Raw genomic sequence first — 113616 nt, 5'->3', positions numbered from 1 at the left:
CACCAGGACGCCGAGATCGAACCAGTCGGGATCAGTGCTCTCGACCGTGGTCACCGTGATCTCAGGCTCGCCCGTGAGCTCGTGATAGCTCTTGCTGCGGCCGGTGACGGTGACGGTGACGCCCTCGGCCTCGAGCGCCGGCACCACTCGGGTGACGAACTCGGCGGCCGCGATGTCGTGGAAAGTCCCGGTGGGCGCGAGCTCCTCCCCCAGTCGTTCCATCCACACGGCCCGAAGCGCATCCCTGAGGGCATTCTCGGCGACGGCGTCTCGCACCGCATCGGAACTCGGCGTGAAAGGCACGAGTCCGAACCCGCGGTAGTCCCACTCGAACGAATACTTGACGGTGTCGCCCCGCTGGAAGGACAGTTCCAGCACGGCACGGGGCGCGGGAAGAGGAGGCAGCTCGACCCGACCGACCGGCCGCACGTCGATACGGCGAGCCAGCAGCGGATAGGCATCGCGGAAGAACGCCGCCTCGTCGCGGGCCGGCACCTCGAGGCCTTCGCCGGCACCCAGCAGCGCGTGGACGGGTCGGCTGATCGCCACCTCAGCCAGCGTCACGCGGAGCTTCGTGCCGCGCTGCGCGACCTCGTACAGACCACTGTGCCCGATCGGATGCACGGCGAGCGGTTCGACCTCGCGGCCGTCGATCGTGACGGCGGGGTGCACGACGAGGCCACCGCCCTCGCGTGCGACGGTCGCACCGATCGATGCGCGCTCCGCGAGCACGACAGTCGTGCTCTTCTGGGTGGCGACCAGCGGGATGCCGACGTCAGCCCCCGCACGCAGATGCCCCCAGAGCAGACCGGACTCGATCAGGTCGGCCACCAGCCAGTCGCCCGCAGTGCCGGAGAGGAGCGTGTCGCGCGCGATGCTGAGCAGATCGGCGAACCACCGCGACCGGTCGCGCCCGTACTGCGTGGGCGAGCGGCGAACCGCGTCCCACGATGCGGTCCCCTGTACCCAGGCGCCGGTGGACGCACTCTTCTCGAGCGGTCGGATTCCGAGCAGGATCTCGCCGGTGCGCTTCGCCACATCGCGTGCGGTCGCCGTGCGCTGGGGACGGGACGCCCACGGGTTCGCGCCTCGGCCGTCGCGCAGTCGCAGTTCCACACCGAGTGCGAGTGGAGTTTCGGCGTCGTCGCGCGGAGCGCCGAGAATCGACCGCCAGTCCGCGGATGACGAGCCCTCCGAGCGAGACGGGTCGGACGCGAGGGACATGCCCCCATCCTCTCCGACACCACCGACAGTGTCTCGTGCCGGACGGTCAGGCGGAGCGGGCCACCCGCGCGAGCACGCCGTGCACGAACGCGCCGGAGTCGTCGGTCGAGAATTCCTTCGCGAGCTCCACGGCCTCGTCGATCGCGACAGCCGTCGGCACCTCTTCGTTGTAGAGGATCTCCCACACGGCGATGCGGAGCAGCGCGCGGTCGACCGCGGGCATCCGCTCGAGCTTCCAGTCACGACTGTGCGTCGTGATCTGCTCGTCGATCTCGTCGCGCTGGTCGATGATGCCGTCGACGACCTCACGGGCATAGAGCCAGGAGGCTTCACGTGCAGGCTCGCTGGCCGCACGCTTCGCCTCGGCTGCCAGTGTCACGGCGATGTCATCCCCGCGCACATCGGCGGAGAACAGGATGTCGAGAGCGCGCTTGCGCGCCTTCGTCCGGGCGCTCACGCCTTACTTCTCGCGGCCGAGGTAGTCACCCGTGCGGGTGTCGACCTTGACCTTGGTGCCGGCCTCGACGAACAGCGGCACCTGGATCTCGTAGCCGGTCTCGAGGGTCGCGGGCTTGGTGCCGGCCGACGAGCGGTCGCCCTGCAGGCCCGGCTCGGTGTAGGTGATCTCGAGGATCACGGATGCCGGAAGGTCGATGTAGAGCGGGTTGCCGTGGTTCAGCGCGATGGTCACGGCCTGGTTCTCGAGCAGGAAGTTCTTCGCGTCGCCCACCGTGGCCGCACCGACCGTGATCTGGTCGAAGTCGGTCTGGTCCATGAACACGTAGCCGTCACCATCGGTGTACAGGTACGTGTAATCGCGGCGGTCGACGTTCTCGATCTCGATCTTCGCGCCCGCGTTGTACGTGCGGTCGACGACCTTGCCGGACACGACGTTCTTCAGCTTGGTGCGCACGAACGCACCACCCTTGCCGGGCTTGACGTGCTGGAACTCGATGACGCTCCAGAGCTGCCCGTCGATGCTGAGGACGACGCCGTTCTTGATGTCTGCGGTAGATGCCATGCGCTGCGAGTTCCGTTCGTGTGTCTGCGGGTTCGGACGAGGCCGACAGTCGAGTCTAAGGGATGCGCGCCCGGACCCCCGCACGGCTCATGCCGCGAAGAGACCCGTCACACGAGAACATAGGCCCGCAGCACCGCCTGGCACACCCCGTTGACGTCGGGAGTTTTCGGCGCTCACCCTGGAGGCGAAAGAGAGGGACGCTCATGTCCGGAAGAGCAGCGCGCAGGCGGAGCGGACGTCCTGATGGAGGACTCGATCCAACCCTGGTGACCAGTCAGCCCGCGCTGCGGTCGTCCTCCGGAGCCATCTGGCTCGTCGTCGCCGCGCTGTTCGCCGTCATGAGTCTCGTGCCCCTGGTGGCCATTGCGGTGGACGGCGGCCCCGCGGAATCCGTGGCCCTCGTGACCGCGACGCTCGTGGTCGGTCTTCTGCTCGCGATGCTGGTGATCCGTTGGACGATGCGCGAAGGGCCACCCCGGTTACGCGCGTTGGCAGGCTGCTTCCTCGGCATGGCGCTGATCGCCCTCATCGGCATGGTGATCTGCGTGATGATCGTGTGGATCCCGCTGACGCGCTGAGGACTCGCTTCGATCAGAGGTGCGTGACCAGTTCGCGCACGGCGTCAGCGTAGCCGTCGACGCCGCGGCCGATGACGCGCACCACTGCGACGTCATGCAGGTAAGAGTGGTGGCGGAACTCTTCTCGGGCGTACACATCGGAGATGTGCACCTCGGCGAACGGCAGCGCGACACCGGTCAGCGCGTCCCGCAGCACTACGGACGTGTGCGTGAGCCCCCCGGGGTTGATCACGATGGCCGCGCAGTCCTCGCGCGCGGCGTGGATGGCGTCGATCAGGACGCCTTCGTGATTGCTCTGCACCGCGCGCACCTCGAAATCGAACTCGGCGGCGGCAGCAGCGGTGATCCGCTCGACGTCGGCGAGCGTGGCGGTGCCGTAGACATCGGGTTCGCGCGTGCCCAGCAGGTTCAGGTTCGGGCCGTTGACCAGGAGGATGCGGCGGGTCACGCACCCACCTCCTGGTAGGCGGCGAACATCAGCGACTCGTCCGGGGCCTGCAGCACGGTGGGCTTGGCGATGTCGTCGAGCAGGATGAACCGCAGCATCCCGCCGCGACTCTTCTTGTCGCGCTGCATCGTGGCGAGCAGCTGCGGCCACGCGCCCGCCCGGTAAGACGTGGGAAGACCCAGCGACTCCAGGATGGTGCGGTGGCGCTCAGCCGCGGTATCCGAGAGCCGGCCGGCAAGGCGTGAGAGTTCCGCGGCGTACAGCATCCCCACCGAGACCGCCGCGCCATGCCGCCAGCGATACCGCTCGGCGTGCTCGATCGCGTGCCCGAGGGTGTGTCCGTAGTTGAGGATCTCGCGGAGCCCGGCCTCGCGGAAGTCGTCGGAGACCACCTCGGCCTTCATGCCGATCGCCAGTTCGATCGCACGGCGGAACTCATCCGTCGTCGTGTCCACTGCGCGAACGGGATCGGCCTCGATGATGTCGAGGATCTCCGGCGCCCAGATGAACCCCGCCTTGACCACCTCGGCGAACCCTGCGGTCGCCTCGTTCGGGCTCAGGCTGGCGAGCTCGTCGAGGTCGCCGATCACGGCGCTGGGGGCCCAGAAGGCGCCGACGAGGTTCTTGCCCTCGGCGGTGTTCACGCCGGTCTTCCCGCCGACCGCGGCGTCGACCAGCCCGAGAACGGTGGTGGGCACCTGGACCAGCTGCACACCGCGCAGCCAGGTCGCCGCGACGAAACCTGCGAGATCGGTCACTGCACCGCCGCCGTAGCCGACGACGGCGTCGCTGCGGGTGAAGTCGGCCTGCCCCATGACCTGCCAGCAGAATGCGGCGACCTCGATGCGCTTGCCCTGCTCCGCGTCCGGGATCTCGGCGAGCAGAACTTCGCGCGGCCCTTCGGCCGTGTCGGCGAGCAGACGGTCCCGCAGCTCAGCCGCGCGCGCCGCGAGCGTCGGCGGGTGCACGACCAGGATCTTGCGCACACCCGGCGCGAGGGCAGCGGAGACCTGCTCGAGGATCCCCCGCCCGATCGTGATGTCGTAGGCATCGTTTCCGGTGACACTGATGGTCGTCGTGCTCATCGCTGCTCTCTCCTCCATGTCACGATGTCGTCCGCGATCCTCTGCATCGGACGACGTGAGGTGTCGAAGGTCGTCGAGGCGACCTCGGCGTACCACCTCCGGCGTTCCTCGAAGATCTTCTTCCAGCGCTCGACCGGATCCTCCTCGCCCGCCAGCAGGGGGCGATTGCTGCCGCGCAGCCGGTCGGCCACCGCGTCGACGCTCACCGTCAGGAAGACGACCGGTTGATCCTTGAGCAGATCGCGCGTGTCGGCCTGCGTCACCGCGCCGCCTCCGAGGGAGATCACGCCGCCCTCGGAGAGCGCCTCCGCCACCGCTGCCCGCTCGAGGTCGCGGAAGTGCGCCTCTCCGTGCTCGGCGAAGATGGCAGGGATCGGGCCGTGCGTCGCGACGATGCGCTTGTCGGTGTCGACGAAGGCGACTCCCAGTCGACGCGCGACGCGTCGACCGACGCTGGTCTTGCCGGCGGCCATCGGGCCGACCAGCACCAGCGTCAGCGGGTCAGCCTCGCTCGTCATGCGCGATGAGCGCCGCCTCGGACGCGGGTGTCGTGCGCAGCTCCGCGGGGATGCCGTCGAGGTACCCGTCGAGGTTGCGCCGCGTCTCACGGATGCTGTCGCCGCCGAACTTCTCGAGCACGGCGTTCGCCAGCTCGACCGCGACCATGGCCTCGGCGACCACACCCGCAGCGGGAACCGCGCACACGTCGGAGCGCTGGTGGTGGGCGGTCGCGTCGTCGCCGGTCGCGATGTCGATGGTGCGCAGCGCGTGCGGCACCGTGGCGATCGGCTTCATGCCGGCACGCACGCGCAGGACGGTTCCCGTGGACATACCGCCCTCGGTGCCGCCGGCGCGGTCGGAGCCGCGCGTGATGCCGTCAGCGGTCGCGAACAGCTCGTCGTGCGCCGCCGAGCCACGACGGCGCGTGGTCTCGAATCCATCGCCCACTTCGACGCCCTTGATCGCCTGGATGCTCATCAGTGCCTGGGCGAGACGGCCGTCCAGGCGCCGGTCCCAGTGCACGTGCGAGCCGAGCCCGGGCGGGAGGCCGTACGCCAGCACCTCCACGATGCCGCCGAGCGTGTCGCCGTCCTTCTTCGCATCGTCGACCTCGGCGACCATCAGTGCCGAGGTCGCGGGGTCGAAGCAACGCAGCGGATCGGCGTCCAGGGCATCCACGTCGTCTGGAGTCGGAAGAGCAGACCCCGGAGGAACCTGCACCGGACCGATCGAGAGCGTGTGGCTGACCAGACGGATGCCGAGCTCGCCGAGGAACGAACGGGCGATGGCACCGAGCGCGACGCGTGCGGCCGTCTCTCGAGCACTCGCACGCTCGAGGATCGGACGCGCCTCGTCGAAGTCGTACTTCTGCATGCCCACCAGGTCGGCGTGACCCGGGCGCGGGCGCGTGAGCGGAGCGCTGCGCCCGCGGGACTTGTCGGTGAGCTCGACGGGCTCGGGGTTCATGACCTCGATCCACTTCGGCCACTCGGTGTTACCGATGCGCAGGGCGATCGGGCTACCCAGGCTCTTTCCGTGACGGACGCCGCCCGAGAGGGTCAGCTCATCCTGCTCGAACTTCATTCGCGAGCCACGGCCGTAGCCCAGCTTGCGGCGGGCGAGATCGGCCTGGATGGCTTCGGAGGAGACAGGGACGCCGGAGGGCAGACCCTCCATGACGGCGATGAGTTCTGGGCCGTGGGATTCGCCGGCCGTGAGCACGCGGAGCATTGCTCCAGTCTCCCACGGGTTCGGACCCCCGCTGCGCCGCGTTTCGTCCTGCGCGTCGGGTCAGAGCGCGGCGCGCATCGCGGCGACGACCGAGTCCTCATCCGGCAGCTCTGTGCGGGGATCCCGGTGATGGAAGACGCGGATCTGACGAACGGCCTGGTGCAGCAGCATGCCGAGTCCGGAGATCACGGCCCCGTCGCCCCAACCCGCCGCGAGAGCCGAAGGCCACGGCGCGTAGGCGGCATCGAACAGCGCTCCCCCGCTCTCGGCCAATGCCGTCGAGGTGTCGGCAGGAAGCGCGGTCCCACTGGGCAGAGTCGCGATCGTGAGATCGGCGCGCGAGGGCTTCGCATCGAGCGGCTGCGTCTCCACCAGGACACCGATGTGCGCTCCGAGCGCCACCAGTCCGGCCGCCCGCTCGGGTCGTCGGGCGTGCACGAACACGCGGGTCGCACCCAGCTCCATCGCCGCTACGAGGGCAGAGGCGGCCGTGGCACCGGCCCCGAGGATGCGGACCGTTCCCGCCTCGGTCACGCCGGCCTCGGCCAGCGCGTCGACGATCCCGCCGACATCGGTGTTGAACCCCGCGGGCGCGTCCCCGAGCAGCAGGGTGTTGACAGCACCGGTGAGTTCAGCGTGGGCATCCTTCGTCGCCGCGGCGCGGAACGCCTCCTCCTTCAAGGGCATGGTCAGGGAGAGACCACGCCAGGAGTCGTCGAGTTCCGCGAGGGCGCCCGCGAACGCGGGTGCCGTGACCTGACGGCGTCCGTACTGCCAGTCCACGCCCAGCACGCGGTAGGCCGCGGCATGCAGGTCCGGCGACTTGGAGTGCGCGATCGGGTCGCCCCAGACCGCCAGACGGGTACCGGTCACCGTCTCAGCAGCCCGCGTCGGGGTTGTCCCGGCACCACGCGCGCCACTTCTCGATCCCCTGTTCGTGCTCGGACATGGTCTCGGAGAACTGTGTCTCTCCGGTGTCCAGATTGATCGTGACGAAGTACAGCCAGGGACCGTCCACCGGATGCATGGCGGCATCGATGGCAGCGTCGCTCGCGCTCGAGATCGGGGTCGCGGGGAGCCCCTGGCGCTTATAGGTGTTCCACTCGTTGTCGCTCTCGAGCGCTTCCTTGGAGCTCGAGACGACGCCCTCGTGCAGCGATCCGTAGCCGTACTGGGCGGTCGAGTCCATCTGCAGCAGCATGTCGATGTCCAGGCGGTTCTGGATGACTCGCGACACCTTGGCGAAGTCGTCCAGTCGGCCTTCACGCTGGATGATCGAGGCGATCGTCAGCACGCGCTGCGCGTCTTCGGGCGGCACTCCTGCCTCATCGAGCGCCTGGCGGGTGCGGTCGACCATCCGCTGGATGACCTGTGTCGGGGTGACCTCAGGATCGAAGGTGTACACGGCCGGGAACAGCCAGCCTTCAAGGCTCCTCGCGTCGACTCCGTACTGCGACGGGTCCTTTACCGCGGCCTCGAAGTCGGCGAGCGGAAGCCCGAGCGTCTCGGCCATCGCCGGCAGCGACGAGACGATCGTCGCGCCCTCCCCGACCGACACCGTGTTCTCGAGCTTGTTGGCCTCGTCCTCGAGAGCGGCGAGAGCGGCCTCGGCAGTCATCTTCTGCTGCAGGCGGTAGACACCCGGGTAGAACGTCGGGTTGATGCCCTCGTCGACGAGATAGTCGTAGAACACATCCTCGGTCTTCGTGACACCCGCTTCGTGGAGAGCGATCGAGACCGGCCCGCCGGTGTCGCCTTCCTTGATCGTGACCAGGGCTTCGCCGGTCGCCTGCCCCGCTTCCCAGTCCTTCGGCGCGCCCCAGCCCATGGCCTCGCTGATCCGGTCGCCGTAGGTGTTCGCCACCCAGACACCGGCTCCCGCGAGTCCACCGACGATCGCGAGGACGATGATCAGCGCGATCAGACATCCCTTGCGACGCTTCTTCTTCGGCTTGGCGTCGACGTGATCGTCATGCGGGGCGAAGAGATCGTCGAGCCCCCCGCCGATCACGGGCTCCGGCGCTGCGGCTGCCGCCGGCGATGCGACCACGGGAACGGCTCGCGTCGGCGTGTCGGCGGCATCGGCGGAGTCGCGCACCGGGATCGGCGACGGCGACTCGCCGTTGGCGGCGACCGCCTCGTCGGCGGAAGCACGGACCGGGACAGGTGATGGCTGCAGGGGATCACCCGATGCGCCGTTCGAAGGGGCGGCGGCATCGCCCGAGGCGGCTTCACGAGCCGCACGACGCGACCCCGGAGCGGGCGCACTGTTGTCGACCGTCGGAATCTGCGTGGTCGGCTCCGGAAGGTTCTCGAACAGCTCCCCCAGGCGGGAGTCTGCGTCATGCCGCGGCGTTTCGTTGTCGCGTTCGGACATCGTCAGGCGTGCTCCTCGTCAGGCGAGATGGCCGCACCGGCCGGGTTTCCGGTGCTCTTCTCCATATCGATCGCCTGCTGCAGAAGCACCACGGCGGCGACCTGATCCACAATGCTACGAGACTTCTTCTGAGATCTCCCGGAACTGCGCAGGGCGGCGTGCGCGGTCACGGTGCTCAGCCGCTCGTCCACCAGGCGCACGACGATGCCGCTGCGCTGCTGGAGAGCGGCCGCGAACTCCCGCGCATCGGTGGTCGACGGCGTGTCGACACCCTGCATGTTCACCGGGAGTCCGACGACGAACTCCAGGGGCTCGTACTCCCCCGCGAGCTGTATCAGGCGATCGATCGATGCTTCATCCCGAGGGACCGTCTCGACCGGCACGGCGAGCATGCCGTCGGGGTCGCAGCGGGCGACGCCGACCCTCGCCCGACCCACGTCGATGCCGAGCCGCACACCGCGGCGGAAGCCGCTCACGCGCCGTGCAGCTCCTGCGAGATGGCCTCGAGGGCCGCGGGAAGTGCCGTGGCATCCGCGCCGCCTCCCTGCGCGACATCGTCGCGTCCTCCTCCGCCGCCGCCGAGCACGCCGGCGGCACGCTTCGCGAGCGCTCCCGCCTTCGCGCCGGCGGTTCGAGCAGCATCGTTCGTCGCCACGACCACGACCGGGCGACCGTTGACGACCGCACCGAGGGCGACGACCGCAGCATCGGAGCCGAGCCGATCGCGCACGCCGTTGACGAGGTCGCGCACATCATCGGCAGATGCCACGTCGCCGAGGTTGAGTGCTGCCAGCCGGAAGGCGCCGACGCGCTTCGCGGCCTCGACGATCGCCGGGATCTGCCCCGCGCGCTCTTTGGACTCGAACTGCGCGATGCGCTTTTCGGCGGCCTTCAGGCTCGCCGTGAGATCGGCGATGCGCTCGGGCAGCTGCTCGCGGGGCGTCTTCAGCGAGCTGGTGAGCTGCGAGACGATCGCCCGTTCCGCCGCAAGCTCGCGGAAGGCGTCGGCGCCGACGAGGGCCTCGATACGACGGTTGGATGCACCGACGGACGATTCTCCGACGAGGCTGACCAGACCGATCTCGGCGCTCGTGCCCACGTGCGTGCCTGCGCACAGCTCACGCGACCAGGGGCCGCCGATGTCGACCATGCGTACGACGTCGCCGTACTTCTCGCCGAACAGCGCCATGGCGCCGGCTTCCTTCGCCTCGTCGAGGGAGACGATGCGGGTGGTCACCTCGAGGGCGTCCTGCACCGCGCGGTTGGTGATCTCCTCGATCTCGCTGCGGGTGTCGGCGGAGAGCGCCTGCGACCAGGAGAAGTCGAATCGCATGTAGCCGGCACGGTTCAACGAACCCGCCTGCGTCGCGGTCGGTCCGAGCGTGTCGCGGAGGGCGGCGTGCACGAGGTGAGTCGCGGAGTGCGCCTGGCGTGCCGCGCGGCGATTGGCGGCATCGACGACGGTCGTCGCGATGTCATCGACCGCGACGCTTCCGCGGACGACCTCGACGGTGTGGCTGATGAGACCGGGAACGGGCTTCTGCACGTCGAGGACCTCGAGCTCGTAGCCCGGTCCGACGATCGTGCCCTTGTCGGCGACCTGTCCGCCCGATTCCGCATACAGGGTGGTCTCGCTGAGCACGACCTCGGCGATCTGTCCCTCGGCGGCGCTGCGCACCGGGACCCCGTCGACGAGGAGCCCGATCACACGCGATTCGACTTCGAGCGCCGTGTATCCGTCGAAGCCGGTCTCGCCCAGGGCGCGCAGGTCGCGGTACACCGAGACGTCGGCGAGCTGGCGCTTGCGATTGCGAGCGTCAGCCTTGGCGCGCTGGCGCTGCTCCTGCATGAGCGTGTCGAATGCGGTGCGGTCGACCTCGAGCCCGGCCTCTTCGGCAACCTCGAGGGTGAGATCGATCGGGAAGCCGTAGGTGTCGTGCAGCAGGAAGGCCTCGGGACCACTGAGGGTCTTGCCGCCGCCCTTCTTGGTCTCGTCCAGAGCGAGGTCGAGAATCGTCGAACCGGCGACGAGCGTGCGACGGAAGGTCTCCTCCTCGGCGAAGGCCGAGGCCGAGAGCACTGACCAGTCCTTCTCGAGCTCCGGGTAGGTCGTCTTCATCACGTCGCGCGATGCGGCGAACAGTTCCGGGAACACCGGCTCATCGACGCCCAGGAGGCGCATGGAGCGAACCGTGCGGCGCATCAGGCGGCGGAGGATGTACCCGCGTCCCTCGTTGGAGGGACGAACCCCGTCGGAGAGGAGCATGAGCGAGGAGCGCACGTGGTCGGCGACGACGCGGAAGCGCACGTCATCCTCGTGCTGCACGCCGTAGCGGCGTCCGGAGAGCTCGATGGCGCGGTCCAGCACCGGACGCACCTGGTCCGACTCGTACATGTTCTCGACGCCCTGCTTGAGGAAAGCGACGCGCTCGAGTCCCATGCCGGTGTCGATGTTCTTCATCGGCAGCTCGCCGACGATATCGAACTCGGTCTTGCCACGGATGTTCTCGATGAAGTCCTGCATGAACACGAGGTTCCAGATCTCCAGGAACCTCGTGTCGTCGACGGCCGGGCCGCCGTCTTTGCCGTATGCCGGTCCTCGATCGAAGAAGATCTCGGAGTCGGGGCCACCGGGACCGGGCTGGCCGGTGTTCCAGTAGTTGTCCGCACGCCCCAGCCGCTGGATGCGCTCGGGCTTCAGTCCGATGATGTCGCGCCAGATGGCCTCGGCCTCGTCGTCGGTCTCGTAGACGGTGACCCAAAGGTCCTTCTCGTCGAAACCGAGACCGCCGTCGGACTCGGAGCTCGTCAGCAGCTCCCAGGCGTAGCGGATCGCGCCTTCTTTGAAGTAGTCGCCGAACGACCAGTTGCCCAGCATCTGGAAGAACGTGCCGTGACGCGCGGTGCGACCGACCTCTTCGATGTCGTTCGTGCGGATGCACTTCTGCACATCGGCGATGCGAGGATGCGGGGCGGGGACGACACCCGTGAGATACGGGATCATCGGCACCATCCCGGCGACCGTGAACAGCAGCGAAGGGTCGTCGCTGACCAGCGAGGCCGAAGGGACGATGAGGTGGTCGTTCTTCTCGAAGAAGTCGAGGTAACGCTGCGCGATCTCCGCAGTTTTCATAGAGTGCCGGGTGTCCTTGCGTGAAGATGCCGCGCCGTGGCGCTGCTGCGGTGGTTCAGTTGTCGCCCGGCTCCGTGAGCCGTGCCTCCTGCTCGCGGTAGGCGTCGCCGATGAGTGCGGTGAAACCGTTGATCCTGGCGTCGACCTCGGCGAGGATGTCGTGACCGCGCGGGTCCTTGTTCATGAAGTGAGCCGCGACGAAGCCGCCGATCACACCGACCAGGAACCATTGCACGTTCTTCATGTCGTCATCCTTGCCCTTGATCCGCGAAGGCGCGGTGTCACCATCGTATGCCGAAACGACAAGAGGCGTCGGGTCACCCCGACGCCTCTTGCGCTGCTGCTCTCAGAGAGCAGCGTGAGCGATGCTCAGCGTGCTGCGTAGTACTCGACGACGAGCTGCACTTCACAGGTCACGGGGACCTCGGCGCGCTTCGGACGACGGACAAGACGCGACTGGAGCTTGTCGAGCTCGACCTCGAGGTAGCCGGGAACGGGAGGCAGAACCTCGGCGTGACCGCCGGCTGCTGCCACCTGGAAGGGCTCGGTGCCCTCGCTCTTGGGCTTGACGTGGATGAGCTGACCCGGCTTCACGCGGAACGACGGGCGGTCGACGAGCTGGCCGTCGACGAGGATGTGACGGTGCACGACGAGCTGGCGAGCCTGTGCGGTGGTGCGGGCGAAGCCCGAACGCACCACGAGTGCGTCGAGACGCATCTCGAGGAGCTCGACCAGGTTCTCACCGGTCAGACCGTCGTGACGACGGGCCTCGTTGAACGTGTTGCGCATCTGCTTCTCGCGGATGCCGTACTGCTCGCGCAGACGCTGCTTCTCACGCAGACGGACGGCGTAGTCGCTGTCTGCCTTGCGCTTGGTGCGGCCGTGCTCACCCGGAGCGTAGGGACGCTTCTCGAGGTAGCGGGCGGCCTTCGGGGTGAGCGGGATGCCGAGGGCACGGCTCAGACGCACCTTGCGGCGGTCCTGGGACTTCGTGGTCACGAAGCTGTCCTTCCGATGACGTGGTCGCGACTTTCACGACCCACGGACGTATCGTCCGCGTTCTGCCTTGGAGCGCACGCCGGGGCGCCAGCAAGGTGTGGTGTGAACGAGGAGATGCCCGAAAACACGGTTTCGAGCCGCTCAAGTCTAACAGATCGCGGCTCCGCGGCCGATCGTGCGGGTCACCGGTCGCCGAGGATGCGGCGGATGCGCTCGAGCCGCGAACCGATGTCGCGCTCGGCGCCCAGGTTCTTCGGCTCGTAGTAGTGCTTGCCGTCGAGCTCGTCCGGCAGGTACTGCTGCGCCACCACGCCGTACTCGCTGTCGTGCGAGTACACGTAACCGCGGCCGTGGCCGAGGCGCTTGGCCCCCGGATAGTGCGCGTCGCGCAGGTGCAGCGGCACACGTCCGAAGCCGCCGGAGCGGATGTCGGCGATCGCGGCATCGATTCCCACATAGGCGGCGTTCGATTTCGCGGTGGTGGCGAGGTACACGGTCGCCTCGGCAAGCGGGATGCGTCCCTCCGGCATGCCGATGAACGCCACCGCGTCGGCAGCGGCGACGGCGATGACGAGACCCTGAGGGTCGGCCAGACCGACGTCTTCCGACGCGGAGATCACCAGGCGCCGGGCGATGAACCGCGGGTCCTCCCCCGCTTCGATCATGCGCGCGAGGTAGTGCAGGGCCGCATCGGGGTCGGACCCCCTGATCGACTTGATGAACGCACTGATGACGTCGTAGTGCTCGTCGCCCTGCCGGTCGTAGCGCAGCAGCGCCTTGTCGACGGCCTGCGCGACGTCGTCGGCGGAGACCTCGGGCACCGTCGCTGCATCGTCTGCCGTGGCCGATTCACTGGCCTCACCGTCGTCGGAATCACTCTCCGCGGCGGACGCGTGCGAGAGAGCGACGGCGGCGCCGGCCTCGAGACCGGTGAGCGCACGCCTGGCGTCTCCGGATGCGAGCCGGATCAGCGCGGCCCGCGCCTCGCTGCTCAGTGCGACGGCGCCGTTCAGACCCCGCGCATCGACGACCGCGCGATCGACGAGCACGCCGATGTCGTCGTCGGTGAGCGGCTGCAGCGTGAGCAGCAGGGAACGCGACAGCAGCGGAGAGATCACGGAGAACGACGGGTTCTCGGTGGTCGCGGCGATCAGGATCACCCACCCGTTCTCGACGCCGGGCAGCAGAGCGTCTTGCTGCGCCTTCGTGAACCGGTGGATCTCATCGAGGAAGAGGATCGTGGTCTGACCGTAGAGGTCGCGCTGCGTGATCGCCTCCTGCATCACCTCGCGCACGTCTTTGACGCCGGCGGTGATGGCGGACAGCTCGACGAAGCGGCGCCCGGACGAGCGCGCGATCGCCTGCGCAAGCGTGGTCTTTCCGGTGCCCGGCGGCCCCCAGAGGATGATCGAGACCGCTCCGGGCGAGGTCGCCTCCGGATCGGCGAGGGCGACGATGGGAGACCCTGCACGCAACAGGTGCCGCTGCCCCGCGACCTCGTCGAGCGAGATCGGGCGCATGCGCACGGCGAGAGGCGTCTGCCCGGAGAGCAGCGCGGCAGGGGACGTCATCCCTCCAGGCTACCGGCGGCCCCCGACACTTCGGACGAGCGGGCGCGTCCCGGTAGGCTCTCAGGCGACGCTGCGTACCGGCGTCGGAACGGGAGATCCAGGGCATGGCCGCACGCGGTTCCAAGAACGCACAGTCACGCACCGCTGCAGAGCGCGCACGACTGCACACCGCGCGCACCCAGTGGCACGACGGGCAGATCCGGCGCCGCGTCCGCGACAACACGATCGCCGCGATCGTCGGCAGCCTCATCGTCGTCGCCGCGATCGGCAGTCAGGTCGTGCACGCGCAGGTGACCGCACCGGAGCCAGCTCCGACTCCCACCGTCGAGCCGACGACCGCGCCGACCGACGCACCGACGACGGTTCCCACCGACGCGCCTTCGGAGAGCCCGGCACCGCTCCCCTCCGAGAGCCCCGCGGAGTAGCGCACCGGGCCGACGGGCCTCGCTAGCCGCGGTTCGGCAGCACATACGACGACGGGTCCGCTTCGAGGCGGGCGCCGACCAGGGTGTGCAGAGCCGGATACGCCGAGGCGTCGCCGACCAGGATCCCCCCGAGAAGCGTGTGTGCGTCTCCCGCCAGCACCAGCTTGCGGTAGACCCCGGCGACGGGATCCGCGTAGAGCACGTCGACCGCGTCCGGCGTCCGTGCGAGCGCGTCCCCGAAACTCGCCACATCGACGCCGGCCAGGGTGATGGCAGCGGATTCGTCGAAACCGGCGAACCTCGCGTCGTGCCCGAGGACGCGCCCCACCGCCACATCGGCCATGTCGCGGGCCGGAGCGACGAGACCGAATCGGCGTCCGTCGAGACTGGCGACCTCGCCGATGGCCAACACCGACGGATCCGAGGTCTGGCAGGTGTCGTCGATGACGATGCCTCCGTAGGGATGAACCGCGATCCCGGCATTGCGGGCGAGCTCGTCGCGGGCTCGCAACCCGACCGTGAACACGACGACGTCGACACGTTGGAAGGAGCCGTCCTGGAACTCGATCGCCGTGACGACGCCGGACTCGTCCGGGTCCAGCCGCGTCACGCGTGTCCCCGTGCGCACCGCGATCCCCCGAGCCTGCAGATGGCGTTTCACGATGCTTCCGGCGGTGCCGTCGAGCTGCGCCTCCATCAGCCGATCCGCGTACTGCACCACCGTGGCATCGACCCCGATGGCCTGCAGCGCCCCGGCGGCCTCGAGCCCGATGGGGCCGCCGCCGACGACCACCCCGCGCAGATCCCGCTCGAGCTCCGACGCGCGTGCGCCCACGAAGTCACGCAGCGCCTCCGCATCTTCGACGGTGCGATACGAGAAGCAGCCGGGAAGCCCCGCACCTTCCACCGCCACCCTGCCGGCGGAAGCCCCGGTCGCGAGCACGAGGAGGTCGTACCGATGCAGGCGGCGGGAACGGGTGCGCACGGTCTTCGCCCGACGGTCGATGTGCAGCACACGATCGTCGAGGACCAACTCGACGCGGTCATCCTCGAATGCCGCGAACGGCAGCGGGAGGTCGTCAGCCGAGCCGCCGAGGAACAGCTCCCGCAGCCGCGTGCGGTCGTACGGGGCGCGCCCCTCGTCGCCGATCACCGTGACCCGCACGTCATCGCCCGCCCGCTGCACGAGCTGTTCGACGAAATGCTGGGCCGCCATCCCCGCACCGACGACGACGATCTCGGTGGTGAGCGGATGATTCATCGGTACGGCTCCTGTCGGCGGCGATCGTGCCGTACCCGTGACGCTATTCGGCCCGTGTTTCTCGGATGTCACGCGAGATGTTTCGCGCCGCGAACGATCGCATCACGGATACATAACGACAGTCGTCTCACACCGCGATGAACGGGAAGTGAGGGATTCGCTCCACAGCCGTAACCTCACATGCGGCCCCCGGAAACGAGGCTCGCGCATGCTCGAGTCAGTCGAGCATCCGTGCTCCCGTCCCCGTGGAGGTCCTGTGTCCTACATCAAGCCCGCCGAGCTCGCCACACGCATGGTCGATGCCGGCGCCTACAAGCTGCAGCTGTCGACCCGCGACACTCTGATCCGCGCGTTCTTGGGCGCCGCGCTCCTCACCATCGCCGCCGCCTTCGCGGTCACGGTCTCGACGCAGACGGGTCAGCCGCTACTGGGCGCCGTCCTGTTCCCGGTCGGTTTCGTGATGCTCTATCTGCTCGGCTACGACCTGCTCACCGGCGTATTCACGCTCGGACCGCTCGCCGTGCTCGACCGTCGCCCCGGTGCCACGTTCGGTGCACTGATGCGCAACTGGGGTCTCGTCTTCCTCGGCAACTTCGGCGGTGCCTTCCTCGTCGCGATCCTGATGGCCGTGTACTTCACCTACGGATTCTCGACCGCACCCAGCGCCGTGGGCGAGGCGATCAGCGAGATCGGCCACGGGCGCACGGTCGGGTACGCGGATCACGGTGCCGCCGGGATGCTGACGCTCTTCATCCGCGGCGTGCTGTGCAACTGGATGGTCTCGACCGGCGTGGTGCTCGCGATGGTGTCGGACAGCACGATCGGCAAGATCGTCGCGATGTGGCTGCCGATCATGCTCTTCTTCTACATGGGCTTCGAGCACTCGATCGTGAACATGTTCCTGTTCCCCTCCGGACTCCTGATGGGCGCCGACTTCACCGTCTGGGACTACCTCGTCTGGAATGAGCTGCCGACGGTCGTGGGGAACCTCGTCGGCGGGCTGCTCTTCGTCGGTCTGCCGATCTACTACACGCACGGCCGCCCGAAGGCGCGGGCCGCCCGCGAGGCGCGCCGAACCGAGCGCCGGTCGCGCGTGTCGGTCGTCGAGATGACCGCAGCGGCCGAGCCGGCAGCGGGCCTCGACACCAGCGCGGCTGAGCGGGAGCCGTCGCGGGTCTGACCGGGATGAGCACGGAGAGGGGGCGGATGCTTCGGCATCCGCCCCCTCTTTGTGTGCGCGCTCCGGGTCAGGCGGAGCGGAAGCGCTCGATGATGACCTCGGCGATGCGCGGGTCTGCCCCGAGCGGTGCCGAGACGTGGTCCGCTCCGGATCTCTCCACGAGACCGGCGAAGTACCCCGGCGCGAGGACATGGCTCGCGGCGATCACCCGGGAGGCTCCCCGCTCTCGCGCGAAGCTCACGGCGTCCGCGATGCGGGGCTCGATCGCCGACGCGTACCCGATCGTGACCGGCACCGGGATCAGATCGGCGAGGTGCGCCGCCGCCCTGGTGACATCGGCCACCGCCGCAGGATTGCTGGAGCCGGCCGCCGCGAGCACGACGTGGTCGCCCGGAAGCCAGCGATCGTGCACCGCCGTACGCAGCCGCGCGCGCAGGACCTCGGCGATCAGCGGGTGGGTGCCCAAGGGCTCCCCCTGCCGCACGTTGTCGTACGGACGGACGGCGCTCGCGATATCGACCGCGGTGTGGAAACCCACGGAGAGCAGCAGCGGCACCACGACGACGTCATCGTCGAGATGCTCCTGTTCGACGACCTCGGGCACCGCCGGTTCCTGCACGTCGACGAAGGCTTGGACGACGCGGGTGCCCGGGATACGTGCGCGCACGAGATCGACGATGTCTGCGACCGTGCGGCGTCCGGCGGGGGAATCCGTGCCGTGGGAGCAGGCGACGAGGGTGGTCATCGGGGTTCCTCCACGGTGAGTCGATAGCCGCGTTTGACGATGGTCTGGATCGCTGCAGCCCCGCCCAGTGCCTCGCGCAGCCGGGCGACCGCCATCTCCACGGCATGGGCGCTCTCGCCCCCTCGGGGCAGGGCGAGCCCCAGTTCCTCGCGGGAGAGCACGCGTCCGGCGGCATCGAAGAGCTCGCTCAGGATGCTCGCACCAGCGCGGGAGAGCGGAACGAAGGCGCCGTCGATCAGGACACCGCCGCTGCGCATCTCCATCGCACCGAGAGCCGTCTGCAGCTGCGGGGCGGCACCCGAGGCGTAATGATCGACCACGCAGCGCACCAGCGACCCCAAGCGGCCGCGCGCAGCCAGAGTGGCCTTGAGCCCGGCATCCGCGAGCGGGGCGGCCGTTATCGGTCCGACGGCGGCGAGCAGCAGGCGCCCGGACGCGGCCCGGCGACGGATCGACTCGAGCGCGTCGGCACGGACGGCCGTCCTCACCCACTCGGCGGCACCGGGTGCGGAGGTGAAGAGCACGGCGTCCACTTCACCAGCTCCCGCCTGCACGACGGAGCGGCGCACGATCTGAGGGTCCGGCGGCGGCCCCCAGCGATACACGGTGATACTGACCACGTCCGCTCCCAGCCCCGACAGGAGGGTGTCGAGCCCGTCGGCGCCCGCTCCATGATGCTGGATCGCGATGCGCCGCCCGGCCACCCCTTCGGCGGCGAGGTACTCCCCCACTTCTGCGGAGGTCTCGGACTCGGCCACCCAATCGGCCACGAAGCCCGCCTGCTGGATGGCCCCGTGCGCCTTGGGTCCTCGCGCGATGAACTGCGCCCCGGCCAGCGCGCCCGTGAGGTCTTCGGCCAGGTCGTTCTCGTGCGCGGCATCGATCCACCCGCGGAAACCCACGCCGGTCGTCACGATCACGATGTCAGGAGGCGACGCGATGAGATCGCGGGTGCGGGCGATGAGCACCTCGTCGTCCTCATTGGGGATGATGCTCAGGGCGGGCGCGCGGTAGACCTGGCCTCCGCGTCGCTCGAGCGCCGAGACGAGATCGCCGGACCGCCTGTCAGCGGCCACGACGATGGTGCATCCGGCCAGGACCGGAGTCAGTGGAGCACGGATCGTCACGCCAGGACAGCCCCGATCGATTCCGAGGTCGGAAGCAGCAGCGCGGCGCTCGCGACCTCGCCGATCACGATGACCGCCGGATTGCGCAGACCGACGGCCCGCGCATCGGCGACGGCCTGGCCGAGCGTGGTCCGCGTCGTCCGCTGCTGCGCCGTCTGGCCGCTCTCGACGAAAGCCATCGGCCGATCGGCCCGCACACCGTGCGCGAGTGCCGCGGTGACCAGACGTTCGAGGGCGGATACGCCCATCAGGACCACCGTGGTCACGGTCGCATCGGCCAACGCCGCGAGCGTGCCCTCGCCGATCGCACCCTGACCGTTCACGACGTGGAAAGCCGCGGCCGTGCCTCGATGAGTGACGGGGATGCCTGCCGCCTGCGGAACGGCGATCGCGCTCGAGATCCCCGGGGTGACGTCGACGGGTATGCCCGCGGCGAGACATGCCTGCATCTCCTCGCCGCCGCGTCCGAAGACGAACGGGTCCCCGCCCTTGAGCCGGACGACGCGTCGCCCCTCGGCTGCCCGCGCCACGATGATCCGGTTGATCTCGTCCTGCGGCACGGGGTGCCGCCCGGGAAGCTTCCCCACGTCGATCACCTCGACGTCGGGATCGAGCCCGCGGACGATCTCCGCCGCGGGCCCCAGCCGGTCGGTCACGACGACGTCCGCTTCGGCGATCAGGCGCCGGGCGCGCACCGTCATCAGGTCCACAGGCCCCGGTCCGCCTCCCACCAGGTCGACGCGTCCGCTCCGACCGGCACGGCGCCGCCGCAGGGGTAGGCGGCCGTCGCCCACGAGGTCCACGATCGCATCCCGCACGGCGACCGACCGACGCGGGTCCGCACCGACCGTACTGGTCACCGCGACGGTCACGTCGCCGATCTCGGCCTGTGCGGTGAGCCTGGTCGACCCATGGGCGCCGTCGGATGCATTGATGCAGAGGATCCGCGTGCGCTCGCAGCGCTCCGCGACATCGCGGTCGACGCGGGCGTCGCCGGTGGCCGCGTGTACGAGCCATGCCCCGGCGAGATCCGATCCGCGGAAGCGACCGGCGCGCCAGACGAGACCGTGCAGCTCGACCAGCCGCGCGGTGTCCGGATGCAGGACGGGGGCGACGATCCGCACTCGCGCCCGTTCATCGAGGAACCGGCGGATCCTCTTCGCCGCGACTGCGCCACCACCCACCAGCAGCGCGTCGCGTCCAGTGAGGTCGACACCCAACATGACCGTCATCGGATCTCCTCGATGTTCAGCTCGATCTGACCGTCTCGCACGGTCACGTCCCAGACCCGCAGCGTCGCCGGGGCCTTGCCCTGGGTGTCGAGGCATTCGCCCGTGCGCAGGTCGAAGACCTGCTTGTGCATCGGCGAGGCCAGCGTCGGCACATCGCCCCGCGTGCCCACGATCCCTCGCGACATCACATGGGCGCCGCTGTAGGGATCGAGATTGGACACCGCGTGCACCGAGCCATCGGCGAGGAGGAAGAGCGCGATCTGTACCGTGCCGAACAGCGCCGCCCTGCCTCGCTCCACCTCGAGGTCGCTGAGGGCGCACACACGAACGCGCGTTCCGGTGTCAGCACTGAGCGTCATCGTCGCACCTCCAGAGTCGTGCCGGCGATCATGACGCTCGCGTCCGATCGTTCCTCCGTCGTCGCCGGCCGCACCTGACCGCGCTCGGACACGTAGGCCAGAGAAGGGTCAGGGGTGTCGGTCGCATTTACGAAGGACTCGAAGCGCCGCAGCTTCACCGGGTCACGCAGGGTCGCCGCCCACTCGTCCTCATAACGATCGACGTGCACGCTCATGGCCGTGTCGAGGTCATCGCAGATGCCGAGGCTGTCGTCGAAGATCACCTCGCGGAGACCGTCCAGCCCGCCGTCGAGCTCGGCGCACCACCCTGCCGTGCGCTGGAGGCGGTCCGCCGTGCGGATGTAGTACATGAAGAAGCGGTCGATCGCGCGGATGAGGCCCTCGTCGTCGAGGTCGGCGGCGAGCAGCTCCGCGTGGCGCGGCGAGAAGCCGCCGTTGCCGCCGACGTACATGTTCCACCCCGTCTCGGTGGCGATCACACCGACATCTTTCGACCGGGCCTCCGCACACTCGCGCGCGCAGCCGGACACGCCGACCTTGAGCTTGTGCGGCGCCCGCAGCCCCCGATAACGGAGCTCGAGGCGCACGGCCATGCCGACGGCATCCAGCACCCCGTAGCGGCACCAGGTGGAGCCGACGCACGACTTCACGGTGCGCAGCGCCTTGCCGTATGCCTGTCCCGACTCGAAGCCGGCGTCGACAAGACGCTGCCAGATCTGCGGCAGCTGCTCGAGGCGGGCGCCGAACATATCGATCCGCTGCCCTCCGGTGATCTTCGTGTACAGGCCGTAGGTCTCGGCGATGTTCCCGATCGCGATCAGCCCCGCGGGAGTGACCTCACCGCCGGGCATCCGCGGCACCACCGAGTACGTGCCGTCCTTCTGCATGTTGGCCATCACATGGTCGTTGGTGTCCTGCAGAGCCGCGTTCTCGCCATCGAGCACGTGCGCTCCGACGAGGACGGACAGGATGCTGGCGAGAGCGGGCTTGCAGATGTCGCAGCCGCGCCCGGTGCCGAAACGGGCGATGATCGCGCTGAACGTCGTGAGTTCCGACACCCGCACCGCGTCGAAGAGTTGGCGGCGCGACATCGAGAAGTGCTCGCACAGGGCGTCGGAGGTCGTCTGACCGAGCTTGGTCAGCTCTTGGCCGACGATCTTCTTGACCGCGAAGATGCAGGAACCGCAGGTGGCGCCCGCCTTGGTGCATGCTTTCACGGCCGAGGCGTCTGTGCACCCTTCGGCGTGCACCGCCTCCCGGATGCGTCCGGCCGTCACATTCGAGCACGAGCAGACGACCGCCTCAGCCGGAAGCTCGTTGTCGGGAAGCGTCGTGCCGCCCTCCGGCATCAGGTAGGCGGCGGGGTCGGCGCCCAGCGCGGCACCCACCAGAGGGCGGAGAGATCCGTAGGCCGAGGCATCGCCGACGAGGATGCCACCGAGCAGGGTCTTCGCGTCGTCGGAGAGGACGAGCTTCTTGTAGACGCCGTTGACCGGGTCGGTGTAGACGACGTCCAGGGCATTCGGCGTGGTCGCGAAGGCGTCTCCGAAGCTCGCCACATCGACACCGGAGAGTTTCAGCTTCGCTGAATCGTCGTAACCGGGGAAGGTCGCATCGCCGCCGAGAAGCCGAGTGGCCGCGACCTCCGCCATGGCGTATCCGGGGGCGACGAGTCCGACGGAGCGTCCTTCGAAGTTGGCGACCTCGCCGATCGCGAGGATGTCGTCGTCGGCGGTGCGGCACCTCGAATCGATCAGGACGCCACCGCTGGGGTGCACGGCGAGATCGGCGACGCGTGCCAGCGAGTCCTGCGGGCGCACGCCGACGGTGAAGATGACGATGTCCGTTCCCTGCATACTGCCGTCCTGGAACTGCAGTGCCGCGACGGAGCCGGAGGCATCCGGGTCGATCCGTGTGGTCCGGGTTCCCGTCCGCACACCGATGCCTTCCGACTCGATCAGCCGGCGCAGGATCGTGCCGCCCGCGAGGTCGAGCTGGGCGGACATGAGCCGGTCGGACGACTGCACCACCGTGCACTCGACGTCGAGGCCCTGCAACGCCCCCGCGGCCTCGAGGCCCAGCAGGCCGCCGCCGATCACCGTCCCGCGCAGTGGGCGTCCCAGCACGGCGCCGCGGTGCTGGACGAACGCGTCGATCGCGGCGACGTCGTCGAGGGTCCGATAGACGAAGCTCCCGGGGAGGTCGGCGCCGTCGACGGCCGGCCGCAGCGCGTAGGAGCCTGTGGCGAGGACGAGTGTCCCGTAGGCGTGCACCGCGCCCGAGCGGGTGCGCACCGTGCGACGAGCCCGATCGATCCCCGTCACGCGATCGTCGCCGATGAAGTGCACCCGATCGTCCTGGAGGGTCTGCGCGTCGAGTGCGAGGTCGTCGGCGCTCGCGCCGGTGAAGAACGAGGTCAGACCGACACGGTCGTACGGGGCGCGCGCCTCCTCGCCGATGACGGTGACGGTCGGCGCCGAGCCTTCGCCGCGGAGCAGGCTCTCGACGAATCGGTGCGCGACCATTCCCGCCCCCACCACCACGACATCCGACGATGTGCTCTCCCGAACGATCACGAGCCCTCCTCTGTCCGTGGACTCGACGATAGAGACGCGGTGTTTCGCGAAAGGCCGGGCCGGTGTTACGCGGATCGAACGTTCTCCTCACAACTCGATAACAGCCATGTGAGACGGCGCATCACGCAAGTCCGGCGGGGCCGCGCGGGGCGTACTAGGCTGAGCCTCGTCCTTTCCGCCTCCCGCGGGCCCTACCGCGCAAGGAGAATCACGTGTCTGCCACCGAGCCCTCGAAGCCGACTCCCCCCGTCCCCGCACCCCCCGCCGTGCCGATGCCGCCGAAGGCGCCCAAGCCGGCAGCCGTTGCGCCCGCCGCACCGGCGCCGTCGCCCGTCGCGTCGTCGACCTCCGCAGAATGGGGCCGCGTCTCCGACGACGGCACCGTCGAGGTGCGCGAAGGCGAGATCTGGCGCGTCGTCGGCCAGTATCCCGACGGCACGCCCGACGAGGCGCTCGCCTACTTCGTGCGCAAGTTCGACGACATCGCCTTCAAGGTGCACACGCTCGAACAGCGCCACCAGGCCGGCGGCGCGTCGGCGAGCGACCTCTCGAAGCAGGCCGGTCACCTCATCGCTGAAGCGACGGATGCCGCGGCCGTCGGCGACCTCGCAGGTCTGCGCGACCGTCTGAACACCCTGACCTCATCGCTGTCCGAAGCCACGGAGCAGGAGGCGCAGCAGGCCAAGGAACTCGTCGACAAGGCGATCGCCGAGCGCACCGTGCTCGTCGAGAAGGCCGAGGCGATCGCGGCGCGCGACCTCAGCAAGGTGCAGTGGAAGCAGGTCACGGCCGAGCTCGGCGAGCTCTTCGACGCGTGGCAGGCTCAGCAGCAGAGCGGTCCCCGCCTCTCCAAGGGCATCTCCCAGCAGCTCTGGAAGCGGTTCCGCGATGCGCGCGCCGTGGTCGACAAGCAGCGTCGCGCCTTCTACTCCGAGCTCGACGATGCGCACAAGAGTGCTCGCGACGTGAAGACCCGTCTGGTCGAGCGCGCCGAGGCTCTCGCACCACGTGGCACCGACGGGATTCCCGCCTACCGCAACCTGCTCGACGAGTGGAAGGCCGCCGGTCGTGCCGGGCGCAAGGCGGACGACGCACTCTGGGCGCGGTTCAAGGCGGCGGGCGATGCCCTGTACGCCGCTCGCGCCGAGCAGTCCGCCGCCGAGGAAGCGGAATCCGCACCGAAGATCGAGGCCCGAGAGGCTCTTCTCGAAGAGGCCAAGGCCGTCGCCGACGAGTCGAACATCAAGCGCGCTCGCGCACTGCTCACGCGCATCCAGCGTCAGTGGGATGAGATCGGCCGCATCTTCCCGCGGGACAAGGAGCGCGCGCTCGACGACAAGCTCCGCACGATCGAGCAGGGTCTGAAGGCCCGCGAAGACGTGGACTGGAAGAAGAACAACCCCGAGACCAAGGCGCGCGCGAACGACATGAGTTCGCAGCTGCAGGAGGCCATCGAGAAGCTCGAAGCCGAGGTCGCCGCTGCCGAGAAGGCCGGCGACAAGAAGGCGGCGAAGGAAGCCGCCGACGCCCTCGAAGCTCGCCGCGCCTGGCTGAGCGCTCTGGGCGGCTGACCCTTCTCCACAGGTCTCCGCGACCGTCTCGAACGCGGGGTGCGCTGCGCCAGACTGGCGTGATGCACCCCGCGTTCCTCTATGTTCCCGGCAAGCGGTTGAGCCAGACCGAACTCAGTGCGGCCCGCATCGACGGCCATGTCGTCGACGTGGGCGACGCATACATCCCTGCCGATCTCGTGGAGGGGCCCGACGTTCGGGCGAGCTCGATCGCTGCACTCGTCCGGCCGGGCACCGCCGCGTGCCACCAGACGGCCGCCTGGGTCCACGGCGCCGGCGACACGCCGCCGGTCGTGCATCACGTGAAGCGGTGCGTGGAACGCCGGATCCGTCCGGTCACCAGCGCGCGCGTGGTGTTCCACGACACCCTGCTCCCCGATTCCGACGTCCGTACGCTCGGCGGCGTCGCAGTATCCAGCCCGGCCCGCACGATGCTCGACCTCGCGACGACACTGCATCGCGACCCGCGGGTGCTGCCCTGGATGGATCTCCTCGCCGTCGCCTGCCCGGATACCCCCGAGGCGGCGATGAACGCGCTGCAGGACCTTCGACGCGTGCCGGGCAGCCGCATGGGTTCGGCCGCTCTGCAGCGCCTCGCCGTCAGGAGGAGGTGACCCGGTAGACGTCGTAGACGGCGTCGATCCGACGGACCGCGTTCAGCACGCGGTCGAGATGCACGGCATCGCCCATCTCGAAGACGAACCGGCTCAGAGCCAACCGCTCATCGGTGGTGGTGACCGTCGCCGAGAGGATGTTGACGTGGTGCTCACTCAGCACGCGCGTCACGTCGGAGAGAAGGCCCGAGCGGTCGAGCGCCTCGACCTGGATCTGCACGCGGAACACGCTCTTCGTCGTCGGAGCCCACGAGACCTCGACGAAGCGGTCCTGCTCGTTGCTGAGCGCCTTGACGTTGACGCAGTCCGCCCGGTGGACCGAGACGCCACTGCCGCGCGTCACGAATCCGACGATCTGGTCACCGGGTACCGGGGTGCAGCACTTGGCCAGCTTCACCAGGATGTCGTTGGCGCCGCGCACGAGGACGCCCGAGTCGCCGGATCGCGGCTCACGCGTCGGAACGCTGCCGGGCAGGTCGATGGCTCCCGTGCTGGGGTCGTTGGCCGCGACCAGGGCCGTGACCTTCTCGAGCACCGACTGCGTCGACACGTGTCCTTCGCCGACGGCGGCGTAGAGCGCGGAGACGTCTTCGTAGTGCAGCCCGCGAGCCACCTCGGCGAACGAGTCCTGGCTCATCAGCTTCTGCAGCGGCAGGTTCTGGCGGCGCATCGCGCGGGCGATAGCCTCCTTGCCCTGCTCGATGGCCTCTTCGCGGCGCTCCTTGGTGAACCAGCCGCGGATCTTGTTCCGCGCTCGCGTGCTCGCGACGAAACCGAGCCAGTCCTGGCTGGGGCCGGCATCGGGGTTCTTCGAGGTGAAGACCTCGACCACGTCGCCGCTCTTGAGCTCCGATTCCAGAGGCACGAGGCGCCCGTTGACCTTCGCACCCATGGTGCGGTGGCCGATCTCCGTGTGCACCGCGTAGGCGAAGTCCACGGGGGTCGCGCTGGCGGGCAGGCCGATCACACGCCCCTTCGGCGTGAAGACGTAGACCTCCTTCGCACCGATCTCGAAGCGCAGCGAGTCGAGGAACTCTCCGGGGTCGGCGGTCTCGGCCTGCCAGTCGGAGATGTGGGCGAGCCACGCCATGTCGGTGTCAGAGGCGCGGACCTCGGTCTTGCCACCGCCGTTCATCCGCTCCTTGTACATCCAGTGCGCCGCCACACCGTACTCGGCCTGCTGGTGCATCTCGTGGGTGCGGATCTGGATCTCGACCGTGCGACCGGCGGGCCCGATGACCGTGGTGTGCAGCGACTGGTAGAGGTTGAACTTCGGCGTGGCGATGTAGTCCTTGAACCGGCCGGGCAGCGGCGTCCAACGCGCGTGGATCGCACCGAGGACGGCATAGCAGTCGCGCACCGAGCCGACGAGCACGCGGATGCCGATCAGGTCGTAGATGTCGTCGAACTCGCGGCCGCGGATGACCATCTTCTGGTACACCGAGTACAGCTGCTTCGGCCGCCCGACGACCTTGCCGCGGATACGGAGGTCGCGCAGATCCTCGTCGATCTCCTCGACGACCTGCGCGAGGTACTTCTCACGCTGCGGGGTCCGCTGCGCGATGAGGCTGTGGATCTCGTTGTAGATCTTCGGGTGCAACACAGCGAACGAGAGGTCTTCGAGCTCCGACTTGATCGCCTGGATACCGAGACGGTTCGCCAGCGGGGCGTAGATCTCGAGGGTCTCCTTGGCCTTCTTCGTGGCCTTCTCCGGCGGGACGAAACCCCAGGTGCGCGCGTTGTGCAGCCGGTCGGCGAGCTTGATGAGCAGGACCCGGATGTCTTTCGACATCGCCACGATCATCTTGCGGACCGTCTCGGCCTGCGCGCTCTCGCCGTACTTGACCTTGTCGAGCTTGGTCACGCCGTCGACGAGCATCGCGACCTCATCGCCGAACTCGGCGGTGAGATCGGTCAGCGCATAGCCCGTGTCTTCGACCGTGTCGTGCAGGAGCGCCGCGGCGATGGCCCGCGGGCCCAGACCGAGCTCGGCGAGGATCTGCGCGACCGCCAGGGGGTGCGTGATGTACGGCTCGCCGCTCTGGCGCTTCTGCCCCTCGTGCTTCTCCTTCGCGACCGCGTATGCGCGTTCGATGACGGAGAAGTCGCCCTTGGGGTGGTTCGCACGCACCGTACGGATCAGGTTGTCGAGGTCGTTGATGCGGGACGCGCGGGAGAAGATGCGGGGAACCAGTCGTCGCAGACTCGAACCCTGCGATGACGTCTGCGGTTCCGCCATCAACTCACCTCCCGATCAATTCATCCTACGCGTGCTGAGGGCGCCGAGCTCCCGCCCGGAGCACCCTCGGGCCGGACCCGTCAGGCTTCGACGGACGCCCGGCTGCGAGCCTCGCGGATGCGGGCGTCGCGCTCCTTGAGCTGCGGCTCGTTCTCGCGGAACAGCGAGTACAGCGGAGCGGCAACGAAGAGCGTGGAGTAGGTCGCGACGAGGATGCCGACGAAGATCGACAGCGAGATGTCGGTGAGCGATTCCGCACCGAGCCAGAAGGCTCCGATGAAGAGCACGGCCCCAACCGGCAGGGCCGCGACCACAGACGTGTTGATGGAGCGCACGAGCGTCTGGTTCACGGCGAGGTTCACCGATTCACCGAACAGCCGCGCGGACTTCTCCCCGTCTTCGGTGGTGTTCTCCCTGACCTTGTCGAACACGACCGTGGTGTCGTACAGCGAGTACGCCAGGATCGTGAGGAAGCCGATGACGGCGGCCGGAGAGATCTCGAAGCCGGCCAGCGCGTAGACACCGACCGTGATGACGAGCACGTCGAGCAGGCCGATGATCGCCGCCGCCGACATCTTCCACGTGCGGAAGTAGATCGCGAGGATCAGGAAGGTGAGGGCGAGGAAGATCGCGAGACCCCACAGCGACTGCTTCGTGACGTTCTCACCCCAGGCCGGGCCGATGAACGACGACGTCACATTGGCGGGCTCCACACCGTAGGCGTCGGCGAGGGCTTCAGCGACGTCCTGCGTCTCGGCGGCGCTCATCTGGTCGGTCTGGACACGGATGTCCTTCCCGTTCAGGACGACGACCTTGGTCGCGGCTCCCGGGACGACCGACTGGACGGCCTCCTTCGCGGTGTCCTGATCGACCGTGTCGGGCGCCTGCACCGTGAACTGGGACCCGCCGGTGAACTCGATGGAGAACTGGATGGGCCGGATGAGCGGCACGAGGGCCGAACCGACGACCAGGATGATCGCGATGATGAACCACAGGCGACGCTTGCCGACGAACGGGAAGGAGGTCTTGCCGGAATAGAGGTTGTTTCCGAACTCATTCATGGAAGGCATCAGGCGTCTCCCTCACTTCCGGGCTTGGTCGGTCTGTCGCCCGCGAGTGCCTCGGCGCGCTTTCGTTCTGCGATGGTCTGGCGGCGATCCGCCTCGGCGCGAGAGCGGGCGTTCTTCGCACCGCGACCTGCCGATGCCGTCGTGACCTCCCGGTACTGGGACCTGCTTCGGTACACCGCACCGAGGGCCTCGGGATCGAGGCCCGAGAGCTTGTGACCGCCGCCGAAGAATCGGGTGCGTGCGAGAAGCTGCATGACCGGGTGCGTGAAGATCACGAAGATGAACACGTCGATGAGGGTCGTGAGGCCGAGCGTGAACGCGAAGCCCTTCACCGTGGCGTCGGCGAGGATGTACAGCACGACTGCGGCGAGGATGTTGATCGACTTCGAGATGTAGATCGTGCGCTTCGCGCGACCCCAGCCGTCTTCGACCGCGGCGGTGATCGACTTCCCGTCGCGGAGTTCGTCTCGTATTCGTTCGAAGTAGACGATGAACGAGTCGGCGGTGAAACCGATCGACACGATCAGGCCGGCGACGCCGGCGAGCGAGAGACGGAATCCGAGGCGCCAGGCCAGGATGCAGATGATGATGTAGGTGAGGACGGCCATCACCGCGATCGAGGCGATGATCACCGACCCGAGTGCTCGGTAGACGATCAGAGAATAGATCGCGACGAGCGCGAGACCGATGAGTCCCGCGATCAGACCGATCTGCAGCTGCTGGGTTCCCAGCGTCGCCGAGATGGTGTCGGAGCTCTGCACGACGAAGCTGAGCGGCAGGGCACCGAACTTCAGCTGGTCGGCGAGGGTCGTCGCGGTCTCCTGCGTGAAGCTGCCCGAGATGCTGGGACGGCCGTCGAGGATGACGCCGTTCATCCGCGGAGCGCTGATGACGTCACCGTCGAGCACGAACGCGAACTGATCACGCGGGGACAGTCCGTCGATGCGGTTCTGGTTCAGCCGCGTGCTGACCTTGCCGAAGGCGTCGCCGCCCTCGCCGTTCATGGTCAGCTGCACGATCCACGCGCCGGACTTCTGGTCGCGACCCGCGGAGGCGTCGGTGATCGCGGTGCCGTCGAGCTCCGTCGGGCCGAGGAGGAACTTCTGCGCCTTGTCCGGAGAGCAGGCGACGACCGGCTGGTCCTTCGGGGCCCGAGCGGGGTCGTTGTCCGGGTTCTCGCAGTCGTAGGCCTGGAACTCCGCTGCCAGCTTGTCCGTCACCCAGGACAGGTCGCTCGCGTCGGTCGGCTCGGCGGTCGGCGTTGCATTCAGTGACGGGTCCGGGCTGGGGTACGGAGTGGAGTTCCCGTCCTCCCCGACGAACTCGGTGCTCGCGGCCGTCGTGTAGAGCACGGGTCGCAGCTCGAGCTGCGCGCTCGCCTGGATCCGCTCACGCGTCTGCGCATCCGCCTCGCCCGGGATCTGGACGACGATGTTCTGTCCGCCCTCGGTCGTGATGTCGGCCTCGGCCACTCCCGACGCGTCCACGCGCTGGCGGATGATCGCCGCGGCCTGGTCGAGCTGCTCCTGCGTGGGCGCCGCACCGTCCTCGGTCTCTGCACTGAGGACGATCTGGGTGCCACCCTGCAGGTCGAGTGCGAGCTCGGGCGTCCAGGAGCTGACCGGCTGTCCTTCGGCGTCCTTGATGACGTATACGCCCAGCGAGTTGATGCCGAAGAGCACACCCGTCACGAGGAGCAGGCCGAGCAGGACCCGCCAGGCGTGACGGACGGGAGAAGATGAAGCCACGTGTGTTCAGCTTTCTGGGAGGACGGAGATCCGAAGGGCCGCGTCGGCCGCGGAGATTACTTGTCGTCGGCGTCGCGCTCGAGGCGAGCGCGCGTCTCCTCGGGGGTCTCGAGCGCGGGGGCGGCTGCGTCGTCGACGGCCGGCTCCTCGATCACGTCGACGGGTGCGTCGATGATCGCATCCTTGGGCTCGACCACGCGGAGGATCGCCTGGCTGTGCACGTCGATGATGGTGCCCGGAGCGATCTCGACGAGAGCCGGCGTGTCGAGGTCATCGGGGTCGTACGAGACGATCGTGCCGTAGATGCCGCCCTGCAGGAGCACCTTGGCGCCGGGAACGGTCTTGGTCGCCTTCTCCTCCTGATCGGCCTTCATCTGCTTCGTGCGCTTGCGCGTGTTGAAGATCATGAAGACGAGGAGGACGGCGAGAAGGCCGAAGAGCAGGAATTCCATGGGCATGGGGGAAGCGCCTTTCTCAGGTGCACGCTCCAGCCTTTGGGCGCGCGAAGGTAACCGGGAAGTCTTCAGTGATTATAGGTCATCCAACTTAAGCATCCCGTCCGGATGCGCGACGCCGAGGTGCGCGTAGGCCTCCGGCATCGCCACACGACCGCGCGGAGTGCGCCCGAGGAAGCCGATGCGCACCAGGTACGGTTCCACCACGCTCTCCACGGTCTCACCCTCTTCGCCGACCGCCACGGCGAGCGTGCTCAGGCCGACCGGGCCCCCGCGGAAACGGCGGACCAGAGCTTCCAGCACCGCACGGTCCAGCCGGTCGAGGCCGATCGAGTCGACGTCGTAGAGTTCGAGCGCCGCGCGTACGTCATGGATCGTGGCGCCACCCCCGCCGTGCACGAGGGCGTAGTCACGCACCCTGCGCAGCAGGCGGTTCGCGATGCGAGGTGTGCCTCGGGAGCGGCGCGCGATCTCGGAGAGCGCATCGGTCGGCACGTCGACGCCCAGGACAGAGGCCGAGCGGGCGATGACCTGCTCGAGCTCGGACTCGTCGTAGAACTCCAGGTGTCCGGTGAATCCGAAACGGTCGCGCAGCGGATTCGGCAGCAGACCGGATCGCGTCGTGGCTCCGACGAGCGTGAAGGGTGACAGCTCGAGCGGAATGCTCGTCGCTCCCGCACCCTTGCCGACCATGATGTCGATCCGGTAGTCCTCCATCGCGAGGTACAGCATCTCTTCGGCGGAGCGTGCCATGCGGTGGATCTCGTCGATGAAGAGAACCTCCCCCGGCACCAAGCTGGAGAGCAGTGCGGCGAGGTCGCCGGCGTGCTGGATGGCCGGGCCGCTCGACAGGCGAAGCGGGCGCTGGCTCTCGTGCGCCACGATCATCGCCAGCGTCGTCTTCCCGAGCCCCGGGGGGCCGGCGAGCAGAATGTGGTCGGCAGGGCGGCTCTGGATGCGTGCGGCCTCGAGCAGCAGCTGCAACTGCCCGCGCACCTTCTGCTGTCCGACGAAATCGCCGAGGCTCGTCGGGCGCAGCGCGCCCTCGATCGCCAGTTCGGTCTCGTCGGAGGGCTCGGTCGCGTCGAGGGGATCAGACACGCGCCTGGCCTCCCTGCGCAGGTCCGAGGAGCGCGAGAGTTCGCCGCAACAGCAAGGCCACAGTCGCCCGCTCCGCCTCCGTGGCTTTGGCCGCCGTCTGCGCCGCGGCCTCGGCGGCGACCTTCTCCGACCAGCCGAGGCCGACCAGCGCCGCAGCCACCTGCGTGACGACATCGGTGCCGCCGGACACCACGGGCCGCGACGGTGCCGCGAAAGCCTGCACCTTGCCGGCGAGCTGCAGCACGATGAGTTTCGCCGTCTTGGGTCCGATACCGGAGACCCGGCGGAACGGCGCATCGTCTTCCGCTGTGACGGCTTCGGCGATCTGATCGCCCGTGAGGTGCGAGAGCACCCCCAGAGCCGATTTCGGCCCGACGCCGGTCACGCTGATCAGCAGGCCGAAGATCTCGAGCTCGCCGCGATCCGCGAAGCCGAACAGGGAGAGCGAGTCCTCACGGACGATGAGGCTCGTGTGCAGGAGGATCTTCTCCCCGACGGTCGCGGTGTGTGCGACATCGGCAGGGACGGCGACGGCGAACCCGACACCACCCACGTCGATGACGACCTGATCGGACGTCGCATGCTGGACGACGCCGTGCAGTGAGGAGATCATCTCCTCAGCCTAGGGCGTGGTTCGGACCTATGTTCGAGCGACACGCTTTTCGGCGTCCGCCCAGGCCCGTTGCGCGGGAGTCAGCGCCCCCTGCCCGGATGCCGTGGGGCCACCGCGACGCCAGGCATGGCACAGCGCGATCGCCAGGGCGTCGGCCGCGTCGGCCGGCTGCGGGAGCGCATCCAGGCGCAGGATGCGCGCGATCATGGTCTGCACCTGCCGTTTGTCGGCCGCGCCGTAGCCGGTGACGGCGGCCTTCACCTCGCTCGGCGTATGGGTGGCGGCGGGCAAACCAGACTCGGCCGCGATCAGCAGCGCCACGCCACTGGCCTGGGCCGTCCCCATCACGGAGTGGGTGTTCTGCTGCGCGAAGACTCGCTCGACGGCGACCGCATCCGGGCGGTGCTCCGCGATCACCGCACGGATCCCGGCCGCGACGATGGCCAGACGATCCCCGATCTCGGCATCCGGTGACGATCGGATCACTCCCACATGCACCAGCGTGCCGCGACGCGAAGGATCGACGTCGACGATGCCCACACCGCAACGAGTGAGGCCGGGGTCGATGCCGAGCACGCGCAGAGAGGAGGTCACTCCCCCAGGCTAGGTGGGCACACCGACACCGGCCGCCCGGCGCGCCTACGCGTCGTCGTTCTCGAGCTCGGCCTGGACCTCGGCCGACAGGTCGAAGTTGGTGAACACGTTCTGCACGTCTTCACTGTCTTCAAGGGCATCGATCAGGCGGAAGATCTTCCGTGCGGTGTCGGCGTCGATCTCGACCTTGAGGTTCGGAACGAACTCGACGTCCGCCGACTCGTAGTCGATCCCGGCTTCCTGCAGCGCGCTGCGCACGGACACCAGGTCGGTCGCCTCGGTGATGACCTCGAAGCCCTCGGCATGAGGCTCGATCTCCTCGGCCCCCGCCTCGAGCGCCGCCATCATGACGTCGTCCTCGGTGGTGCCCTCGGAGCCGACGACGATGACGCCCTTGCGGCTGAAGTTGTAGGCGACGCTGCCGGGGTCGGCCAGAGTCCCGCCGTTGCGGCTCAGGGCGGTACGGACCTCAGCCGCTGCGCGGTTCTTGTTGTCGGTCAGACACTCGATCATGAGCGCCACCCCGTTGGGACCGTAGCCCTCGTACATGATCGAGGTGTACTCGACGACCTCGCCGCCGATGCCGGCGCCACGCTTCACTGCGCGGTCGATGTTGTCCTTGGGGACCGAGGTCTTCTTGGCCTTCTGCACCGCGTCGAAGAGTGTCGGGTTGCCGACGAGGTCTGGTCCGCCGAGCTTCGCCGCAACCTCGATGTTCTTGATCAGCTTGGCCCAGGACTTCGCACGCCGCGAGTCGATGATGGCCTTCTTGTGCTTCGTGGTCGCCCACTTGGAATGCCCGGACATAAGTCTCCGCTCGTCGTATCCGCCCCGGAGCGTGCCCAGGGCGTCGTCCATTCTATCGAAAAGCCGCGGTCGACCGAGCGGCGTCCACCGCGGCCGTCCGCGCAGCCGTCATTCGCGCGGGTCGCGGCCCTGCAACGTCACCGGGGCGGCACCGATCTGCAGCAACATGCGCGATTCATCGCCGCGCGCGACCCGCACATGCTCGGTGATGTAGCCCGCGATCTCGTCGCTCGGCTCACCCTGGGCACAGGTTCCGACCGCGGTGTTCGCCTGCCGGACGAGCGCCATCATCATCGGAACGCGCTGGAGGAGGCGATCGGCCTCCTCAGGCTTGTCGACCGCTTCGGCGATCGCCCGCTCGCCCTTCGTCTGGTAGTCGCAGGCGAGCACGTGGGCTGCACCGAACGCGGCCTGCTCCCGCAACGGGGCTGCCGGATCGTGCAGCGCGTAGTAGCGAGCCACCTCGTCACGGAGCCACGGCACCAGCGGCAGGAGAGAGTCCCGCGTCGCCTGATCGAGTTCTCCTCCCTGCAACACCGGCTCCATCGCCGCCACGACCGCGTCCATCCATCCGCGAAGGGCAGCGGTCCGCGCCTCGTCCTCGGCTGTCCCGCTGATCATCGTCGACGCGCGATCGTACACATGCAGTCGCTGCAGGTTCATGTAGAGGTTGTTCAGGCCGATGAGTTGCCATTCACGTGCGCCGATCATGCGATCAACCCTACTGATCGCATGCGGCCCGCTCGCGTCCGGGCTCCTCGCGAACCGGCATGAGCGCGCGACCTCTGGCGCGAGGCGACACCCGGGTGTATGCCTGAGGCATGAACGAGATGGCTCCTGACGACAGGTCGCGTGCACTGGAAACCGCGCATCACGCCGCCCTCCGATTCCTGGACTCGGTCGCCGAGCGACCGGTGTGGCCGAGAGCATCGCTCGACGACATGCTGACAGCGTTCGGCGGCTCGCTCCCTGAGCACGGCATGGACCCCGCGACAGTGGTCGAGGAGATGGCCGTGCTCGCCGACCCCGGACTCGTCGCGATTCCCGGCGGCCGGTTCTTCGGCTTCGTGATCGGCGGCACGCATCCGGCAGCCCTGGCCGCCGACTGGCTCGTCTCGGCGTGGGATCAGAACTCCGGTTCGTCGACCCTCACGCCCGCCACGGTCGCCATGGAACGCGTCGCCGGGCAGTGGATGCTCGACCTCTTCGGCCTCCCCGCGGCCGCCAGCGTCGGTTTCGTCACGGGCGGGCAGCTCGCCAACTTCACCTGCCTGGCCACCGCGCGACACGCGGTTCTCGCACGCGCGGGATGGGACATCGCCGAGCAGGGTTTCCAGGGTGCCCCCACGCTGCGGTTCGTCGTCGGGGCCGACCGGCACGGATCCATCGACCGCGCCGCACGCTTCCTGGGGATCGGACGAGCGGAACTGACGGTCGTCCCGTCCGATGAGCAAGGACGCATGAGCGCGGATGCGCTGGAGCAGGCTCTCGCCGGCGGCGAGGGACCCCTCATCGTGTGTCTGCAGGCGGGTGAGGTGCACACCGGCGCCTTCGACGACTTCGCCGCGCTCATCCCGATCGCCCGCCGACACGGTGCCTGGGTGCACGTCGACGGCGCGTTCGGGCTGTGGGCGGCCGCCTCCCCCGCACTGCGCCACCTCACCGCGGGCATGGCGGATGCCGACTCCTGGGCGACAGACGCCCACAAGACGCTGAACGTGCCCTACGACTGTGGCATGGCGATCGTGCGCGACCCGGCGGACTCCATCGCGGCGTTCCGCACCGGAGGCGACTATCTGATCTATTCAGGGCTCGACCCGTGGGATGTCACGCCCGAGCTCTCGCGACGCGCCCGCGGGGTCCCCGCGTGGGCCGCGCTGCGCAGCCTCGGACGATCGGGTATCGCCGAGCTGATGGGTCGCCTGCATGCCCACGCCGTCGCCATGGCCGCGGGACTCCGGTCGGTGCACTCGGTGGAAGTCATCAACGACGTCGACTACACACAGGTGATGTTCCGCCTCGGCTCCGACGAAGCGACGCGTGCGCTCGGCGCGGCGATCCTCGTCGAGGGGACGGCGGCCATGACGGGCGCCGAGTGGGAGGGCCGTGCGGCCCTGCGGTGCTCGATGTCGTCGTGGGCGACCACTTCGGACGACGTCGACCGCACCGTCGAGGCCATCCGCGCCCTGGTCGACGCAGGTTCACGCACCGAGTGACCGAGACCGTTGGTCCTGCCGCCGGCTGCTGCTAGCGTCGAGGAACCCGTGCCCCGGGGATATCGCGACGCTGCGAGCGAAGGGACCGTCACGATGAGCGCAGGCGCAGACCGCCTTCGACCGGAGTGGACCGCACTCCCCCTGGTGCTGCGCGCGCGCATCGTCGACGTGATCGGAGGACGATTCGTCCGGGACGACCCAGCGCAGAGCGGATTCAGCGCGTCCTACGCCGGTGTGGTCACCACCACCAAGGGGAAGGCCTTCGTCAAGGCGTGCGCGCGGGATTGGCACCCCGACTCGCTGCACTTCCTCCGTGCCGAGATGCAGGTGCTCACGACACTGCCACCGACGATCGCCCCGGCGGTGCTGGGCGAAGTCGACGAGACCGCCGGCGCTGCGCTCGTGCTCGAGGCGATCGACGGGCACCACCCCGGCAGCCCTTGGTCGGCGGATGATCTGCATTCGATCGCCGCGACCCTCCGCATCCTCTCGTCGACGAAGGCGCCACTCGACCTGGGAGACGCGGCCGACAGCATGCTCCCCGACTTCACCCGATGGGAGCAGATCTCCCTCGATGAGCAGCTGCTCGCCGGTCTCCCGATCCTGGTCCGAGAGCGGATGAGTGATCTGCTGCGTATCGAACAGGACTTCCGCGCTGCGGTCGGCGGAGACGTCATCGCGCACGACGACGTGCGTGCCGACAACATCCTGATCAGCGACGGGCACGCACGATTCGTGGACTGGCCGCACGCCCGCCGCGGAGCCCCGTGGATCGATCTCCCGTTTCTGCTGCCGAGCGTCGAGGCCTCCGGCGGTCCCGCGTGCGAAGAGGCGTGGCCGCTGTTCGAAGAGCACGGAGCCCCGCCGATGCGCGAGATGCTCCCCGTGATCTCCGGATTCGCGTCGTACCTCTGGTTCGCCCAGGCGCAACCCGAGATACCTCAGCTGCCCGGACTCCGCGCATTCCAGCGGGAGCAAGCCGGACCCGCGCTGCGCTGGCTCGCAGCCCTGCTGCAGGTTCAGGAACGCGCGGCGTCGAGGTAAGTCAGAACGGCTCTCACGCGGCGGTTCTCCTCGACGGGTCCGAGGCCGAGCTTCGTGAAGATGTTGCCGATGTGCTTGCTCACGGCCGCATCCGTCAGCGTGAGCGAGACGGCGATGTCGGAGTTCGACTGTCCATCGGCCATCAGGCCGAGCACCTCGCGCTCCCGCCCAGTGAGTGCGTCGAGCGGCCCCTGACGCGAACTGCTCAGTAGGTGCTGGACCACGTCCGGGTCGATGACGGTGCCACCCTCTGCGACCGTGTCGAGCGCGGTCGCGAAGTCGCGGACACGACTCACCCGATCCTTCAGCAGGTAGCCGATGCCGCCACCCGGAAGCGTGAGCAGTTCTCGCGCGTAGGTGTCCGCGATGTACTGGGAGAGCACCATGACCGGTTGCGCCGGGTGCAGGGCGCGGATGTCGAGCGCGGCGCGGAGTCCATCGTCCGTCTCGTCCGGCGGCATGCGCACGTCGGTCACGACGACGTCGGGTGCATCGCCGGCCGCGGCCAGGCGCTCGAACGCCTCCCGCAGCTCGGGCGCCGACTGCGCGGTCGCGACGACGATGTGGCCGAGCCGCTCGAGCAGAGCCGTCAGGGCCTCGCGCAGCAGCGCGGAGTCTTCAGCGAGCAACAGACGCATCCGACACCGCCCATTCTTTTTGCAGCGGCATCGTCATACGGAGCGTCGTCGGCCCGCCGTCCGGGCTGTCGATCGTGAACCGACCACCGAGGGTGGCGGCGCGTTCGGTGAGTCCTCGCAGACCTGTTCCCTCATTCGCATCCGCTCCGCCCTGCCCGTCGTCTATGGCGAGCACGTCGAGGACGGCGTTCGTCACCCCGGCACGCACGGTCAGCCTGGTCGCGACGGTGTGCTTGGCCGCGTTGCTGATCGCCTCGGTCACGAAATAGTAGGCGGCCGTCTCCACCGGCGCCGGCAGCCTGCCGAGGTCCGGGATCTCCAGCCGGAGCGGGATCGGCGCCCGGTCGGCCAACTCGTCCAGGGCTGCCCGGAGCCCGTGGTCGGTGAGAACGGCAGGATGGATACCTCGCACGGTGTCCCGCAGCGTCGCCATCGCGTGTTCCGCCTGTCCCTGGGCGACGTCGAGCGCACCGCGGACCGGGGCGGTGTCGGCACCCGTCGCGTCGAGGTCGTCGAGTTCGAGACTCACCATGCCGAGGCGCGCAGCGAGCGTCACGAGCTCCTGCTGGACGCCATCGTGCAGGTCGCGTTCGATGCGCCGCCGCTCCGCCTCGAAGGCTTCGACCAGCGCAGCGCGCGACTGCACCAGACGCTCCACATTGCGGGTCATCTCGCGCTGTCGAGGACCGCAGAGCGAACGCAGCAGCGTGGCCTGCCCTGCGGCGAGCACGGCGTTGGCGTAGGCGAACACGCACAGGGAGAGCACGGCGATCGGGAGGAGCAGCAACCATGTGCGCGGAGTCGCGACGATCCAGACGTCGCCGAAGAGGTTAAGCCGCGTGGGCCCACGCACCCCGGACACGGAGACGTAGACGAGGAGCACGAACAGCAGCCCCTGGAAGAACAGCAGGGCGAGCACGAGCCAGCCGACGACCAGATCGAGCAGCAGCGCGACCGTCTCCCTCCAGGTCGCTCCCTCGTTCATCCGCACGGACAGCCAGATATGACGTTGGTCGCGCCCGAGGGGGACGTGACCGGAGGGCTGAGCAGGAAAGCCCAGGAGCCGGGTACGTCGCCGCTCGAGCGCGCCGATCGCGATGCCCCACAGCGGCAGAAGCAGCAGCGTCAGGACCGTGATCGGCAGCAGCAGAAGACCGATCGCGACGCTCGCCGACAGGTATCCGAGAGCGCGCCATGGCCACGCGCCGAACAGGAACCGCCAGGGCGCGCGCATCATCGCGTGCCAGACGGTCGGCGCTCTCATGCCTCAACCCTACGGATCGCGGAGCCGGGCAGCGGGCGATCGAGCGAAGAGTAGAGCCAGCTCTACCACGACTGTCCACTCCGGTCTCTCGCCGCGCGTCTCGGTACGAGCTCGAATGGAGGGGTGATCGAACCACTGATTCGCGCCGCGAACCTTGAGAAGACATTTCCCGGAACCGGTCGGAAGGAGCCGCGCGTCTCCGTCTTGCGCGGGATATCCCTCGATGTGCATCCCGGCGAGATGGTGAGCATCGTCGGTCCGAGCGGTTCCGGCAAATCGACCCTGCTTTACTGCCTCTCGGGTCTCGAGCCCTACGACACTGGGAGCGTCCACCTCGCAGGTCGAGAGCTCTCGTCCCTTCGGCGCGGCGCGCTCGCCGCCCTGCGTCGCCGTCACGTCGGATTCGTCTTCCAGTCCTTCAATCTCATCCCCTCGCTGACGGCGCGGGAGAACATCGCGCTTCCCGCACGGCTCGCGCGGCAGCGCGTGCAGCGCGCGGCCATCGACCGTGCGCTCGCCGACGTCGGCTTGACCGACCGTGGCGGGCATCGACCCGGACAGCTCTCGGGCGGCCAGCAGCAGCGGATCGCCATCGCCCGCGTGCTCGCCCTGCGGCCGGACATCGTGTTCGCGGATGAACCCACCGGGTCGCTCGACACGGCCACAGGCACCGACGTGCTCCGCCTGCTTCGTGCGTCAGCCGGTGACGGCAGATCCGTCGTCATGGTCACCCATGATCTCGAGGCCGCTGCCCTCGCCGACCGTGTCCTCGTGCTCCGCGACGGGACGATCCATCGAGAACTGCGACACCCCACTCCGGAGCAGGTTCTCGAGGCGATCACTCTCGCCGGGGCTTCGGCATGATCGCCCTGATCGCCTCCGATCTGATCATGCGCTGGCGCGTCTGGCTCGGAGTGCTCGCCGTGACCGTCACCTCCGGATTCGTCGGTGCGCACGCCGCCGGTCTGCTCGAGACCGGCACCTTCCACGGTGGCGCTGTGCAGGAGGGGCTCGCCAGCACCAGCTCCGCTGTCATCATGTTCACGGCCATCACGGCGCTCATCGTGCTCAGTTCCACGGCGAACCTCACGATCTCCCTGCAGCTCCGCGACTACGCACTGTGGCAGCTCGTCGGTGTACGGCCCGCGCTGGTTGCCGTCGTCGTGCTCACCCAGCTCGGCATCATCGGCATCATCGGCGCGCTCGTCGGCTGGCTCCTCGCCCTGCCGGTGTTCCCGACCCTCTTCGTCTGGGTGTTCCGGGAGTGGCCCGAGATGCAGGGCGTGAGCCTCCACCTCGGCATCGGCAGCGGCCTCCTCGTGGTCGCCGCGGTCGCGCTCACTGTCGTGCTCGGTGGGCTGCGCAGCGCACGGCGGGCCAGTCGGACCCCGGCCATCGAGGCACTTCGTGATGCAGAGCCCCCGCGGATCCGGATGGGATGGTTCCGCATCATCCTGACCGTGTGCGCTCTCGGAGGCACCACGGCGCTCGCGACGACCCTCGACGGCGATGCATCGATGTCCGCGTTCTCGGGGCAGGCCATCCTGCTCACACCCTTGATCGCGGCCGCCCTCGCCGCCGCAGGCCCGATCGTGTTCCCTCTCGTCCTCCGCGGCTGGACTTCGCTGCTGCCGACGACGGTCTCCGCGACATGGTTCCTCGCCCGGAACTCTGCCAGGTACCGCCTGTCTCGGTCGAGCGCGGCGATCGGTCCACTCATGGTGGCGATTGCCCTCGCGGGAGGGCTCTACACGACGGGCGCGACGCTGGCCGCAGCGGAAGCCGCGCGAAGCGGCAGCGACGCGGGGTTCGACCTCGCCCCCGAGGGGGTCGTGATCCTCCTCGGCGGCCCCCTCCTCCTCTCGGGCGTGGCAGCCGCGGCGACCGTGTTCATGTCGGGTCACACGCGCGAGCGGGAGTTCGCCCTCATCCAGGCCGTGGGCTCCACGCGCGGTGCGATCGTGCTCACCGCGATCTGGGAAGCTGTGGCCTATGCGGTCACTGCGTCGATGTTGGGGGTAGCCGCCACTGCGGTCGGAGGCCTCGTCATCGCCGGAAAGCTCTCGCTGCCCGGCCCCGTCATCGCGTTCCCGATGATCGGGCTGATCGCCGGCGGTGGACTCGCCCTGCTCCTGGCCGCCACGGTGCTGCCGACGGTCACCGCGTTGCGCACCGAGATTCCTCGCACCCTCGCCGTGGAGTAGTCGCGGTCGCGATCCGGGCGCGGCCGCAGGGGCTGACGCGCTCGCATACTCGCAAAGGGCCGCGTAGTCGCGGCTAATCGCCCGGGGCTGCGTTCGATGCCATCCGGACGTTGGTGCTCCTTGCTATGGTGGCCGCGTGCGATGGCTTGCGGACGAGGCGAGTGGTTCACGACGTGTTCCGCTCTCTCCGGGGTCACCCCGGGGTACGCAGTCTGACCTGGAACGAACGCCGCAGGCGCCTTACTGCGCTTCGCGCAGACCGGTGCCCGCACTGATGGACGAGTCGTACGCAGGCCATTGCACGCCCGGCGCCCGCTCCGCGGCTGCCCTCTGATGGCGCCCTCCACCGCATCACGCGTGCTGGGGCGCACGCCGCGACCGTTGCCGTCGTTGGTGGCCGCCTCTCTGGCCGACGCTTTCCTCGCCTCCGAGGTCTGGGCGAAGGAGCAGCTCGTCGAGGCCGGCGCGTACGTCATGGGAGCGCGTCGCCGTTGGCTCTCTCCGCTCGTCGGCGACGTGTTGACCTCCTTCGTCCGCCCGCCTGCCGATGCCCCGCGACTGCTGACGTCGGTGATCCTCCGTTCGCCCGATTTCGCAGAAGCGGTGCGCAAAGCCGACGAGCGCCGTTCGCCGCTGCGCATCCACCACCGCGTAGTCGGTCCATCGGCGTCGCAGCCGCCCTCGGGCGCTCTTCCCCGCATCGACAGCATCCCGGATCTCGCCGCCATGCTCGATCTGGACGTCGGCCGGCTCCAGTGGTTCGCCGACACCAAGCATTGGAATCGGCGCGCGCGCACAGGAGCCTTGCACCACTACCGGTACGAGTGGCGCACACGGCACGGGCGGATCCCCAGGTTGCTAGAGATCCCGGAGCAACGGATGCGCCGTGTGCAGCGCAGTCTCCTGGAACAGGTGCTCGGCCTCATAGCCGTGAACGATGCCGCCCACGGTTTCATGCCCGGTCGCAGCGCGGCCACCGGGGCGGCGCGCCACACGGGGGCCGACATCGTCATATCCCTCGACCTCACCACGTTCTTCTCGCGCGTGACGGGCGGTCGCATCTACGGAACACTTCGGCAGTCGGGACTGTCCGAGCCGGTCGCGCACGTCGTGACCGGGCTGTGCAGCAACGCCGTTCCTCCGCGCGTGCTTGCTGCCATGCCACCGGGCGGATCATCCGACGAGCGGTTCGCCCTGCGTCGGGCTCTGGCCACGAGTCATCTGCCGCAGGGCGCTCCCTCCTCGCCGATGCTTGCCAACCTCGCCATCCGGCGCCTGGATTCACGGCTGACGGGATGGGCGGATGCCGTCGATGCGACCTACACGCGATACGCCGATGACCTCTCGTTCAGCGGCGGTCCGAGACTCGCGAAGCGACCTGATGCCTTCATCCGTGGTGTGCAGCGGATCATCGAGGACGAAGGGCACGTGGCCAACCCCCACAAAACGAGGGTCCGACGCCAAGGCGTCAGGCAGAGCGTGACCGGAATCGTCGTCAACCAGCGAACGAATGTCTCACGGGACGACTACGACCGGCTCAAGGCGACGATCCACAACTGCGTCGTGCACGGTCCGCGCAGTCAGAATCACCGCCGACTCGACGATTTCCGTGCACATCTGCTCGGCCGCATCTCGTGGGTCGAGAGCCTGAACCCCCAGCGAGGCGCGAAACTCCGGGCGGAGTTTCTGCGTATCCGTTGGTGACCGCAGCGATCGGCACGAGTGGCCAAGTGACCCTACCGTCGGACGACCGGCACGGATGGCGCAGGATGGAGGCATGCGCAGATCACGACACATCGCTCCTGCCGCTCGCATGTCGGACGTCCACGACGACGCGCCGACCCCGGCAGATGTACTGCGGTATCTCGTCCACCTTCCGGATGACTACGACGCCGATCCGGGCAGGCTCTGGCCTCTGGTGCTGTTCCTACACGGTGCGGGCGAACGAGGTTCCGACCTCGACCTCGCCGCGGTGCACGGCCCGCCGCGGCTGGCGGATGACGGGCACGAGTTCCCCTTCATCCTCGTCACCCCGCAATGCGGTGAGTCGAGTCAGTGGGTCGGGGAGCTCTCGACCTTGTCCGGGCTGGTCGACGAGGTCGTCTCGACGCACCGCGTCGATCCGGCCCGCATATCGGTGACCGGGCTCAGCATGGGCGGTTTCGGGACCTGGAGCCTGGCAGTGCGCTATCCCGATCGGTTCGCCGCGATCGCACCGATCTGCGGTGGGCTCTGGATGCAGAGTGCTGAGCCGATTCGTCACCTGCCCGTCTGGGCTTTCCACGGCGACGCCGACGATGTCGTGCCGATCTCCGCCACGGAGGAGATCACCACCGAACTTCGGACACTCGGCGCCGACGTGCGGTTCACGCGATACGCGGGCGTCGGCCACGACTCCTGGACCGAGACCTACGACAACCCCGAGCTGTACGACTGGCTGCTCTCCCACCGGCGCTAGCGCGCGTACGTCCCGGCACGGGCACGGGCCTTGTCGAGGAAGCGCTCGTGGAAACGCGTCTCGCCATCGACCTCCGGGTGGAAGCTCGTGCCGAGCAGGCTGCCCTGCTCGACGGCGACCACCGTGCCGTCCGTGAGCGATGCCAGGACGTCGACACCGGCGCCCACACGCTCGACCACCGGGGCGCGGATGAACGTCGCGCGCACCGGAGGCTCCCCCAGCGCGGGGACGTCGAGTTCCGTCTCGAACGACTCCGTCTGGCGCCCGAACGCGTTGCGACGGACGTCGATGTCCATTCCGCCGAACGACTCCTGGCCGTCGATCCCGTCGAGCACCGTGTCGGCGAGCAGGATCAGTCCGGCGCACGTCCCGTAGACCGGCAGTCCTGCATCGATCGCGGCGCGGATCGGCTCCTGCATCCCGAAGATGCGCGAGAGCTTGTCGATCACACTCGACTCGCCGCCGGGGATCACGAGTCCGCCGACGGACGAGAGCTCTTCCGGTCGGCGCACCAACACGACATCGGCGCCCAGGTGCGCGAGCAGGGCGGCGTGCTCGCGCACGTCGCCCTGCAGCGCGAGGACTCCGACGCGGGTGTTACCAGCCACGCTCGGCGAGACGGTGCGGCGCGGGGAGGTCGCTGACGTTGATGCCCACCATCGCCTCGCCGAGCCCGCGCGAGACCTCGGCGATCACCTTGGCGTCGTCGAAGAACGTGGTGGCCTTGACGATGGCCTTGGCGCGCTCGGCGGGGTTGCCCGACTTGAAGATACCCGAGCCGACGAACACGCCGTCTGCTCCGAGCTGCATCATCATCGCGGCGTCTGCGGGGGTCGCGACTCCGCCGGCCACGAAGAGCACGACGGGGAGCTTGCCGGTCTCGGCGATCTCGGCGACCAGCTCGTAGGGCGCCTGCAGCTCCTTGGCGGCGACATACAGCTCGTCCTTGGGCAGCGCAGCGAGGGCCGCGATCTCCCCACGGATCTTGCGGATGTGCTTCATCGCCTCGGAGACGTCGCCGGTGCCGGCCTCACCCTTGGAGCGGATCATCGCGGCGCCCTCGTTGATGCGGCGGAGCGCCTCTCCGAGGTTGGTCGCACCGCACACGAACGGCACGGTGAACTCGTACTTGTCGATATGGTTCACGTAGTCGGCCGGCGAGAGCACCTCGGACTCGTCGATGTAGTCGACGCCGAGCTCCTGCAGCACCTGGGCCTCGACGAAGTGCCCGATGCGCGCCTTCGCCATCACCGGGATCGAGACCGTATCGATGATGCTGTCGATCATGTCGGGGTCGCTCATGCGCGAGACCCCACCCTGTGCGCGGATGTCGGCCGGCACGCGCTCGAGCGCCATGACGGCCACGGCGCCCGCATCTTCGGCGATCTTCGCCTGCTCAGCGGTGACGACGTCCATGATGACACCGCCCTTGAGCATCTCGGCGAGGCCGCGCTTGACGCGCGAGGATCCGGTGGTTGTCTGCTCGGTCATGGGGAACTCCTGTCGGATGCACCGAAGTGGGTTTTGATCTAGATCAAACGTAGCACTGTCCGATTCGACCTAGAATCGCTGAGGAGGATCATGAGCGACCAGATCACAGGTGCCACCGCGTCGGAGATCGCCGACAGCGTGCGTTCGCTGCGCGATCGCGGATCCCTGCAGCCCGGAAGTCTCCTCCCCCCGGTGCGAGAGCTGGCCGCCACCCTCGGCGTGAATCGCAACACCGCCGTGGCTGCGTACCGTCAGCTCGCTCAGGCCGGCCTGGTGGTCTCGCGCGGGCGAGCCGGCACCGTGGTCGCGGGCCTCGAAGCAGTGGCGCAGGAGGGTTACGCCCCCGACACGGTGCTCCGCGACATCGGCACCGGCAACCCGGACCCTCGCCTCATCCCCGACCCGGCACCCGCGCTCATGACCATCGCCTCGCGCCCCGTGCTCTACGGCGAGCCCGTGATCGATCGCGGACTCGAGGAATGGGCCCGGCGGTGGATCTCGGCCGACCTCGCCGATGTCGACTTCCGCATCACCATCACCAGCGGTGCCGTCGACGCGGTCGAGCGCCTGCTCGCGCAGGCACTCATGCGCGATGATGCCGTGGCGCTCGAGGACCCGTGCTTCCTGGCGAGCATCCACACCGTGCGACTGGGCGGATACCGCGCCGTCCCGGTGCCTGTCGACGCCGAGGGCATGACCGTCGACGGTTTGCGGGCGGCGCTGGACGCCGGCGTCCGCGCGATCATCTGCACCCCGCGCGCGCAGAACCCCACCGGAGCGAGCCTCACCGCGTCTCGAGCCGCCGAGCTGCGAGCCGTGCTGGCTGATCACCCGTACGTGCTGATCATCGAGGACGACCACTTCTCGATGCTGTCGCAGCGCCGGTACGAGTCACTCATCGGTGCGGACCACCGCCGATTCGCGCTCGTGCGCTCCGTGTCGAAGTTTCTCGGACCAGACATGTGCCTCGCGATCGCGGCGACCGATGCCGAGACGGCCGAACGGCTCGCGATGCGTCTGAGTCCCGGCACCACGTGGGTGAGCCACCTGCTGCAGCGTCTCGCGCTGACCCAGCTGACCGACGACGCCGTGATGACCGAGGTCGCCGCAGCGGCCGCCCACTACGCCGAGCGGAATGCCGCCTTCGCAGAGCGCCTGCGCGCCGGCGGTATCGATGCGACAGCATCCGACGGCATGAGCCTGTGGGTCGAGCTGCCACAACCCGCGCGTCTCGTCGCCGATCGGCTGATGCGCCGCGGGTGGCTGGCCCGCACCGGCGACGACTTCGCGCTCGACGACCGCGCAGAACCGTCCCACCATCTGCGCCTGACCGTGCACGACCTGTCCGATGATGAGGCCGAGACCCTCGTCGCCGATCTCGTCGCGGCCGGGCGATGACCACCCTCGCGGGCACCCGCCTGCCCTGAACGAAAGAGCCGGAGAATGAAGATCCTCTCCATCCAGTCAGCCGTCGCCTACGGGCACGTCGGCAATTCCGCCGCGGTGTTCCCGCTGCAGCGCATCGGCGTCGAGGTGCTCCCGGTCTACACCGTGAACTTCTCCAACCACACCGGCTACGGCGCCTGGCGTGGGCCGATGATCGCTCCGGACGACGTCCGCGAGGTCATCACCGGCATCGAAGAGCGCGGCGTCTTCGGTCAGATCGACGCGATCCTCAGCGGCTACCAGGGCGGCGAAGGCATCGGCGACGTGATCATCGACGCGGTCGCCCGCGTGAAGTCCGCGAACCCGAGCGCCGTCTACGCCTGCGACCCAGTCATGGGCAACGCCAAGTCGGGGTGCTTCGTGGCCCCGGCGATCCCGGTTCTGCTGCGAGAGCGCGTCGTCCCGGTCGCCGACATCATCACGCCGAACCAGTTCGAGCTCGGCTTCCTCACCGACACCGAGCCGGACACGCTCGAGTCCACCCTCGCTTCGGTCGACCTCGCCCACGCGATGGGTCCGCGCACCGTGCTGGTGACGAGCGTCGAGCGCCCTGACCGCGAAGAGGGCACCATCGAGATGCTCGCCGCCGACGAGCAGGGTGCGTGGCTGGTGCAGACCCCGCACCTGCCGATGAAGGCGAACGGCTCGGGCGATGTGACGGCGGCGCTGTTCACCGCGCACTACGTCGAGACCGGTAGCGCGAAGATCGCTCTGGAGCGCACGGCGTCCAGTGTCTACGACCTGTTGAAGGCCACGCTCGAGTCCGGTGAGCGCGAGCTGCAGCTCGTCGAGGCACAGGAGTTCTACGCGAACCCGCAGATGCAGTTCACCGCCCGTCAGGTGCGCTGAGCTACTCCGAAGCGGGCTCCGACGTCGGCCAGGCGTTCGCCACGGCCTCGCGCACCTCACCCAGCAACTGCGGGAGCGCCTTGGTCTTCGCGATGATCGGGAAGAAGTTGGCGTCCGACGTCCACCGCGGCACCACGTGCTGGTGCAGGTGGGCGTCGACGCCGGCGCCCGCCACGGCGCCCTGGTTCATGCCGATGTTGAAGCCGTCGCAGCGTGACACCTCGCGCAGAACCCGCATCGCGGTCTGCGTGAGGGCGCCGATCTCAGCGACCTCTTCGGGCGTGGCCTGGTCGTACGTGGCGATGTGGCGGTACGGGCAAACGAGCAGGTGGCCGGAGTTGTACGGGAAGAGGTTCAGCAGCACGTAGGCCGTCTCCCCCCGCGCCACGACCAGCCGCTCCTCGTCCGGGAACTTCGGCGCCTCGCAGAACGGGCACTCCTCACGCAGCGGCTCCGGCCCGGCCTGGATGTACGCCATCCGGTGCGGGGTCCACAGCCGCTGGAACTCGTCCGGAACCCCGGCGAGGAGTCCGGCATCCTCCAGCGGCTGCGCCCCCTCGGTCACGCCAGGTCCCCTGCTGTCTGCACGAGGCCGTGGCTGTCGATGACGGCGCGGATGCGGGCCGCGGCGTCTGCGATCGGCACACCGTTCTCCTGCGTACCGTCGCGATAGCGGAACGAGACGGTGCCCGCGTCGCGGTCCTTCTCCCCCGCGATCAGCAGCAGCGGCACCTTGCCGGTCGTGTGGGTGCGGATCTTCTTCTGCATCCGGTCGTCCGACGTGTCGAGCTCGGCACGCACGCCCTGGGCGCGCAGCGTGTCGATGACGTCGCCCAGGTAGTCGGCGAAGTCGTCGGCGACCGGGATGCCCACGACCTGCAGGGGAGACAGCCATACCGGGAAGTCGCCGGCGTAGTGCTCGAGCAGGATCGCGAAGAACCGCTCGATCGAGCCGAACAGCGCGCGGTGGATCATGATCGGGCGCTTCTTCTGCCCGTCCTTGTCCATGAACTCGAGGTCGAAGCGCTCCGGCAGGTTCGGGTCGACCTGCACGGTGGAGAGCTGCCAGGTGCGACCGATCGCGTCACGCGTCTTCAGGTCGATCTTCGGGCCGTAGAACGCGGCCTCGCCGGGGACCTCGGTGAGCTTCAGGCCCGAGGCGACCGCGACGCGACGAAGGGCGTCGGTCGACGACTCCCAGAACTCGTCCGAGCCGATCCACTTCGACTTCTCGTCGTCCTTCATCGAGAGCTCGAGCTCGAAATCGGTCAGACCGAAGTCGCGCAGCATCGACAGGATGAACTCGAGGACCTTGCTGACCTCGGCCTCGAGCTGATCGGGCGTCACGAACAGGTGCGAGTCGTCCTGAGTGAAGCCGCGCACGCGGGTGAGACCGTGCAGCGCACCGGAGAGTTCGTTGCGATAGACCGTGCCGTTCTCGGCGAACCGCAGCGGCAGGTCACGGTAGCTGCGCGCACGTTCCTTGTAGATGAGGATGTGCATCGGGCAGTTCATGGGCTTCAGGTAGTAGTCCTGGCCCTGCTTGGTGATGTTGCCCTCGTCGTCGCGCTCCTCGTCCATGACGATCGGGGGGAACATCCCCTCCTTGTACGTGACGAGGTGGTTCGAGGTGAGGAAGAGGTCTTCCTTCGAGATGTGCGGCGTGTACACGTAGGTGTAGCCGCCCTCGATGTGGCGCTTGCGGGCGTGCTGCTCCATCTCGCCGCGGATCACGCCGCCGCGCGGGTGCCAGACCGAGAGCCCGGAGCCGATCTCCTCGGGGAACGAGAACAGGTCGAGTTCCTTGCCCAGGCGCCGGTGGTCGCGCTTGGCAGCTTCTTCGAGGCGGTGCTGGTAGGCGCGCAGCTCGTCCTTGGTCGGCCACGCCGTGCCGTAGATGCGCTGCAGCTGCGGGTTCTTCTCGCTGCCGCGCCAGTAGGCGGCAGCGATGCGGGTGAGGTCCCAGCCGTTGCCGATCATGCGCGTGTTGGGCAGGTGCGGCCCGCGGCAGAGGTCCTTCCAGACGACCTCGCCGTCACGGGTGGTGTTGTCGTAGATCGTCAGCTCGCCTTCGCCGACCTCGACGGAGGCGCCCTCGGCGGCTTCCTTCCCACCCTTGAGCCCGATGAGCTCGAGCTTGAACGGCTCGTCCGCGAGCTCGGCGCGTGCCTCGTCGTCGGTCACGACACGGCGGACGAAGCGCTGGCCCTCACGGACGATGCGCTGCATCTCTTTGGTGATGGCCTTGATGTCTTCGGGCGTGAAGGGGGTCTCGACGCCGAAGTCGTAGTAGAACCCGTCGGTGATGGGCGGGCCGATGCCGAGGTTCGCCTGCGGGTTGATGCGCTGCACCGCCTGCGCCAGCACGTGGGCTGCCGAGTGACGGAGGATGTTCAGCCCGTCCTGGCTGTCGATCGTGACCGGCTCGACCTCGTCGGTATCGGTCACCGTCGTGGCGAGATCCTTGAGATCGCCGTTGACGCGCATCGCGACAACGTTTCGGTCAGTGAACAGGGCGAAGCCATCGTGCGGCCGGGCGTTTTCAGGCACAGAAACTCTCCATCTGGGTCGGTGTCCAGGTTACTCGCATGATCACGGGGTCCTGACCGCTTCGCGACGGTGTCGGACACTGTGATCGGTCCCGCCATCGGTCACCGTCAGCCCGGCTGGTCGGCGCCGCGCGAGGGGACGATGATCCCCGACTCGTAGGCGTGGATCACGAGCTGCGCACGATCGCGTGCGTGCAGCTTCGACATGATGCGGTTCACATGGGTCTTCGCGGTGTGCGGTGAGATCACGAGGGCGTCCGCGATGTCCTGGTTCGACGCCCCGCCCGCCACGAGGAGCAGCACCTCGCGCTCCCGCTCGGTGAGCTGTCGCAGCGGCTCGGTGTGCCAGGCATCGGCTCGCGGATGCTGCGGCAGCACGGAGCGCTCGATCAGCGACCGTGTCGCCGCCGACGACAGGAGAGCCTCACCGCGGTGCACCACGCGCACGGCGCTGACGATGTCGTCCGGCTCCGCCCCTTTGCCGATGAAGCCGCTCGCACCGGCGCGGAGTGCGGCGACCACGTAGTCGTCCTCCTCGAAGGTCGTCAGGATGAGCACGCGGGTCGCGGCGGACTGCGACTCGCTCATGATCTGCGCGGTGGCGGCGATGCCGTCGAGCTCCGGCATCCTGATGTCCATCACCACGACGTCCGGCATCGACTCGCGCACCGCGGACACCGCCTCGCGACCGTTGGCGGCCTCGCCGACCACCTCGATACCGCCGTCGATGAGGATGTCGCGGACCGCCTGCCGCACCAACGGCTGATCATCGACGACGAGCACCCGGATCATCGGGCACCTCCGTCGAGGGGAATCCGCACCTCGAGACGGAACGCGCTTCCGTCCCGGCCGGTCTGCACATCTCCCCGGACCGCAGCGACGCGCTCGCGCAGTCCACGCAGCCCGTGGCCCCCTGCACCCGACACCACCTCGGATTCCGTCGCCACCTGATTGTCGACGACGACGCGGAGCGACCCGTCATCTGCTCGGAGCCGGACGGTCGCCGCGCCACCCGCTCCGTGCTTATGCGCATTCGTCAATCCTTCGAGGACCACGAGGTAAGCCACGTGATCACTGGCCGGCGAGAGTGCGGGCCGGTCGGGATCGTCCTGCAGATCGACGCGCAGCCCCGCCTCGCGGAACTGCGCGAGGAGGTCGTCGAGACCGGCGAGGCCGACCTGCGGACGAAGGTCGCGAACATCATCCGGGTCGTCGGAGCGCAGCAGCGCCATCAGTCCACCGATGTCGGCGAGCACGGTGCGAGAGGAACGGCGGATGGTGCTCAGGGCCTCCCGCGCGCGCTCCGGGCGGGTCTCCAACGCGGATGACGCCACGCCCGCGTTGAGGCTGATGACCGAGATCTGGTGCGCGACCACGTCGTGCAGGTCGCGCGCGATGCGCACCCGTTCTTCGGCGACACGTCGCCGCGCTTCCTCATCCCTCCCCTGCTCGGCCCGCTCCGCGCGCTCGGTCATGGCGGAGACGAACTCGCGTCGTGACCTGGTCGCGTCCCCCAGGGCCCCGGCGAGGGCGATGATGAAGACGAACTGCAGTGCGCGGGGATCGAAGAGATCGCCGGCGAGCGGGATCGCGTTGACGAAGAAGACGATGGCCGTTGCCGCGCTCACGGCGACGATCCCGACGAATCGCCCTCGGCGGTCCACGACGGCGAAGGCGCTGATCGCCATCGCGATGAGCGCGCTCGGTGACAGGACGCCCGCGAACGCCAGGACCACCGCGCACAGCAGACTCACGGCGAGCACGACGAGCGGAAGCCTTCGACGGAACAGCATCGCGACTGCGGGAACGAGCGCGACGACGAGCAGCCATCCGGTGGCGCGGAACGCCTCGTCGGGGAAAGGCGACACAGCGAAGACGACCACCACGGCCACGGCGATCACATCGGCGAGCGGCGCCGCGATTCGTGGAGGACGAGGTGCCGGCATCTCACCAGTATTCCTCGCGGCGCCGGGTCTCGGATCCCCCGCCGGGATGAGCTGCGTGTACTGCGATCGCAGTACACGGGTGTCTGCGGCAGGGCGACGCGGCAGCGGATGCCGCGCGGCACGCTGGGATGAGGGCGCACAGCGCGTGCGCCGAGAGAGGTCGGCATGAAGAAGCCCGTCAAGAGAGTGCTCATCGCACTCACGTCCGTCGTCGCCGTGATCGCGGTCGGACTGGTGGCCACCACGGTCGGCAATGCGGTGGCGACCGCGGTCGAACAGGATCGCATCGAGCCGTACGGGCAGAAGGTCACCGTGGACGGGCACGAGATGAACGTCATGATCACCGGTGAGGGCTCGGAGGACATCGTTCTCCTCCCGGGTTTCGGCACCGCATCCCCGGTGCTCGACTTCGAGCCGCTCGTCACCGAGCTGGCCAAGGACCATCGCGTGATCGTCGTGGAGCCGTTCGGTTACGGGTTGAGCGACGGGACGGATCGCGCCCGCACCACCGACAACATCGTGACCGAGACGCACTCCGCCCTGCAGGAGCTCGGCGTCGACGACTACGTCTTGATGGGGCATTCCATCGCCGGCATCTACGGCATCCAGTTCGCGAACCGCTACCCCGATGAGGTGCGGGCGTTCGTCGGAATCGACAGCAGCGTCCCCGGGCAGCCCGGCTCGGACACCGAGCTGCCCGTCGGACTCTTCGGCGCGGCGAAGAACCTGGGGCTCGTGCGACTCATCGCATCGTTCCGTGGCACGGGTTACGACGAGTCCGTCTACTCCGCAGACGTGCAGGAGCAGATCGCCATGCTCACCAATCGGAACACGCTGAGCCCCACCTACCTGAACGCGATGTCTCTGCTCCACGCGAACTTCGACGATGCTCTGGGCACCAGCTTCCCCGAAGACCTCCCCCTGCTGCTGTTCGTCGTGGCAGATAATCCGACCGTCCCCACCTGGGCGGATCTGCACGAGGAGCAGGCCGCGGCCGTCGACGATGGAACGGTCGTGCCGCTCGACGGAACGCACTACCTCCACCACACGCACACGCCGGAGATCGTCGACGGGTTCCGCTCGTGGGAGCGCACCAGGATACCCGCCGCGGAGTGACGCCGGAGCTCTGGACATCACGTAACGTGAACGGATGGACAGAGCAGTCGCACGATGGATCCTGGCGGTCGCGCTCGGCGCGATCGGTGTCGGCCACTTTCTCAGCACCCGCGGGTTCCGGGTCGTGGTGCCCGATTGGGCCACTCGCCTGACCAGGCTCGACAAGGACACGATCGTGATCGCCTCGGGCGCCGCAGAGGTCGCGCTTGCGGCGGGGCTCCTCGCGCTACCGAAGGAGCGCCGCCGCATCGGCTGGGCGACGGCCGCATTCTTCGTCGCCGTGATGCCCGGGAACATCCACCAGTGGCAGACCAAGCGCTCGACGCCGGGACTCGACACGGATGCTCGACGATTCGGCCGGCTGTTCCTGCAGCCGATTCTCGTGCTGTGGGCGCTGTGGTCGACCGGCGGCGAGACACCCCGCCGAAACCACCGTCGGCGTTGAGAGACGGACCATCCCCGTGAGCTCGAAGAGAATGGTCCCATGACATCCCCCTCGCTGGTGTGGTTCCGCGACGACCTTCGCCTCGCCGACAATCCGGCGTTGCGCGCCGCGATCGATCGAGGCGAACCGGTCATTGCGCTCTATGTGCTCGACGAGGAGTCGCCGGGCATCCGCCCCCTCGGCGGCGCAGCCCGCTGGTGGCTGCACCACTCGCTGGCATCGCTCGACGAGCGTCTCCGTGAGCGTGGCGGTGCGCTCGTGCTGCGTCGCGGCGCCGCAGAGCACGTCGTCCGCGAGGCGGTGGCGGACGCTGGCGCCGGCGCCGTGTTCTGGAACCGCCGGTACGGCGGTGCCGAGCGCAAGATCGACTCATCGCTGAAGTCGTCGCTCCGGGCCGATGGACTCGAGGTCGCGTCTTTCGCGGCATCCCTGCTGCATGAACCGTGGACCGTGACGACCGGCAGCGGCACCCACTATTCCGTCTTCACCCCGTTCTGGCGCGCGTGCCTCGCCCTTCCGGCGCCGCGCGCGCCGCTTCCGGAGCCACGGGATATCTCTGGAACGAAGAGTGCGCCGGCATCCGACTCGCTCGACGACTGGGGTCTGCTGCCGACACGCCCGGACTGGGCCGGTGGGCTGCGCGAGACCTGGGAGCCCGGCGAGCGTGCCGCCCGACGGCGCCTGCGCACCTTCCTCGACGAGGATCTCCCGCAGTATGACCGAGCCCGCGACGAGCCATCTGCCGGGGCCACGTCGTTGCTTTCCCCTCACCTCCGCTGGGGAGAGATCAGCCCCTTCACGGTCTGGCACGAGGCCGTCGGCATCGACGGGGCCGGCGGATTCCTCTCCGAGCTCGGGTGGCGGGAGTTCGCCTGGCACACGCTCTATCACTCCCCCGACCTCGCCACCCGGAACCTGCGTCGCGAGTTCGACTCCTTCCCGTGGCCACCCCTCGACCCGGCGCACCTGGAGGCCTGGCAGCACGGCGAGACGGGCGTGCCGCTGGTGGATGCCGGGATGCGAGAGCTCTGGCACACCGGCTACATGCACAACCGCGTCCGGATGGTCGTGGCCTCGTTCCTCGTGAAGAACCTGCTCATCGACTGGCGGCGCGGCGAGGAGTGGTTCTGGGACACGCTCGTCGACGCCGATGAGGCCAACAATCCTTTCAACTGGCAGTGGGTCGCGGGCTCCGGCGCCGACGCTGCGCCGTACTTCCGCGTGTTCAACCCCGAGCTGCAGGCGAAGAAGTTCGATCCGCAGGGGCTCTACATCTCGCAGTGGGCGTCCGAGGCGCCGACCGAGCCGATCGTCGACCTGGGTGAGACACGCAAGGCCGCGCTCGCCGCCTACGACGTGGTCAAGCGCGCTCCTCGAGCGCCCTCCTGACGCGCCAAGACAGCGAGGCCTGCGCCACACGGTACCAACGCCGATCGCTGTCGCTCAGCGACGTCCCCACCTCCCGATACGGTGAGAGCATGTCCCGTCAACGCCGCCCTCGCGACCATGAGACTGATCCGCTCCCCTTCGTCTGGCCGAAGAACACGCCACTCCCGGCACATGCGATCGTGACCTCGAAACAGCTCTCGCACGTGCCTCCCAGGGTCTATACGCATACCGACGACGACGCGTGCCCGAGGTGCGGGCAGCGGTGCGTGAACGTCCATACGCACGACTACCGCAAGGGCACCACGATCCGCTTCTCGCTCGCTGCCCTGTATGCGCTCGCGGGCGCAGCTCTCATCTTCCTCATCACCTGGATGGTCGAGGAACAAAATATGACCCTTTCGTCGTACCTCGCCGCCGCCTTCGGCGCCGCAGGCTGGACGACGACGATGTGCTCCGTCGCCTTCTCGGGCAGGAACACCACGAGGAGATTCTGGCCGCGGGGGAAGACGGAGTGGTCACGGACCGGCAGGGTGCTCGGCTGGACTCTGGTGCAGGTCGGACTCGCCATCGGTCCGTCGTACATCGCGCTGTGGTTGTTCCTCCGTCACGGCGCTGTCATCTGAGTCGCAGCCTGGGGACAGGTGCCCAAATTCGAGCGTACCGATCTGAATACGGCACCAGTGAGTTGAGGCATCGAAACCGCGGCACACTCTGCGACGGCAACATCGCCGAGAGTTCACCCGGGGCGGCAGCAGATTCGCCGAGCTGGTCACTCGTCGGTCGCACGCGAGGAGATGCTCCCCCGGGCACGAAAAAACCCCCGGAGAACCGGGGGTTTGTCTGTGCGCGATACTGGGATCGAACCAGTGACCTCTTCCGTGTCAGGGAAGCGCGCTACCGCTGCGCCAATCGCGCCCGTTGGGGCTATTCAGTTTTACCGTGAGGTGGCGACGGGATTCGAACCCGTGTAAACGGCTTTGCAGGCCGGTGCCTAGCCGCTCGGCCACGCCACCGTGTGGATTGACCCCACGTGCGAAGAGTCTTCCGAAGAAGACCCTCTGCACTCGAGCGGATGACGAGACTCGAACTCGCGACCCCAACCTTGGCAAGGTTGTGCGCTACCAACTGCGCTACATCCGCATTTCGTTCCCGGTTGTCCCGGGCACTCATGAAACATTAGCCGAAGATTCCCCCTCCGCCAAACCCGCAGCGAATCTCGCGCGTGTCTCACAGAGTGGTCCATACGGGCTCTGAGCGTCGGGTAGTATCGGTTGACGTACCCCACGGGTATGGGCGATTGGCGCAGTTGGTAGCGCGCTTCCTTCACACGGAAGAGGTCATCGGTTCGAGTCCGGTATCGCCCACCAGAGAAGCCCCGCACACCGCCCGGTGTGCGGGGCTTCCGACATTCACAGCCCGGCGTCCAGCATCCGCTCCCCTCCCCCCAGGCGGCCTCGCCGAAGGATCGCAGCGCGGATCAGTGCGTCGCCGCGAACTCGCTCCCGGATGCAGGCAGAACAGCCGCGCGGCGAGCCCGCACCAGCAAGAGGTACGACAGGCCGGCCAGCGCGGCCGAGACCGTCGTCACGATCCCGAGCGGCAGAATGCTCGACGCACCCGCGAGGCCGACGAACGGTGCCGCGATGCCGCCGAACCCGAATCGCGCCACGCCCAGGAGCGACGAGGCCGTCCCCGCCGACTGCGGATACTCGCTGAGCGCGATGGTGGTCGCGGGCGGCGAGGCGATGGCCACTCCACCGGCGAGCGTGAACAGGGCGACGAGCACGGGCCACAGTGGCAGCGGTGTCAGACCTGCCAGCAGCAGTCCGAGCGCGCCGGCCGACGTGACGACGACTCCGACCGCGAGAGTGCCCCTCACACTCCACCGTTCCGCCGCGCGACCGGCGAGGTACCCGCACACCATGAACCCGGCGGAGTTCGCTCCGAAGGCCGCGGCATACCCCTGCGGCGTGAGCCCGTAGACGTCCTGCAGCACGAAGGTCGCACCGGCGAGGTAGGCGAACAGTGCCGCATAGAGGAAGCCCTGATTCAGGACGGCTCCCAGGAAGACCCGGTCGCTCAGCAGAGCGCGGAAGTCGTTCAGAGTGTGGCGGAGGCCTCCCGTGCTGCGCTGCTCGACCGGCAGTGTCTCTCCGAAGAGGAGCACCGTCGCTGCCAGGATCGCGAGACCGGCGATGGCGAGGAAGACGAACAGGCCCCGCCAATCGGCGAACGCCATGAGGACGCCGCCGAGCAGTGGCCCGATGACCGCCGCCAGTCCCCCGACGACCGTGAGGCGGCCGTAGAAGCGGATCAGCTGACCGCCCGCGTACACATCCCGTCCTGCGGCATTGGCGATGACGATGCCGACCCCTCCCGCGAGCCCCTGGACCAGACGAGCGACGATCAGGACCTCGACCGTGGGGCTGACCGCACAGAGCAGGGATGTCACCGCGTACGCGACGATGCCGACCAGCAGGACGCGCCGCCGCCCGTGGCGGTCCGACAATGGTCCCGCCGTCAGCTGTCCGACCGCGAGTCCGATGAGGCACGCCGTGACCGTGAGCTGCGCGACGGAAGTCGCCGAGCCCAGGTCGCGAGTGAGCGCCGGAAGAGCGGGGAGATAGAGGTCCATCGAGATCGGACCGAACACGGTCAGGATCAGGAGCAGGGCAGGCAGGAGCCGTCGAGAGAGCGCGACAGGTGGTGTCATGGTCTCCAGCGTCCACCGGTCCCCCGAGGGGCGGGAGTCCCTGACGAAGGGTGTACCGACAGAGAATCCCTCATGGCGCCGAACCCTGCGCAGAATGAGGGAGCACCACCGAGACGAAAGGAGTGCCGATGGCATTGATCCTCGTGACCGGAGCGTCGACCGGACTGGGGCTCGCCACAGCCCAGGACCTCTCCGACCAGGGGCATGACGTCGTCGTGCATGCTCGCACTTCGAACCGCGTTCCGTCCGGAGACTGGCGGGGCGCCGTGGACGTAGACCTCTCCGACCTCGACGCCACGCGGGCTCTCGCCCTCGAGGTCGACGCCTTCGGGCACTTCGATGCCGTCGTGCACAACGCGGGCGCCCTGCATCCGCCGGATGCGGCACGAGTGAACACGATCGCCCCCTACGTGCTGACCATGCTCATGCGCCCTCCCCGCCGACTCGTCTACCTCAGCAGCTCGATGCACCGTGGCGGCACCACCGACATGCGCGGATTGACCGATGGCACGGCGTCTTACAGCGACAGCAAGCTGTGGGTCACCGCGTTCGCCCTCTCCCTGGCGGATCGATGGCCGGACACCGCCGTCCACGCCGTCGATCCGGGCTGGGTTCCGACCCGCATGGGTGGTCCGAGTGCTTCCGACGATCTCGAGCAGGGGCATCTCACGCAAGTCCGTCTCGCAACCCAGGATGCGGCCGGCCCGCGCACTGGCGGCTACTGGCATCACCTCGCGACTCAGCGTCCGGCACCAGCTGCCGCTGACCCGGCTTTCCAGGAAGCGCTGCTCGCGGCTCTCGCCGAGGTCACGCGTGTACCTGTACGGGAACATCCGTGACACCGAGAGGTGCCCTCTCAGGGCGTCCCTTCCCGCCCACATCAGATCTACGCTGACCTCATGGACAAATCGAGCAGAGGTCCGCGAATTCCTGATGACCCGGCGAGCCCGCGTCACCCCGGAGGCAGCCGGTCTCACCGCCGGAAGCAACCGACGTGTCGACGGATTGCGTCGCAGTGAGGTCGCGCTTCTCGCCGGAGTCTCCGTCGAGTACTACTCCAAGCTCGAACGCGGTGCCATCGCCGGCGCTTCCTCCTCGGTCCTGGAGGCGCTGTCGCGCGCGCTCCAGCTCAACGATGCCGAGCATGCGCACCTGCTGGATCTGGCTCGCGCCGCAGACGGCATCCCCTCGTCCGGACGCGCTCGACGCCGCACGGCGAAGGCGGGAGCTCCGCGACCCAGCCTGCAGTGGGCACTGGATTCCGTGACGGAGGCGGTGGCGTTCGTCCGCGACCAGCGGCAGAACCTCATCGCCACGAATGCGCTCGGCCGCGCTTTCTATTCACCGGTGATCGGCGACGGCGGGCGGATGCCCAACCTCGCCCGATTCCAGTTCCTCGATCCTGCGGCACGCGAGTTCTACCCGGATTGGGACCTCTTCGCCGAGATGTGTGTCGCCGTCATCCGTGCCGAGGCGGGCCGCGACCCGCACGACAAGGGCATCCAGGACCTCGTCGGCGAGCTCTCCACACGCAGTGAGGCATTCCGCACACTCTGGGCGGCACACAACGTGCGCACGCACGGTTCGGGCATCAAGCGCTTCACTCATCCGGTCGTCGGCGAGTTGACCCTCGTCTACGAAGAGCTCGCGCTTACGGCCGAACCGGGCCAGGTGATGCTGATCTACAGCGCTGAGCCCGGCTCACCCTCCGCCGAACGACTCCGACTCCTCGCTTCCTGGGGCGCGGACGTGACCGGGGCTACTCGAGCGGCACACGGATGACGCGGTCGTCGCCGCCGCCGGGATCGCCGCGACCGTCGGTGTTGTTCGTGAGCACCCACAGCGCACCGTCGGGGGCGACCACGACATCACGAAGCCGTCCGTAGGCCTCGGTGAAGTGCTCCGCGTACGACGAGACATCGTCCAGCGGCACCTCGCGCAGCCGTTCCCCCCGCAGGTTCGCGATGAACACCGCGCCTTCCGCGATCGCGATGCCGCTCGGACTGGCGGCATCCGGCGCCCACTGCTGCACCGGGTCGATGAACTCGTCGCGATCCGCGATGCCTTCGACGACGGGCCAGCCGTAGTTCCCGCCGGGTTCGATGACGTTCAGCTCATCCCAGGTGTCCTGTCCGAATTCGCTCGCGTACAGCGTGCCGCCCTCGTCCCAGGCCAGCCCCTGGGGGTTGCGGTGACCGAGGCTGTAGACGGGCGATCCCGCGATGGGGTTGTCCGCCGGGACCTTGCCGTCGGGGGCTATGCGGAGGATCTTGCCCGACAGTGACCCCGGATCCTGGGCACTCTCCCGGTCCCCCGCGTCACCCACCGTCACATACAGCGTGCCGTCGGGGCCGAACGCGATGCGACCGCCGTTGTGATTCGACGCAGCAGCCAGACCGTCGAGGATCGTCTCCGGCGCGCCGAGGCCGAGGGAGCCGGGCGACCCGGTGAGGGGGAAGCGCTGCACGCGGTTCTCATCCGCGCCGGTGGAGTATGCGTACAGATAACGCTCGTACACGGCGATTCCGAGCAAGCCGCCTTCGCCACCCGGTTCGACGCCATCGACCACCGCGACTTCGCGGACATCGCCGTCGTCCGACACCTCGACGATCCGGGCGCTGTCGCGCTCGCTGATCAGCGCCGCGCCCTCGTGGAAGGCGATCGACCAGGGTGCCGCCAGGTTCTCGATGATCGTGGTTTCCGTTCCGGCGGACACCGGTCCCGAGCCATCGGGAAGTCTCGAGGGCGACGGAGTGGACGCCGTCGGTGCACACGCCACAAGGGCGATCGATGCAGCCGACACGACGATCCATGCGATCGGACCGCGCCAGGACCTGCTCACCATCTCCGCTCCCCTCACCGCACCGGTCTTCACTGTCGCTGTCGGACGCGACGATCCGCTCCCCTCGAGACTAGGCGCGTGATCCGAGACGCAGAAGAGGCGCCTATCTGACAACTGTCAGATAGGCTGTTGCCATGGATGCGAGGTCGCGACGTTCTCGAGAAAGCCTCCGTGACGCGGTGCTCGACCTCGCCGGTCGGATGCCGATCAGCGAAGTCACCGTCTCCTCGATCTGCGCGGCGGCGGGTGTCACCCGAGACACCTTCTACCGGCACGCGGAGAATCCGGTGCAGCTCCTCGCCGACGCGCTTTCCGCCGAGATCGATGCCGCCATGGAGATCCTGCCGCAGACGGATGCCATCGGCGATGGCGAACGGGCTCTCCTGGAGCACATCCGACGACGGGCTTCGGTGTACCGCGGGGCGATGCAGCCCCTGCTGGCCGCCCCCGTCCGCAGCAACCTGGAGGCATCCATCCGTTCCGGCCTGCTGCTGTGGGCCGAGCTGCACTCGGAGATCGTTCCGCCCGTGTTCGCGGCGGACGCGTCCGCGATGCGGATCGCCGTGGCGTACGCCGCTGCGGGCACCGTGGGCGCGATCGAGGAGTGGCTGCGGAGCGACGACGACGACATCGACCGTGCCGTGAGGCTGATCCTCGCGGCGTCACCGGAGTGGTGGCTGCGATGACGGCCACCGGAGAAGGAGAGTAAACAATGAAGGCCGCACTGTTCCACGCCAAGGAAGATCTGCGCATCGAAGAGGTCCCCGAGCCCACCCCGGGACGAGGACAGGTCAAGCTGCGCAACGCGTATGCGGGGATCTGCGGATCCGATCTCCACGTCTACTACTCCCCCGAGGCCGCGGGGCTCGACCTCGACCACCCGCACCCCGTGACGGGCTCGACACTGCCCCAGATCCTCGGCCACGAGTTCTCCGGCACGGTCGTCGAGCTCGGCGAGGGCGTGACCGGCGTCGCGGTGGGCGACCGGGTGGCCGTCTGGCCCATCTACTACTGCGGCGAATGCCCCGCCTGCCGTCGCGGCATGTTCAACGCCTGCCAGAAGATCGGCTTCCACGGGCTCAGCTCCGACGGTGGCGGCATGGCGGAGTTCACGACCGTCGACGCGACAAAGCTGCACGTGCTGCCGGAGAACGTCGATCTGCGCATGGGCGCCCTCGTCGAGCCGATGTCGGTCGCGTGGCATGCGGTCTCCCGCAGTGGCGTCGAGTCGGGCGGTACCGCGCTCATCGCAGGCGCCGGACCGATCGGCATCGGCGTGTGGTTCGCCCTGCGGGCCCGCGGCGTCGAGCGTGTGCTCGTCTCGGAGCCCAGTGCGGAGCGTCGCGCGATCATCGCAGCCCTCGGCGCCACCGTGGTCGACCCGGTGAATGAGGATCTCGCCGCCGCCGTCGCCTCCTTGACGGACGGCGAAGGCGTCGACGTCGCCTTCGATGCGGCGGGAGTGGGCGCAGCCATCAGTTCGTCGCTGGCCAGCCTGGTCCCGGGCGGCCGCGTCGTGGTGGTCGCCATCCACGAGCGCACGATGGACTTCCTCCCCACGCAGCTGGTGATGGCCGAGACCGAGATCGCCGGCGCGCTCGCGTATCTTCCCGAGGACTTCGACGCCGTGATCGAGGCCATGTCCCGTGGGGTCTACGACACGACCGGCTGGGTGCAGGAGACCCCGCTCGAGAACGTCGTCGACGCGATCCACGCGCTGCGCGGCGGTGCCGGGGCGAAGATCCTCGTGCACGCCGGCTGAGGCCGGTCCGGGTGTCGGAGGGCGCGCGTAGTCTGCTTCGGTGCCGACGAAACGCGCCCTCCCGAGCCCCTGTGCGCTCTGCGGCAGCATGCAGGGAGTAAGGATCGAGGGTGCCTGGTGCTGCGCCGATTGCGGGTGGCGCTACGGCGATGCCCCCGACCCCGACCTCCCTCTCCCCCGCGTCGATGTCGTCTACTACATCCGGTACGACGACCGGGTGAAGATCGGCACCAGCAGGCGTCCCCGACAGCGCCTCGCGAGCATCCGACACCAGGAGCTGCTCGCGTTCGAACGCGGCGACCGATCCGTCGAGCAGCAGCGCCACCGGGAGTTCGCGCAAATACGCGAGGGCGGTGAGTGGTTCACCCTCACCCCTGATCTGCGGGCGCACGTGGCGGCACTCCGCCTTGAGGGCGACCCCTGGCTCCTGTACGCGCGCTGGCTCAGCCGTGCACTGCAGGGCGCCGACGAACTCCCCTAGACACGCAGGACGATGCCGGGCGGCTGCTTCGAGAAGTCCAGTCGCCCGGCATCGCGTCGGGAGCGGCTCAGGCGGTGGCGACGCGTCCTCGCGTGGTCGCCGGCTGCGGCTGCGAGAAGATCACGACGACGATCACTGCGGCACCCACGACGACGTGCGGGAGCCAGACGTTGAGGGCCTCACCCGCGAAGCCGAAGATCCACGGCGACAGCGCGAGGAACAGGCTCGCGACGATGTCGAACACGAGGTGGACCGGCATCGGAATGAAACCGAAGGGACCCCATTCATACTTCGTGAACAGGCTGTACACGATCAGCCCGACGCCGAGGACGATCGGAATGATGACCGCGGCTCCGCCCACGCTCGCGAAACCGAACAGCCAGGGCGCGGCGATCAATGCGATGCCGACGATGTAGTCGAGGGCTCCGTGGACCTTGGTGGGGATGAAACGCATGATTCCTCCTTGTATGTCGCCGCTGGATGCGACTCACCACTGGTTCGGCACCCGCGCCGGATCGGATTGGCCTGCCCCAGGCCGTCGGTGACGGATTGTGACGGCGCCGAGATATCGGCCATCGCGGGAATCGATAGATTCAGGAGCATGTGCTTCCCGTGCACATCACCCGACCTCCTGGAGCAAGATCATGACTTCTCGTCGCCGCGCCCTCGCGGGCAGCGCTCTCGTCCTCGCCAGCGCACTCCTGGTGACCGCCTGCAGCTCGTCCGGATCGGGTGAAGCGACCGAGACTGCCGCCGACGCCCCCAAGATCACGTTCCTCTACTCGCCGTACGCGGATTACGCGCCCTTCTTCCTCGCAGAGGAGAACGGGTACTTCGAAGACGCCGGTCTCGACGTCGAGCTGGTCGCGAAGGGCGGCAGCTCGGGTGAGACGTACCAGCAGGTCAGCACCGGCAACATCACCGCCGGCGGCGCGACCTGGGGTGCCGGTCTGTTCAACGCCACCAAGGCCGGTGCGTCGCTGTCGGTGATCGCCAGCGTGTCCCGCATCCCCGAGTCCGGCGCGAACCCGTCGCCGCTGATCGCTTCCGACGCCTCGGATGTGCAAGACGCCGCCGACCTGAAGGGCAAGAAGATCGGAATCCCCGGCGACGGCGGATTCGGCATCTACTCCGTCGCGCTCGCACTCGAGTCCGCCGGCCTGAGCGTCGACGACGTGGAGCTCGTGAACCTGAGCCCCGGCGACATCCCCGCCGCCCTCGCGAACGGTTCGGTGGATGCGAGCTGGTCGATCGAGCCGATCTCGTCCGCCGTCATCGCGCAGGGCATCGCGCACGAGCTGCTGCCCATCGACTACCAGGCCGGCGTCGAGCTCGGCGCCATGGTCTTCAACACCGAGTACGTCGAGAAGCACCCCGCTGCGGTCACCGCGTTCACCGCCGCCTACCTCAAGGCGGTCAACGAGCTCGAGGACGGCGGCTGGGACGACCCCGCCACGCAGGAGATCATCGCCGAGTACACCGATCTGCCGGTCGAGACGCTGACCTCCATCGCGCTCACCACGCAGGACCCGAGCGGCGCCATCGACTGGGAGGACGTCGCCCGGCAGGAGCAGTTCTTCCGGGACCGCGATGCGCTCGAGTTCGACGGCGACTCCGGCATCGAGGACATCTACCGCGCAGACATCCTGAAGGACGCGATCGCCCTGCAGGAGAGCGGCGACCTCGCCTCCTCGAAGAAATGAGCGGCCTCCGCGTCCAGGGGCTCTGGAAGGCCTACGCGAACGCCGACCGCAAGGACGAGCTTCTCGTCGCCCTCCAGGACATCGACCTGGAGATCGCCGACAACGAGTTCGTCTGTGTGCTGGGCCCGTCCGGTTGCGGGAAGAGCACTCTGCTCCGGCTTGCGGCGGGTCTCGAGAAGCCGAGTCTCGGCACGATCGAGACCTCGAGCCGTCCGTCGGTGGTGTTCCAGGAGCACGGCGTGTTCCCCTGGCTGACCGTCGCGCAGAACATCGGGTACCCGCTCAAACTGCGCGGTCTCTCTCGCGTGCAGCGCACCGAGCGGGTCGATCAGCTGCTCGACCTCGTCGGGCTCTCCGAGTTCGGCGGGTTCTACCCGGCCCAGATCTCCGGTGGGATGCGCCAGCGCACCTCGGTGGCCCGCGCGCTCGCTGATGACGGCGACCTGCTGCTCATGGACGAGCCCTTCGGAGCACTCGACGAGCAGACCAGGGTGACGCTGCAGCAGGAGCTGCTGCAGATCTGGGAGCGCACGTCGAAGTCCGTGATGTTCATCACCCACAGCGTCGACGAGGCGCTGATGCTCGCCGACCGCGTCGTCGTGATGTCTCATCGCCCCGGACGCATCATCGACGACATCGAGGTGCCGTTCGGTCGGCCGCGTGACATCGCCGGTCTTCGCCGCGACCCTCGCTACGGCGAGATCACGGCGCGGCTGTGGTCACTGTTGGAGAACTCGACGGAACAGGAGCTGGCGTCATGACGACGATCGCCGACCCGAAGATCGAGGCGCAGCTGAAGGAGGCGGTGCAGGCCGAGCGCGGATCCGTGTGGGTGCGCAGGCTCGGCCCGTACACACCGCTGCTGATCCTCCTCGTCTGGGAGATCGCGAGCCGCACCGGGCTCCTCGATTCGCGCTTCTTCCCCGCGCCGACCTCCATCATCGAGACGTTCTTCGAGCTGCTGGCCTCGGGAGTCCTGCTGGAGAACATCGGGATCACGCTGTCGCGCATCGCCGTGGGCTTCGTACTGGGCGCGGTGCCCGGCATCATCCTCGGCATCCTGCTGGGTTCGGTGCGCACGCTGCGATTGCTCCTCGATCCGATCTTCTCGGCTCTGCTGCCGGTACCGAAGGTCGCGATCTTCCCGTTGCTGCTGCTGATCTTCGGCCTCGGCGAGACGAGCAAGTACGTGATCGTCGCGATCGGTGTGTTCTTCTATCTGCTCTTCAACACGCTGGGTGGTGTGATGCAGACGCCGCCGCTGCTGAACGATGTCGCCAACGCCAACGGCGCGACGCGGCTGCAGCGGTGGATGACCGTCTCGTTCCCCTATGCGCTGCCGTCGATCTTCACCGGCATCAAACTCGCCACGGGCGGAGCTTTCGTGATCATCGCGGCCTCGGAGTTCGTCGGTGCGAACAGCGGGCTGGGCTACATGATCTGGAGTTCGTGGGGGACGTTCGCCGTGTCGAAGATGTACGTCGGCATCGTCACGATCTCCGTGCTCGGCTACGGCGCGACCGCGCTCTGGGCTCTGCTCGAGCGGCGCGTCGTGCCGTGGGTCAAGTACTGAACGGCGGGACGTACACGATGGACCTCGATGCTCACGAGATGCTCTCCGATCTGCGCGCCGTGCTCCGGGCGGCGGCGCCGCACAGCGATCCGGCCGATGTGGAGCTGGCCGCATTCTGGCTGGTTCAGGCTGAGCTGCTCGGCCTTCCCGAGTTCGGCATCCGGATGCTGGCGCGCGACCTCGAGCGGCTCGAAGGGCTCGAATCGGCGTCGGCGCCCGTCACGCCCTCGGGCGCCGATGACGCGCCGATCGGGTCCGTCGACGCGACCGGAGTGCCCGGAGTGGTCGCACTCGCCTCGGCCGTGCGGCGCGCCGCACGGAACGTCGAGGCGCACGGGCTCGCCATCGTCGGCATCCGCGGTGCCGGCGCACTCGGCATCCTCGGACTCGCGGCCCGCGCGCTCGCCGCGCGCGGCGCTGTCGCCCTGCTCGCCGCGCAGTCACCGGCGACCGTCGCACCGTGGGGTGGACAAGCCGCCGCAATCGGCACGAATCCACTCGCCGTCGGAGTTCCCCGTGCCGATGCTCCCCCGCTCGTGGTCGACTACGCCACGTCGACGCTCACGCTCGCCGCGGTCCGCGAGGCTCGCGGCGCCGGCGTGTCCCTCCCGGAGAGCAGTGCGGTCGACGCGGCCGGTGAGCCCACCACGGATCCCGCCGCCGCCGCCGCTCTCCTCCCCGCGGGCCTCGTCGGGTCGCTCACCGGACTCGTGGTCGAGCTCCTGGCCGGTGTCGCCGTCGGCGGGCGGGTCACCGACCCCGCTGCCCCGTCCAGCAGAGGCGCGGTCCTCATCGCGTTCGACCCCGCTCGTGCGGGAGGCGCCGACATCGCGCAGGCCACGGCCGCACTGGATCGCGAGTGGCGCGGCGCCGGCGGCCACCTCCCCGCGCGCTTCGATGTGCTCGCGAGCAACCCGGCAGACCTTCCAGACGCTATCCGCGTCTCCGAAGAGACAGCATCCTGGTTGCGCGCACGCACGACGGAAGCACCCGGCACATGAGCGCCCTTGCATCCTTGACGCTCAGCGTGATTCCGCAGATCGGTCCCCTGACGGAACGTCGAGAGATCCGCATCAGCGGCGCAGTGCCGGGATCTCTGGTCACCGTGCGCGCGGTCACGGCGCGCGACGGTGGCGATTGGGCGGCCCAGGCGACATTCCTCGCCGACGATGACGGGGAGATCGACCTCGGGACGCAGGCCCCGGTGTCCGGCGACTACCGCGTGGCGGACTCGATGGGCCTGTTCTGGTCGCAGCGCCGCGAGGAGGGCACGACGGGATCCGCTGAGCCCATTGACGTCGCGCGTCCCCTGTCGACCGTCCTCACCGCCTGGGCCGAACCGGGGACCGGATACCTCGATCAACCCGGCGACGGTGCCGGCGCCGCAGAGATCGCCATCGAGGTGACCCAGCAGCTCAGCGGTGACGGCGTCGAGAGAACCGAGGTCCGCTCGGGCGGGCTCGTCGGCACGCTGTTCCGCCCGCCGCACGACGGTCCTCTTGCCACCGTGATCGTGCTCAACGGTTCCGGCGGGGGCATCAACGAGGCTCGCGCCGCGCAGTATGCTTCCCGCGGCATACAGGCGCTCGCGCTCGGATACTTCCGGGCACCCGGTCTGCCCGACCACATCTCCCGCACACCGCTGGAGTACTTCGAGCACGCCCTCCGGTACGTCGTCTCCGAGCTCTCACCGCTCGGCGGGCGCCCGATCGTGAGCGGTCAGTCCCGCGGTGGCGAACTGTCCCTGCTGCTGGCCGCGACCTATCCCGACCTCGTCCTCGGGGTCGCCGCCTTCGTCCCCGCGGCGTTCGCCTTCGGAGCGCAGGGCGCCGCCGACCCCGCCGAAGGATGGAACGGCCCGACCTGGACGCGCGACGACGAACCGCTCGAGCATCTGTGGCACGACAACACCGGCGTGACCTGGCAGCCCTGGAACGACGAGCCCGCACCGACACGCCACCGCGACGTGTATATCGATGGCCTCCACGATCGCGACCTCGCCCGTGCGTCACGCATCCCGATCGAACGGTTTGCCGGCCCCGTCGCATGCATCTCCGGGCTCGACGATCGCGCGTGGCCGTCCAGCATGGCATCGCGCATCGTGCTCGACACGCTGGCGAGACACGGGCATGCCGCGGAGCGCCTGCACCTCGACTACGAGGAGGCCGGGCACGGCATTGCGCTCCCCCACCTCCCCAGCACCGACATCGAACGCCTGCACCCGGTCTCCGGTGTGCGCTATTCGAACGGCGGCACGCCACGCGGCATCGCCATCGCCGGCGCCGACTCGTTCGAACAGGTCTGCGCGTTCATCCACCGCACGGCGGAACGCGCGGCGTCGTCCGCCGACAACGCACCCCACTCCCACGAAGAAGGACGGTAGTCATGCCCGCGAAGGAGCATTTGGAAGGCCAGTGGCGCGAGTGGCGTCATGCCCGCGTCTCGGAGCTCGCGCGCCCGTACGGCTGGACGGCGCTGGTCGCTCAGCACTGGCTCCGCGACGGCGACGACGGCCTCGTCCTCGACGGCCTTCCCGGCACATGGGGTGTGTCGGACGGCAAGGTCCTGTACACGCCGCCGACCGACGGTCCGAACCTCGCGGTCGACGGCGAGTACCCCAGCGGCACCGTCGAGATCGTGCCCGGGCGCAACCAGACCTACGGCCACGGGCGCAGCGTCCCCGTCTACTCCGGGGTGAGCGAGGTCGAGACCATCCCGCGCACGACCGACGACGGCGACCGCATCTTCGCGGTGCGGGTGCGCGACCCCCGCGAATCCGCACGCAAGGACTTCTCCGGCCTCGCGGCCTACGACTACGACCCGGCCTGGCGCATCCCCGCCCGCTTCACGCCCGCCGTGCGCGAGGACGTCGAGCAGGTCACGGTCGAGACCGGGGTTCGCGAGACCACGGCGCGCATCGGGACGCTGGCGTTCGAGCACGGCGGCCGCACGTATGAGCTCGCGCTGATCGGCAAGGATGCCGCGTACGGCGTGCAACCCGTCGCGCACATCCGCGACCTGACGAGCGGGAAGACGACGTACGGTGCCGGACGGGTCGTCGAGCTGCAGTTCGCGGACGAGGCGGGTCAGGAGATCGACCACATCGACTTCAACTATCTGACCGCGCTCCCCTGTGCGTTCACGAACTTCGTCACCTGCCCCCTCCCGCCGAGCCAGAACCACCTGGACTTCGAAGTGGCGGCGGGCGAGAAGAAGCCGGATGTCGACATCGACCGGGTGCTGACCTTTCAGAGCACCTGACCCCGCTCTGCGAGGGGCCGCGATGACCCACGGCTCAGTCCCAGCGAGCACTGCTACGGTGTGGGTGTCGGCATCTTGCCGACATCAGGGAAGACTTCTCGTCGACCAACGGGCCTTCTGGGTCATTTCGTTCTCCGTCGCCTCCTCTGTGCGAGCCCGAGGAGCGTCATGCCCACCCCGTCAGTTCCCTCTTCCATCGACCCCGCGCACGCCTGGGCGGAGCCCATCGCGCTCCCGGTCGGCACCACGGCGATCGTGTACTGCGAAGGCCAGTTCGGCGAGCAGGACGGCAAGACCGCGAACGGACTCGTCCGCCACTCCGAGAAGTACGAGATCCTCAGCGTCATCGACAGCACGCACGCCGGCGCGGACGCCGGGATGCTGTTGGACGGCACCGCGAACGGCATCCCGATCCTCGGCGGCCTCGCCACGGCGATCGCACACGCCGGCCACGTCCCGGACTACCTGATCTGCGGAGTCGCTCCCGCCGACGGGCTGCTCTCGGCCGACCAGCGCACCGTGCTGCTCGACGGCATCGCCCGTGGCATGCACATCATCAACGGGCTCCACGAGTTCCTCACGGACGACGCGGAGTTCGTCGCCGCCGCCCTGCTCGCCGGGGTGACCATCACCGACATCCGCCGCCCCAAGGACAAGAAGGATCTCCATCTCTTCTCCGGGCGCATCTTCGACGTGACCTGCCCGCGCATCACCATCCTCGGCACCGACGGCGCGATCGGCAAGCGCACCACGGCCACGATCCTCGTTCGTGCGCTCAACGATCGCGGCATCCATGCCGTCATGGTCGGCACGGGACAGACCACGATCATCCAGGGCGGTCGCTACGGTGTCGCGCTCGACGCGCTCGTGCCGCAGTTCTGCTCGGGCGAGGTCGAGAATCAGGTCGTCGCCGCGTTCGAGGGCGAGAACCCCGACGTGATCATCGTCGAAGGCCAGGGCGCGCTCAGCCACCCGGCGTACATCACTTCGGCGCACATTCTCCGTGGAAGCCAGCCCGAGGGAGTGATCGTGCAGCACGCGCCGGGTCGCACTGTCCTGGGCGACTTCCCGATGGTCGCGATGCCGACCGTCACGAGCGAGATCGCCCTGATCGAGGCCTTCGCCGACACTCGCGTGATCGGCGTGACCGTGAACCACGAGAACCTCTCGGCGGATCAGCTGGCCGGGGCGATCGACGAGATCGAACTCGACACGGGCCTGCCGGCGACCGACCCGCTGACGCGACCGCTGTCCGAGCTCGTCGAGATGGTGCTCCAGGCGTTCCCCGCGCTCACCCCGCGACAGACCACCCGTACAGCCGCGTGAGAGCGGCTCCGACCCGGTCGTAGCGGCGCCTGTCGAGGACGGCGGCCTCCCGCCGCAGTCCTCGCTCGTGCACGCTGTACAGCTGCTCCACGTCGACCCACGACTCGCGCCCCTGGGAATCCCACGCGCCCGTGCCGATCGACAGGTAGTCGCGGTCGCCGTCGTGCGGTTTGCTCGTCATCCGTACGGCGTACACGCGGTCCGCCGATTCGCGTCCGATCACGAGAACGGGGCGATCTTTGCCGCGTCCGTCGTTCTCCTCGTACGGGACCCAGGTCCAGACGATCTCACCCGCATCCGGAGCTCCATCCCGCTGGGGTGAGTATGCGACCTGGAGGTCGCGGATCCGGCCCGGATCGATGCGTACGGTCTCGGTGCCGCGGTCGTGCGCCGGCCCCACCGAGGGAACGGATGGGGTGCGCTCCTGGGATGTGCGCAGACGCGCGTCCGGGCGTCTCGGATCTGTCGTCCGAGACGCCCGGCCGGACCCCACTGCTTTGAGCAGGATGTCCACGAGTGCTGTCAGGATGCCGTTGGTCTTGCTCACACGGTCACCCTAACCGCAGATCATGCGTCGGCGAGTGCGTAGCCCTCCTCGCCGTGCACGACCTGGTCGACACCGGCGATCTCGTCCTCGTTCGTGACACGGAACCCGATCGTCTTCTCGATGGCGAAGCCGATGATGAAGGCGACCACGAAGGAGTAGATCAGGACACCGAGCGCCGCGATGACCTGCACCGCGAGCTGACGTGCGTCGCCGCCGACGAACAGGCCGGTCTCGCTCGCGAAGAAGCCGAGGTACAGGGTTCCGATGAGTCCGCCGACGAGGTGGATGCCGACCACGTCGAGCGAGTCGTCGAAGCCGAGGCGGAACTTCAGCTCGATAGCCAGGGCGCAGACCACGCCGGCGAGGGCGCCGAGCAGCAGTGCCCAGCCGGGCGTCAGGTTGGCGCACGCCGGGGTGATGGCGACGAGACCCGCGACCGCACCGGACGCGGCGCCGACCGAGGTGGGCTTGCCGTCCTTGATCTTCTCCACCAGGATCCAGCCGAGGATCGCAGCAGCCGTGGCGCCGAGGGTGTTCAGACCGATGAGTCCGACGCCGCCCATGTCCTCCGCGAGCCACTCCGCACCGGCGTTGAAGCCGAACCAGCCGAACCACAGCAGTGCGGCGCCGAGCAGCGTCAGCGGCACGTTGTGCGGCTTGAGGATGCCCTTCTGGAAGCCGATGCGCTTGCCGAGGACCAGTGCCAGAGCCAGAGCGGCCGCACCGGCGTTGATGTGCACCGCGGTACCACCGGCGTAGTCGATCACGCCGATGCCACTGTCTTCGCCGAAGAGCGTAGTGCCGAGGTTCATGATCCAGCCGCCACCCCAGACCCATGCGGCGACCGGGAAGTAGCCGACCGTGGCGAAGATGCCGGCGAAGATCAGCCAGCTGCCGAACTTGGCGCGGTCGGCGATCGCGCCGGAGATCAGCGCGACGGTGATGATCGCGAAGGTCGCACCGTAGGCGACGCCGAGGAGGGCGACGTTCGATCCCTCACCGGACGCCAGGCTGGAGAGCCCGAAGTCGGCGAACGGGTTGCCGGCGAAGGCGGTCGGGCTGTCGACGGCGCTCATCGAGAAGCCGAAGAGAATCCACAGCACGGCGACAAGACCGATCGAGCCGAAGCTCATCATCATCATGCTGACGACGCTCTTCGCCTTGACGAGACCGCCGTAGAAGAAGGCGACGCCGGGCGTCATGAGCAGGACCAGCGCTGTCGCGGTGATCGCCCACGAGATGTTGCCGGGAGCATCCATAGGAAAACCTCACATCCGAAGTAATTGAGAGCTTCAGTGTGACGACGCGCCGTTTCGCGCATGCGTGAGGTTTGTTTCCCCGCTGTTACAGGGCTGTCCCTGGTGTGAACATCGCGTTACGCGGGCCTTGGGGGTTACGCAGAATGCGTCAGGGCGTTGAGTCGGGAGACTGCACGCAGGTACTTCTTGCGGTATCCGCCGGCGAGCATCTCGTCAGAGAACACCGAGTCGAGGCTCAGGCCGGTCGCGATGATCGGTAGCTGCGCGTCGTACACGCGATCCACGAAGGCGACGAACCGCAGGGCCTCGGACTGGTCGGTGAGCTGACGCACGCCGCGCAGCCCGACCTGGCCGAGTCCCTCGATCAGACGGATGTAGCGCGACGGGTGCACCTGGGCCAGGTGGCGGATCAGGTCGTCGAACCGGTCGTCTGACGCTGCGCTCCCCTGCGCGGCTGCGGCCGATGCGGCCTCATACGCGTCGTCGTCGAGCACCACGGCGTGCCCGTCGAGCGCGCGCTGACGGAAGTCGACCCCGTCGATGCGCAGCGTCTGGAAGCTGTCGGACATGGCGTGGATCTCGCGGAGGAAGTCCTGCGCCGCGAAGCGTCCCTCACCGAGGGCGTTCGGCGGGGTGTTGGAGGTGGCGGCGAGGCGGGTCCCCGTCGGCACGAGTTCGCCGATCAGACGGGTCATCACCATCGTGTCGCCCGGATCGTCGAGTTCGAACTCGTCGATGCAGAGGAGGTCAGCGCCCTTGAGCAGGTCGACCGTGTTCTTGTAGCCGAGCGCCCCAACCAGAGCGGTGTACTCGATGAACGAGCCGAAGTACTTCCGGCGTGCCGGCATCGCGTGGTAGATCGATGCGAGCAGGTGGGTCTTGCCGACACCGAACCCGCCGTCCAGATACACGCCCGGCTTGAGCTCGGGTTCCTTCTTCGCGCGGCTGAAGAATCCGCCGCGTTTGACCGGGGCTCCGCGACCGGAGAAGCGCATCAGCGTCTCCTTCGCCTCCTCCTGGGACGGATAGGCGGCATCGGCCCGGTAGCTGTCGAACGTCGCGGTGTCGAACTGAGGCGGCGGCACCAGGCTCGCGAGCATCTCCGGTCCGGTGACCGTCGGCTGACGCTCGGTGAGGTGCACGATTCCGGTGCGGCTGGTCGGGTCGGTCATCACGGTCCTGAATCGGGTGCTTGCCTGTGTCGAAGTCTTACGAATCGGGCGCAGGGTGCTCGGCGGGGATCTATCGTCGAAGGGACGGATCAACACTACGCCGTCTGCACACGCACCCTCGCCCGCTCAACGCTTCGGAGATCCCATGGCCATCGAGTTCGATTCTTCCTCCCCCCGGTTCGCCGAGTACGCCGAGCCCGGTCGGCTCGTCACCACGCAGTGGCTCGCCGAACGGCTGGGAACGCCGGGACTCGTGGTGGTCGAGTCGGATGAGGACGTGCTGCTGTACGAGACGGGCCACATCCCCGGCGCGGTCAAGGTCGACTGGCACACCGAGCTCAACGATCCCGTCGTGCGCGATTACGTCGACGGCGAAGGCTTCGCCGCGCTGTTGAGCCGCAAGGGCATCTCCCGCTCCGACACCGTCGTCATCTACGGCGACAAGAACAACTGGTGGGCCGCGTACGCCCTGTGGGTGTTCTCCCTCTTCGGCCACGAGGACGTCCGTCTGCTCGACGGCGGCCGCGACCGCTGGATCGCCGAGGGTCGCGAACTGACCCGCGAGCCCGCGAACCGCCCGGCCACCGAGTACCCGGTCGTGGAGCGCGACGACTCCGTCATCCGCGCCTACAAGGAAGATGTGCTCGCGCACATCGGCAACCCGCTAATCGATGTGCGCTCGCCCGAGGAGTACAGCGGAGAGCGCACCACGGCTCCCGCCTACCCCGAGGAGGGCGCGCTGCGCGCCGGCCACATCCCCACGGCGCAGAGCGTGCCGTGGGCGAAGGCCGTGGCCGAGGACGGCGGATTCCGCAGCCGCGCCGAGCTCGACGCCATCTACCGCGAGGGCGCCGGTCTCGAGGACGGCGATGACGTCGTCGCCTACTGCCGCATCGGTGAGCGGTCGAGCCACACCTGGTTCGTGCTCAAGCACCTGCTCGGCTTCGAGAATGTGCGCAACTACGACGGCTCCTGGACGGAGTGGGGCAGCGCGGTGCGGGTGCCGATCGTCACTGGGGCAGAGCCGGGATCCCTCTGAACGTGGGACAATGACAGGGATGAGCGCGAGCGAAGTTCCTGAAGCACTGGCCGAGATCCGCGACGGTTTCCTGGAGACCCCGGAGTCCGATCGGCTCCTGCTGCTGCTCGAATACTCGGACGAGCTTCCCGACGTCTCCGACGAGGTCGCCGCCCACCCCGAGATGTACGAGCGGGTCGCGGAGTGCCAGTCCCCCGTGTACATCCACATCGAGGTGAACGACGACATCGTCACGATGCACGCCACGGCTCCCCCGGAGGCTCCGACCACGCGCGGTTTCGCGAGCATCCTGGTGCAGGGTCTCACCGGACTCACCGCCGACGAGGTGCTCGCGATCCCGAACGACTACCCGCAGTCGATCGGTCTCACCAGGGCGGTCTCACCGTTGCGGATCGGCGGCATGACGGGAATGCTCATGCGCGCGAAGAACCAGGTCATTCAGAAGCGCTGAGCCCCTGGGCATCGAGCCAGTCGGTGATGGCCGTGCTCCACCCGGTCTCGTCGTAGTTCCAGAGCTTCGTGTGCCGCGCGACGGTGAACCTCGGCATCGTGACGAGGTCGGGGCGTGCTTCCTGCAGCGCGTGCGAGGAGTCGGCGGGCACGAAGCCGTCGTCGTCACTGTGCAGGATGAGGATCGGTGCGGTCAGCTCGTCGGCCCGGGCCACCATGTCGAGGCGGTCGAACAGGATCGGCTCGTCGGCGCCGCTCAGGCGTGCGGTGAGCGGCGACTGCAGCGCGCCCATCGCGAGAGCCGGCAACGGCGCACGCACGCCGGCCATCCGGGCCTGGAACCGCAGCACCGTCCGCCAGTCGACGACCGGGGACTCGAGGATGATCCCCGCGATGCGGTCGCGGTGACCGGACGTGGCAGCGGCCTGCAGCGACACGGCGCCGCCCATCGACCAGCCCATCAGGATCACGCTCTCGGCGCCGTGGCGGAGCGCGTAGGCGATCGCGGCATCGACGTCCCGCCATTCCGATGCGCCCAGCGCATAGGCACCGGCCCTCGTGCGGGGCGCCTCGCCGTCGTTGCGGTACGACACGACGAGGTTGGGCAGACCGGCGGCATGCAGCACCGGCACGGCCCGCAGGCACTCCGCACGGGTGGCCCCGCGCCCGTGCACCTGGATCACCCAGGTCGATGACGACGCAGGGAAGTACCAGGCGGGGCACGGGCCTGCAGGAGAACCGATCAGCACGTTCTCCCAGCGCAGATGAAGCTCACTGGGCGACGAGTAGTAGTACCCGCTGAAAGAGGCTGCGCGGTCCACGCGCGAACCGGGTTCGATCTGGGTGAGCAGCTTGCGGCGCACACTCCTCGCGTCGGCGCTGAGCACGGCGCCGAGCTTGACGTAGCCGTAGGTTCCGGTGGTGAAGAGTCCGTATCGGCCGGGCAGTTCGGTGTCGAGGGTGCGCTGCAGCTCGATCGTCTGCGCTCCGGTGTCGACGGCCAGGATCTCCGTGTCTGTCGGGCGGCGCATGGGCGTGACCACCCGTCGGGCGACGGCGAACACGAGAAATGCGAATGCGGCTCCGAAGGCGAGCAGGGCAGGGACAAGGAGCGTAACGGCGTGCCTGAGACTCTTCATCGCTTCCTGACTCTAGCCTGTTGCCGTGACCGCACACCCCGAAGCCGGGACACCCTTCGACAGCGCTGTGGCTGAGCTGCGCGAGACCGCGTTCCGCGATGACATCACGGTGCGCGAGATCGCCACCCCCCAGGGCCTCGCTCCGTTCGCCCTCGCGCTCTCCGCCGACGTTCGACCGGAAGACCACGGGGAGTCCGTTTACGGCACCGGTCGGTTCGTCCTGCTGCACGATCCCGACGAGCCGGGCGCGTGGGGAGGGTCCTGGCGCATCGTCATCTTCGCGCAAGCGCCGCTCGAGACCGAGATCGGCACCGACCCGCTTCTCGCCGACGTGACGTGGTCCTGGCTGGTCGATGCACTCGACTCCCGCGATGCCGTCTATCACTCGGCATCGGGCACCTCGACGAAGACTCTGTCGAAGGGTTTCGGAGGGCTCGCCGTCGAAGGCGACGGTGCCCAGATAGAATTGCGGGCGTCCTGGACTCCGGAGGGCCCGTTCCGACCGCACGTCGAAGCATGGGCCGAGCTGGTCGGAATGCTGGCGGGGCTTCCGCCCGGCTCCGAGGGCATCGCCGTGATCGGCGCGCGAAAGGCTGTACGTGACTGAATACTCCGTGATCTCGGATGCTGAGGAGTTCCGCGCGGCGTGCGCCGTGCTCGCCGCCGGCACCGGCCCCGTCGCCGTGGACGTCGAACGTGCGTCCGGTTTCCGCTACTCGCAGCGGGCCTACCTCGTGCAGGTCTTCCGTCGCGACGCAGGCGTCTTCCTCTTCGACCCGCCGGCGATCGGCGACTTCGCCCCGCTCCAGGAGGCGATCGGTGATGTCGAGTGGGTGCTCCACGCCGCCAGCCAGGACCTGCCATCGCTGCGCGAGCTGCACCTCGAGCCGCCGGTGATCTTCGACACCGAGCTGGCCTCCCGACTGCTCGGCCATGAGCGCGTCGGACTCGGCGCCGTCGTCGAGGACACGTTGGGCATCGTCCTCAAGAAGGAGCATTCGGCATCCGACTGGTCGACCCGTCCGCTGCCGGACTCGTGGCTCGAGTACGCCGCGCTCGACGTGCTGCACCTGATCGATGTCCGCGACATCCTCGTCCAGGAGCTGGAGGAGCAGGGCAAGACCGCTTTCGCCGCCGAGGAGTTCGCCGCAACCCTCGCTCGTGCCCCCAAGCCGCCGCGCGAGGATCCCTGGCGTCGACTCAGCGGACTGCACCAGGTACGCGGCTCCCGTAACCTCGCCGTGGCCCGCTCCCTCTGGCAGGCCCGAGAGGCCTACGCGCAGGCTCAGGACGTCTCTCCCGGCAGGCTCGTGCCCGACCGCTCGCTGGTCGCGGCTGTGATGGCGAATCCGACGTCGAAGCAGGCGCTCGCCGGAGTCAAAGAGTTCCAGGGCCGCGCCAGCCGCAGCCAGCTCGACCGCTGGTGGCAGGCGATCGTCGACGGCCGCGCGTCGGAGGACCTGCCCCGCGAGCGCGTACCGAGCGACACCCTCCCGCCGCCGCGCGCCTGGGCCGACCGGAACCCTGAGGCCGATGCCCGCCTGAAGGCTGCGCGTCCCGTCGTCGAAGCGGTTGCCGAAGAGCTGGGCATGCCCACCGAGAACCTGCTCACGCCCGAGTACCTGCGTCGCGTCGCGTGGGACCTTCCCGGTGAGACTCCGGAAGAGATCGCCGCAGCCCTCGCCGCACTCGGAGCTCGCCCCTGGCAGATTGCACAGACTGCACAGAAGATCGCGGACGCCTTTGTAGAGGCGGCGCAATCGCCCGACACCACCCCGGCGGACGCTTCGTAGGTTCGACCCAACCGATTCCTCCCTGTTTCGCGGGCTTCATAGACTGAGGCCACGCACTAACTTGGAGGCAGAGTGGCCGAGATCTCGGACGTCTTCTTCGTCGATGGAGTACGCACCCCTTTCGGGCGCGCCGGCGAAAAAGGCATGTACTGGAACACCCGCGCGGATGACCTCGCCGTGAAGGCGACCATCGGCCTGATGGAGCGCAACGCTGCCGTCCCGGCCGACCGCATCGATGACGTGGCGATCGCCGCGACGAGCCAGACCGGCGACCAGGGCCTCACCCTCGGCCGATCGGTGGCGATCCTCGCCGGGCTTCCGCAAACGGTCCCTGGACTCGCCGTCGAGCGCATGTGCGCCGGCGCGATGACCAGCGTCACCACGATGGGCGCTTCGATCGGCGTTGGCATGTACGACTTCGCCCTCGCCGGCGGAGTCGAGCACATGGGGCATCACCCGATCGGCGGCAACGCCGACCCGAACCCGCGCTTCGTCGCCGAGAAGATGGTCGACCCGGGGGCCCTCAACATGGGTGTCACCGCCGAGCGCATCTTCGACCGTTTCCCGCACCTCACCAAGGAGCGGTCCGACCGGTTCGGGATGCTCAGCCAGCACAAGGTGCAGGCCGCCTACGACGCCGGCAAGATCCAGCCTGACCTCGTGTCCGTGGCCACCAAGGGTGCCGACGGTGCCTGGGGCCTTGCCACCGAGGACGAGGGTCGTCGCCCGCAGACCACCATGGAGGACCTCGCGGCGCTGAAGACGCCGTTCCGTCCGCACGGGCGCGTCACCGCGGGCACCTCCTCCCCCCTCACCGACGGCGCGACGATGTCGCTGCTCGCCGGCGGTGGCGCGGTGAAGGAGTTCGGGCTTGCACCGAAGATGCGGATGGTCTCGTTCGCCTTCGCCGGTGTGCAGCCGGAGATCATGGGCATCGGCCCGATCCCCTCGACCGAGAAGGCCCTCAAGAAGGCCGGGCTGACGATCGCCGACATCGGCCTGTTCGAGCTCAACGAGGCATTCGCCATCCAGGTGATCTCGCTGCTCGACCACTTCGGCATCGCTGACGACGATCCCCGCGTGAACCAGTGGGGCGGCGCGATCGCGCTCGGGCACCCGCTCGCGGCATCCGGTGTGCGTCTGATGATCCAGCTCGCGGCGCAGTTCGCCGAGCGCCCCGACGTCCGCTACGGTCTGACCGCCATGTGCGTCGGCCTGGGCCAGGGCGGCTCGGTCATCTGGGAGAACCCGCACTACAACGGCAAAAAGAAGAAGTGAGCGCCAACGTGACGAACTACGACGACATCGACTTCTCCCCCATCCAGGCGCTCACCGAGGGCGAGGTCATCACCCAGTCGCCCGTGCGCGACATCCGCCTGGCCTCGGGCAAGGTGCTCGCCCTGATCACGCTCGACAACGGTCGGGACCACACGCGCCCGAACACGCTGGGTCCGGCAACTCTCACGCAGCTGGGCGAGACCCTCGACGGTCTCAAGGCGCGCGCGGCAGCCGGCGAGATCCAGGCCGTCGGCATCACCGGCAAGCAGTACATCCTCGCCGCCGGTGCTGATCTGTCCGACATCAGCAAGGTGGGCTCTCGCGACAACGCGCGCCTGATCGCGCAGCTGGGTCACAAGGTCCTCGGCAAGCTCGGCGACCTCGGTGTGCCGTCGTTCGCCTTCGTGAACGGCCTCGCCCTCGGCGGCGGCCTGGAGATCGCGCTGAACTCCAGCTACCGCACGGTCGATTCCTCCGCCGCGGCCGTCGCACTCCCCGAGGTCTTCCTCGGCATCATCCCCGGCTGGGGTGGCGCCTACCTGCTGCCGAACCTGATCGGCATCGAGAACGCCCTCGAGGTCGTCATCTCGAACCCGCTCAAGCAGAACCGGATGCTGAAGCCGCAGCAGGCATTCGACCTGGGTGTCTTCGACGCGATCTTCCCCGCGGCGAACTACCTCGAGAACTCCCTGTCCTGGGCAGACGCTGTTCTCGGCGGTAAGAAGGTCGAGCGCAAGAACGAGCCGGGCAAGATCGAGCGCCTCACTAAGTGGCCGATCGCGATCAAGATGGCGCGCGGGATGCTCGAGTCGAAGATCGGCACCGTGCCGAAGTCGCCCTATGCCGCACTCGAACTGCTCGACAAGGCGAAGAGCGGTACGAAGGCCGAAGGCTTCGCCCGCGAGGACGAGGCGCTGGCTGAACTCGTGACCGGCGACCAGTTCGCCGCCTCGATGTACGCCTTCGACCTGGTGCAGAAGCGCGCGAAGCGACCCGTCGGCGCTCCCGACAAGCAGCTCGCGAAGAAGGTCACCAAGGTCGGCATCATCGGTGCGGGACTCATGGCGAGCCAGTTCGCACTGCTCTTCGTCCGCAAGCTCCAGGTGCCCGTGCTCATCACCGACCTGGATCAGGCACGCGTCGACAAGGGCGTCGCGTACATCCACGAGGAGATCGGCAAGCTCGAGGCCAAGGGCCGTCTGGACTCCGACTCGGCCAACAAGCTGCGCGCACTCGTCACCGGCACCACCGACAAGAGCCTCTACGCGGACTGCGACTTCGTCATCGAGGCCGTGTTCGAAGAGGTCGGCGTCAAGCAGCAGGTGTTCGGTGAGATCGAGCAGATCATCGCCGACGATGCGATCCTCGCGACCAACACGTCGTCGCTGTCCGTCGAGGAGATCGGCTCGAAGCTCGCACACCCCGAGCGTCTGGTGGGCTTCCACTTCTTCAACCCCGTCGCGGTGATGCCGCTGATCGAGATCGTGAAGACACCGACGACGTCGGAGGCGGCGCTGTCGACCGCCTTCGTCCTGGCGAAGAACCTGGGAAAGAATGCGGTCCTCACCGCCGACGCGCCCGGCTTCGTCGTGAACCGTCTGCTCGCCAAGGTCATGGGCGAGGCCGCTCGTGCGGTCTACGAAGGCACGCCGATCGCGGATGTCGAGAAGGCGTTCGGCCCGCTCGGTCTGCCGATGGGCCCGTTCCAGCTGATCGACCTGGTCGGCTGGAAGGTCGCCGCCCATGTGCAGGACACCATGGTGCAGGCGTTCCCCGACCGGTTCTATGCGAATGAGAACTTCCACGCTCTCGCAGAGCTCGACGCGGTCGTGGAGAAGGACAAGGGAGGGCGCGTCGTCGGCTGGAGCAAGCAGGCCGAGAAGGTGCTGAAGCCCGCCGTCGGCAAGACCCCGGCAACGGCTGCGACCATCCTCCAGCGCGTACAGGACGGTCTGGCTCAGGAGATCAAGCTGATGCTCGACGAGGGCGTGGTGCCCGAGGTCGAAGACATCGACCTCTGCCTGATCCTCGGCGCCGGATGGCCGTTCATCGATGGCGGGGCCTCCCCGTACCTCGACCGCGAGGGTGCCTCCGAGCGGGCCTTCGGCGGCTCGTTCCACACTCCGCAGATCCGCGGCGTCGAGCACCGCTGATCGCGGCGCCAGTCCGGGAAAGCGCCCCTCTCGACTCCTTGCGAGTCGGGAGGGGCGTCTCTTCGTCAGGCGTCGCGGTCGGACTGCCCAGGGCGCAGGTCGTCTTCCCCGCGACGGGGCCAGTGCGAGAGTGCCCTCTCGGCGAGGGCAGTGATCGTGAGGGAGGGGTTGACCCCGGGGTTCGCGGGCACCGCCGCCCCGTCGACGACATGCAGCTGCGGGTGGCCCCAGACGCGATGGTACGGATCGATGACGCCCCGCTCCGGTGAATCGGAGATCACGGCCCCGCCGAGGAAGTGCGCGGTGAGCGGGATGCCGAACACCTCCGGCCATGACCCGCGCGGCTCGGCAGCGACGCCGCTGCAGCTCTCGATGCGCGCCGCGATCGCCGCTGCCGCCCGGTGCGCCTGGGGCAGGTGACTCGGGTTCGGCTCACCGTGTCCCTGGGCGCTGGTCATCACGTTCCGTCCGCAACGTCGTCGGAGCGACAGGGTGAGGGAGTTGTCGGCGGTCTGCATCACGAGGGCGATGATGCCGCGCTCGCTCCAGCGGTGCAGATTCCCGAGTCGGAGCTGCCGCACCGGGGAGCGGAGCACCCGCCCCACGAGGCTGCCCCATCGTGCCGCAAGGCCTCGATCCCCCGGAACCAGAGCGGTCGCGAGCGCCCCCATGAGGTTCGAACCGGGACCGTAGCGGACGTTCTCGACGTGGGTGCGGTCGTCCACATGGAACGAAGTCGTGATCGCGACGCCGCGGGCGAGGTTCAAGGATTCCGGTACCTCCACGGCAACAGCGCCGTCGAGGGCTTCGGAATTCGTGCGGGTGAGCTGACCCAGTGCATCCGAGATCCGGGGCAGCGCACCGGATGCCTTCATGCGGTGCAGCAGCTGCTGGGAACCCCAGGTGCCTGCGGCGAGCACCACCTGCTGTGTTGTCACCGTCCGGCGCGCCGGACGCAGCCAGGCGCCGCTGCGCTGGGTGGTGACGGCGAACCCGCCGGCCGGGAGCTCTCGTACTTCGGTGACGGTCCGCAACGGTTCGATCACCGCACCGCGCCGCTCTGCCAGTGCGAGGTAGTTCTTCATCAGAGTGTTCTTCGCGCCGACGCGGCACCCGACCATGCAGTTGCCGCACAGCGTGCATCCTGTGCGCTCCGGGCCCTCGCCGCCGAAGAACGGATCAGCGGTACGCTCTCCCGGCTTCCCGAACCACACACCCACCGGGGCGTGCCGGAAGGTCGAGCCGACCCCCAGGTCGTCGGCAGCGCCCGCCATGATCCGCTCGACGGGTCCGGTGTGCGGGTAGTGCTCCACCACACCGAGCATCCGCTTCGCGGTGCGGTAGTGCGGCGACAGCTCGGTTTCCCAGTCGGCGATGCCGCGCCACTGCGGGTCTTCGAAGAACGCCGTACCGGGCTCGTACAGCGTGTTGGCGTAGTTGAGGGAGCCACCACCCACACCGGCGCCGGCCAGGATCATCACGTGCGGCAACCGATGGATGCGCTGGATGCCGAAGCAGCCGAGAGCCGGAGCCCAGAGGTATCGCCGCAGGTTCCAGCTGGTCTTGGCGAAGTCCTCGTCCTCGAAGCGTCGGCCGGCCTCGTACACACGCACCCGATAGCCCTTCTCCCGCAGGCGCAGCGCGGCCACTGAGCCTCCGAACCCGGAGCCGACGATCACGACGTCCTCATCGAACTCAGTCATCGTTCTCCCCCCGGAACCATCATCGTCAGCGCTCCGGGCAGCACCGAGATCGTGCATTCGTCCTCGCCGATGCGCTCGCCGTCCGCATAGACGACGAGGCCCGGGGCGGACACGGTCAGCGTCCGAGCCCGGCGATGCATGACCTCCGGTCGATTCAGATGCGTCCCCCGCAGCAGCAGCGGGAAGAGGCGCAGCAGACGCAGCCGCCCGAGCGGTGCCACGTGCACGACGTCGAGCAGTCCGTCGTCGGGCACCGCACCCGCGCAGATCGGCATGCCGCCACCGTAGCTCGATGTGCTGCCGGCGGCGATGAGCGTGCCGGGTGAGCGCAGGGGATCTTCGCCGTCGACGGCGAGCATGAAGTCCATCGGCCGTAGGCGGACGAGCTCGATGAGCAGCGCCAGGTAGTAGCGCGGGGCACCGTGCGGCCAGCGCAGTCGGTTCGTGCGGTCGCTGACCTTGGCATCGAAACCCAGGGCCGCGATCGTCAGGAACTTGCGCGCTCCCGCGACGGTGCGCACCTCGCCGACGTCGATCGCACGGCGCATCCCCGTGAGCGCGAGTTCCGCGGCGTCTGCGGCATCGCCGCGAGGAAGGCCGAGCGCACGGGCGAGGTCGTTCCCCGTGCCCGCCGGCACCAGGACCACCGGGACGGCCGATGCGCACACGATGTCGAGCACCCCCGACAGGGTCCCGTCACCGCCCACCACCACCAGCGCGCGCGGATCGTCCGCGAGGGCCGTGACCGCGAGTCGGGCGGTGTCGGCAGCGGATCCGCCCGCGTAGGTGCGCACGTCGACCCCTCGCCCGCGCAGGTGCAGGACGGCCGCCTCGGCGGCTCTCCCTCCCCGTCCCTTGCCGGAGAACGGATTCGCGAGCACCGCGATGTGCTCGACCACGTCAGCGGGTCCGTTCGAGGGGGATCACGGTGCCGGGGTTCAGGATGCCCGTGGGGTCGAGTTCGCGTTTGATCGCCGAGAGGATGCGCATGCCGGTCTCGCCGATCTCCTGACTCAGCCAGGGTGCGTGATCTCGGCCCACCGCGTGATGGTGGCTGATCGTGCCGCCGGCGGCGATGATCGCGTCATTGACCCGCGCTTTGACGGGTTCCCAGACCCCGAGCGGGTCGGTGCGGATGCCGGCGAGCACCGTGAAGTACAACGAGGCTCCGGTCGGGTATATGTGCGACACGTGGCACATGACGTAGGACTTCGCTCCGGCGGCGGAGAAACCGTCCTTCAGCGCGATCTCGACGGCGGATCGCAGCGCGTGCAGGTTCGACCAGGTCGTGGCGGTCTCCAGCGTCTCGCAGAACACCCCGACGTCGAGCAGCGAGTCCCGCAGATAGGGGCCGTCGAACCGACTCCGCAGCCACTCCTCCGCCGCGCTCTCCCCCGCCGAGGTGCCGCCGGCCGCGGCGAGATGGGCACTCGTCCTGGCGCGGCGCTCGGCGATCTCCTCGCCCTCTCCCTCGTACACGGTCACGACGCTGGTGCCCTTCGCGAGGGCTTTGCCGATCCTGCCGACCTGGGCGAGGCTCACGGCGGTCTCCGCTTCATCGGACAGGCGGATGACCGTAGGGCCGTCGCCGTGCTGCGCCACTCGCCTCAAGCCCTCGAGCCCGCTCGCGAAGTCGGGGAACGACCACGATTCGAACACTCGCTCGCGCGGGATCGGATGCACTCGCACCCGTACCTCGGTGATCACACCGAAAATGCCCTCCGAACCGAGGAACACCCGGATCAGGTCGGGGCCGGCTGCCGAGCCGGGCGAGCGCCCGAGCTCGATGTCACCGGTCGGGGTAGCCACTCGGATCCCGGTCACCATCGTGTCGAAGCGACCGTTTCCCGCGGAGTTCTGCCCGGACGAGCGCGCGGCGGCGAAACCTCCGATGGTGGCGTAGCGGAAACTCTGCGGGAAGTGTCCGAGTTCGAGGCCGTGAGCCGACAGCAGCATCTCCGCATCCGGGCCTGTCGTCCCGGATGCGAGCACCGCCTCGCCGCTGACGGCGTCGAGCCGCACGATTCCCTGCAGTCGACGCAGGTCGAGGCTGACGACGGCGTGGTGGGCGCCGCGTTCCGGATCGAGAGCCCCGACGACGCTGGTGCCGCCGCCGTACGGGATCATCGCGATCCCCCGCTCCACGGCCACGTCGAGGCACGCGCGCACCTCGTCGTGGCTCGCGGGGCGGACGACCGCGTCCGGCACTCGTTGCTCCCGGTCGCGTCGGCGCAGGAGGTCCGGGGTGGAGCGGCCACCCGCATGACGGATGCGCGCCTCCGCCGACGTATCCACCTGATCGACGCCGACGGCGGTGCCGAGGGCCGCGACATCAGCCTCGGTGAGGCCGCTCTTCCCGATCTGCACGGCGGACAGATCGACCGGCGCCTCCGGTCGCCGGATACGCCCGAGCAGCAAGGGCAGGAGTGCCCGGACGGCTCGCGGAAGATCCTTGGCCCGGTCCGGATCGCCCCAGCCATTCCATCGCATCGCGCCATCTCCGGCACCGCTGCCGCTCTCGAGCTCCATGCGTTACAGTGTGACACATCATGGAAGAACGTCAACTTGATTCCCTGGCGACCGAAGACGTCTCCCCGTCGTGGGATGGGACGCAGACCCGCATCCTCGACGCGGCCGATGCCCTGATCATCCGCCGCGGTGTGCACGGCGTGACGATCGCGGAACTCGCCCGCCGCTCCGACCTGAGCCGCCCCACGATCTATCGCAACTGGGCCGACGCCGACGACGTCGTGCGCGCAGCTCTGCTCCGGCGCGTCACGGGTCTGATCGAACAGTTCCCCACCCCGGCGGGCACACGCGCAGCGCTTGTCGACGACGTCTTGAGGTTCACGGCGCTGTTCCGTGCCGACGCCGTGTACTCGCGCCTGCTCGCCGATGAGCCGGAGGCGTTCACCCGGTACACGCTGCAGCGGGTCGGGTCGAGTCAGCGCATGATCCTGCAGTGGCTCTCCACCGCGATCGCCGCGGCGCAGACACAGGGCTCGGTCCGCACGGATCCACCTCGGGAGATCGCCGTCATGCTGCTGCTCGTGGCCCAGTCGGCTGTGCTCTCGCAGGGGACGGTGTCCGAACTCATCTCCGAAGCCGCCTGGGAGCGCGAGTTGCGGATGACACTCGACGGACTGCTGCGGCCATGATCGGCCCGTCGTCCGCGCTGAACGCCGCCCGCCGTGCGATCGATCTCGCTCGTGCCGCGGAGGAGACGGTGGACGTCCTCGTCGTCGGCGGCGGGATCACCGGAGCGGGAGTGGCTCTCGACGCCGCGTCGCGCGGACTCAGCGTGACCTTGATCGAGGCGGAAGACCTCGCGTTCGGCACCAGTCGGTTCAGCTCGAAGCTCGTGCACGGCGGCCTGCGGTACCTCGCGACCGGCGACGTCGCCACGGCGCGGGAAAGCGCGCAGGAACGGCACCTGCTCATGACGGCGATCGCACCGCACCTGGTCCATCCCCTCGGTCAGCTCCTGCCGTTCAGCCGTGGCGTGACGCCGCGTCAGCGGGTCGCAGGAGCGATGGGGATGGGGATGGGCGATCTGCTGCGCATGCGGGCGCACACGCCCCGTTCCGTACTCCCTGCTCCGCGGCTCGTGTCGACCCGCACCGCTGTGCGTCTGGCGCCCGCCCTCGACACGGTTGGCCTGCGTGGCGGCGTGCTGTCGTACGACGGTCAGCTGGTCGACGACGCGCGTCTCGTCGTCACGGTCGCACGCACGGCCGCGGCGCATGGGGCGCGCATCCTCACCCGGGTGCGCGCGATCGGGCTCCGCGGCGACGGCGCGACCGTCGAGGACGCACTCACCGGAGAGCGCTTCGAGATCGACGCCCGCACCGTGATCAACGCCACCGGGGTCTGGGCGGGCTCGCTCGATGAGGCGATCCGCGTGCGGCCGAGTCGCGGCACGCACATCGTGCTCGACGCGGACGATCTCGGGCAACCGACCGCGGCACTGACGATCCCGCACGAGGGGTCCATCAGCCGCTACATCTTCGCTCTGCCGCAGGCCTACGGACGCGTGATCGTCGGTCTCACGGACGAGGACGCACCGGGCGCCGTGCCCCTCGTCGCACAGCCCACGGATGCCGAGATCGATTTCCTTCTGGCGAGCCTCAACCGGGTCGTGGCCACGCCTGTCCGGCGCGATCAGGTGCGCGGGGCGTTCGCGGGCCTGCGCCCGCTGGTCGACAGCGCGGCGACGACGTCGTCCGATGTGTCGCGCCGGCATCTGGTGGCGACGGCCGACGCCGGCTTCGTCACCGTGCTCGGCGGAAAGCTGACGACATACCGACGGATGGCAGAAGACGCGGTCGACGTCGCCGTGCGCGCCCGTGCGCTGCCCGCGACAGGGAGCAGCACGGCGTCCCTTCGGCTCGTCGATCGGATCCTGCCTCCCGCCGAGGGGCTGCTCGACGACCGCACCGGGCTGTCACGCGCGGAGGTCGAGTACGCGGTGCGCGTCGAAGGTGCGATGACCGCCGCCGACGTCCTCGATCGACGCACCCGCGTCGGGCTCGTGGATGCCGATCGCGAGCGGTGTCGACCCGCGGTCGAGGAACTCGTCGCCCGCACACTCTCCGACCTCTTCTGAGCCTGCCGGGATCGCATCCGGGCCCTCCCGTTTCCTCCGAGGGGCGACGCGGGGAACGCGCGAGGAACAGCGCATGAACTCCCCCGGACGAGACTGCGCTCGAGCATCCGAAGGCCTCCCGACCCTGCACAGTGGTGTCATGGACATGCTCTTCACGATGCTGGGCGGCAAGGGGATGTCGGGGCTGTTGAAGACCGGCACCGCACTTCTGACCTTGCTCCTGGTCCTTCCCGCTCTCCTCAAGCTCTTCGTCGTCACGGTCGACGAAGGCTGGGCCGCGATCCGGACCCGAAACGGCAAGCCGATCATCCGCAATCGTCCGCAGCGCCGTCCGACCGCTCGCGGCGGGGCTGTCGGGGAAGTCGTCGTCCTCGACCCCGGCTCGCACGGCGCTTTCCCCCTGTTCTACTGGTACCGGCTCATCGATGTGCGCTGCCGGGCGACCGATCTTCCCGTCCGTGAGATGGGCGGGGCGAGCGGACATCAGCACCGCGTGCACGCATCGTTCGAATGGCGCCCGATACCGACCGGGCGAGATCTCCGGGTGTTCGAGCTCGACGTCGTGAACGTCAAGGAGCGGGCGTCGAACATCGTCGGCGCGGCCCTGAGAGACGTGATCAGGGGCCTCGACGGCACCGAGCTGCCGCACAACGACGAGATCAATGCGCGCGTGATCGCAGCCAGCGCCGAGGAGGTTCGTCGCGCATGCGGGGTGGAGCTCGTACGCGTGATGGTCACCGGCGATGCCCTGACCGACGGCTACTTGATGTCGACCGCGCTCCGCGACGTGGATCGCGGCGCGCAGGCCGTCGCCGCACTGCACGCACTCAACTGACGCCGTCCGCCCATCCAGACCGGCGGCGCCTTCAGCGCATCAGTGGCGTTCACGGAGGGGCAGGTCGATCGTGCCCGTCTCGCCCGCATCACGCGCCTTCGGGATCCTGGTCCCGAGTACCTGGGAAACGATGTCCTGCGCGATCTTCGGTGCCGTGAGGCCCGCATCCGCGAGGATCTGATCCCGCGAGGCATGATCGATGAACTCGTCGGGCAGGCCGAGCTCGTCCACCGCCGTGTCGATGCCGGCCTCGCGGAGGACCTGTCGTACCCGGGTGCCGATACCACCGACACGGATACCGTCTTCGAGCGTGATGACGAGGCGGTGGTGGGCTGCCATCTCGATGACAGACGGCTGCACCGGGATCGCCCAGCGCGGGTCGATCACGGTGGCTCCGATGCCCTGCGCACGAAGACGCTCTGCGACGTCGAGCGCGAGTTCGGCGAACGGGCCGATGGCGACGATCAGCACGTCCTCCGACTCCCCGCGCGCGAGCACGTCCACACCGTCCTTCAGACGCTCGATGGCGGGAAGGTCGGCGGCGACCTCGCCCTTCGGGAAGCGGATGACGGTCGGGGCATCGTCGACCTGGACGGCCTCGTTCAGCGCTTCGGTGAGACGGGCTCCGTCCCTCGGCGCGGCGATGCGGATGTGCGGGACGATCTGCAGCATGGCGAGATCCCACATCCCGTGGTGGCTGGGACCATCGGGGCCGGTCACGCCGGCACGGTCGAGAACGAAGGTGACACCCGCACGGTGCAGAGCGACGTCCATCAACACCTGATCGAACGCCCTGCCCATGAACGTGGCGTAGAGCGCGACGACGGGGTGCAGTCCGCCGTACGCCAGCCCAGCGGCGGAAGCCACCGCGTGCTGCTCGGCGATCCCCACGTCGTACACGCGATCGGGGAACCGCTCGGCGAACGGGGCAAGGCCCGTCGGTCGCAGCATGGCGGCCGTCATCGCGATGACATCGCTGCGCTGTTCCCCCACCGAGACGAGTGCCTCCGAGAACACGTCGGTCCACCCGCGACCACCGGACGACAACGTCTCACCCGTGGCGGGATCGATCTTCCCCACCGCGTGGAACTGGTCGGCCTCATCGTCTCGCGCGGGCTGGTATCCGCGCCCCTTCTCGGTGATCGTGTGCACGATGACCGGGGCCCCGTACGACTTCGCGAGCTCGAGCGTCTCGAGCAGGGCCGGGAGATCGTGTCCGTCGATGGGACCGAGGTACTTGATGTCGAGGTTCGAGTAGAGCGCCTCATTGTTGGTGAAGCGCGAGAGGAAGCCGTGGGTTCCGCCGCGAACACCGCGGAACACCGCGCGGCCCACAGGACCGAACGCGCGGAACAGGCGGTCGGAGCGCTGGTGCAGATCCTTGTACGCCGCCGCGGTGCGGACGCGGTTCAGATACCGCGACATCCCGCCGATGGTGGGGGCGTACGAGCGACCGTTGTCGTTGACGACGATCACGAGATTCCGGTCGTTGTCGTCGGAGATGTTGTTCAACGCCTCCCACGTCATTCCGCCGGTGAGTGCGCCATCACCGACGACCGCGACGACATGTCGATCCGCGCGGCCCGTGGCGGTGAGGGCGCGGGAGATGCCGTCGGCCCAGCTCAACGAACTGGACGCGTGGGACGACTCCACGACGTCGTGTGCGCTCTCGCCGCGCTGCGGATAGCCGGCGAGGCCGCCCCGCACACGAAGGCCGGAGAAGTCCTGGCGCCCCGTGAGGAGCTTGTGCACGTAGGACTGGTGCCCCGTGTCGAAGATGAAGGGATCGTCGGGAGACGAGAAGACCCGGTGCAGAGCGATCGTCAGTTCGACGACGCCCAGGTTCGGCCCGAGGTGGCCACCGGTCTGCGAGACGTTGTCGACCAGGAACGTGCGGATCTCGGCGGCGAGCTCCTCCAGTTGATCGGTCGAGAGCGCGTCCAGATCACGGGGTCCTGAGATGCTCGGAAGAATGGGCATCTGCGCCTCCTCACAGGCTTCGCCAGAAGCGCCCGACGAGGGTACGGGCGCCCGTCGATCCTACCGCGCCAGGGCGGGAGAACCCGGTGAGCGCCGCCCCCTTGACATGACGAAGGGACTCCGATCCATGGATCGGAGTCCCTTCGTCTGTGCGATCAGACCAGCGAACGCAGCACGTACTGCAGGATGCCGCCGTTGCGGTAGTAGTCGGCCTCACCGGGGGTGTCGATGCGGACGACCGCGTCGAACTCGACCGGCTGCTTGCCCTCAGGCGAGTGCTCGCTCGGGGCGGCCGTGACCTTGACCGTCTTCGGCGTGACGCCGTTGTTCAGTTCCTCGAGGCCGGAGATCGAGACGACCTCGGTACCGTCCAGGCCCAGCGACTCCCAGCTCTCGCCGGCGGGGAACTGCAGCGGGACGACGCCCATGCCGATCAGGTTCGAGCGGTGGATGCGCTCGAAGCTCTCGGTGATGACCGCCTTGACGCCCAGCAGGCTGGTGCCCTTCGCCGCCCAGTCGCGCGACGAACCGGAACCGTACTCCTTGCCACCGAAGATGACGAGAGGCGTACCCTGCTCCTGGTAGTTCATGCTCGCGTCGTAGATGTACGACTGCGGACCACCGGGCTGCGTGAAGTCGCGGGTGAAACCGCCCTCGACGACCTGTCCGTCGTTGACGGCCGAGACCATGACGTTCTTCAGGCGGATGTTCGCGAACGTACCGCGGATCATGACCTCGTGGTTGCCTCGACGCGAGCCGAAGGAGTTGAAGTCCTTGCGGTCGACGCCGTGCTCCGTGAGGTACTGGGCCGCAGGCGTGCCCGCCTTGATGTTTCCGGCGGGCGAGATGTGGTCGGTGGTGACCGAGTCACCGAGCGTCGCCATGACGCGTGCGCCCTCGATGTCCTTCACCGGGGTGAGCTCCATCGTCATGCCGTCGAAGTACGGCGCCTTGCGCACGTACGTGGAGTTCTCGTCCCACTGGAAGATCGCGTCATCCGGGGTGGGCAGGCTGCGCCAGCGCTCGTCGCCGTCGAAGACGGTCGCGTACTGCTTGATGAACTGCTCGCGCGAGATCGAGGAATCGACCAACTCCTGCACCTCGGCCGGCGTCGGCCAGATGTCCTTCAGGAAGACGTCTTCGCCATCGGTGCCCTTGCCGAGCGCATCGTTCTCGAAGTCGAAGTGCATCGACCCGGCCAGCGCGTACGCGATGACCAGCGGCGGGCTGGCGAGGTAGTTCATCTTCACGTCGGGGCTGATGCGCCCCTCGAAGTTGCGGTTGCCCGAGAGGACGGCCGTGACGGCGAGGTCGTGCGAGTTGATCGCCTCCGACACCTCTTCGATCAGCGGACCGGAGTTGCCGATGCAGATCGTGCAGCCGTAGCCGACGGTGTAGAAGCCGAGGCCCTCGAGGTCCTTGTCGAGGCCGGACTTCTCGTAGTAATCGGTGACGACCTTCGAGCCGGGGCCGAGCGTGGTCTTGACCCACGGCTTCTGCTTCAGGCCCTTCTCCAGCGCCTTGCGTGCGACGAGACCGGCGGCGATCATCACCGACGGGTTCGACGTGTTGGTGCACGAGGTGATGGCGGCGAGCGTGACGGCGCCGTTGTCGAGGATGTACTTCTCCCCCGACGGCGTCGTGACCGGCACGGGCTTCGAGGCGTTCGCCGGAGCGCCGCTGTTGATGTGCACCGGGCGCGTCGTCGGCTCCTCGTCGCCGGGCGTCTGTCCGGGGTCGGACGCCGGGAACGAGTGCTTCGACTCGAGATCGACGATCGAGTCCGAGGTCGACGGCGAGGCGTAGCTCAGGATGTCCTGCTCGAACTGCGACTTCGCCTCGGAGAGGAGGATGCGGTCCTGCGGGCGCTTCGGGCCGGCGATCGACGGCACGACGGTGCCGAGGTCGAGCTCGAGGTACTCGCTGAACGTGGGCTCGACGTTCGCGTCGTGCCAGAGCTTCTGCTCCTTGGCGTATGCCTCGACCAGCGCGACGGCCTCTTCGCTGCGGCCGGTGAGGCGCAGGTACTCGAGGGTCACATCATCGATCGGGAAGATCGCCGCCGTGGAGCCGAACTCCGGAGACATGTTTCCGATGGTGGCGCGGTTGGCGAGCGGCACCGAGGCCACGCCCTCGCCGTAGAACTCGACGAACTTGCCGACCACGCCGTGCTTGCGCAGCTGGTCGGTGATCGTGAGCACGACGTCGGTCGCGGTGACGCCGGCGGGGATCTCGCCGGAGAGCTTGAAGCCGACCACGCGCGGGATCAGCATCGACACGGGCTGGCCGAGCATGGCCGCCTCGGCCTCGATGCCGCCGACGCCCCAGCCCAGCACGCCCAGGCCGTTGACCATGGTGGTGTGCGAGTCGGTGCCGACACAGGTGTCCGGGTAGGCGCGGAGAACACCGTCGACGTCGCGGTCGTAGATGACCTTGGCCAGGTGCTCGATGTTCACCTGGTGGACGATGCCGGTTCCGGGCGGGACGACCTTGAAGTCGCTGAAGGCCGTCTGACCCCAGCGCAGGAACTGGTAACGCTCACCGTTGCGCTGGTACTCGATCTCGACGTTGCGCTCGAGAGCGTTCTCCGAGCCGAACAGGTCGGCGATGACGGAGTGGTCGATGACCATCTCGGCGGGCGAGAGCGGGTTGATCTTGTTGGCGTCGCCGCCGAGGGCCGTGACGGCCTCGCGCATGGTGGCGAGGTCGACGATGCAGGGCACACCGGTGAAGTCCTGCATGACCACGCGGGCCGGCGTGAACTGGATCTCGGTATTGGGCTCTGCCGCGGCATCCCACGAACCCAGCGCCTCGATCTGCGCCTTCGTCACGTTCGCGCCGTCCTCGGTGCGAAGCAGGTTCTCCAAGAGAACCTTGAGACTGAAGGGGAGCTTCTCGAAACCGGGCACCGTGTCGATGCGGAAGATCTCATAGTCGGTGCTGCCGACTGTCAGGGTGCTCTTGGCACCGAAGCTGTTCACCGTGGACACGAATCCGTCTCCTTCTATTCGGATGGGAGCGACAGGCGCCTCCATCTTGCTCGCCAGCGAGCCCCTGCGGCTAGCAAGGCGGACCTAACCAGTCTGCTCCGCGCAGCTCACCGGCGAAAGCCTGCGATTTATCTTGATGTCAAGATAAATCTATCACGCCTCGGCGGCATCTTCGCGCGACGGGCCGCGCGGATGGAGAGCACGCACCACGAGCCAGGTGACGGCGATCAACGGGGCGAAGAGCGGCAGCCCCATGATGAGCTTGAGCGTGCCGAGTGCGGTCACATCACCCGCGAGATACAGCGGGAGCTGCACGGCGAGTCGGGCGAAGAACAGTGCGGCCCACGCGATCCCGAGCCAGAAGTAGGCGCGACGCTTGCGCCGATCGTTGCGCCAGGTGGTGCCCTCCCCCATCAGGAAGCCGACCGCGAGGCCGATCAGCGACCAGCCGACGAGTGCCGACACGAGGATGACCGATCCATAGACCGCATTGGTGATGAGACCGGGGACGAAGTTGTCCGCTCCGCGACCGGTCCACAGTGCGAGCGCGGCCGCAGCGCCCGCGGCGACGAGTCCGCCGATCGCCGCGGAGGGCGGTGACTTCTGCAGCAGTCGGATGATCGTGAAGACCGCGGCGAGGCCGACGGAGATCCCGAGCGACAGGATCAGCGGCTCAGGGCGGATCGTGAAGATGATCACGAATGCCAGGCTCGGCAGCACCGATTCGAGGATGCCGCGGACTCCGCCGATCGCCGACCAGACGACCTTGTGCGTGCTAGCGGTCTCCGCCGGGTCGAGCCCCGCACGGCGCGCCGCGCTGCCGAGAGCCGCCCCGAGGATCTCGGAGGTGCTCTTCTCGCGTTCCGGATCGGCTTCCGGAGTGCTCACGCGGAGCCCGGGGTCGCCGGCATCTTGAGCGGGATCAGATCACGCGGGGGCATCGGAGAGCCGCCGCGCACGACGACGATCGAGCGGAAGAGGTCCTCGACCTTGGCGCCGGCCTCGGGATCCGACGCACCCGCTCCGCCGATCACGCCGCGGAGAAACCAGCGCGGGCCGTCGATGCCGATGAACCGCGCGAGGCGCAGACCGGAGCCTTCGCTCGCGGTCGCAGGGACCTCGGCGAGGAGCTCCTTGCCCAGGGGCCCGTCACGCTCCTCCACGCGGCCGCCCTGCGCCTTGACCTGGTCGCGCAGCTGTACGCGCGTCTCATCCCACAGTCCGCCGGACCTCGGGGCGGCGAACGGCTGCACCTGCAGGGAGGAGTCCGCGTAGTCGAGGCCGACGGCGACGATGCGCTTGGTCTGCTCCTCCACCTCGAGTCGGAGATTCAGCCCTTCACGCGGCAGGATCTTGATCCCGCCGAGGTCGATGTACGGGCGAACCGGGTTCGCCTCGGAGTCGTCGAAAGGTCCGTCGGTGGCGCGGTTCGCGGGCGCCGACTTGGAAGGAGTCGCGTTGTTGTCAGTCATCTGTTCTGCCCTGCTTCGTTCTGCGTGAGCCCCGCCTGGTATCCGGTGGAGCCGAAACCGCCGGCGCCGCGCACGCTGTCCGGCAGCTCATCCACCGGGATGAACGTGGCGCGTGTCACCGGCATGACGATCAGCTGTGCGATGCGATCGCCGACGGCCACATCGTACGCGCTCCTGTTATCGGTGTTGATCAGGCTCACCTTGATCTCACCCCGGTACCCGGCGTCGACCGTCCCCGGCGAGTTCACGATGGAGATCCCGTGCTTGGCCGCCAGCCCGCTGCGCGGAACGACGAAAGCCGCATATCCGTCGGGAAGCGCGATCCGGACTCCGGTGGCCACGAGAGCGCGCTCGCCCGGTTCCAGATGCACAGCCTCGGCCGCGACCAGATCGGCGCCGGCGTCGCCCGGATGTGCGTATCCGGGCACCACTGCAGCGATAATGGGGACATCAACGGAATCGGTCACCCCATGAGGCTAATGCAGAACCCCGCCACAGACGCACGTGTCCACTACCGCGAACGACTCTCGCCCAGCCTCTGGCTGCTGGTCACCGTCGCGGTGGCAGGACCGATGGTGTCTCTCGTCTTCGTGCCCATCGGGTCGACCGTCGCGCTGATCGTCGGCGCCGCCGTCTCTGCACTGCTCGTGCTCGGTTTCATCGCGGCGACGCCGGTCGTGTCGGTGGAGGGCCGTACGCTGCGAGCCGGTCGCGCACACATCGACGTCGAGCATCTGGGCGACCCGCTGGCACTCGGCGGAGAGGAAGCCCGACAGGCACGCGGTCCCGGTCTTCCCGCACGCGGCTGGCACCTGATCCGCGGCGGGATCGACGGGATCGTCGTCGTTCCGAATCTCGACGCGGACGACCCGGTCGATTCCTGGACCATCTCGAGCCGCACCCCCGACCGCCTGGCCGCGGCAATCCGCGCTGTGCGTTCCTGACGACGCGGCCGCTCCTGCCGGGTGCAGCCCGTCCCTGACCGCGCCACGCGTTCCTGACGGGCACCGCCCGCATACGACAGCGCGCCCCTGACCGAACGGTCGGGGGCGCGTGAGACGTCGCTCGGAGGACTGCTTACGCAGCGCACTCCTTGCAGATGGGCCCGGATGCGCCCTCGTGGTCGAGCTGTGATTGGTGCTTCACGAGGAAGCAGCTCATGCACGTGAACTCGTCCTGCTGCGCGGGCAGCACGACGACGTCGAGCTCGAGGTCGGAGAGGTCGGCACCCGGAAGGTCGAAGTTCGACGGGTTGTCGGAGTCTTCGTCCCCGCTTGAGCCGGAAGATTTGTCCGGCACACGCTCCTTGAGGGCTTCGATCGACTCGGAGTCGTCTTCGCTCTTTCGGGGGGCGTCGTAATCGGTTGCCATGCGGTAGATCTCCACTTTCATGGTGCGAGTGGGTGGTGCGCCGTCGGGTATCGGCGGCCATAGTTTGCACGACCCGGAGACATAACGCAAATGCGGTCCGTGCGACAGAGCAAACTCACGGCACGCCCAGGGTATTCCCGGCCCGGACGCCGCATGCGTGACACCATGAGCGGACACCCATCAGAGGGGCATTCGCATGGAAAACGTCACCATCGTCGGCACAGAAGCAGGAGTCCTCGTACTCGCGACCGAGTCGGGCGAGCGGTTCTCGCTGCCCATCGACGACGTGCTGCAGCGTGAGATCCGTCGCGCCACCCGCCAGGCAGAGCCCACCGCGCAGAAGCTCGCAGCGAGCCCGCGCGACATCCAGGCGCAGATCCGCGCCGGACTCACGGCTCCCGAGGTCGCTGAGCTGCTGGGAATCAGTGTCGACGACGTCGCCCGCTTCGAGGGTCCGGTCCTTGCCGAGCGCGAGCACATCATCGGCCAGGCACTCGCGGTTCCCGTGCTGATCGGCAGTGAGGTCGAACCCGACGCCCAGCCGACCTTCGGCGCCGCGGTCCGCGCGAAGCTCGCCGAGGTCGCAGCGACGGCGGAGCGATGGGCGAGCTGGAAGGAAGACTCCAGCTGGACGATCAAGCTCGAGTTCACGGCGAACGACGTCGACCACGACGCCCGCTGGAGCTTCGATCCTCGCCGCAGTGCTCTCTCGCCGCTGAACGCCGACGCCACCCAGCTCTCGCGACAGGGTTCGCTGCCCGAAGGTCTCATCCCGCGCTTGCGTGCGGTGGACGCGGAACGCATCAACTCCCCGTACAAGGACGAGAGTCGGTTCGACTCGGGCGCCTTCGGTCCGCGCCTGCTGCCTGCGCCCGAGGCGGAGTTCGAAGACCCCTCGCTCCCGGAGCGCTCCGACATCGCCGCGCAGGATGCGGCCATCAAGCGCGCTCCCTCCGCACAGAACACGAGCCCCGAGACCGCCGACCTGCTGGAGGCGCTCCGCCGCCGTCGCGGCCAGCGCGAGACGGCTCCCCTGCTCGACGACGCCGACGAGGCCGACCACTCCGACCCGATCTCACTTTTCGACGCGCTCGAGCAGCCCGACGATGAGCCCGAGCCGGAGCAACCTTCCGCCCAGGCCGCCCCTTCTGACACCGGAGACTCCGGTGGCCGCCGGCGCCGCCGCAATGCCATGCCCTCGTGGGACGAGATCGTCTTCGGAGCCCGCACCGACGAGTGACCGACCGGCACCGACGAGTGACTGACCGGCGCCGACGAGTAACGGCTCCCCGACCGTTCCTCGTCCGCTGTCTCAGCGCGCGAAAGCGCCGAGCCTGATCAGCGGAACCTGCCGCTCCTCGGGCGTGAGTGCGCCGTGTTGCCCGATCATGCCGCGCCCGCGCTGGTCCGCAGCGGTCCCGTCATAGACGGCCCACGCACCGCGGGCGACGGCCAGCAGCTCGCCGATCCGTGCCGACGCTGCTGCGGTGACGGTCGGCCCGAACAGTCCAGCGTGGATGGCTTCATCCCGAGTGACGACGTCCGCGACGCCCTCCAGGTCTCGCCGCCACCGGGCGGTGACTGCGGCGGTGTCGGCGTCGGCGTCGAGATAGACATGCAACATCCGCGGCTCGCCGCCGACATGACGCACGTCCCGCAGATGCACCTCCTCCAGCACGACCTGTCGATTGACGGCCACATCGACCATCCCGTGGTCCGAAGTGACGAGCACGCCGACCCCCGGCGGCACCCGAGCGGCCAGGGCGGCATCGATATCTTCGAGTGCCGCGACCCACTCGCGCGACGCGATGCCGTGCTTGTGGCCGGCCTTGTCGACCTCGGGAAGGTAGCAGTAGACGAGCGACCCGGGGTGGGCCTGCGCGAGCGCGTACGCGGCTTCGATGCGCGCGGTCGCCGTCGACGCGGCGACGAACTCCGCGCCCCGGAGCGTGGCTTTCGTGAATCCGCTGTGTGCGTAGCCGGCGAACCCGACCGCGAAACTCTCGTGTCCGTCATGACCGGCGCGTTCGAAGATGGTCGGCATCGGCTGCCAGGTGAGCGGGTCGATCCCGTCGGTCTCCCAGCCGCTGAGCTGATTGACGAGCACGTCGCGGCTCGAATCGAGCACCCGGTAGCCGACGAGGCCGTGCTCACCCGGCCACACGCCCGTGACGATGCTGGTGAGCGCAGCGGCCGTGGTCGAGGGGAACACCGACTGCGCGACGTCCTTCTTCGCCATCCCCGCCGTCAGCGAGCGGGCGTGCCCTGCGTGGGCACGGAGGCTGATCGCCCCGAGACCGTCGACGACGACGAGAACCACAGTTTCCGCACGCGGCAGCACCTCGGACTCGCCTCGGAGCGCGGCGAACAGGTCGTCCGCCACCCCGACGACGCTCCGGGCACTGGGCGAGGCGGACGGTAACATAAGGGACATCCGAGCCAGTCTGACACAGGCTCCCGTACGCCCTCAGGAAGTCCATGCCGAAAACCCCGCCGCCCGAGCCCGTCGAGGAGCGCATCCAGGACATCGATCTCTCCGCCGAGATGCAGGGTTCGTTCCTCGAGTACGCGTACTCGGTGATCTACTCCCGCGCTCTGCCCGATGCCCGCGACGGTCTGAAGCCGGTGCAGCGCCGCATCCTGTACCAGATGGCCGAGATGGGTCTCCGCCCCGACCGCGGCCACGTCAAGAGCGCACGCGTCGTCGGCGAGGTCATGGGAAAGCTCCACCCTCACGGCGACTCCGCCATCTACGACGCGCTGGTTCGTCTCGCGCAGGAGTGGGCGCTGCGCGTGCCCCTGATCGACGGCCACGGCAACTTCGGATCTCTCGACGATGGTCCGGCTGCCGCCCGATACACCGAGGCCCGGCTCGCGGCGGCGGCGCTCGCACTCACCGAGAACCTCGACGAAGACGTCGTCGACTTCATCCCGAACTACGACGGCCAGTTCCAGCAGCCGGCCGTGCTCCCTGCTGCCTTCCCGAACCTCCTCGTCAACGGCGCCAGTGGCATCGCCGTGGGCATGGCCACGAACATGGCACCGCACAACCTCATCGAGGTCGTCGCAGCGGCGACGCATCTGCTCGAGAACCCGGACGCCACCACCGAAGATCTGATGGAGTTCGTCCCCGGTCCCGATTTCCCCTCCGGCGGCATCCTGATGGGTCTCGACGGCGTCAAGGACGCCTACACGAACGGACGCGGAGCGCTCAAGGTCCGGGGCAAGACCTCCATCGAGCCGCTGGGTCCGCGCCGCACCGGCATCATCGTCTCCGAGCTGCCGTACATGGTCGGCCCCGAGCGGCTGATCGAGAAGATCCGCGACGCCGTGCAGGCGAAGAAGCTGCAGGGGATCAGCGACGTCACCGACCTGACCGACCGCAACCACGGGCTGCGCGTCGCGATCGGTGTCAAGACAGGGTTCGACCCGAACGCCGTCCTCGAGCAGCTGTACCGTCTGACCCCGCTCGAGGACTCGTTCAGCATCAACAACGTCGCGCTCGTCGACGGCCAGCCGCGCACCCTCGGCCTCAAGGAGATGCTGAGCGTCTACGTGGGCCATCGCCTCGAGGTGATCATGCGGCGGAGCCGCTACCGCCTCGCGCGCCGTGAAGAGCGTCTGCACCTCGTCGAGGGCCTGCTCATCGCGATCCTCGACATCGACGAGGTCATCCAGGTCATCCGCTCCTCCGACGACTCGGAGCAGGCGCGCACGCGTCTGCGCTCGGTGTTCGACCTGAGCGAGCTGCAGGCCGAGTACATCCTCGAGCTGCGACTGCGCCGCCTGACCAAGTTCTCGCGCATCGAACTCGAGACAGAACGCGACGCGCTGCTGGCGGAGATCGCCGCCCTCCGCGAACTGCTCGGCAGCCCGGTGCTCCTGCGTGGCGTGGTCGCCAAGGAACTGGATGCGGCGGCCGACGCGTACGGCACGCCGCGCCGGACGCTGCTCATGAACGCCGCCCCGCCCAAGCCGCGAGCGACCAAGGGAGCGGTCGATCTGCAGATCGCCGACGCGCCCACGGTCCTCGTGCTGTCCACCACGGGCCGCGCCGTGCGGGTCGACCTCGGCGAGGGGCAGGAGCTGACCGTTCCGGCACGTCGCAGCAAGCACGACGCGATCCTGACGACGGTCGAGACGACGGTCCGCGCGGAGATCGGGGCTCTCACCAGCCTCGGCCGTGTCGTGCGCTTCTCCCCCGTCGACCTGCCCTCCGTTCCCGCGACCTCCGTTCAGCTCGCTGCGGGGACACCGCTGCGCGACTACCTCGGGATCACGACCAGGAACGAGCGGATCCTCGGGTTCGTGCGTTTCGACAGCGAGACGCCGATCGCCCTCGGTACGGCGCAGGGAACGGTGAAGCGCATCGTCCCGACGTCGCTGCCGGCGCGCCCCGATCTCGAGGTCATCGGCATGAAGCCCGGCGATACGGTCGTGGGTGTAGCGGAGGCCCCCGACGAGTCCGATCTCGTGTTCGTCACGAGCGACGCGCAGCTGCTCCACTTCCCCGCCGCGAACGTGCGCCCTCAGGGAGCACCGGCAGGCGGCATGGCCGGAGTCAAGCTCGGCTCCGGTGCAACGGTGCTGTTCTTCGGCGTCGTCGATCCCGCAGCGGAGGTTGTCGTCGCAACGGTCTCCGGTGGCGAGAGCATCCTGCCCGGCACCGACCCGGGACGCGCGAAGGTGTCGGCGTTCGCGGAGTATCCGGCGAAGGGCCGCGCCACGGGCGGCGTGCGCGCGCACTCGTTCCTGAAGGGCGAGGATCGGCTCACCGTCGCCTGGGTGGGGCCGAACCCGCCTTTGGCTGTCGACCCGACCGGCGCCGTGCGCAAGCTCCCTGAAGCCGGAGCACGACGTGACGCCTCGGGTCAGCCCATCGACGGCGTGATCGGCAGCATCGGCCGCACACTCGTCTGAGAATGGGAGAGGGGCCGCGGCGATCCGCGGCCCCTCTCCCGTTTCTTCACCCGATCGGGGTCAGGCGTCGATCGATTCGCGCGACAGCCGGTCGGACGAGTCGATGATGAACTCGCGGCGCGGGGCCACCTCGTTGCCCATCAGGAGCTCGAAGACACGGCCTGCGGCCTCGGCATCCTCCATGCGCACGCGACGCAGCAGACGGCCGGAGCGGTCCATGGTCGTGTTGGCCAGCTGCTCGGCGTCCATCTCCCCGAGACCCTTGTAGCGCTGGATCGGCTCGTGCCAGCGCTTGCCGGCCTTGCGGAGCTTCGTCAGCAGCGCGTGCATCTCTTGCTCGCTGTAGGTGTAGATCGTCTCGTTCGGCTTCGACCCCGGGTTCATGACGATGACTCGGTGCAGCGGCGGAACGGCGGCGAAAACGCGACCGTCCTCGATCAGCGGTCGCATGTAGCGGAAGAACAACGTCAGCAGCAGCGTGCGGATGTGCGCGCCGTCGACGTCGGCGTCGCTCATCAGGATGATCTTCCCGTAGCGCGCGGCGCTGAGGTCGAACGTCCGGCCGGAGCCGGCGCCGATCACCTGGATGATCGACGCGCACTCGGCATTCGAGAGCATGTCGCCGACGGAGGCCTTCTGCACGTTGAGGATCTTTCCCCGGATCGGCAGCAGGGCCTGGAATTCGCTGTTGCGCGCATTCTTCGCGGTCCCGAGTGCCGAGTCGCCCTCGACGATGAAGAGCTCGCTGCGCTCGACCTCGTTCGTGCGGCAGTCGACGAGCTTCGTCGGCAGCGTCGACGACTCGAGAGCGTTCTTCCGGCGCTGCGTCTCCTTGTGGGCGCGCGCAGACACGCGGGCCTTCATCTCGGAGACGATCTTGTCGAGCAACTGCGACGCCTGGTTCTTGTCGTCACGCTTGGTCGAGCTGAAGCGCTCCCCCAGGTCCTTGCGGATCACCTGGGCCACGATCGCCCGCACGGCTGGCGTTCCCAGGATCTCCTTGGTCTGGCCCTCGAACTGCGGCTCCGGAACGTTGACCGTCAGGACCGCCGTGAGGCCGGCAAGGACATCGTCCTTCTCGAGCTTGTCGTTGCCGACCTTGAGTCGGCGCGCGTTCTGCTCGACCTGCGTCCGCAGCACTTTCAGGAGCTCCTGCTCGAACCCCTGCTGGTGGGTGCCGCCCTTGGGCGTGGAGATGATGTTGACGAATGAACGAACGCGGGTGTCGTACCCGGTCCCCCAGCGCAGCGCGATGTCGACGGCGCACGTCCGCTCCACCTCGGTGGAGACCATGTGCCCGTCGGCCTGCAAGACAGGAACGGTCTCCTTGAACGTCCCCTCACCCTGGATGCGCCAGGTGTCCGTGACAGGAGGATCGGTCGCCAGATACTCGACGAACTCCGAGATGCCGCCTTCGTACACGTAGGAGGTCTCGACGGGGCCGAGCGTGGTGGTCTCGCCCTCGGCATCAGGAATCGGGACGACCTGACCGGCAGCCCGCTCGTCCTTGACGACGATCTCGAGCCCCGGGACGAGGAAGGCCGTCTGGCGCGCCCGCGTCTCAAGCTCGGTGAGCTGGAACGCCGCGTCCTTGGTGAAGATCTGACGGTCGGCCCAGTACCGCACGCGGGTCCCGGTGACGCCGCGAGGCGCCTTGCCGATGACACGAAGCTCGCTGTTGTCCTGGAACGGCGTGAACGGGGCGTCGGGGCGCTTCTCGCCAGAATCCTTGAAGATGCCGGGCTCGCCGCGATGGAACGACATCGCATACGTCTTCCCCCCACGATCCACCTCGACGTCGAGGCGTTCCGAGAGCGCGTTCACGACCGACGCGCCGACGCCGTGCAGGCCGCCGGAGGCGGCATAGGAGCCACCGCCGAACTTTCCGCCCGCGTGCAGCTTGGTGTAGACGACCTCGACGCCGGTGAGGCCGGTGCGCGGCTCGACGTCGACGGGGATGCCGCGGCCCCGGTCATGTACCTCGACGCTGCCGTCGGCGTGCAGGATGATGTCGATCTTCGTGCCGTTGCCCGCCACCGCCTCGTCGACGGAGTTGTCGATGATCTCCCAGAGGCAGTGCATGAGGCCCGGCGAACCGTTCGACCCGATGTACATGCCCGGGCGCTTGCGGACAGCTTCGAGCCCCTCAAGCACCTGGAGATGGTGGGCAGAATACTCGGCATTCACAATCTCTGAGTCTATTCTCGCGACCTGTACTCCAGCCGCAGACACTCCCCGTACGCCTCCAGTCCGTGCCCGTCCCGTACGCGCTGAGCGAAACACGCCGCAAACCGGGCATGCCCACAGGTGCAGCGTGGTTGTATTGACCAAATCAGCAAGCGAAGCCGACACCCGAGGAGGCACCGAGATGAATGCAACGACCGAACGTGACACCTCCACCATCGAGTTCCGTCTGACGGCAATGGATCGTTGTGATTCGTGCGGCGCTCAGGCGTACATCGCCGCCGAGGTGAACGGCTCCGAGCTCCTGTTCTGCGCCCACCACGGCCGCAAGTACGAAGAGAAGCTCCGCAGCATCGCGACCAGCTGGCACGACGAGACTGCTCGCCTGATCCAGGCGGTCTGACTCCGTCAGTCCCGCACGACCCGGCGGACCCGAGCGGTCAGCCGGGTGAGGATCTCCTCGCCCACAGTGTCGATACGCTCAGCGAGAGTGGTTGCCGACGATTCGCCGCGGTCGCCTGCGCCGAACAGCGTGACCTCGTCCCCCACCCTCAGCCCCGGCCACCCCGCGACGACCGACGTCGTCTGACCCACGGCCGTCAGATTCCGGGCGCCGTCGGGGGTCCCCACGTCGACCCCCCTGAGGGTCGAGGGGAAACCGTCGAAACTGCCGATCGAGATCACGGCATCGCCGTCGACGACATCGACGACGGTCGCCACCAGACTCGCCACCGGACGGACGCCCGGGAGCTCAGGACCGTCAGCGGAGCGGATGCCGTAGCAGAACGCTCCGATGCGAGACACCGTGCCGCGCATCTCGGGACGCCACCAGGATGCCGCTGAGGCGGTCAGGTGCAGTGAAGCGGGAACCGGCCCCGACTCCCCCACGACGCGCACCGCGTCCAGGAACACCGCTTGCGCGTCGTCGTCCTCCTCGTCGCTCGCCTCGGCGATGTGACTCCACACGCCATCGAGCTCGAGCAGTCCTGCGCGCTCCGCCGCCCGGGCGTCCGCCACCGTCGCGGCCCAGTCCTCCGGCAGGATCCCGTTGCGGTGCAGCCCCGTGTCGATCTTCAGGTGCACACGCGCGCGCACACCGAGCGCGTCGGCGCGCGTGATGATCCGCCGCAGATAGTCGGTCGTGCCCACTCCGAGATCGATCTGCTGCAGGAGGGCGTCGTCGACCTCGGCATCCGTCGACGTCGCCCAGGCGAAGATCCGCGCATCCCCGCCTGCGACGCGTCGAACGCTCAGTCCGCCCGTGATGTCGTAGCTGCCGAACCGGTCGACGCCCGCCTGGACCGCCGTCTCGACGGCCCACGCGAGTCCGTGTCCGTATGCGTCGTCCTTGAGCACGAGCATGAGGGCCGACGGTGCGATCCGCGTGCGCACGGCCTCGATGTTCGTCCGGAAGACGCTGCTGCTGATGCGGAGCTCAGGGCGGCTCATGCCTCCCACCCCCGCGCCGCGTGCGCGCCGGCCACCGTGACGAGCTCCGCCGCCGCCATCCCGGTGACCGCGCTCCATTGGGCGAGTCCGTCCGCGGCGGTGCCGCGTCCACCGAAGTACGTGACCTCCGCACCGGCTTCGATGTCGGAGCCGTCGAGATCGACGACGCAGACGTCCATGGCGACGCGCCCGATGATGGGTCGCGCGACACCGTCGACGTCGACGAGCCCCTGGTTCCCGAGCGCTCGCACGATGCCCTGCGCGTAACCGCCCGTCACGAGCGCCACCGTCGTGTCCGCGGGCGCGCGGTAGGTGTAGCCGTACGAGACTGCATCGCCGGCACGAAGGCGCTTGGTGGACAGCACGCGGCCGGTGAGGCGCATCACGGGCTGTGTCACGAGGACGCCTGACTCATCAGGAAGTCCGTACAGCAGAGTCGGGTCGATATCGGCTTCACCGGAGGTCACCCCGACGATCCCCTCCAGACGCAGCGCCTCGATCTCTCCGTCAGCGTCGACCAGCACCTGCTCGGCGCCGGCGGCGGTCACCGCCTGCGCGACGGCGAGGACACCGTGGCCCCAGGCATCGCGCCGCAGATCGGCGACGCGCCCGCCGGCGAGCACCGCCGCTGACGCCCCTGCAGCCAGGGCAGACCGGGAGATGATCGCTCGCGGCAGGGCGCTGGAAGTCGTCTCACACACGTCCTCCACCCTAGCTTCCGACTCCCAGGTGGACCTGCGCGGCCCCCGTAGACTGGTGGAGACCCCGACCCAGGAGCCACATGTCTCGTCTTTCCCTCACGCCCCGTATCCGCTACCTGCTGGGACGTGCCCGCCGCATCGACGTCGGATCGGTGGTGGAACGGGCCAAAGAGGCTTCGGAGCAACACCACAAGGCTGTGCCCGGCATCGTCGTGGACATGCTGTGGTCCGCCGCCCGCCACAACGTCGGATTCCAGGACTACATCGACTACGACTTCGCGATGCTCACCAAGGCCGAACGCGAGACGTACATGACGCACCCGGTGTCGAACCAGCTCTCGCAGCGGTACGACCACCCGGACTACCGCTGGATCTTCCAGGACAAGGTCGAGTTCGACAAGCAGTTCTCCGCGTTCCTGAAGCGCGAGTGGATGGTCGTCGAAGAGGGCAACGCTCAGGCCGTCCGTGAACTCACCGAACGCCTCGGCACGATCGTGACGAAGGAGCCGGTAGGGCAAGCGGGCACGGGTGTGCACCGCTACCACGCCGCCGATGTCGACGATTGGGAGGAGTTCCACCGCGGACTGCTGGAGCGCGGCGAACTGCTCATCGAAGAGGTGATCCGTCAGCACGATGCCCTGGCGGCCGTGTGCCCCGGCACCGTGAACACCACACGCATCACCGCGTTCTTCGATGGCGAGAACGCGCACATCCTTGCGATGGCGCAGAAGTTCGGACGCGGCGAGGTCAGCGATCAGATGACCTTCGGTGGCTTCTACACGATGCTCGACGAGAACGGCCACGCCATCGGCGCCGGCTACGATTCGCACGGGCACGTGCACGAGACGCACCCCGACTCCGGTTTCCGCATCGCCGACTTCCAGTTGCCGTACATGGAAGAGGTGCGGGCTTTCATCGACGAGGTCGCCCGCGTCGTGCCGCAGGTGCAGTACGTCGGCTGGGACATCGTCGTGTCCCCCGACGGCCCCGTACTCGTCGAGGGCAACTGGGGCGCCGGCGTCTATGAGAACAAGCCCAGCGTCACCGGCATCCGCACCGGTCACAAGCCCCGCTACCGCGAGGTCATCGGCTTCTGAGACACGAAGAAGGCCCCGGATGCTCGAGCATCCGGGGCCTTCTTCGTGTGTTCCGAGGGATCAGATCGCGCGGACGATTCCGAGCGGCGTGGACTCGAGGCCCTGGCCGAGGGGGTTGTCGCCGAGGATCTTCACCAGACGACGCTCACCGTCTTTGTCGAGCGTCGAACCGAGGATGTTGCCCCCGAGATCATTGATATCGACCACCGCGACCTCCGCGTGACCGCCGATGAGCTTCTTGAGGCGGGCTGCGACACCGTCAGGATCCTTCGGTCCGAGCACGACCGCCTCGTTGTACGGCGGGATCGTGTGCTTGGTGGGTCCGTCGATCGCGCGGGCCTTGTCACCCGCGATGCGATAGAAGTCACCGCGGCGACCGAACGCCTTGGTGACCGCCGCCACGGCAGATGCGAACAGGATGCGCGGCGTACCGCACTCCCGCAGCGCCATCTCCATCGTCTCCGGCATGCCGAGCCCGATGCCGTACGGCGTGCGAGTGACGTACTTCGACAGGAACAGCGCGAGCTTGCGCGGCTTGATCTCATCGAGACGGTATGACCGCCCCTGCGTGATCGCCACGATCTTCTCGGTCACGAACAGCAGGTCGCCCGGCTGCACCGCGTCCTTGGCGTACTCGGTGATGATCGCATCGATGTCGTCCTCGGGCATGACCACACGAGTGCGCAGCGGGATGCGCGCATAGCTCTTGCCGTCGACGCTCGCCTCGAGAGCCTTGCCGTCGTTCGCCTGGCTCATTCGAGGTAGTCCCGCAGGGACTGCGAACGGCTCGGGTGACGCAGCTTCGCCATCGTCTTCGACTCGATCTGGCGGATGCGCTCGCGCGTCACGCCGAACGTGTCACCGATCTGGTCGAGGGTCTTGGGCTGACCGTCGCCCAGGCCGAAGCGCATGCGGATCACGCCTGCTTCGCGCTCGGAGAGCGAGTCGAGCAGCTGCTCGAGCTGACGCTGCAGCATGGTGAATCCCACGGCGTCTGCCGGAACCACGGCCTCGGTGTCCTCGATCAGGTCACCGAACTCGCTGTCGCCGTCCTCGCCGAGCGGAGTGTGCAGCGAGATGGGCTCGCGGCCGTACTTCTGCACCTCCACGACCTTCTCCGGCGTCATGTCCAGCTCGCGGCTGAGCTCTTCCGGAGTGGGTTCGCGACCGAGGTCCTGCAGCATCTGACGCTGCACGCGGGCGAGCTTGTTGATGACCTCGACCATGTGCACCGGGATGCGGATCGTGCGGGCCTGGTCGGCCATCGCACGCGTGATCGCCTGACGGATCCACCAGGTGGCGTAGGTCGAGAACTTGAAGCCCTTGGTGTAGTCGAACTTCTCGACGGCACGGATCAGACCGAGGTTGCCCTCCTGGATCAGATCCAGGAACTGCATGCCGCGGCCCGTGTAGCGCTTCGCGAGGGAGACGACGAGACGGAGGTTGGCGCCGAGCAGGTGGCTCTTCGCACGCTGGCCGTCGCGGGCGACCCACTGCAGGTCGAGTCCGAGCTGGCTCGTCTTCTCGGCCGCCGACATCGCCGACAGCTTCTCTTCGGCGAACAGACCCGCCTCGATGCGCATCGCGAGCTCGACCTCTTCGGCCGCGTTCAGGAGCGCGACCTTTCCGATCTGCTTCAGGTAGTCCTTGACGGGGTCAGCCGTCGCACCGGTGATCTGCGTCGAGTAGACGGGAACGTCTTCATCATCGTTCGACGAGATGACGATCGCGCCGGTCGGCAGCGGCTCGGTGAACTTCGGCTTGGCGTCTTCGTCCTCGTCGTCGTCGACAGCGGCCACGGCAGGAGCCTCGTCTTCTTCGACGACGTCCTCGGCCTTCTTCTTCTTGACGGGGGCGCGCTTCGCGGCAGCACGCTTCGCCGCGCTCAGCGGCGCGGGCTTCTCGGGCGCATCGGCTTCGACCGGAGCGTCGGCGGTCGTCTCTTCGGCAGCCTTCTTCGTCCGGGTGTTCTTCGTCGTGGCAGGAGTCACGTTTCGCCTTTCACGGAGCTGCTGTGTAGCCCCGGGACATTTCGGACACTAGTAAGACCCTTGTCAAGTCCAGCGCTCGAAAACACTGATTGACAACGGGTCAGAGTCCTAGTATCGCACACGTGTGGCGATGCGGACGCATTCCGACGAAGTTCTCCCGTGTCGATCTCAACCGCGACCGGGCTTGTCCTCGTCGCCGGACGGACGAGAGGCGAGGTAGCGCTCCAGCTCGGCCGCCAGCTCATCGGCGCTGGGCAGGTCGCGCTCGCTGAATCCGCCCTCGTCATAGGAATCGTCGTCGGGGTTGCGCCCCGCCATGTAGGCGTCGTAGCGACGCTCGAGGTTGTGCACCATCTGCTGCAGCTCGTCGTTCCCCGCGACCTGCTCCCCGACGCGCGTCAGGTAGTCCTCACGCCGCTCCTGCACCGCGTCGAGCATCAGTACCAGGCCCGTCGAGGCCATGAGCTTCTCGGCGGCGGCGATCACGGCATCGGGATTCTCCGTCTCCGCGAGATAGTGCGGTACCAGCAGCACGAACCCGACCGCGCGCTCATCGCGCTCGATGAAACGGAACTCGAGCAGGTGCCCGGCAGTGGCCGGCACCTGGGTCCGCGGCCTCCACACCGAATGCGCAACCGTGAGGTCGCGACGGTTGCCGCTCACCGTCGTGCCGATCGGACGGGTGTGCGGCACCGGCATGGCGATCGAGTGGACCCAGTGGAGCCCGGAAACATCGAACTCCGCGGCCAGATCCAGCACCGTGCTCGCGAACGCGTTCCAAGCGAAGTCCGGCTCATAGCCTGCGAGGAGGAGGAAGGGCCGATCCAGGGCATCCGTCGCGAGGGAGAGCTCGAGCCGGGGCGGACGGAACTCGGTGAGGTGATCCTGGTCGAAGGAGATCACCGGCCGTCGAGCGCGATAGTCCAGCAGTGCATCGTTGTCGAAGACGACGACCGGCTCGGGCGACGCGGTCTCGCGCAGGTGGTCGATGAGCCCGGAGACAGCGCTGCCCGCATCGGTGAAACCGGTGAGGAGAACCACCAGGGGCAGGCCGTGCGGCACTGTCGGCGCATTCGCGACACGTTCGTGGATCTCACCGGAGAAGGGCATGCCTCCATGCTACGAGCAGGTCCGGATACCGGGGCGCGACGCATCATGCTGAGAGCGAACACTCCCATGGGCGGCGGACGACCATGCTGCGGCGAAGATCCTAGGATGGAAGACATGACGCTTCCCGTGCTCTCGCACACCACCGCTCAGTTCCCCGGAAGCGCTGCAGATGCCGCAGTGCTCGTCGTCGCCGCTCTTCCCGAGTCTGCGGAATCGCTGTCCTCCTACCCGGGCCTGGCCGACGCGCTGGCAGGTATCGGATTCACCGGATCCGCCGGATCATTCGCCCGCGTGCACCTCCCCGAGGTCGCCGCTGTGCCGTTCGCGGTCGTGGGAGCAGGCGACAAGCCCGACGCCGCCGCCGTCCGCAATGCAGCCGGTGCCGCGCTGCGCTCCCTCACCGGATTCGACCACGTCGCGCTCGGTCTCGCCGACGGTCTCGAGGGGTTCGCCGCTGCGGCGGCCGAGGGCTCCGTCCTCGGCGGTCACCGCTTCGACGGATACCGTTCCGAGAAGGGCAAGACCCGTGCCACCGCGGTCACCCTCCACGCGGCGCTCACCGATGCGGAGGCCGCACACGCCCAGGCCATCGGCGATGCTGTGGCGCTGATCAAAGACCTCGTCAATGTGCCCGCAGAGTGGCAGAGCCCCGCGCAGCTCGCGCAGAGTGCCGCCGACAGCGTCGCCGACCTCGCCGTCACGGTCGAGATCCTCGACGAGAAGGAGTTGGCGGAGAAGGGCTTCGGAGGCATCCTGGGTGTCGGACAGGGCTCCGACCGGCCGCCGCGGCTGGTTCGTCTCGACTACTCGCCCGCCGGAGCGAATCGCCACATCGCCCTCGTCGGCAAGGGCATCACCTTCGACACGGGCGGCCTGTCGCTGAAGCCCGCGGCATCGATGGTCGGGATGAAGTTCGACATGGCGGGAGCGGCCACCTCTCTCGCGGCGCTCCGCGCGATCGCCGCGCTGCAGCTCCCGGTGCATGTGACGGCCTGGCTCTGCATCACCGACAACATGCCCTCCGGGCGCGCACTCCGTCCGGGCGACGTCATCCGCATCCTCGACGGCACGACCGTCGAGGTCCAGAACACCGATGCCGAAGGCCGGCTCGTGCTCGCCGACGGCCTGGTCGCCGCGAGTCGCGAGCAGCCGGATGTGATCATCGACGTCGCCACTCTCACCGGTGCGATCGTCGCCGCCCTCGGGCACCGCCACACGGGCGTCTTCGGCGATGATGACACCGTCGCCGAGTTCCTCGCCGCGGCCGAGCAGGTCGACGAGCCCGCCTGGCACATGCCGCTGCCGACCTACATGGAGGAGTCGCTCGATTCCCCCATCGCCGACCTGCAGAACGCGAACATGGGTGACCGGATGGGAGGCGCCTCGTTCGCCGGCCTGTTCCTGCGCCGCTTCGTCGGCCGCACTTCCGAGGCCGAGGACGCACCGCGCATCCCCTGGGTCCACCTCGACATCGCCGGCTCCGGCGAGCACGGCGGATCGCCGTACGGCTTCACGGAGAAGGGCCCCACGGGGGCGATGGTCCGATCGATCGTCGCCTTCGCCGCAGCATCCCACAAGGAGGCATGACACATGACAACCCACACCTTCGACGTCGTCGTCCTGGGCGGCGGCAGCGGCGGCTACGCCGCGGCTCTGCGTGCCAGTGAACTCGGCAAGTCCGTCGCACTCGTCGAGAAGGACAAGGTCGGCGGCACGTGCCTGCACCGCGGCTGCATCCCGACCAAGGCGCTGCTGCACGCCGCAGAGGTCGCCGAGCACGTTCGCGATGCCGCCTCCGTCGGAGTCACGGCCACGCTGGAGGGCATCGACCCCGCAGGTGTCCGCGCCTACCGCGAGGGCATCGTCGCGAAGAAGTTCAAGGGTCTCGAGGGACTCGTCAAGGCTCGCGGCATCACCACCGTCGCCGGTCTCGGCCGGCTGAACGCCGATCGCAGCGTCAGTGTCGGCGACGACGTGTACGTCGGCGCCGACGTGGTGCTCGCGACGGGTTCCTACAGCCGTTCACTTCCCGGCCTCGACATCGGCGGGCGGATTCTCACCAGCGAACAGGCGCTCGCACTCGACGTCATCCCGGAGCGCGTCCTCATCCTCGGCGGCGGTGTCATCGGCGTCGAGTTCGCCAGTGTGTGGCGCTCTTTCGGCTCCGAGGTCACGATCATCGAAGCTTTGCCGCACCTGGTCCCGAACGAGGACATCGCCCTCAGCAAGGGCCTGGAGCGCGCATTCCGTCGCCGCGGCATCCAGTACTCGCTCGGTGTCCGCTTCCAGACGGCGACGCAGGATGACTCCTCCGTCACGGTCACGCTCGAAGACGGCAAGGAATTCACGGCCGAGTACCTGCTCGTCGCCGTCGGGCGCGGCCCCGTCACCGCCGACCTCGGATTCGAGGAGGCAGGCGTCACCCTCGACCGTGGTTTCGTGACGGTCGACGAGAACCTGCGCACCGGCGTGCCCGGGGTGTGGGCTGTGGGCGATATCGTTCCCGGCCTGCAGCTCGCGCACCGCGGGTTCCAGCAGGGCATCGCTGTCGCCGAGCGGATCGCCGGTCTGTCCCCCGCGAACATCCCCGACGTACAGATCCCCAAGGTCACCTATTCGAGCCCCGAGGTCGCCTCGGTCGGTGTCACCGAGGAGGCTGCGATCGCCGAGCACGGCGCCGACGCGGTCGCGGCGTACGAATACAACCTCGCCGGCAACGGCAAGAGTGAGATCATCGGGACGAGCGGGCTCGTCAAGGTCGTCCGGCTCAAGGACGGCCCTGTTCTCGGCGTGCATCTGCTCGGCGATCGCGTCGGCGAGCTCATCACCGAGGGACAGCTCGCTGTCGCCTGGGAGGCCCACCCCGAGGACATCGCCCCCCTGATCCACGCCCACCCGACCCAGAGCGAGGCACTCGGCGAAGCCTTCCTCGCACTGGCCGGCAAGCCCCTGCACGCCCTCTGAGCACCAACCGGTGCCCGAGTCACTAAGCTAGACAAGCGTCATACAACTTCTTGAAGGAGACTCAGTCATGAGCACATCCGTCGTCCTCCCCGCTCTCGGCGAGAGCGTCACAGAGGGTACGGTCACCCGCTGGCTCAAGCAGGTGGGAGACACCGTGCAGGCGGATGAGGGCCTGCTCGAGATCTCGACCGACAAGGTCGATACCGAGATCCCCTCCCCTGTTTCCGGCGTGATCGAGGAGATACTCGTGGCCGAAGACGAGACCGTCGAGGTCGGTGCGCTTCTCGCGCGAATCGGTGATGGCAGCGAATCCGCCCCTGCGGGAGACGCTCCTGCTGCCGCCGAGGCTGCACCGGCTGAGGCCGCGCCCGCCGAGGCCGAGGCCGCGCCCGCGGAATCCGCACCTGCTGCGGCCGCACCTGCGGCGGAGGCCCCCGCACCCGCCGCAGAGACGCCGGCTGCAGAATCCGCTCCCGCCGGCGACGCGACCGACATCGTGCTGCCCGAGCTCGGCGAGAGTGTCACCGAAGGCACCGTGACCCGTTGGCTCAAGCAGGTCGGCGACACCATCGCCGTCGACGAGGCACTCCTGGAGATCTCGACCGACAAGGTCGACACCGAGATCCCGTCGCCGGTCGCCGGTGTATTGCAGGAGATCGTCGCCGGCGAAGATGAGACCGTGGCTGTCGGCGCCGTCCTCGCTCGTGTCGGTTCCGGCGCTGCGCCGGCCGCTGAGGCACCCGCTGCCGAGGCACCGGCTGCCGAGGCACCGGCACCCGCCGCGGCACCGGCCGCCGCTCCGGCACCTGCCGC

Annotated in this window: 106 protein-coding genes and 4 tRNA genes (1 of these 110 only partly in view); 47 read left to right on the top strand and 63 right to left on the bottom strand. The window is 68.4% G+C overall.

The genetic code is table 11. The annotated features are described in order from the left end of the window. The 3 genes in view from J7E45_RS00550 to efp are tightly spaced (at most 46 nt apart) and all read right to left on the bottom strand, a layout consistent with a single transcriptional unit that may run on beyond the window. Positions 1–1224, bottom strand: the beginning of a protein-coding gene (locus J7E45_RS00550; protein WP_215066435.1) for a DEAD/DEAH box helicase. 1734 nt of this gene lie to the left of the window's left edge; 1224 of the gene's 2958 nt are visible here — the first part of the coding sequence; the start codon lies at positions 1222–1224; the stop codon falls past the left edge of the window. Positions 1225–1270: 46 nt separating this feature from the next. Continuing rightward, positions 1271–1681, bottom strand: coding sequence for a transcription antitermination factor NusB (nusB, locus tag J7E45_RS00545; protein ID WP_215066433.1), 411 nt, complete (start codon positions 1679–1681; stop codon positions 1271–1273). A 3-nt stretch (positions 1682–1684) separates the two neighbouring features. Beyond that, on the bottom strand, positions 1685–2245 hold the full coding sequence (efp, locus tag J7E45_RS00540; RefSeq protein WP_091036454.1) for an elongation factor P: 561 nt from the start codon (positions 2243–2245) through the stop codon (positions 1685–1687). 266 nt (positions 2246–2511) lie between these two features. Between efp and J7E45_RS00535 the strand changes: the two genes are divergently transcribed. Then, a complete protein-coding gene (locus J7E45_RS00535; RefSeq protein WP_215066431.1) occupies positions 2512–2823 on the top strand; it encodes a hypothetical protein in 312 nt (103 codons plus the stop codon). A gap of 13 nt (positions 2824–2836) precedes the next feature. Here the strand turns inward: J7E45_RS00535 and aroQ are convergent, their stop codons facing one another. From aroQ to J7E45_RS00480, 11 genes are all read right to left on the bottom strand, one after another. After that, positions 2837–3271, bottom strand: a complete 435-nt coding sequence (aroQ, locus tag J7E45_RS00530; protein WP_215066429.1) for a type II 3-dehydroquinate dehydratase — start codon at positions 3269–3271, stop codon at positions 2837–2839. Next, positions 3268–4356 carry a 3-dehydroquinate synthase gene (gene aroB, locus J7E45_RS00525; protein ID WP_215066427.1) on the bottom strand — a complete coding sequence of 363 codons (1089 nt, stop codon included), beginning with the start codon at positions 4354–4356 and terminating at the stop codon, positions 3268–3270. Before aroB ends, aroQ begins: the two co-directional genes overlap by 4 nt. Then, a complete protein-coding gene (locus tag J7E45_RS00520) occupies positions 4353–4874 on the bottom strand; it encodes a shikimate kinase (protein WP_029263341.1) in 522 nt (173 codons plus the stop codon). Before J7E45_RS00520 ends, aroB begins: the two co-directional genes overlap by 4 nt. Beyond that, positions 4858–6087, bottom strand: a complete 1230-nt coding sequence (gene aroC / locus J7E45_RS00515; protein ID WP_215066421.1) for a chorismate synthase — start codon at positions 6085–6087, stop codon at positions 4858–4860. Before aroC ends, J7E45_RS00520 begins: the two co-directional genes overlap by 17 nt. A gap of 60 nt (positions 6088–6147) precedes the next feature. Further along, the gene (locus J7E45_RS00510) at positions 6148–6960 is read right to left on the bottom strand and encodes a shikimate dehydrogenase (protein ID WP_215066416.1); all 813 of its coding nucleotides are present in this window, start codon (positions 6958–6960) and stop codon (positions 6148–6150) included. 4 nt (positions 6961–6964) lie between these two features. Then, positions 6965–8464 (bottom strand): endolytic transglycosylase MltG, encoded by a 1500-nt coding sequence (mltG, locus tag J7E45_RS00505; RefSeq protein ID WP_215066413.1) that lies wholly within the window; start codon positions 8462–8464, stop codon positions 6965–6967. 2 nt (positions 8465–8466) lie between these two features. Then, on the bottom strand, positions 8467–8940 hold the full coding sequence (gene ruvX, locus J7E45_RS00500) for a Holliday junction resolvase RuvX (RefSeq protein WP_215066411.1): 474 nt from the start codon (positions 8938–8940) through the stop codon (positions 8467–8469). After that, complete coding sequence (gene alaS / locus J7E45_RS00495; protein ID WP_215066409.1) at positions 8937–11597, bottom strand: alanine--tRNA ligase; 2661 nt, start codon at positions 11595–11597, stop codon at positions 8937–8939. Before alaS ends, ruvX begins: the two co-directional genes overlap by 4 nt. A 55-nt stretch (positions 11598–11652) precedes the next feature. Continuing rightward, complete coding sequence (locus J7E45_RS00490) at positions 11653–11841, bottom strand: hypothetical protein (RefSeq protein WP_029263335.1); 189 nt, start codon at positions 11839–11841, stop codon at positions 11653–11655. Between the two features lie 125 nt (positions 11842–11966). Continuing rightward, positions 11967–12596, bottom strand: coding sequence for a 30S ribosomal protein S4 (gene rpsD, locus J7E45_RS00485; RefSeq protein WP_029263334.1), 630 nt, complete (start codon positions 12594–12596; stop codon positions 11967–11969). Positions 12597–12778: 182 nt separating this feature from the next. Continuing rightward, the gene (locus tag J7E45_RS00480; RefSeq protein ID WP_215066408.1) at positions 12779–14167 is read right to left on the bottom strand and encodes a replication-associated recombination protein A; all 1389 of its coding nucleotides are present in this window, start codon (positions 14165–14167) and stop codon (positions 12779–12781) included. A 104-nt stretch (positions 14168–14271) separates the two neighbouring features. On the opposite strand from J7E45_RS00480, the gene J7E45_RS00475 reads away from it, so the two are divergent. Beyond that, complete coding sequence (locus tag J7E45_RS00475; protein WP_215066406.1) at positions 14272–14592, top strand: hypothetical protein; 321 nt, start codon at positions 14272–14274, stop codon at positions 14590–14592. Positions 14593–14614: 22 nt separating this feature from the next. On the opposite strand, the gene J7E45_RS00470 is transcribed toward J7E45_RS00475, so the two are convergent. After that, entirely contained in the window at positions 14615–15853 is a 1239-nt protein-coding gene (locus J7E45_RS00470) for an FAD-dependent oxidoreductase (protein ID WP_215066404.1), read from the bottom strand. Positions 15854–16109: 256 nt separating this feature from the next. Here J7E45_RS00470 and J7E45_RS00465 point away from each other — a divergent pair, with 256 nt between their 5' ends. Next, entirely contained in the window at positions 16110–17033 is a 924-nt protein-coding gene (locus J7E45_RS00465) for a formate/nitrite transporter family protein (protein ID WP_308162010.1), read from the top strand. Positions 17034–17100: 67 nt separating this feature from the next. On the opposite strand, the gene J7E45_RS00460 is transcribed toward J7E45_RS00465, so the two are convergent. Genes J7E45_RS00460 through nirB form a run of 5 tightly spaced genes read right to left on the bottom strand, consistent with a single transcriptional unit; the run spans position 17101 to position 23021 of the window. After that, complete coding sequence (locus tag J7E45_RS00460) at positions 17101–17778, bottom strand: sirohydrochlorin chelatase (RefSeq protein WP_167633559.1); 678 nt, start codon at positions 17776–17778, stop codon at positions 17101–17103. Beyond that, positions 17775–18905 carry a uroporphyrinogen-III synthase gene (locus J7E45_RS00455; RefSeq protein ID WP_167633561.1) on the bottom strand — a complete coding sequence of 377 codons (1131 nt, stop codon included), beginning with the start codon at positions 18903–18905 and terminating at the stop codon, positions 17775–17777. The genes J7E45_RS00460 and J7E45_RS00455 overlap by 4 nt, the downstream gene beginning before the upstream one ends. Further along, positions 18902–20137 carry a uroporphyrinogen-III C-methyltransferase gene (gene cobA, locus J7E45_RS00450; RefSeq protein ID WP_215066401.1) on the bottom strand — a complete coding sequence of 412 codons (1236 nt, stop codon included), beginning with the start codon at positions 20135–20137 and terminating at the stop codon, positions 18902–18904. Before cobA ends, J7E45_RS00455 begins: the two co-directional genes overlap by 4 nt. Further along, positions 20134–20496 (bottom strand): nitrite reductase small subunit NirD, encoded by a 363-nt coding sequence (gene nirD / locus J7E45_RS00445; RefSeq protein WP_091036494.1) that lies wholly within the window; start codon positions 20494–20496, stop codon positions 20134–20136. The genes cobA and nirD overlap by 4 nt, the downstream gene beginning before the upstream one ends. Continuing rightward, complete coding sequence (nirB, locus tag J7E45_RS00440; RefSeq protein WP_251053374.1) at positions 20493–23021, bottom strand: nitrite reductase large subunit NirB; 2529 nt, start codon at positions 23019–23021, stop codon at positions 20493–20495. Before nirB ends, nirD begins: the two co-directional genes overlap by 4 nt. A 263-nt stretch (positions 23022–23284) precedes the next feature. Here nirB and J7E45_RS00435 point away from each other — a divergent pair, with 263 nt between their 5' ends. Continuing rightward, positions 23285–24643, top strand: coding sequence for a DUF349 domain-containing protein (locus tag J7E45_RS00435; protein ID WP_215066397.1), 1359 nt, complete (start codon positions 23285–23287; stop codon positions 24641–24643). Positions 24644–24705: 62 nt separating this feature from the next. Further along, the gene (locus tag J7E45_RS00430) at positions 24706–25257 is read left to right on the top strand and encodes a type IV toxin-antitoxin system AbiEi family antitoxin (RefSeq protein ID WP_091036498.1); all 552 of its coding nucleotides are present in this window, start codon (positions 24706–24708) and stop codon (positions 25255–25257) included. Here the strand turns inward: J7E45_RS00430 and J7E45_RS00425 are convergent. The 9 genes from J7E45_RS00425 to J7E45_RS00385 form a co-directional block, all read right to left on the bottom strand. Further along, complete coding sequence (locus J7E45_RS00425) at positions 25244–27496, bottom strand: bifunctional (p)ppGpp synthetase/guanosine-3',5'-bis(diphosphate) 3'-pyrophosphohydrolase (RefSeq protein WP_091036501.1); 2253 nt, start codon at positions 27494–27496, stop codon at positions 25244–25246. The two genes, J7E45_RS00430 and J7E45_RS00425, sit on opposite strands and share 14 nt — an antisense overlap. 80 nt (positions 27497–27576) lie before the next feature. Beyond that, positions 27577–28566: a protein translocase subunit SecF gene (secF, locus tag J7E45_RS00420; RefSeq protein WP_091036504.1), complete on the bottom strand. Its 990-nt coding sequence runs from the start codon at positions 28564–28566 to the stop codon at positions 27577–27579. Next, positions 28566–30314, bottom strand: a complete 1749-nt coding sequence (gene secD / locus J7E45_RS00415; protein ID WP_091036506.1) for a protein translocase subunit SecD — start codon at positions 30312–30314, stop codon at positions 28566–28568. The genes secF and secD overlap by 1 nt, the downstream gene beginning before the upstream one ends. A gap of 56 nt (positions 30315–30370) precedes the next feature. Then, positions 30371–30766, bottom strand: a complete 396-nt coding sequence (gene yajC, locus J7E45_RS00410) for a preprotein translocase subunit YajC (protein WP_091036508.1) — start codon at positions 30764–30766, stop codon at positions 30371–30373. A 78-nt stretch (positions 30767–30844) separates the two neighbouring features. Then, positions 30845–31870 (bottom strand): Holliday junction branch migration DNA helicase RuvB, encoded by a 1026-nt coding sequence (gene ruvB / locus J7E45_RS00405; RefSeq protein WP_167634989.1) that lies wholly within the window; start codon positions 31868–31870, stop codon positions 30845–30847. Continuing rightward, entirely contained in the window at positions 31863–32483 is a 621-nt protein-coding gene (gene ruvA / locus J7E45_RS00400; protein ID WP_215066395.1) for a Holliday junction branch migration protein RuvA, read from the bottom strand. The genes ruvB and ruvA overlap by 8 nt, the downstream gene beginning before the upstream one ends. 27 nt (positions 32484–32510) lie before the next feature. Beyond that, positions 32511–33077 (bottom strand): crossover junction endodeoxyribonuclease RuvC, encoded by a 567-nt coding sequence (gene ruvC, locus J7E45_RS00395; RefSeq protein ID WP_215066393.1) that lies wholly within the window; start codon positions 33075–33077, stop codon positions 32511–32513. A 45-nt stretch (positions 33078–33122) separates the two neighbouring features. After that, positions 33123–33884: a YebC/PmpR family DNA-binding transcriptional regulator gene (locus tag J7E45_RS00390; protein WP_215067247.1), complete on the bottom strand. Its 762-nt coding sequence runs from the start codon at positions 33882–33884 to the stop codon at positions 33123–33125. Positions 33885–33992: 108 nt separating this feature from the next. Further along, positions 33993–34595, bottom strand: coding sequence for a hypothetical protein (locus tag J7E45_RS00385; RefSeq protein ID WP_215066391.1), 603 nt, complete (start codon positions 34593–34595; stop codon positions 33993–33995). Positions 34596–34705: 110 nt separating this feature from the next. Between J7E45_RS00385 and J7E45_RS00380 the strand changes: the two genes are divergently transcribed. After that, positions 34706–36100, top strand: coding sequence for an aminotransferase class V-fold PLP-dependent enzyme (locus J7E45_RS00380; RefSeq protein ID WP_308162008.1), 1395 nt, complete (start codon positions 34706–34708; stop codon positions 36098–36100). A 93-nt stretch (positions 36101–36193) separates the two neighbouring features. Next, on the top strand, positions 36194–37144 hold the full coding sequence (locus J7E45_RS00375; protein ID WP_215066389.1) for an aminoglycoside phosphotransferase family protein: 951 nt from the start codon (positions 36194–36196) through the stop codon (positions 37142–37144). On the opposite strand, the gene J7E45_RS00370 is transcribed toward J7E45_RS00375, so the two are convergent. Together J7E45_RS00370 and J7E45_RS00365 are read right to left on the bottom strand one after the other, a co-directional pair. Next, on the bottom strand, positions 37120–37782 hold the full coding sequence (locus tag J7E45_RS00370) for a response regulator transcription factor (protein ID WP_215066386.1): 663 nt from the start codon (positions 37780–37782) through the stop codon (positions 37120–37122). The genes J7E45_RS00375 and J7E45_RS00370 overlap by 25 nt on opposite strands. Continuing rightward, entirely contained in the window at positions 37763–39046 is a 1284-nt protein-coding gene (locus J7E45_RS00365) for a histidine kinase (protein WP_215066384.1), read from the bottom strand. The genes J7E45_RS00370 and J7E45_RS00365 overlap by 20 nt, the downstream gene beginning before the upstream one ends. Before the next feature lie 123 nt (positions 39047–39169). Here J7E45_RS00365 and J7E45_RS00360 point away from each other — a divergent pair, with 123 nt between their 5' ends. The 4 genes from J7E45_RS00360 (at position 39170) to J7E45_RS00345 (ending at position 43708) form a co-directional block, all read left to right on the top strand. Further along, positions 39170–39910: an ABC transporter ATP-binding protein gene (locus tag J7E45_RS00360; protein ID WP_308162007.1), complete on the top strand. Its 741-nt coding sequence runs from the start codon at positions 39170–39172 to the stop codon at positions 39908–39910. Next, positions 39907–41250 carry an FtsX-like permease family protein gene (locus J7E45_RS00355; protein ID WP_215066382.1) on the top strand — a complete coding sequence of 448 codons (1344 nt, stop codon included), beginning with the start codon at positions 39907–39909 and terminating at the stop codon, positions 41248–41250. The genes J7E45_RS00360 and J7E45_RS00355 overlap by 4 nt, the downstream gene beginning before the upstream one ends. A 333-nt stretch (positions 41251–41583) precedes the next feature. Continuing rightward, on the top strand, positions 41584–42954 hold the full coding sequence (locus J7E45_RS00350; protein WP_215066380.1) for a reverse transcriptase family protein: 1371 nt from the start codon (positions 41584–41586) through the stop codon (positions 42952–42954). Positions 42955–43027: 73 nt separating this feature from the next. After that, a complete protein-coding gene (locus tag J7E45_RS00345; protein WP_215066378.1) occupies positions 43028–43708 on the top strand; it encodes an alpha/beta fold hydrolase in 681 nt (226 codons plus the stop codon). Here the strand turns inward: J7E45_RS00345 and pdxT are convergent. Together pdxT and pdxS are read right to left on the bottom strand one after the other, a co-directional pair. Then, positions 43705–44316 carry a pyridoxal 5'-phosphate synthase glutaminase subunit PdxT gene (pdxT, locus tag J7E45_RS00340; RefSeq protein ID WP_215066376.1) on the bottom strand — a complete coding sequence of 204 codons (612 nt, stop codon included), beginning with the start codon at positions 44314–44316 and terminating at the stop codon, positions 43705–43707. The two genes, J7E45_RS00345 and pdxT, sit on opposite strands and share 4 nt — an antisense overlap. Further along, positions 44306–45199 carry a pyridoxal 5'-phosphate synthase lyase subunit PdxS gene (gene pdxS / locus J7E45_RS00335; RefSeq protein WP_091036539.1) on the bottom strand — a complete coding sequence of 298 codons (894 nt, stop codon included), beginning with the start codon at positions 45197–45199 and terminating at the stop codon, positions 44306–44308. The genes pdxT and pdxS overlap by 11 nt, the downstream gene beginning before the upstream one ends. Before the next feature lie 90 nt (positions 45200–45289). On the opposite strand from pdxS, the gene J7E45_RS00330 reads away from it, so the two are divergent. Both J7E45_RS00330 and pdxY read left to right on the top strand, forming a co-directional pair. Next, positions 45290–46597, top strand: coding sequence for an aminotransferase class I/II-fold pyridoxal phosphate-dependent enzyme (locus J7E45_RS00330; protein ID WP_215066374.1), 1308 nt, complete (start codon positions 45290–45292; stop codon positions 46595–46597). A 45-nt stretch (positions 46598–46642) separates the two neighbouring features. Next, positions 46643–47494 carry a pyridoxal kinase PdxY gene (gene pdxY, locus J7E45_RS00325; RefSeq protein ID WP_215066372.1) on the top strand — a complete coding sequence of 284 codons (852 nt, stop codon included), beginning with the start codon at positions 46643–46645 and terminating at the stop codon, positions 47492–47494. A 1-nt stretch (position 47495) separates the two neighbouring features. Here the strand turns inward: pdxY and J7E45_RS00320 are convergent, their stop codons facing one another. The 4 genes from J7E45_RS00320 to J7E45_RS00305 form a co-directional block, all read right to left on the bottom strand. Beyond that, positions 47496–48059: an HIT domain-containing protein gene (locus J7E45_RS00320; protein WP_215066370.1), complete on the bottom strand. Its 564-nt coding sequence runs from the start codon at positions 48057–48059 to the stop codon at positions 47496–47498. After that, positions 48056–49981: a threonine--tRNA ligase gene (gene thrS, locus J7E45_RS00315; protein ID WP_215066368.1), complete on the bottom strand. Its 1926-nt coding sequence runs from the start codon at positions 49979–49981 to the stop codon at positions 48056–48058. The genes J7E45_RS00320 and thrS overlap by 4 nt, the downstream gene beginning before the upstream one ends. A 170-nt stretch (positions 49982–50151) precedes the next feature. Further along, a complete protein-coding gene (locus J7E45_RS00310; RefSeq protein ID WP_215066366.1) occupies positions 50152–50835 on the bottom strand; it encodes a response regulator transcription factor in 684 nt (227 codons plus the stop codon). Beyond that, the gene (locus tag J7E45_RS00305) at positions 50832–51989 is read right to left on the bottom strand and encodes a histidine kinase (RefSeq protein ID WP_215066363.1); all 1158 of its coding nucleotides are present in this window, start codon (positions 51987–51989) and stop codon (positions 50832–50834) included. Before J7E45_RS00305 ends, J7E45_RS00310 begins: the two co-directional genes overlap by 4 nt. 165 nt (positions 51990–52154) lie before the next feature. Between J7E45_RS00305 and J7E45_RS00300 the strand changes: the two genes are divergently transcribed. From J7E45_RS00300 to J7E45_RS00285, 4 genes are all read left to right on the top strand, one after another. After that, positions 52155–53105 carry an alpha/beta fold hydrolase gene (locus tag J7E45_RS00300; protein ID WP_215066362.1) on the top strand — a complete coding sequence of 317 codons (951 nt, stop codon included), beginning with the start codon at positions 52155–52157 and terminating at the stop codon, positions 53103–53105. A 34-nt stretch (positions 53106–53139) separates the two neighbouring features. Next, on the top strand, positions 53140–53550 hold the full coding sequence (locus tag J7E45_RS00295) for a hypothetical protein (protein WP_215066360.1): 411 nt from the start codon (positions 53140–53142) through the stop codon (positions 53548–53550). Positions 53551–53589: 39 nt separating this feature from the next. Further along, the gene (locus tag J7E45_RS00290) at positions 53590–54939 is read left to right on the top strand and encodes a deoxyribodipyrimidine photo-lyase (RefSeq protein ID WP_215066358.1); all 1350 of its coding nucleotides are present in this window, start codon (positions 53590–53592) and stop codon (positions 54937–54939) included. A gap of 266 nt (positions 54940–55205) precedes the next feature. Continuing rightward, positions 55206–55562: a hypothetical protein gene (locus J7E45_RS00285; RefSeq protein ID WP_215066356.1), complete on the top strand. Its 357-nt coding sequence runs from the start codon at positions 55206–55208 to the stop codon at positions 55560–55562. 220 nt (positions 55563–55782) lie between these two features. Here J7E45_RS00285 and J7E45_RS00280 read toward each other — a convergent pair. The 3 genes from J7E45_RS00280 to J7E45_RS00270 all read right to left on the bottom strand — a co-directional run bounded on the left by J7E45_RS00280 (position 55783) and on the right by J7E45_RS00270 (position 56079). Further along, a tRNA-Val gene (locus J7E45_RS00280) sits at positions 55783–55854 on the bottom strand. A 27-nt stretch (positions 55855–55881) separates the two neighbouring features. After that, a tRNA-Cys gene (locus J7E45_RS00275) sits at positions 55882–55952 on the bottom strand. Positions 55953–56006: 54 nt separating this feature from the next. Further along, a tRNA-Gly gene (locus J7E45_RS00270) sits at positions 56007–56079 on the bottom strand. A 151-nt stretch (positions 56080–56230) separates the two neighbouring features. Here J7E45_RS00270 and J7E45_RS00265 point away from each other — a divergent pair. Next, positions 56231–56306, top strand: a tRNA-Val gene (locus J7E45_RS00265). A gap of 110 nt (positions 56307–56416) precedes the next feature. Here the strand turns inward: J7E45_RS00265 and J7E45_RS00260 are convergent. Further along, a complete protein-coding gene (locus J7E45_RS00260; RefSeq protein ID WP_215066354.1) occupies positions 56417–57652 on the bottom strand; it encodes a multidrug effflux MFS transporter in 1236 nt (411 codons plus the stop codon). 128 nt (positions 57653–57780) lie between these two features. Between J7E45_RS00260 and J7E45_RS00255 the strand changes: the two genes are divergently transcribed. Both J7E45_RS00255 and J7E45_RS00250 read left to right on the top strand, forming a co-directional pair. Beyond that, entirely contained in the window at positions 57781–58491 is a 711-nt protein-coding gene (locus tag J7E45_RS00255; RefSeq protein ID WP_215066352.1) for an SDR family NAD(P)-dependent oxidoreductase, read from the top strand. A 94-nt stretch (positions 58492–58585) separates the two neighbouring features. Next, on the top strand, positions 58586–59434 hold the full coding sequence (locus J7E45_RS00250; protein ID WP_215066350.1) for a helix-turn-helix transcriptional regulator: 849 nt from the start codon (positions 58586–58588) through the stop codon (positions 59432–59434). Here J7E45_RS00250 and J7E45_RS00245 read toward each other — a convergent pair. Then, positions 59412–60368, bottom strand: coding sequence for a PQQ-dependent sugar dehydrogenase (locus tag J7E45_RS00245; RefSeq protein WP_308162004.1), 957 nt, complete (start codon positions 60366–60368; stop codon positions 59412–59414). The two genes, J7E45_RS00250 and J7E45_RS00245, sit on opposite strands and share 23 nt — an antisense overlap. A gap of 260 nt (positions 60369–60628) precedes the next feature. Here J7E45_RS00245 and J7E45_RS00240 point away from each other — a divergent pair, with 260 nt between their 5' ends. The 3 genes from J7E45_RS00240 to J7E45_RS00230 are packed head-to-tail and all read left to right on the top strand — an operon-like array spanning position 60629 to position 62737. Further along, positions 60629–61180 carry a TetR/AcrR family transcriptional regulator gene (locus tag J7E45_RS00240; protein ID WP_140403376.1) on the top strand — a complete coding sequence of 184 codons (552 nt, stop codon included), beginning with the start codon at positions 60629–60631 and terminating at the stop codon, positions 61178–61180. 26 nt (positions 61181–61206) lie between these two features. Next, positions 61207–62256, top strand: coding sequence for a 2,3-butanediol dehydrogenase (locus J7E45_RS00235; RefSeq protein WP_091036592.1), 1050 nt, complete (start codon positions 61207–61209; stop codon positions 62254–62256). Positions 62257–62296: 40 nt separating this feature from the next. Then, entirely contained in the window at positions 62297–62737 is a 441-nt protein-coding gene (locus tag J7E45_RS00230; protein WP_308162003.1) for a GIY-YIG nuclease family protein, read from the top strand. A 67-nt stretch (positions 62738–62804) separates the two neighbouring features. On the opposite strand, the gene J7E45_RS00225 is transcribed toward J7E45_RS00230, so the two are convergent. Continuing rightward, positions 62805–63191 carry an SPW repeat protein gene (locus J7E45_RS00225; protein WP_215066347.1) on the bottom strand — a complete coding sequence of 129 codons (387 nt, stop codon included), beginning with the start codon at positions 63189–63191 and terminating at the stop codon, positions 62805–62807. 190 nt (positions 63192–63381) lie between these two features. Between J7E45_RS00225 and J7E45_RS00220 the strand changes: the two genes are divergently transcribed. From J7E45_RS00220 to J7E45_RS00190, 7 genes are all read left to right on the top strand, one after another. Beyond that, on the top strand, positions 63382–64440 hold the full coding sequence (locus J7E45_RS00220) for an ABC transporter substrate-binding protein (protein WP_091036600.1): 1059 nt from the start codon (positions 63382–63384) through the stop codon (positions 64438–64440). Then, positions 64437–65201, top strand: a complete 765-nt coding sequence (locus J7E45_RS00215) for an ABC transporter ATP-binding protein (protein WP_091036603.1) — start codon at positions 64437–64439, stop codon at positions 65199–65201. The genes J7E45_RS00220 and J7E45_RS00215 overlap by 4 nt, the downstream gene beginning before the upstream one ends. Next, positions 65198–66013, top strand: a complete 816-nt coding sequence (locus J7E45_RS00210) for an ABC transporter permease (RefSeq protein ID WP_215066344.1) — start codon at positions 65198–65200, stop codon at positions 66011–66013. The genes J7E45_RS00215 and J7E45_RS00210 overlap by 4 nt, the downstream gene beginning before the upstream one ends. After that, positions 65998–67014 (top strand): Ldh family oxidoreductase, encoded by a 1017-nt coding sequence (locus J7E45_RS00205; RefSeq protein WP_215066342.1) that lies wholly within the window; start codon positions 65998–66000, stop codon positions 67012–67014. Before J7E45_RS00210 ends, J7E45_RS00205 begins: the two co-directional genes overlap by 16 nt. After that, on the top strand, positions 67011–68396 hold the full coding sequence (locus J7E45_RS00200) for an acyl-CoA thioesterase/bile acid-CoA:amino acid N-acyltransferase family protein (RefSeq protein WP_215066340.1): 1386 nt from the start codon (positions 67011–67013) through the stop codon (positions 68394–68396). Before J7E45_RS00205 ends, J7E45_RS00200 begins: the two co-directional genes overlap by 4 nt. 2 nt (positions 68397–68398) lie before the next feature. Further along, on the top strand, positions 68399–69274 hold the full coding sequence (locus tag J7E45_RS00195; protein ID WP_215066338.1) for a DUF1684 domain-containing protein: 876 nt from the start codon (positions 68399–68401) through the stop codon (positions 69272–69274). Between the two features lie 168 nt (positions 69275–69442). Further along, positions 69443–70600: a DUF1611 domain-containing protein gene (locus J7E45_RS00190; RefSeq protein WP_215066336.1), complete on the top strand. Its 1158-nt coding sequence runs from the start codon at positions 69443–69445 to the stop codon at positions 70598–70600. On the opposite strand, the gene J7E45_RS00185 is transcribed toward J7E45_RS00190, so the two are convergent. The 3 genes from J7E45_RS00185 to zapE form a co-directional block, all read right to left on the bottom strand. After that, a complete protein-coding gene (locus J7E45_RS00185) occupies positions 70566–71147 on the bottom strand; it encodes a type II toxin-antitoxin system PemK/MazF family toxin (RefSeq protein WP_167634963.1) in 582 nt (193 codons plus the stop codon). The genes J7E45_RS00190 and J7E45_RS00185 overlap by 35 nt on opposite strands. A 20-nt stretch (positions 71148–71167) precedes the next feature. Then, positions 71168–72406: an ammonium transporter gene (locus tag J7E45_RS00180; RefSeq protein WP_029263283.1), complete on the bottom strand. Its 1239-nt coding sequence runs from the start codon at positions 72404–72406 to the stop codon at positions 71168–71170. Positions 72407–72540: 134 nt separating this feature from the next. Continuing rightward, positions 72541–73578, bottom strand: a complete 1038-nt coding sequence (gene zapE / locus J7E45_RS00175; protein ID WP_215066334.1) for a cell division protein ZapE — start codon at positions 73576–73578, stop codon at positions 72541–72543. Between the two features lie 145 nt (positions 73579–73723). Between zapE and J7E45_RS00170 the strand changes: the two genes are divergently transcribed. Both J7E45_RS00170 and J7E45_RS00165 read left to right on the top strand, forming a co-directional pair. Continuing rightward, positions 73724–74617, top strand: coding sequence for a sulfurtransferase (locus J7E45_RS00170; protein WP_091036626.1), 894 nt, complete (start codon positions 73724–73726; stop codon positions 74615–74617). Positions 74618–74636: 19 nt separating this feature from the next. Next, on the top strand, positions 74637–75068 hold the full coding sequence (locus J7E45_RS00165; RefSeq protein ID WP_215066332.1) for a SufE family protein: 432 nt from the start codon (positions 74637–74639) through the stop codon (positions 75066–75068). Here the strand turns inward: J7E45_RS00165 and J7E45_RS00160 are convergent. After that, the gene (locus tag J7E45_RS00160; RefSeq protein WP_215066330.1) at positions 75052–76206 is read right to left on the bottom strand and encodes a S9 family peptidase; all 1155 of its coding nucleotides are present in this window, start codon (positions 76204–76206) and stop codon (positions 75052–75054) included. The two genes, J7E45_RS00165 and J7E45_RS00160, sit on opposite strands and share 17 nt — an antisense overlap. A 25-nt stretch (positions 76207–76231) precedes the next feature. On the opposite strand from J7E45_RS00160, the gene J7E45_RS00155 reads away from it, so the two are divergent. The 4 genes from J7E45_RS00155 (at position 76232) to J7E45_RS00140 (ending at position 81430) form a co-directional block, all read left to right on the top strand. Then, positions 76232–76813, top strand: coding sequence for a DUF3000 domain-containing protein (locus tag J7E45_RS00155; RefSeq protein WP_167634958.1), 582 nt, complete (start codon positions 76232–76234; stop codon positions 76811–76813). Further along, positions 76806–77999: an HRDC domain-containing protein gene (locus tag J7E45_RS00150; protein ID WP_215066328.1), complete on the top strand. Its 1194-nt coding sequence runs from the start codon at positions 76806–76808 to the stop codon at positions 77997–77999. The genes J7E45_RS00155 and J7E45_RS00150 overlap by 8 nt, the downstream gene beginning before the upstream one ends. A gap of 72 nt (positions 78000–78071) precedes the next feature. Further along, positions 78072–79277, top strand: a complete 1206-nt coding sequence (locus J7E45_RS00145; protein WP_091036639.1) for a thiolase family protein — start codon at positions 78072–78074, stop codon at positions 79275–79277. A gap of 8 nt (positions 79278–79285) precedes the next feature. Then, the gene (locus J7E45_RS00140) at positions 79286–81430 is read left to right on the top strand and encodes a 3-hydroxyacyl-CoA dehydrogenase NAD-binding domain-containing protein (protein WP_215067238.1); all 2145 of its coding nucleotides are present in this window, start codon (positions 79286–79288) and stop codon (positions 81428–81430) included. Positions 81431–81495: 65 nt separating this feature from the next. Here J7E45_RS00140 and J7E45_RS00135 read toward each other — a convergent pair whose 3' ends face one another. The 3 genes from J7E45_RS00135 to J7E45_RS00125 are packed head-to-tail and all read right to left on the bottom strand — an operon-like array spanning position 81496 to position 85662. After that, entirely contained in the window at positions 81496–83133 is a 1638-nt protein-coding gene (locus J7E45_RS00135; protein WP_215066326.1) for a GMC family oxidoreductase, read from the bottom strand. Beyond that, on the bottom strand, positions 83130–84032 hold the full coding sequence (locus J7E45_RS00130; protein ID WP_215066324.1) for a YegS/Rv2252/BmrU family lipid kinase: 903 nt from the start codon (positions 84030–84032) through the stop codon (positions 83130–83132). Before J7E45_RS00130 ends, J7E45_RS00135 begins: the two co-directional genes overlap by 4 nt. Before the next feature lies 1 nt (position 84033). Beyond that, positions 84034–85662, bottom strand: a complete 1629-nt coding sequence (locus J7E45_RS00125) for an FAD-binding oxidoreductase (RefSeq protein WP_251053337.1) — start codon at positions 85660–85662, stop codon at positions 84034–84036. Between the two features lie 20 nt (positions 85663–85682). Between J7E45_RS00125 and J7E45_RS00120 the strand changes: the two genes are divergently transcribed. The 3 genes from J7E45_RS00120 (at position 85683) to J7E45_RS00110 (ending at position 88574) form a co-directional block, all read left to right on the top strand. Next, positions 85683–86291, top strand: a complete 609-nt coding sequence (locus J7E45_RS00120; protein ID WP_091036648.1) for a TetR/AcrR family transcriptional regulator — start codon at positions 85683–85685, stop codon at positions 86289–86291. Next, complete coding sequence (locus J7E45_RS00115; RefSeq protein WP_215066322.1) at positions 86288–87739, top strand: glycerol-3-phosphate dehydrogenase/oxidase; 1452 nt, start codon at positions 86288–86290, stop codon at positions 87737–87739. The genes J7E45_RS00120 and J7E45_RS00115 overlap by 4 nt, the downstream gene beginning before the upstream one ends. Positions 87740–87878: 139 nt before the next feature. Then, positions 87879–88574 (top strand): SPFH domain-containing protein, encoded by a 696-nt coding sequence (locus tag J7E45_RS00110; protein WP_215066319.1) that lies wholly within the window; start codon positions 87879–87881, stop codon positions 88572–88574. A gap of 39 nt (positions 88575–88613) precedes the next feature. Here the strand turns inward: J7E45_RS00110 and dxs are convergent, their stop codons facing one another. The 5 genes from dxs to dut all read right to left on the bottom strand — a co-directional run bounded on the left by dxs (position 88614) and on the right by dut (position 95483). After that, on the bottom strand, positions 88614–90554 hold the full coding sequence (dxs, locus tag J7E45_RS00105; protein WP_167634953.1) for a 1-deoxy-D-xylulose-5-phosphate synthase: 1941 nt from the start codon (positions 90552–90554) through the stop codon (positions 88614–88616). 155 nt (positions 90555–90709) lie between these two features. After that, complete coding sequence (locus J7E45_RS00100; protein WP_308162002.1) at positions 90710–93544, bottom strand: aconitate hydratase; 2835 nt, start codon at positions 93542–93544, stop codon at positions 90710–90712. Positions 93545–93697: 153 nt separating this feature from the next. After that, the gene (locus J7E45_RS00095) at positions 93698–94432 is read right to left on the bottom strand and encodes a DUF3159 domain-containing protein (RefSeq protein ID WP_091036658.1); all 735 of its coding nucleotides are present in this window, start codon (positions 94430–94432) and stop codon (positions 93698–93700) included. Beyond that, positions 94429–95016: a DUF3710 domain-containing protein gene (locus tag J7E45_RS00090; protein ID WP_091036661.1), complete on the bottom strand. Its 588-nt coding sequence runs from the start codon at positions 95014–95016 to the stop codon at positions 94429–94431. The genes J7E45_RS00095 and J7E45_RS00090 overlap by 4 nt, the downstream gene beginning before the upstream one ends. Further along, entirely contained in the window at positions 95013–95483 is a 471-nt protein-coding gene (dut, locus tag J7E45_RS00085; RefSeq protein ID WP_215066314.1) for a dUTP diphosphatase, read from the bottom strand. Before dut ends, J7E45_RS00090 begins: the two co-directional genes overlap by 4 nt. A 12-nt stretch (positions 95484–95495) precedes the next feature. Here dut and J7E45_RS00080 point away from each other — a divergent pair, with 12 nt between their 5' ends. After that, on the top strand, positions 95496–95960 hold the full coding sequence (locus J7E45_RS00080; RefSeq protein ID WP_215066312.1) for a DUF3093 domain-containing protein: 465 nt from the start codon (positions 95496–95498) through the stop codon (positions 95958–95960). A gap of 133 nt (positions 95961–96093) precedes the next feature. Here the strand turns inward: J7E45_RS00080 and J7E45_RS00075 are convergent, their stop codons facing one another. Next, positions 96094–96387, bottom strand: a complete 294-nt coding sequence (locus tag J7E45_RS00075; protein WP_029263263.1) for a DUF4193 domain-containing protein — start codon at positions 96385–96387, stop codon at positions 96094–96096. 196 nt (positions 96388–96583) lie between these two features. Between J7E45_RS00075 and sepH the strand changes: the two genes are divergently transcribed. Further along, positions 96584–97627 (top strand): septation protein SepH, encoded by a 1044-nt coding sequence (sepH, locus tag J7E45_RS00070; RefSeq protein WP_215066310.1) that lies wholly within the window; start codon positions 96584–96586, stop codon positions 97625–97627. 72 nt (positions 97628–97699) lie between these two features. On the opposite strand, the gene J7E45_RS00065 is transcribed toward sepH, so the two are convergent. Beyond that, positions 97700–98821: an alkaline phosphatase family protein gene (locus tag J7E45_RS00065; protein WP_251053336.1), complete on the bottom strand. Its 1122-nt coding sequence runs from the start codon at positions 98819–98821 to the stop codon at positions 97700–97702. A gap of 44 nt (positions 98822–98865) precedes the next feature. Between J7E45_RS00065 and J7E45_RS00060 the strand changes: the two genes are divergently transcribed. Further along, positions 98866–101307 (top strand): DNA topoisomerase IV subunit A, encoded by a 2442-nt coding sequence (locus J7E45_RS00060; protein WP_215066308.1) that lies wholly within the window; start codon positions 98866–98868, stop codon positions 101305–101307. A 60-nt stretch (positions 101308–101367) separates the two neighbouring features. Here J7E45_RS00060 and J7E45_RS00055 read toward each other — a convergent pair whose 3' ends face one another. Beyond that, entirely contained in the window at positions 101368–103494 is a 2127-nt protein-coding gene (locus tag J7E45_RS00055; RefSeq protein ID WP_374225433.1) for a type IIA DNA topoisomerase subunit B, read from the bottom strand. 181 nt (positions 103495–103675) lie between these two features. On the opposite strand from J7E45_RS00055, the gene J7E45_RS00050 reads away from it, so the two are divergent. Beyond that, complete coding sequence (locus J7E45_RS00050) at positions 103676–103894, top strand: hypothetical protein (protein WP_029263258.1); 219 nt, start codon at positions 103676–103678, stop codon at positions 103892–103894. Positions 103895–103899: 5 nt separating this feature from the next. On the opposite strand, the gene J7E45_RS00045 is transcribed toward J7E45_RS00050, so the two are convergent. Beyond that, positions 103900–104940 (bottom strand): alanine racemase, encoded by a 1041-nt coding sequence (locus J7E45_RS00045; RefSeq protein ID WP_215066306.1) that lies wholly within the window; start codon positions 104938–104940, stop codon positions 103900–103902. Next, the gene (locus tag J7E45_RS00040; RefSeq protein ID WP_308162001.1) at positions 104937–105641 is read right to left on the bottom strand and encodes an alanine racemase C-terminal domain-containing protein; all 705 of its coding nucleotides are present in this window, start codon (positions 105639–105641) and stop codon (positions 104937–104939) included. The genes J7E45_RS00045 and J7E45_RS00040 overlap by 4 nt, the downstream gene beginning before the upstream one ends. Positions 105642–105721: 80 nt before the next feature. On the opposite strand from J7E45_RS00040, the gene J7E45_RS00035 reads away from it, so the two are divergent. Next, positions 105722–106738, top strand: a complete 1017-nt coding sequence (locus J7E45_RS00035) for a sugar-transfer associated ATP-grasp domain-containing protein (RefSeq protein WP_215066304.1) — start codon at positions 105722–105724, stop codon at positions 106736–106738. Between the two features lie 60 nt (positions 106739–106798). Here J7E45_RS00035 and J7E45_RS00030 read toward each other — a convergent pair whose 3' ends face one another. The 3 genes from J7E45_RS00030 to J7E45_RS00020 all read right to left on the bottom strand — a co-directional run bounded on the left by J7E45_RS00030 (position 106799) and on the right by J7E45_RS00020 (position 109839). Further along, positions 106799–107494 (bottom strand): coenzyme F420-0:L-glutamate ligase, encoded by a 696-nt coding sequence (locus tag J7E45_RS00030; RefSeq protein WP_091036685.1) that lies wholly within the window; start codon positions 107492–107494, stop codon positions 106799–106801. Beyond that, complete coding sequence (locus tag J7E45_RS00025; protein WP_091036688.1) at positions 107491–108729, bottom strand: RNA polymerase sigma factor; 1239 nt, start codon at positions 108727–108729, stop codon at positions 107491–107493. The genes J7E45_RS00030 and J7E45_RS00025 overlap by 4 nt, the downstream gene beginning before the upstream one ends. 168 nt (positions 108730–108897) lie before the next feature. Next, positions 108898–109839 (bottom strand): PAC2 family protein, encoded by a 942-nt coding sequence (locus J7E45_RS00020; RefSeq protein ID WP_215066302.1) that lies wholly within the window; start codon positions 109837–109839, stop codon positions 108898–108900. 114 nt (positions 109840–109953) lie between these two features. On the opposite strand from J7E45_RS00020, the gene J7E45_RS00015 reads away from it, so the two are divergent. The 3 genes from J7E45_RS00015 to J7E45_RS00005 all read left to right on the top strand — a co-directional run. Continuing rightward, complete coding sequence (locus J7E45_RS00015; RefSeq protein WP_215066300.1) at positions 109954–111426, top strand: leucyl aminopeptidase; 1473 nt, start codon at positions 109954–109956, stop codon at positions 111424–111426. Between the two features lie 3 nt (positions 111427–111429). Then, positions 111430–112803, top strand: coding sequence for a dihydrolipoyl dehydrogenase (gene lpdA, locus J7E45_RS00010; RefSeq protein WP_215066298.1), 1374 nt, complete (start codon positions 111430–111432; stop codon positions 112801–112803). A 67-nt stretch (positions 112804–112870) separates the two neighbouring features. Further along, a partial coding sequence (locus J7E45_RS00005; protein ID WP_285228959.1) for a biotin/lipoyl-containing protein occupies positions 112871–113616 on the top strand: 746 nt, incomplete at its 3' end.

The organism is Microbacterium sp. ISL-59 (assembly GCF_018613945.1).
GTDB lineage: Bacteria > Actinomycetota > Actinomycetes > Actinomycetales > Microbacteriaceae > Microbacterium > Microbacterium oxydans_B.
This window is presented reverse-complemented; position numbering and strand designations above follow the sequence as displayed.

Coding starts and splice junctions, on each gene's coding strand:
- efp (WP_091036454.1), bottom strand. CDS start 2,245: ATGGCATCTACCGCAGACATCAAGAACGGCGTCGTCCTCAGCATCGAC.
- aroB (WP_215066427.1), bottom strand. CDS start 4,356: ATGAGCACGACGACCATCAGTGTCACCGGAAACGATGCCTACGACATC.
- J7E45_RS00520 (WP_029263341.1), bottom strand. CDS start 4,874: ATGACGAGCGAGGCTGACCCGCTGACGCTGGTGCTGGTCGGCCCGATG.
- aroC (WP_215066421.1), bottom strand. CDS start 6,087: ATGCTCCGCGTGCTCACGGCCGGCGAATCCCACGGCCCAGAACTCATC.
- mltG (WP_215066413.1), bottom strand. CDS start 8,464: ATGTCCGAACGCGACAACGAAACGCCGCGGCATGACGCAGACTCCCGC.
- alaS (WP_215066409.1), bottom strand. CDS start 11,597: ATGAAAACTGCGGAGATCGCGCAGCGTTACCTCGACTTCTTCGAGAAG.
- J7E45_RS00490 (WP_029263335.1), bottom strand. CDS start 11,841: ATGAAGAACGTGCAATGGTTCCTGGTCGGTGTGATCGGCGGCTTCGTC.
- J7E45_RS00480 (WP_215066408.1), bottom strand. CDS start 14,167: ATGACGTCCCCTGCCGCGCTGCTCTCCGGGCAGACGCCTCTCGCCGTG.
- J7E45_RS00475 (WP_215066406.1), top strand. CDS start 14,272: ATGGCCGCACGCGGTTCCAAGAACGCACAGTCACGCACCGCTGCAGAG.
- J7E45_RS00470 (WP_215066404.1), bottom strand. CDS start 15,853: ATGAATCATCCGCTCACCACCGAGATCGTCGTCGTCGGTGCGGGGATG.
- J7E45_RS00460 (WP_167633559.1), bottom strand. CDS start 17,778: ATGACCACCCTCGTCGCCTGCTCCCACGGCACGGATTCCCCCGCCGGA.
- cobA (WP_215066401.1), bottom strand. CDS start 20,137: ATGACGGTCATGTTGGGTGTCGACCTCACTGGACGCGACGCGCTGCTG.
- nirD (WP_091036494.1), bottom strand. CDS start 20,496: ATGACGCTCAGTGCTGACACCGGAACGCGCGTTCGTGTGTGCGCCCTC.
- nirB (WP_251053374.1), bottom strand. CDS start 23,021: ATGGTCGCGCACCGATTCGTCGAGAGCCTGCTCCGCGGCGAAGGCTCG.
- J7E45_RS00430 (WP_091036498.1), top strand. CDS start 24,706: ATGCACCCCGCGTTCCTCTATGTTCCCGGCAAGCGGTTGAGCCAGACC.
- J7E45_RS00425 (WP_091036501.1), bottom strand. CDS start 27,496: ATGGCGGAACCGCAGACGTCATCGCAGGGTTCGAGTCTGCGACGACTG.
- secF (WP_091036504.1), bottom strand. CDS start 28,566: ATGCCTTCCATGAATGAGTTCGGAAACAACCTCTATTCCGGCAAGACC.
- yajC (WP_091036508.1), bottom strand. CDS start 30,766: ATGGAATTCCTGCTCTTCGGCCTTCTCGCCGTCCTCCTCGTCTTCATG.
- ruvA (WP_215066395.1), bottom strand. CDS start 32,483: ATGATCTCCTCACTGCACGGCGTCGTCCAGCATGCGACGTCCGATCAG.
- J7E45_RS00390 (WP_215067247.1), bottom strand. CDS start 33,884: ATGTCCGGGCATTCCAAGTGGGCGACCACGAAGCACAAGAAGGCCATC.
- J7E45_RS00385 (WP_215066391.1), bottom strand. CDS start 34,595: ATGATCGGCGCACGTGAATGGCAACTCATCGGCCTGAACAACCTCTAC.
- J7E45_RS00380 (WP_308162008.1), top strand. CDS start 34,706: ATGAACGAGATGGCTCCTGACGACAGGTCGCGTGCACTGGAAACCGCG.
- J7E45_RS00375 (WP_215066389.1), top strand. CDS start 36,194: ATGAGCGCAGGCGCAGACCGCCTTCGACCGGAGTGGACCGCACTCCCC.
- J7E45_RS00370 (WP_215066386.1), bottom strand. CDS start 37,782: ATGCGTCTGTTGCTCGCTGAAGACTCCGCGCTGCTGCGCGAGGCCCTG.
- J7E45_RS00365 (WP_215066384.1), bottom strand. CDS start 39,046: ATGAGAGCGCCGACCGTCTGGCACGCGATGATGCGCGCGCCCTGGCGG.
- J7E45_RS00355 (WP_215066382.1), top strand. CDS start 39,907: ATGATCGCCCTGATCGCCTCCGATCTGATCATGCGCTGGCGCGTCTGG.
- J7E45_RS00350 (WP_215066380.1), top strand. CDS start 41,584: ATGGCGCCCTCCACCGCATCACGCGTGCTGGGGCGCACGCCGCGACCG.
- J7E45_RS00345 (WP_215066378.1), top strand. CDS start 43,028: ATGCGCAGATCACGACACATCGCTCCTGCCGCTCGCATGTCGGACGTC.
- pdxS (WP_091036539.1), bottom strand. CDS start 45,199: ATGACCGAGCAGACAACCACCGGATCCTCGCGCGTCAAGCGCGGCCTC.
- J7E45_RS00330 (WP_215066374.1), top strand. CDS start 45,290: ATGAGCGACCAGATCACAGGTGCCACCGCGTCGGAGATCGCCGACAGC.
- pdxY (WP_215066372.1), top strand. CDS start 46,643: ATGAAGATCCTCTCCATCCAGTCAGCCGTCGCCTACGGGCACGTCGGC.
- thrS (WP_215066368.1), bottom strand. CDS start 49,981: ATGCGCGTCAACGGCGATCTCAAGGATCTCGCCACGACGGTGACCGAT.
- J7E45_RS00310 (WP_215066366.1), bottom strand. CDS start 50,835: ATGATCCGGGTGCTCGTCGTCGATGATCAGCCGTTGGTGCGGCAGGCG.
- J7E45_RS00305 (WP_215066363.1), bottom strand. CDS start 51,989: ATGCCGGCACCTCGTCCTCCACGAATCGCGGCGCCGCTCGCCGATGTG.
- J7E45_RS00300 (WP_215066362.1), top strand. CDS start 52,155: ATGAAGAAGCCCGTCAAGAGAGTGCTCATCGCACTCACGTCCGTCGTC.
- J7E45_RS00295 (WP_215066360.1), top strand. CDS start 53,140: ATGGACAGAGCAGTCGCACGATGGATCCTGGCGGTCGCGCTCGGCGCG.
- J7E45_RS00290 (WP_215066358.1), top strand. CDS start 53,590: ATGACATCCCCCTCGCTGGTGTGGTTCCGCGACGACCTTCGCCTCGCC.
- J7E45_RS00260 (WP_215066354.1), bottom strand. CDS start 57,652: ATGACACCACCTGTCGCGCTCTCTCGACGGCTCCTGCCTGCCCTGCTC.
- J7E45_RS00255 (WP_215066352.1), top strand. CDS start 57,781: ATGGCATTGATCCTCGTGACCGGAGCGTCGACCGGACTGGGGCTCGCC.
- J7E45_RS00250 (WP_215066350.1), top strand. CDS start 58,586: ATGACCCGGCGAGCCCGCGTCACCCCGGAGGCAGCCGGTCTCACCGCC.
- J7E45_RS00240 (WP_140403376.1), top strand. CDS start 60,629: ATGGATGCGAGGTCGCGACGTTCTCGAGAAAGCCTCCGTGACGCGGTG.
- J7E45_RS00235 (WP_091036592.1), top strand. CDS start 61,207: ATGAAGGCCGCACTGTTCCACGCCAAGGAAGATCTGCGCATCGAAGAG.
- J7E45_RS00225 (WP_215066347.1), bottom strand. CDS start 63,191: ATGCGTTTCATCCCCACCAAGGTCCACGGAGCCCTCGACTACATCGTC.
- J7E45_RS00220 (WP_091036600.1), top strand. CDS start 63,382: ATGACTTCTCGTCGCCGCGCCCTCGCGGGCAGCGCTCTCGTCCTCGCC.
- J7E45_RS00215 (WP_091036603.1), top strand. CDS start 64,437: ATGAGCGGCCTCCGCGTCCAGGGGCTCTGGAAGGCCTACGCGAACGCC.
- J7E45_RS00210 (WP_215066344.1), top strand. CDS start 65,198: ATGACGACGATCGCCGACCCGAAGATCGAGGCGCAGCTGAAGGAGGCG.
- J7E45_RS00200 (WP_215066340.1), top strand. CDS start 67,011: ATGAGCGCCCTTGCATCCTTGACGCTCAGCGTGATTCCGCAGATCGGT.
- J7E45_RS00195 (WP_215066338.1), top strand. CDS start 68,399: ATGCCCGCGAAGGAGCATTTGGAAGGCCAGTGGCGCGAGTGGCGTCAT.
- J7E45_RS00190 (WP_215066336.1), top strand. CDS start 69,443: ATGCCCACCCCGTCAGTTCCCTCTTCCATCGACCCCGCGCACGCCTGG.
- J7E45_RS00180 (WP_029263283.1), bottom strand. CDS start 72,406: ATGGATGCTCCCGGCAACATCTCGTGGGCGATCACCGCGACAGCGCTG.
- zapE (WP_215066334.1), bottom strand. CDS start 73,578: ATGACCGACCCGACCAGCCGCACCGGAATCGTGCACCTCACCGAGCGT.
- J7E45_RS00170 (WP_091036626.1), top strand. CDS start 73,724: ATGGCCATCGAGTTCGATTCTTCCTCCCCCCGGTTCGCCGAGTACGCC.
- J7E45_RS00165 (WP_215066332.1), top strand. CDS start 74,637: ATGAGCGCGAGCGAAGTTCCTGAAGCACTGGCCGAGATCCGCGACGGT.
- J7E45_RS00160 (WP_215066330.1), bottom strand. CDS start 76,206: ATGAAGAGTCTCAGGCACGCCGTTACGCTCCTTGTCCCTGCCCTGCTC.
- J7E45_RS00135 (WP_215066326.1), bottom strand. CDS start 83,133: ATGACTGAGTTCGATGAGGACGTCGTGATCGTCGGCTCCGGGTTCGGA.
- J7E45_RS00125 (WP_251053337.1), bottom strand. CDS start 85,662: ATGGAGCTCGAGAGCGGCAGCGGTGCCGGAGATGGCGCGATGCGATGG.
- J7E45_RS00120 (WP_091036648.1), top strand. CDS start 85,683: ATGGAAGAACGTCAACTTGATTCCCTGGCGACCGAAGACGTCTCCCCG.
- J7E45_RS00115 (WP_215066322.1), top strand. CDS start 86,288: ATGATCGGCCCGTCGTCCGCGCTGAACGCCGCCCGCCGTGCGATCGAT.
- J7E45_RS00110 (WP_215066319.1), top strand. CDS start 87,879: ATGGACATGCTCTTCACGATGCTGGGCGGCAAGGGGATGTCGGGGCTG.
- dxs (WP_167634953.1), bottom strand. CDS start 90,554: ATGCCCATTCTTCCGAGCATCTCAGGACCCCGTGATCTGGACGCGCTC.
- J7E45_RS00090 (WP_091036661.1), bottom strand. CDS start 95,016: ATGACTGACAACAACGCGACTCCTTCCAAGTCGGCGCCCGCGAACCGC.
- J7E45_RS00080 (WP_215066312.1), top strand. CDS start 95,496: ATGCAGAACCCCGCCACAGACGCACGTGTCCACTACCGCGAACGACTC.
- J7E45_RS00075 (WP_029263263.1), bottom strand. CDS start 96,387: ATGGCAACCGATTACGACGCCCCCCGAAAGAGCGAAGACGACTCCGAG.
- sepH (WP_215066310.1), top strand. CDS start 96,584: ATGGAAAACGTCACCATCGTCGGCACAGAAGCAGGAGTCCTCGTACTC.
- J7E45_RS00065 (WP_251053336.1), bottom strand. CDS start 98,821: ATGTCCCTTATGTTACCGTCCGCCTCGCCCAGTGCCCGGAGCGTCGTC.
- J7E45_RS00060 (WP_215066308.1), top strand. CDS start 98,866: ATGCCGAAAACCCCGCCGCCCGAGCCCGTCGAGGAGCGCATCCAGGAC.
- J7E45_RS00050 (WP_029263258.1), top strand. CDS start 103,676: ATGAATGCAACGACCGAACGTGACACCTCCACCATCGAGTTCCGTCTG.
- J7E45_RS00045 (WP_215066306.1), bottom strand. CDS start 104,940: ATGAGCCGCCCTGAGCTCCGCATCAGCAGCAGCGTCTTCCGGACGAAC.
- J7E45_RS00035 (WP_215066304.1), top strand. CDS start 105,722: ATGTCTCGTCTTTCCCTCACGCCCCGTATCCGCTACCTGCTGGGACGT.
- J7E45_RS00030 (WP_091036685.1), bottom strand. CDS start 107,494: ATGAGCCAGGCGAACGACGGCAAGGCTCTCGAGGCGAGCGTCGACGGC.
- J7E45_RS00020 (WP_215066302.1), bottom strand. CDS start 109,839: ATGCCCTTCTCCGGTGAGATCCACGAACGTGTCGCGAATGCGCCGACA.
- J7E45_RS00015 (WP_215066300.1), top strand. CDS start 109,954: ATGACGCTTCCCGTGCTCTCGCACACCACCGCTCAGTTCCCCGGAAGC.
- lpdA (WP_215066298.1), top strand. CDS start 111,430: ATGACAACCCACACCTTCGACGTCGTCGTCCTGGGCGGCGGCAGCGGC.